General features: G+C 56.4%; 87 protein-coding genes, 2 tRNA genes, 1 pseudogene and 1 riboswitch (1 of these 91 only partly in view). Of the genes and pseudogenes, 58 read left to right on the top strand and 32 right to left on the bottom strand.

Annotated elements, in window-relative coordinates; all coding sequences use genetic code 11:
• Positions 1-165: pseudogene (locus EK22_RS24120) on the bottom strand (ISNCY family transposase); the annotation flags it as partial.
• 267 nt (positions 166-432) lie between these two features.
• On the opposite strand from EK22_RS24120, the gene EK22_RS04090 reads away from it, so the two are divergent.
• From EK22_RS04090 to EK22_RS04080, 3 genes are all read left to right on the top strand, one after another.
• Complete coding sequence (locus EK22_RS04090; RefSeq protein WP_152564999.1) at positions 433-852, top strand: hypothetical protein; 420 nt, start codon at positions 433-435, stop codon at positions 850-852.
• Between the two features lie 425 nt (positions 853-1,277).
• On the top strand, positions 1,278-1,820 hold the full coding sequence (locus tag EK22_RS04085) for a hypothetical protein (protein WP_020157705.1): 543 nt from the start codon (positions 1,278-1,280) through the stop codon (positions 1,818-1,820).
• Positions 1,821-1,930: 110 nt separating this feature from the next.
• The gene (locus EK22_RS04080) at positions 1,931-2,530 is read left to right on the top strand and encodes a hypothetical protein (protein ID WP_036248299.1); all 600 of its coding nucleotides are present in this window, start codon (positions 1,931-1,933) and stop codon (positions 2,528-2,530) included.
• Positions 2,531-2,640: 110 nt separating this feature from the next.
• On the opposite strand, the gene EK22_RS04075 is transcribed toward EK22_RS04080, so the two are convergent.
• Positions 2,641-3,822, bottom strand: a complete 1,182-nt coding sequence (locus tag EK22_RS04075) for a pyridoxal phosphate-dependent aminotransferase (RefSeq protein ID WP_036248296.1) — start codon at positions 3,820-3,822, stop codon at positions 2,641-2,643.
• A gap of 108 nt (positions 3,823-3,930) precedes the next feature.
• Between EK22_RS04075 and uvrB the strand changes: the two genes are divergently transcribed.
• From uvrB to EK22_RS25540, 13 genes are all read left to right on the top strand, one after another.
• Positions 3,931-5,937 carry an excinuclease ABC subunit UvrB gene (gene uvrB, locus EK22_RS04070; protein ID WP_036248293.1) on the top strand — a complete coding sequence of 669 codons (2,007 nt, stop codon included), beginning with the start codon at positions 3,931-3,933 and terminating at the stop codon, positions 5,935-5,937.
• 59 nt (positions 5,938-5,996) lie between these two features.
• Positions 5,997-6,073, top strand: a tRNA-Val gene (locus tag EK22_RS04065).
• Between the two features lie 65 nt (positions 6,074-6,138).
• Complete coding sequence (thrS, locus tag EK22_RS04060; protein WP_036248291.1) at positions 6,139-8,046, top strand: threonine--tRNA ligase; 1,908 nt, start codon at positions 6,139-6,141, stop codon at positions 8,044-8,046.
• Between the two features lie 22 nt (positions 8,047-8,068).
• Entirely contained in the window at positions 8,069-8,593 is a 525-nt protein-coding gene (gene infC, locus EK22_RS04055) for a translation initiation factor IF-3 (protein ID WP_081917755.1), read from the top strand.
• Between the two features lie 163 nt (positions 8,594-8,756).
• Positions 8,757-8,954 carry a 50S ribosomal protein L35 gene (rpmI, locus tag EK22_RS23500; RefSeq protein WP_081917759.1) on the top strand — a complete coding sequence of 66 codons (198 nt, stop codon included), beginning with the start codon at positions 8,757-8,759 and terminating at the stop codon, positions 8,952-8,954.
• 15 nt (positions 8,955-8,969) lie between these two features.
• A complete protein-coding gene (rplT, locus tag EK22_RS04050; protein WP_020157699.1) occupies positions 8,970-9,332 on the top strand; it encodes a 50S ribosomal protein L20 in 363 nt (120 codons plus the stop codon).
• A 148-nt stretch (positions 9,333-9,480) separates the two neighbouring features.
• Positions 9,481-10,500 (top strand): phenylalanine--tRNA ligase subunit alpha, encoded by a 1,020-nt coding sequence (gene pheS, locus EK22_RS04045; RefSeq protein ID WP_036248289.1) that lies wholly within the window; start codon positions 9,481-9,483, stop codon positions 10,498-10,500.
• 26 nt (positions 10,501-10,526) lie between these two features.
• Positions 10,527-12,902, top strand: a complete 2,376-nt coding sequence (pheT, locus tag EK22_RS04040; RefSeq protein ID WP_036248287.1) for a phenylalanine--tRNA ligase subunit beta — start codon at positions 10,527-10,529, stop codon at positions 12,900-12,902.
• A gap of 4 nt (positions 12,903-12,906) precedes the next feature.
• A complete protein-coding gene (gene ihfA, locus EK22_RS04035) occupies positions 12,907-13,203 on the top strand; it encodes an integration host factor subunit alpha (protein WP_020157696.1) in 297 nt (98 codons plus the stop codon).
• Positions 13,187-13,540, top strand: a complete 354-nt coding sequence (locus EK22_RS04030) for a MerR family transcriptional regulator (protein ID WP_020157695.1) — start codon at positions 13,187-13,189, stop codon at positions 13,538-13,540. The genes ihfA and EK22_RS04030 overlap by 17 nt, the downstream gene beginning before the upstream one ends.
• A gap of 107 nt (positions 13,541-13,647) precedes the next feature.
• Positions 13,648-13,724: transfer RNA gene (locus EK22_RS04025), tRNA-Pro, on the top strand.
• Between the two features lie 198 nt (positions 13,725-13,922).
• Positions 13,923-14,222 (top strand): hypothetical protein, encoded by a 300-nt coding sequence (locus EK22_RS04020; protein ID WP_036248284.1) that lies wholly within the window; start codon positions 13,923-13,925, stop codon positions 14,220-14,222.
• A gap of 72 nt (positions 14,223-14,294) precedes the next feature.
• The gene (locus EK22_RS25540) at positions 14,295-14,567 is read left to right on the top strand and encodes a transposase (protein WP_081917754.1); all 273 of its coding nucleotides are present in this window, start codon (positions 14,295-14,297) and stop codon (positions 14,565-14,567) included.
• A gap of 17 nt (positions 14,568-14,584) precedes the next feature.
• On the opposite strand, the gene EK22_RS04010 is transcribed toward EK22_RS25540, so the two are convergent.
• The 5 genes from EK22_RS04010 to EK22_RS03990 all read right to left on the bottom strand — a co-directional run bounded on the left by EK22_RS04010 (position 14,585) and on the right by EK22_RS03990 (position 18,064).
• Positions 14,585-15,247: a lysozyme inhibitor LprI family protein gene (locus EK22_RS04010; protein WP_036248281.1), complete on the bottom strand. Its 663-nt coding sequence runs from the start codon at positions 15,245-15,247 to the stop codon at positions 14,585-14,587.
• Positions 15,234-16,253, bottom strand: a complete 1,020-nt coding sequence (locus EK22_RS23030; RefSeq protein WP_051961665.1) for a peptidoglycan-binding domain-containing protein — start codon at positions 16,251-16,253, stop codon at positions 15,234-15,236. Before EK22_RS23030 ends, EK22_RS04010 begins: the two co-directional genes overlap by 14 nt.
• Before the next feature lie 26 nt (positions 16,254-16,279).
• Complete coding sequence (locus EK22_RS04000; protein WP_152564998.1) at positions 16,280-16,669, bottom strand: hypothetical protein; 390 nt, start codon at positions 16,667-16,669, stop codon at positions 16,280-16,282.
• Between the two features lie 338 nt (positions 16,670-17,007).
• Positions 17,008-17,481, bottom strand: coding sequence for a Crp/Fnr family transcriptional regulator (locus EK22_RS03995; RefSeq protein WP_036248277.1), 474 nt, complete (start codon positions 17,479-17,481; stop codon positions 17,008-17,010).
• 199 nt (positions 17,482-17,680) lie between these two features.
• Entirely contained in the window at positions 17,681-18,064 is a 384-nt protein-coding gene (locus tag EK22_RS03990) for a hypothetical protein (RefSeq protein WP_235209212.1), read from the bottom strand.
• Positions 18,065-18,308: 244 nt separating this feature from the next.
• Between EK22_RS03990 and gdhA the strand changes: the two genes are divergently transcribed.
• Positions 18,309-19,652 (top strand): NADP-specific glutamate dehydrogenase, encoded by a 1,344-nt coding sequence (gene gdhA / locus EK22_RS03985; protein ID WP_036248272.1) that lies wholly within the window; start codon positions 18,309-18,311, stop codon positions 19,650-19,652.
• 132 nt (positions 19,653-19,784) lie between these two features.
• On the opposite strand, the gene EK22_RS25165 is transcribed toward gdhA, so the two are convergent.
• The 4 genes from EK22_RS25165 to EK22_RS03970 form a co-directional block, all read right to left on the bottom strand.
• On the bottom strand, positions 19,785-20,072 hold the full coding sequence (locus EK22_RS25165; protein WP_255360572.1) for a DUF1016 N-terminal domain-containing protein: 288 nt from the start codon (positions 20,070-20,072) through the stop codon (positions 19,785-19,787).
• A gap of 114 nt (positions 20,073-20,186) precedes the next feature.
• A complete protein-coding gene (locus tag EK22_RS25160; RefSeq protein ID WP_218185940.1) occupies positions 20,187-20,339 on the bottom strand; it encodes a hypothetical protein in 153 nt (50 codons plus the stop codon).
• Between the two features lie 14 nt (positions 20,340-20,353).
• On the bottom strand, positions 20,354-20,851 hold the full coding sequence (locus EK22_RS03975; RefSeq protein ID WP_036248270.1) for a GNAT family N-acetyltransferase: 498 nt from the start codon (positions 20,849-20,851) through the stop codon (positions 20,354-20,356).
• Entirely contained in the window at positions 20,851-21,138 is a 288-nt protein-coding gene (locus EK22_RS03970; protein ID WP_020157687.1) for a type II toxin-antitoxin system TacA family antitoxin, read from the bottom strand. Before EK22_RS03970 ends, EK22_RS03975 begins: the two co-directional genes overlap by 1 nt.
• A gap of 576 nt (positions 21,139-21,714) precedes the next feature.
• Between EK22_RS03970 and EK22_RS03965 the strand changes: the two genes are divergently transcribed.
• Both EK22_RS03965 and EK22_RS03960 read left to right on the top strand, forming a co-directional pair.
• Positions 21,715-22,143: a hypothetical protein gene (locus tag EK22_RS03965; RefSeq protein ID WP_036248268.1), complete on the top strand. Its 429-nt coding sequence runs from the start codon at positions 21,715-21,717 to the stop codon at positions 22,141-22,143.
• The gene (locus EK22_RS03960) at positions 22,134-23,330 is read left to right on the top strand and encodes an RtcB family protein (protein ID WP_036248266.1); all 1,197 of its coding nucleotides are present in this window, start codon (positions 22,134-22,136) and stop codon (positions 23,328-23,330) included. The genes EK22_RS03965 and EK22_RS03960 overlap by 10 nt, the downstream gene beginning before the upstream one ends.
• Positions 23,331-23,553: 223 nt before the next feature.
• Here EK22_RS03960 and EK22_RS03955 read toward each other — a convergent pair whose 3' ends face one another.
• The 7 genes from EK22_RS03955 to EK22_RS24625 all read right to left on the bottom strand — a co-directional run bounded on the left by EK22_RS03955 (position 23,554) and on the right by EK22_RS24625 (position 31,398).
• On the bottom strand, positions 23,554-25,089 hold the full coding sequence (locus EK22_RS03955; RefSeq protein WP_036248263.1) for a hypothetical protein: 1,536 nt from the start codon (positions 25,087-25,089) through the stop codon (positions 23,554-23,556).
• A gap of 1,012 nt (positions 25,090-26,101) precedes the next feature.
• Entirely contained in the window at positions 26,102-26,380 is a 279-nt protein-coding gene (locus EK22_RS03950) for a hypothetical protein (protein ID WP_036248259.1), read from the bottom strand.
• 356 nt (positions 26,381-26,736) lie between these two features.
• Positions 26,737-29,070 (bottom strand): xanthine dehydrogenase family protein molybdopterin-binding subunit, encoded by a 2,334-nt coding sequence (locus EK22_RS03940; RefSeq protein ID WP_036248253.1) that lies wholly within the window; start codon positions 29,068-29,070, stop codon positions 26,737-26,739.
• Entirely contained in the window at positions 29,067-29,534 is a 468-nt protein-coding gene (locus tag EK22_RS03935) for a (2Fe-2S)-binding protein (RefSeq protein WP_036248251.1), read from the bottom strand. Before EK22_RS03935 ends, EK22_RS03940 begins: the two co-directional genes overlap by 4 nt.
• A 140-nt stretch (positions 29,535-29,674) precedes the next feature.
• Complete coding sequence (locus EK22_RS03930; protein ID WP_036248249.1) at positions 29,675-30,472, bottom strand: XdhC family protein; 798 nt, start codon at positions 30,470-30,472, stop codon at positions 29,675-29,677.
• Entirely contained in the window at positions 30,469-31,062 is a 594-nt protein-coding gene (locus EK22_RS03925) for a nucleotidyltransferase family protein (protein ID WP_036248246.1), read from the bottom strand. Before EK22_RS03925 ends, EK22_RS03930 begins: the two co-directional genes overlap by 4 nt.
• Before the next feature lie 192 nt (positions 31,063-31,254).
• Positions 31,255-31,398, bottom strand: a complete 144-nt coding sequence (locus EK22_RS24625; RefSeq protein ID WP_020157676.1) for a hypothetical protein — start codon at positions 31,396-31,398, stop codon at positions 31,255-31,257.
• 13 nt (positions 31,399-31,411) lie between these two features.
• Positions 31,412-31,630, top strand: a riboswitch (cobalamin riboswitch).
• Between the two features lie 112 nt (positions 31,631-31,742).
• On the opposite strand from EK22_RS24625, the gene EK22_RS03920 reads away from it, so the two are divergent.
• The 14 genes from EK22_RS03920 (at position 31,743) to EK22_RS24620 (ending at position 42,791) form a co-directional block, all read left to right on the top strand.
• Positions 31,743-31,922: a CbtB domain-containing protein gene (locus EK22_RS03920; RefSeq protein WP_036248243.1), complete on the top strand. Its 180-nt coding sequence runs from the start codon at positions 31,743-31,745 to the stop codon at positions 31,920-31,922.
• Positions 31,922-32,614 carry a CbtA family protein gene (locus tag EK22_RS03915; RefSeq protein WP_020157674.1) on the top strand — a complete coding sequence of 231 codons (693 nt, stop codon included), beginning with the start codon at positions 31,922-31,924 and terminating at the stop codon, positions 32,612-32,614. Before EK22_RS03920 ends, EK22_RS03915 begins: the two co-directional genes overlap by 1 nt.
• Entirely contained in the window at positions 32,611-33,420 is an 810-nt protein-coding gene (gene cobM / locus EK22_RS03910) for a precorrin-4 C(11)-methyltransferase (RefSeq protein ID WP_036248240.1), read from the top strand. Before EK22_RS03915 ends, cobM begins: the two co-directional genes overlap by 4 nt.
• Positions 33,421-33,428: 8 nt before the next feature.
• Positions 33,429-34,268 carry a sirohydrochlorin chelatase gene (locus tag EK22_RS03905; RefSeq protein WP_036248359.1) on the top strand — a complete coding sequence of 280 codons (840 nt, stop codon included), beginning with the start codon at positions 33,429-33,431 and terminating at the stop codon, positions 34,266-34,268.
• A gap of 11 nt (positions 34,269-34,279) precedes the next feature.
• Positions 34,280-34,948, top strand: coding sequence for a precorrin-8X methylmutase (locus EK22_RS03900; protein WP_036248237.1), 669 nt, complete (start codon positions 34,280-34,282; stop codon positions 34,946-34,948).
• 8 nt (positions 34,949-34,956) lie between these two features.
• On the top strand, positions 34,957-36,057 hold the full coding sequence (locus EK22_RS03895) for a cobalt-precorrin-5B (C(1))-methyltransferase (protein ID WP_036248234.1): 1,101 nt from the start codon (positions 34,957-34,959) through the stop codon (positions 36,055-36,057).
• Entirely contained in the window at positions 36,050-37,357 is a 1,308-nt protein-coding gene (cbiE, locus tag EK22_RS03890; protein WP_235209211.1) for a precorrin-6y C5,15-methyltransferase (decarboxylating) subunit CbiE, read from the top strand. The genes EK22_RS03895 and cbiE overlap by 8 nt, the downstream gene beginning before the upstream one ends.
• Positions 37,358-37,444: 87 nt before the next feature.
• Complete coding sequence (cobI, locus tag EK22_RS03885) at positions 37,445-38,236, top strand: precorrin-2 C(20)-methyltransferase (protein ID WP_036248232.1); 792 nt, start codon at positions 37,445-37,447, stop codon at positions 38,234-38,236.
• Positions 38,233-38,979, top strand: a complete 747-nt coding sequence (locus EK22_RS03880) for a cobalamin biosynthesis central domain-containing protein (RefSeq protein ID WP_036248230.1) — start codon at positions 38,233-38,235, stop codon at positions 38,977-38,979. The genes cobI and EK22_RS03880 overlap by 4 nt, the downstream gene beginning before the upstream one ends.
• Positions 38,979-39,383 carry a cobalamin biosynthesis protein gene (locus tag EK22_RS03875; protein WP_020157666.1) on the top strand — a complete coding sequence of 135 codons (405 nt, stop codon included), beginning with the start codon at positions 38,979-38,981 and terminating at the stop codon, positions 39,381-39,383. The genes EK22_RS03880 and EK22_RS03875 overlap by 1 nt, the downstream gene beginning before the upstream one ends.
• Entirely contained in the window at positions 39,380-40,759 is a 1,380-nt protein-coding gene (gene cobJ / locus EK22_RS03870; protein ID WP_036248227.1) for a precorrin-3B C(17)-methyltransferase, read from the top strand. The genes EK22_RS03875 and cobJ overlap by 4 nt, the downstream gene beginning before the upstream one ends.
• Positions 40,752-41,108: a (2Fe-2S) ferredoxin domain-containing protein gene (locus EK22_RS03865; RefSeq protein WP_036248225.1), complete on the top strand. Its 357-nt coding sequence runs from the start codon at positions 40,752-40,754 to the stop codon at positions 41,106-41,108. Before cobJ ends, EK22_RS03865 begins: the two co-directional genes overlap by 8 nt.
• Positions 41,098-42,393, top strand: coding sequence for a cobyrinate a,c-diamide synthase (locus EK22_RS03860; protein ID WP_036248223.1), 1,296 nt, complete (start codon positions 41,098-41,100; stop codon positions 42,391-42,393). Before EK22_RS03865 ends, EK22_RS03860 begins: the two co-directional genes overlap by 11 nt.
• A gap of 224 nt (positions 42,394-42,617) precedes the next feature.
• Positions 42,618-42,791 carry a hypothetical protein gene (locus EK22_RS24620; protein WP_161786372.1) on the top strand — a complete coding sequence of 58 codons (174 nt, stop codon included), beginning with the start codon at positions 42,618-42,620 and terminating at the stop codon, positions 42,789-42,791.
• Between the two features lie 225 nt (positions 42,792-43,016).
• Here the strand turns inward: EK22_RS24620 and EK22_RS03850 are convergent, their stop codons facing one another.
• Positions 43,017-44,771 (bottom strand): ABC transporter ATP-binding protein, encoded by a 1,755-nt coding sequence (locus EK22_RS03850; protein ID WP_036248217.1) that lies wholly within the window; start codon positions 44,769-44,771, stop codon positions 43,017-43,019.
• Positions 44,772-45,414: 643 nt separating this feature from the next.
• Between EK22_RS03850 and EK22_RS03845 the strand changes: the two genes are divergently transcribed.
• The 3 genes from EK22_RS03845 to EK22_RS03835 all read left to right on the top strand — a co-directional run bounded on the left by EK22_RS03845 (position 45,415) and on the right by EK22_RS03835 (position 49,578).
• A complete protein-coding gene (locus EK22_RS03845; protein ID WP_020157660.1) occupies positions 45,415-46,683 on the top strand; it encodes a hypothetical protein in 1,269 nt (422 codons plus the stop codon).
• Positions 46,676-48,040 (top strand): coiled-coil domain-containing protein, encoded by a 1,365-nt coding sequence (locus EK22_RS03840; protein ID WP_036248215.1) that lies wholly within the window; start codon positions 46,676-46,678, stop codon positions 48,038-48,040. Before EK22_RS03845 ends, EK22_RS03840 begins: the two co-directional genes overlap by 8 nt.
• Positions 48,041-48,366: 326 nt before the next feature.
• Entirely contained in the window at positions 48,367-49,578 is a 1,212-nt protein-coding gene (locus EK22_RS03835) for an Ig-like domain-containing protein (protein ID WP_161786371.1), read from the top strand.
• Between the two features lie 169 nt (positions 49,579-49,747).
• Here the strand turns inward: EK22_RS03835 and EK22_RS03830 are convergent, their stop codons facing one another.
• Positions 49,748-51,400: a SulP family inorganic anion transporter gene (locus EK22_RS03830; protein WP_020157656.1), complete on the bottom strand. Its 1,653-nt coding sequence runs from the start codon at positions 51,398-51,400 to the stop codon at positions 49,748-49,750.
• Between the two features lie 279 nt (positions 51,401-51,679).
• Between EK22_RS03830 and EK22_RS03825 the strand changes: the two genes are divergently transcribed.
• From EK22_RS03825 to EK22_RS03800, 6 genes are all read left to right on the top strand, one after another.
• A complete protein-coding gene (locus EK22_RS03825) occupies positions 51,680-52,045 on the top strand; it encodes an antitoxin Xre/MbcA/ParS toxin-binding domain-containing protein (protein ID WP_020157655.1) in 366 nt (121 codons plus the stop codon).
• The gene (locus EK22_RS03820; protein ID WP_232216316.1) at positions 52,042-52,587 is read left to right on the top strand and encodes an RES family NAD+ phosphorylase; all 546 of its coding nucleotides are present in this window, start codon (positions 52,042-52,044) and stop codon (positions 52,585-52,587) included. The genes EK22_RS03825 and EK22_RS03820 overlap by 4 nt, the downstream gene beginning before the upstream one ends.
• 487 nt (positions 52,588-53,074) lie before the next feature.
• Complete coding sequence (locus tag EK22_RS03815; RefSeq protein ID WP_036248212.1) at positions 53,075-53,788, top strand: class I SAM-dependent methyltransferase; 714 nt, start codon at positions 53,075-53,077, stop codon at positions 53,786-53,788.
• A gap of 716 nt (positions 53,789-54,504) precedes the next feature.
• Positions 54,505-55,815 carry a hypothetical protein gene (locus tag EK22_RS03810; protein WP_152564997.1) on the top strand — a complete coding sequence of 437 codons (1,311 nt, stop codon included), beginning with the start codon at positions 54,505-54,507 and terminating at the stop codon, positions 55,813-55,815.
• Between the two features lie 63 nt (positions 55,816-55,878).
• The gene (locus EK22_RS03805) at positions 55,879-58,296 is read left to right on the top strand and encodes a cadherin-like domain-containing protein (RefSeq protein WP_036248208.1); all 2,418 of its coding nucleotides are present in this window, start codon (positions 55,879-55,881) and stop codon (positions 58,294-58,296) included.
• A gap of 1,119 nt (positions 58,297-59,415) precedes the next feature.
• Entirely contained in the window at positions 59,416-60,213 is a 798-nt protein-coding gene (locus EK22_RS03800) for a response regulator (RefSeq protein WP_051961661.1), read from the top strand.
• Here the strand turns inward: EK22_RS03800 and EK22_RS03795 are convergent.
• The 4 genes from EK22_RS03795 to EK22_RS03780 all read right to left on the bottom strand — a co-directional run bounded on the left by EK22_RS03795 (position 60,111) and on the right by EK22_RS03780 (position 69,590).
• Positions 60,111-61,661 carry a cytochrome c/ABC transporter substrate-binding protein gene (locus tag EK22_RS03795; RefSeq protein WP_036248206.1) on the bottom strand — a complete coding sequence of 517 codons (1,551 nt, stop codon included), beginning with the start codon at positions 61,659-61,661 and terminating at the stop codon, positions 60,111-60,113. The two genes, EK22_RS03800 and EK22_RS03795, sit on opposite strands and share 103 nt — an antisense overlap.
• Positions 61,648-62,235: an SCO family protein gene (locus EK22_RS03790; protein ID WP_036248203.1), complete on the bottom strand. Its 588-nt coding sequence runs from the start codon at positions 62,233-62,235 to the stop codon at positions 61,648-61,650. Before EK22_RS03790 ends, EK22_RS03795 begins: the two co-directional genes overlap by 14 nt.
• A gap of 5 nt (positions 62,236-62,240) precedes the next feature.
• A complete protein-coding gene (locus EK22_RS03785) occupies positions 62,241-64,142 on the bottom strand; it encodes a YncE family protein (RefSeq protein WP_036248200.1) in 1,902 nt (633 codons plus the stop codon).
• A gap of 87 nt (positions 64,143-64,229) precedes the next feature.
• Positions 64,230-69,590, bottom strand: coding sequence for a cupredoxin domain-containing protein (locus EK22_RS03780; RefSeq protein WP_051961660.1), 5,361 nt, complete (start codon positions 69,588-69,590; stop codon positions 64,230-64,232).
• Positions 69,591-69,764: 174 nt separating this feature from the next.
• On the opposite strand from EK22_RS03780, the gene EK22_RS03775 reads away from it, so the two are divergent.
• The 4 genes from EK22_RS03775 (at position 69,765) to EK22_RS03760 (ending at position 73,990) form a co-directional block, all read left to right on the top strand.
• Entirely contained in the window at positions 69,765-69,995 is a 231-nt protein-coding gene (locus EK22_RS03775) for a hypothetical protein (protein WP_036248198.1), read from the top strand.
• Between the two features lie 265 nt (positions 69,996-70,260).
• Positions 70,261-71,007 carry a protein-L-isoaspartate(D-aspartate) O-methyltransferase gene (locus EK22_RS03770; RefSeq protein WP_036248196.1) on the top strand — a complete coding sequence of 249 codons (747 nt, stop codon included), beginning with the start codon at positions 70,261-70,263 and terminating at the stop codon, positions 71,005-71,007.
• Positions 71,008-73,440, top strand: a complete 2,433-nt coding sequence (locus tag EK22_RS03765; RefSeq protein WP_036248194.1) for a spermine/spermidine synthase domain-containing protein — start codon at positions 71,008-71,010, stop codon at positions 73,438-73,440.
• Between the two features lie 313 nt (positions 73,441-73,753).
• Complete coding sequence (locus EK22_RS03760; RefSeq protein ID WP_020157650.1) at positions 73,754-73,990, top strand: hypothetical protein; 237 nt, start codon at positions 73,754-73,756, stop codon at positions 73,988-73,990.
• A gap of 352 nt (positions 73,991-74,342) precedes the next feature.
• On the opposite strand, the gene EK22_RS03755 is transcribed toward EK22_RS03760, so the two are convergent.
• Both EK22_RS03755 and nifJ read right to left on the bottom strand, forming a co-directional pair.
• Positions 74,343-75,362 (bottom strand): dihydroorotate dehydrogenase-like protein, encoded by a 1,020-nt coding sequence (locus tag EK22_RS03755; RefSeq protein ID WP_036248192.1) that lies wholly within the window; start codon positions 75,360-75,362, stop codon positions 74,343-74,345.
• On the bottom strand, positions 75,359-78,964 hold the full coding sequence (gene nifJ / locus EK22_RS03750; protein WP_036248189.1) for a pyruvate:ferredoxin (flavodoxin) oxidoreductase: 3,606 nt from the start codon (positions 78,962-78,964) through the stop codon (positions 75,359-75,361). Before nifJ ends, EK22_RS03755 begins: the two co-directional genes overlap by 4 nt.
• Before the next feature lie 291 nt (positions 78,965-79,255).
• On the opposite strand from nifJ, the gene EK22_RS03745 reads away from it, so the two are divergent.
• The gene (locus tag EK22_RS03745) at positions 79,256-79,522 is read left to right on the top strand and encodes a hypothetical protein (protein ID WP_020157646.1); all 267 of its coding nucleotides are present in this window, start codon (positions 79,256-79,258) and stop codon (positions 79,520-79,522) included.
• 395 nt (positions 79,523-79,917) lie between these two features.
• Here the strand turns inward: EK22_RS03745 and EK22_RS23025 are convergent, their stop codons facing one another.
• The 3 genes from EK22_RS23025 to EK22_RS03730 form a co-directional block, all read right to left on the bottom strand.
• On the bottom strand, positions 79,918-80,745 hold the full coding sequence (locus EK22_RS23025; RefSeq protein ID WP_051961658.1) for an esterase/lipase family protein: 828 nt from the start codon (positions 80,743-80,745) through the stop codon (positions 79,918-79,920).
• 66 nt (positions 80,746-80,811) lie between these two features.
• Positions 80,812-83,331, bottom strand: coding sequence for an alpha-glucan family phosphorylase (gene glgP / locus EK22_RS03735; protein WP_036248187.1), 2,520 nt, complete (start codon positions 83,329-83,331; stop codon positions 80,812-80,814).
• A 579-nt stretch (positions 83,332-83,910) separates the two neighbouring features.
• Positions 83,911-86,328: a Lon protease family protein gene (locus tag EK22_RS03730; RefSeq protein ID WP_036248185.1), complete on the bottom strand. Its 2,418-nt coding sequence runs from the start codon at positions 86,326-86,328 to the stop codon at positions 83,911-83,913.
• 260 nt (positions 86,329-86,588) lie between these two features.
• On the opposite strand from EK22_RS03730, the gene EK22_RS03725 reads away from it, so the two are divergent.
• On the top strand, positions 86,589-87,533 hold the full coding sequence (locus EK22_RS03725; protein WP_036248182.1) for a DnaJ C-terminal domain-containing protein: 945 nt from the start codon (positions 86,589-86,591) through the stop codon (positions 87,531-87,533).
• Between the two features lies 1 nt (position 87,534).
• Positions 87,535-87,825, top strand: coding sequence for a chaperone modulator CbpM (locus EK22_RS03720; RefSeq protein WP_020157641.1), 291 nt, complete (start codon positions 87,535-87,537; stop codon positions 87,823-87,825).
• Between the two features lie 481 nt (positions 87,826-88,306).
• On the opposite strand, the gene EK22_RS24865 is transcribed toward EK22_RS03720, so the two are convergent.
• A complete protein-coding gene (locus EK22_RS24865) occupies positions 88,307-88,543 on the bottom strand; it encodes a hypothetical protein (RefSeq protein WP_200882561.1) in 237 nt (78 codons plus the stop codon).
• A 152-nt stretch (positions 88,544-88,695) separates the two neighbouring features.
• Here EK22_RS24865 and EK22_RS03715 point away from each other — a divergent pair, with 152 nt between their 5' ends.
• The 6 genes from EK22_RS03715 to EK22_RS03690 all read left to right on the top strand — a co-directional run bounded on the left by EK22_RS03715 (position 88,696) and on the right by EK22_RS03690 (position 97,414).
• The gene (locus EK22_RS03715; protein WP_020157640.1) at positions 88,696-89,166 is read left to right on the top strand and encodes a low affinity iron permease family protein; all 471 of its coding nucleotides are present in this window, start codon (positions 88,696-88,698) and stop codon (positions 89,164-89,166) included.
• A 14-nt stretch (positions 89,167-89,180) separates the two neighbouring features.
• The gene (locus tag EK22_RS03710; protein WP_235209210.1) at positions 89,181-90,977 is read left to right on the top strand and encodes a sigma 54-interacting transcriptional regulator; all 1,797 of its coding nucleotides are present in this window, start codon (positions 89,181-89,183) and stop codon (positions 90,975-90,977) included.
• 474 nt (positions 90,978-91,451) lie between these two features.
• A complete protein-coding gene (locus EK22_RS24860; protein ID WP_200882560.1) occupies positions 91,452-92,072 on the top strand; it encodes a hypothetical protein in 621 nt (206 codons plus the stop codon).
• A gap of 997 nt (positions 92,073-93,069) precedes the next feature.
• Positions 93,070-94,722, top strand: coding sequence for a DHA2 family efflux MFS transporter permease subunit (locus tag EK22_RS03700; protein WP_051961654.1), 1,653 nt, complete (start codon positions 93,070-93,072; stop codon positions 94,720-94,722).
• A 3-nt stretch (positions 94,723-94,725) separates the two neighbouring features.
• Entirely contained in the window at positions 94,726-96,189 is a 1,464-nt protein-coding gene (locus EK22_RS03695; protein WP_051961652.1) for an efflux transporter outer membrane subunit, read from the top strand.
• Positions 96,182-97,414 (top strand): HlyD/EmrA/EmrK family protein, encoded by a 1,233-nt coding sequence (locus EK22_RS03690; protein WP_036248174.1) that lies wholly within the window; start codon positions 96,182-96,184, stop codon positions 97,412-97,414. The genes EK22_RS03695 and EK22_RS03690 overlap by 8 nt, the downstream gene beginning before the upstream one ends.
• Before the next feature lie 106 nt (positions 97,415-97,520).
• Here the strand turns inward: EK22_RS03690 and EK22_RS03685 are convergent, their stop codons facing one another.
• Both EK22_RS03685 and EK22_RS03680 read right to left on the bottom strand, forming a co-directional pair.
• The gene (locus EK22_RS03685; RefSeq protein WP_020157633.1) at positions 97,521-97,928 is read right to left on the bottom strand and encodes a TraR/DksA family transcriptional regulator; all 408 of its coding nucleotides are present in this window, start codon (positions 97,926-97,928) and stop codon (positions 97,521-97,523) included.
• 73 nt (positions 97,929-98,001) lie between these two features.
• Positions 98,002-98,247 carry a DUF1496 domain-containing protein gene (locus EK22_RS03680; protein ID WP_020157632.1) on the bottom strand — a complete coding sequence of 82 codons (246 nt, stop codon included), beginning with the start codon at positions 98,245-98,247 and terminating at the stop codon, positions 98,002-98,004.
• 488 nt (positions 98,248-98,735) lie between these two features.
• Between EK22_RS03680 and EK22_RS03675 the strand changes: the two genes are divergently transcribed.
• The 3 genes from EK22_RS03675 to EK22_RS03665 form a co-directional block, all read left to right on the top strand.
• A complete protein-coding gene (locus tag EK22_RS03675) occupies positions 98,736-99,395 on the top strand; it encodes a diguanylate cyclase domain-containing protein (RefSeq protein ID WP_036248172.1) in 660 nt (219 codons plus the stop codon).
• Between the two features lie 124 nt (positions 99,396-99,519).
• Positions 99,520-100,260 carry a rhomboid family intramembrane serine protease gene (locus EK22_RS03670; protein ID WP_020157630.1) on the top strand — a complete coding sequence of 247 codons (741 nt, stop codon included), beginning with the start codon at positions 99,520-99,522 and terminating at the stop codon, positions 100,258-100,260.
• Between the two features lie 189 nt (positions 100,261-100,449).
• Positions 100,450-100,714: the 5' end (the start) of an ATP-dependent DNA helicase gene (locus EK22_RS03665; RefSeq protein WP_036248338.1), read on the top strand. The gene runs 1,655 nt beyond the window's last position; 265 of the gene's 1,920 nt are visible here — the first part of the coding sequence; it begins with the start codon at positions 100,450-100,452; its stop codon lies off the right edge, out of view.

The following is a 100,714-nucleotide window of genomic DNA, read 5'->3' as shown; positions in this document are numbered from 1 at the left end:
CTCTTCCAGAATGGCAAATATCCGCTGACGCAAGCTGACCTCGGTATAAATGTATTGCAGTCCACGCAGTAGTTGGGGAATGTCATCACGTGATTTAGGATCAATGACAATGGCGGCAATATCGGTTTCACCGAATTTGAGTTGAGGCTGAATGACGGTGCGCATGCGAATTCGAGGGATGAAGATTTTGGCTTTTAGGCGGTTACGGGCCGATTTTCGCTGGAAATAAGACAAAACCGGGGTCAGGGCAACACATCTTCGTGTTGGAAAATCATTATAACCTATTGATGAATATGAGATTAATTAATTTTCATTCAAACACTATGTAGGCTTTTCCGCATTCGGATCGGGTTATATGTTGACGGTGGACACACCCTAAAAATAAGGGGATTTACTATGAAGTCGACTACATCAGTTATTTTTGGATTTTGCATGATTTTTATCGCCACAATGGCGTTTTCTGGAGGATGCTCAGCTATGTCAACTCAAACCCTTGAAATTAAATGGGAATGGCCCGCAGGACGGCAAATGGAGACGAAACTTTTAATCAATATCAAGAAAATTTCAAAAGCATCCAAAGGGCTTTTCGGCATTGGCGCATCGCCGTCGATGGCCAACGCGCTTCCCGATGCCACGGATGTGTCCGCCTCTATAGAATCCGGCCAGGAAAACCTGGTAGGCCGGGAACTGTCCATACGGATCCCCGGCATGGAAGCCCAAAAGCTTAAGGTTGGCGAGCACGCGGCCATTGGCCTGGTTGAAGGCAACACTATCGGCATCTGTGTATCCGCGGCACCAACGGCAGATAAGCAAGAGCTTGCGAACTGGTTTAACCAATGGCGTTGTGAGTAAAGCCACGGATCGGGCAGGGTGGATTGCGCATCCTATATTTCCAGCACAGGGCCTGGCATATATGGTGCGCATGCCCTGCGATTACCGACAAGATGTGAATAGTACGGCGAAATGGGGCATCGTACTGAAGTCCCTCCTGAATCCGCAAAGACAGGATTGGCCAGGCAAAGGTGCCTTCCCAGCCGGACCTCCGGCCCTTTCAGCTTCAATCCAGTGTTTGCCGTTACCTTCTCTCCCTATAATTACCTTGCCGATTGTGGCAGGTTTTCAGCGTGGATCGGCCATTAAGATTCCCACAGTGCCCTGCCGCCAGCCTATGCTTTCACGAATTTGAAAGATTTCTCTGCCTTGGGCTGATAAGATTCATTCATTTTTTGCCTTCGCCGGGGTTATCCTGGCGAAGGCTATGAATTATTGAGGCGATTATGCACGAACTTACCAACCAAGAACTCTACCAAGCCCTGGAATATGCCAAGAGCATCGACGAGGAAACCGGCAGAAGCATGCTCGAGCAGTTTCAACTGGATCAGACTGGACTCGCCCAGACTATTTTCGGCATGTTTCCGGCGGTCATCGCCCGGGAAAACCAGGATATGTCGTACCTGTTCATGGAGTTGTGCTTCGATGTGCTGTGCGTCTTCCAAAAGGCCTTCGGTCCTCTTCCATCCCAGAATGACATGGATTTCGACTGGGCGGAAAAACAAGCGGTGCTTTTGGACGCGGAACTGCAATCGTTAATCAAGGAAAAACCCATGGATGATAAGATCAGGGCCAGGCTGCAGGATAGATTCGCAAGCCGGGTCATCGAGGATAATCCTCAGCTGGGCCTGGTCAAGCTCATGAATGAAGCGATTGACGATTATGCCTCGGAAAATCCGAGCCGCGTTCCTGCCATCAAGATCACCCAGACCATGATCGCTGTTGTCATTCGTTTGTTTAACAATCTTTACAGCCATGGAAGGCGCTGATTTTTATCAGGGGTGTATTGCCTGAAGAGACTGTTTTCCGAATCGAATTCGGAACAACAATTTTTCAGGACGGTATTCAACTGCAATACCCTCAGCCGTGACGAAAAACAATGCGCTTATCGCTGACCTATTGCCCCGCACTGCCTATTCTGCTCCTGGCCCTGCCATTATGGCTGGGCGGCTGCGCGGTGCGACTGGATCTGCCCCGTCAACTGAGCGAACCGGTGCCCGTGTTCCTGCTGGATCATGGTCGTCATTCCAGTCTTGTGCTTCCCGCTGAAAGCGGGGGGCTGGTCCGATACTCTTACGGCGATTGGCAGTATTACGCTCTGGGCCGGACCGATCTGGCCAGCGGTTTTAGCGCGCTGTTCGGAGACACCCAGGCCGCGCTAGGCCGCCGCGAACTGCCGGGGGCGCGGACCGCGGCGAACGTACGCAGTCAGGTGCGCATCGGAATCGAACAGTTAATCGAATTGCGTGCGGAAGCGTCGGATGTGCTCAGGCTGCGCGAAAAGTTGGATGATTTGTATCAGGCGGCGCTGCCGGTGCGGATTTACAACGCCCAAATGGATCTGGACTTCGTGCCTCACCCCGAGCCCTACACGCTTTCGCACAATTCCAACCAGATGGTCGCGAAGTGGCTCGAAGCGCTGGGCTGTCGGGTGCGGGGGCTGCCGATACTGTCGAACTGGCGCGTGGCGGGCGATTAGCTTGCGCCTGCCGGATCGTTTAACAGGAATCGGGTTCAATCCCTGCGGATAAAAAAAGGGCGGCTGCATAGCTGCAGTCGCCCTGTTGTTTATCAATGCGAAGCAGTTTTTTAGATGGCGTTTCTGATGCGCTCCAGGGCATTTTCCAGGTTGACCATGCTGGTGGCGATGGAAATGCGGATATGGCCGGGGCAGCCGAACGCGGAACCGGGAACCAGCGCGACGCCGGCCTGTTCGATCAGATACTCGGCGAATTCAAGGTCGTCATTGATGTTGTCGAGCCTTTCGATGAGCTTTTCCACATTCGGGAACACATAAAACGTGCCGTCCGTGCCCAAGCAGTCGATGCCGTCGATTTTATTGAATTCAGAGACGACGAAGTCATGGCGCTTTTTAAATTCGTCGCGCATGTTGTCGATAAACGACTGGTCGCCGGTCAAGGCCGCCTCGGCGGCGATTTGCGAAATCGAGGTCGGGTTGGAGGTGCTTTGCGACTGGATCGTGCACATGGCCGCGATCAGGTCGACGGGGCCGGCCGCATAACCGATACGCCAGCCGGTCATTGAATAGGCCTTCGATACGCCATTCATGACCACAGTGCGGTCGTACAGGTCAGGGTGCGCATTCAGGATGTTAACGAACGTGTCTTTTTTCCAGAGGATATGCTCATACATGTCATCGGTGGCGATGATGATGTTCGGAAACTCCTTGAGTACATCGCCGATGGCTTTCAGTTCGTCCAGGGTGTAGGCGATACCGGACGGGTTGGACGGGCTGTTGATGAACATCAGCCGGGTCTTGTCGGTGATGGCCGCGCGCAACTGCTCCGGCGTGATTTTAAATTGCTGCGCCTGTGTGGTTTCGATAATAACAGGCACACCGTCCGCCAGCAGCACCATGTCGGGATAAGAAACCCAGAACGGTGCCGGAATAATGACTTCATCGCCGGGGTTGAGCAGGGCTTGAGCCAGATTGTACGAGCTTTGCTTGCCGCCGCAGGAAACCAGGATCTGTTTGGGCTGGTAATCCAGGCCGTTATCGTTTTTAAACTTGTTGATAATGGCTTTTTTTAAGCTCGGAATACCGTCGACTGCAGTATATTTGGTAAAACCGTTGTCTAGTGCCTTAACCGCGGCTGCTTTGATGTGATCCGGCGTGTCGAAATCGGGTTCGCCCGCGCCCAGTCCAATAATGTCCTTACCGGCAGCGCGCATTTCCGCTGCTCTGGCGGTAATGGCCAGGGTAGGAGAGGGTTTAACTGCTTGCACTCTATCAGATAGTTTGATGCTCATATTCCGCCGTGTAAAATCAATGTCAGAAATAACGAAGATTATACTCTATGTATAATGGCTTGCTAACAGTCCACTGTTAAAAATGATTAATTTCCTGAGAAGTTTTGAGTGAAGAAAGAATTTAAAATTCAAAGTCGATTCAAACCGGCCGGCGACCAGCCGACCGCCATAAGACAGCTGATTGAGGGCCTGAATGACGGGGAAGTGCATCAGACGCTGTTGGGTGTCACAGGCTCCGGCAAAACTTTCACGATCGCGAATGTGATCAATGAGGTTCAGCGCCCAGCTATGATAATCGCGCCGAACAAAACGCTGGCGGCGCAGCTATACGGAGAGATGAAAGAATTTTTCCCGGAAAACAGCGTTGAGTATTTTGTCTCGTATTATGACTACTACCAGCCGGAAGCGTATGTGCCGGCCTCCGATACGTTTATCGACAAGGACGCCTCGCTGAACGAGCATATCGAGCAAATGCGCCTGTCGGCCACCAAGGCGCTGATCGAGCGCCAGGATACGATTGTGGTCGCGACCGTCTCAGCGATTTACGGTTTGGGCGAGCCGGAATCCTACTTCAAAATGGTCCTGCATCTGGTCAAGGGCGACATGATCGATCAGCGCGCCATTTTGCGCCGCCTGGCCGAAATGCAGTATACGCGCAATGATACGGAACTGCGCCGCGCCACCTATCGCGTGCGCGGCGAAGTCATCGATATTTTTCCGGCTGAATCCGACAGTGAAGCCTTGCGCGTCGAGTTGTTCGATGACGAAGTCGAGCGTATGTCGCTGTTCGACCCGCTGACTGGCGAAGTCCTGCGCCGCGTGGCTCGCTATACGGTCTACCCGAAGAATCATTACGTGACGCCGCGCGAGCAGCTGCTGTCCGCTGTCGATGCGATCAAGATCGAGCTCAAGGAGCGCCTGGAGCAATTGCGCTCGTTGAATAAGCTGGTCGAGGCACAGCGGCTGGAGCAACGGACGCTGTTCGATATTGAAATGATCCTGGAAGTCGGCTACTGCTCGGGCATCGAAAATTATTCGCGCCATCTGTCGGGCCGAGGCCCCGGCGAATCACCGCCGACCATGTTCGATTATCTGCCGGCCGATGCGCTGGTCATCATTGATGAAAGTCATGTCACGGTGCCGCAGATCGGCGCCATGTATAAAGGCGATCGCTCGCGCAAGGAAACGCTGGTCGAATACGGCTTCCGGTTGCCATCGGCGCTCGATAACCGGCCGTTGATGTTCGATGAGTTCGAGGCGAAATCGCCCCAGCGCATCTATATATCGGCGACGCCCGGCCCTTATGAAAAAGCGCACTCCGGCGTATTCGCCGAGCAGGTGGTCAGGCCGACCGGGCTGCTGGATCCCGAGGTCGAGGTGCGTCCGGCCACGACGCAGGTCGATGATTTGCTCTCGGAAATCAATAAGCGCATCGAGTTGCAAGAGCGGGTGCTGGTGACGACGCTGACTAAAAGGATGGCCGAGGATCTGACTGAATATTACCTGGAGCACGGCGTACGCGTGCGCTATCTGCATTCCGACATCGACACGGTGGAGCGCGTCGAGATTATCCGCGACTTGCGGCTGGGGCAGTTTGACGTGCTGGTCGGCATCAACCTGCTGCGCGAAGGACTTGATATCCCGGAGGTGTCCCTGGTGGCCATTCTGGATGCCGACAAGGAAGGTTTTCTGCGTTCGGTCGTATCTTTAGTGCAAACCATCGGCCGCGCCGCCAGAAACGTACGCGGCAAAGCGATTTTATATGCCGATCGCATGACCAAATCCATGCGGCAGGCGATCGATGAAACCGAACGCCGCCGGGAAAGGCAGCGCCGTTTCAATGCCGAGCATCATATAGAGCCGACCACTATCTACAAATCCGTGACCGATATCATGCAGACGTCGATTCCCGGCGCCGCCATCTCGTTCGGTGGGGCGAAGGGGCAGGTCGCGGAACTGGCGGCCGATTACAAAGCCATGACGCCCAAACAGCTGGGCAAGAAGCTCAAACAGCTGGAAGAGGCCATGTACCAGCACGCCAAAAACCTTGAGTTTGAGCAGGCGGCCAAGATCAGGGATGAAATCAAGACGCTGCAAGAGGAAATGTTGGTTTAAAAAGTTGCATAATAAAAAACTGTCAGTATAATAGCCGGCTCTGAAGTTACACAGGCTTCAGGCGCGTAGCTCAGTTGGTTAGAGCACCACCTTGACATGGTGGGGGTCGTTGGTTCGAGTCCAATCGCGCCTACCAGACTTTATAAAGCACTGCTCGGCGGTGCTTTTTTTATTGTACTAACTAAATATAGTTGACGAATAATGCCGGTAATTACCCTTCCTGATGGCTCTCATCGCGAGTATGACCAAGCTGTTACAGTGATGGAGGTTGCTCAATCCATCGGCTCCGGATTGGCTAAAGCGACCCTGGCAGGCAAACTGGACGGCAAGCTTGTCGATGCCAGTACATTAATCGAAAACGACGCCACGCTTCAAATTGTCACTTCCAAGGATGAAGCGGGTGTCGATGTTATTCGTCATTCCACCGCCCACCTTTTGGCCCAAGCCGTCAAGGAACTCTTCCCGCGGGCGCAAGTCACTATCGGTCCGGTCATCGAAAACGGCTTCTATTACGATTTTGCCTACGAACGACCGTTTACCCCCGAAGATCTGGCCGCCATCGAGAAAAAAATGCAGCAATTGGCCGATCAGGATTATCCGGTCAAGCGTACGGTGTTGCCCAGAGACGAAGCGGTAAAATTCTTTAGAAACCAGGGCGAGGAATACAAAGCGGAAATCATTGAATCCATTCCGGCCAATGAGGATCTGTCTTTATACGAACAGGGCGGGTTTACTGATTTGTGCCGAGGCCCCCATGTGCCGAGCACGGGCAAATTAAAAGCCTTCAAGCTCATGAAGATTGCCGGCGCCTACTGGCGCGGTAATTCCGACAATGAGATGCTGCAGCGTATTTACGGCACGGCATGGGGCGATAAAAAGGAGTTGCAGGCTTATCTGCATCGTCTGGAAGAAGCGGAAAAGCGCGATCACCGTAAACTGGCGAAAACCCTGGATTTGTTCCATTCCCAGGAGGAAGCGCCCGGCATGGTGTTCTGGCACGATAAAGGCTGGATCATATATCAGCAGGTTGAGCAGTATATCCGCCAGAAGTTGCGCGCGAACGGTTACGGGGAAGTAAGAACGCCGCAGGTCGTGGACCGTTCCCTGTGGGAAAAGTCCGGGCACTGGGATAAGTTCGGCGACATGATTTTCACGACGCATTCGGAACATCGTGACTATGCCATCAAGCCCATGAACTGCCCTTGCCACGTGCAGATTTACAATCAGGGCATTAAAAGTTATCGAGACTTGCCGATCCGTATGGCGGAATTCGGCTCGTGTCACCGCAACGAGCCATCGGGCACATTGCATGGCCTGATGCGGGTCAGGAACTTCGTGCAGGATGATGCGCACATCTTCTGTGCGGAAGAGCAGATCCAGGACGAGGTATCGACTTTTATCGATATGCTGTTCGATGTTTACAAGGATTTCGGTTTCGAAGAAGTCATTATCAAATTATCGACGCGTCCGGAGAATCGGGTCGGCGACGATGCCGTCTGGGATAAAGCTGAAAGCGCCCTGGAACTGGCGCTGAATAATAAAGGCCTGAAATGGGATCTGCAACCGGGCGAGGGCGCTTTTTACGGGCCTAAAATTGAATTTTCATTGAAGGATTGTATTGGACGTGTCTGGCAGTGTGGCACGATCCAGGTCGATTTCTCCATGCCTGGCCGGCTGGGCGCTACCTATATTGCCGAAGACGGCTCAAGACAAGTGCCGGTTATGCTGCACAGAGCCATACTTGGTTCGTTAGAGCGCTTTATCGGCATTCTGATAGAGCAGCATGCAGGCACATTCCCTGCCTGGCTGGCGCCGGTACAGGCCGTACTGATGACGATCACCGATCGACATGCCGAATATGCCTCGGAGCTTGCGCAAAACCTCGAGAAGCAAGGTTTCAGGGTGAAAATAGACTTGAGAAATGAAAAGATCGGGTTTAAAATTCGCGAGCATTCCATGCAGCGCGTGCCCTATCTTTTGATCATTGGAGATAAGGAATTGGATGATCAAACTATCTCGGTGCGTACGCAAAAGGGTGAGGATTTAGGTAGTCTGTCAATCAGTGCATTTGCCGAACGGTTAACGAAAGAGATTGAAGACAAAAAGTAACAATACTTTGGAGGATTAAGATATCGCTGCTAAAAAAGATGAAACGCGCCTGAACGATGCCATCACTGCCAGGCGAGTGAGGGTAACAGGTGCCGATGGTGAGGCATTGGGCATCATCTCGCTGGACGAAGCCAAACAGATTGCTTATGCTGCGGACTTGGATTTAGTGGAAATATCGCCAAACGCGGATCCTCCGGTTTGTAAGATAATGAACTATGGCAAATACCAGTTTGAGCAAAATAAAAAACTGGCGCTTGCCAAGAAAAAACAAAAACAGATCCAGGTTAAGGAAATCAAATTCAGACCCGGAACTGACGAGGGGGATTATCAGGTTAAGTTAAGAAGTTTAACTAAATTCCTGAATGATGGGGATAAGACAAAAATTACTGTACGTTACCGCGGGCGCGAAATGGCCCATAGGGAAATCGGCATGGATTTGCTGAAGCGTATAGAAAAAGATTTGGAAGAGTTGGCCACTGTTGAGCAATTTCCTAAAATGGAAGGCCGTCAGATGGTCATGGTCATGGCGCCGAAGAAAAAGAAGTAATAAGGCCGCCTTTTCTCATTAGACTTTCAAAAGCTATCAGGCAGCACGGGATGTGTTGCTGAAGGCATCGTTTTTGATGCGCATAATTCTTCAGGGCCATGCATTTTGCCTTGCTGGGTTATTTTCTCAGGGATTTTGTATTTATATTTATTGGAGCAAACAAATGCCAAAAATAAAAACTAACCGTGGCGCGGCCAAGCGTTTCAGACGCACAGGCAACGGCGGTTTCAAATGTGGCCAGTCACATAAACGTCATATTCTGACTAAAAAGTCCACTAAAAGAAAAAGACAGTTACGCAAGCCGGCAACTATTCATCCATCAGATGTGCGCATGGCCGCACGCATGATGCCTTACAGTTAATCAAGGAGCGGAATAATGCCTAGAGTAAAACGCGGCGTAACAGCCAGAGCAAGACACAAAAAGATTTTAAAGCAAGCGAAAGGTTACTACGGTGCACGTAGTCGCGTTTATCGCGTTGCCAAGCAAGCGGTCATCAAAGCAGGTCAATATGCTTACCGCGACCGTAAACAGAAAAAACGTCAGTTCCGGGCGTTGTGGATTGTCCGTATCAATGCGGCAGCCAGAATGTGCGGCACATCTTACAGCCGCCTGATCAATGGCTTGAACAAAGCGAATGTGGCGATAGACCGTAAGGTTTTGGCGGATATCGCGGTACGCGATATGGACGCTTTTGCTGAAATAGCGAAAATCGCCAAGGCGAATCAAAGTCCACTTTGAGATAAGGAAATGACTATTCCGGCTGAGTAGTCAGGTTATTCCCCCCTCTCCGATCGGGGAGGGGCGGGGTAAGGGGTTAAATCCTTGCCCGGTTAAAAAATCCTTTTTGGATTTCCTCCCCATCTACTTAATATAAGCGAGCTGAGCAGTGTCGGCCATTCTAGAAGAAATTCTCGCGCAGGCATTACAACAGCTTGCGGATGCAAAAGACCTTAATCAACTCGATCAGGTCCGTGTTCAATATCTCGGCAAGAAGGGTCAGTTTACCCTGCAGATGAAAGAACTCGGTAGACTTGATCCCGAACAGCGGCGCTCCGCTGGACAAGTAATCAACGAAGCCAGAGACCAGTTTCAGCAACAACTGGAAGCCAGGAAAACCGCGCTGGAGCAGGCGGCACTGGAAGAAAGGCTGGCTAGCGAGCGTGTCGATGTGACCCTGCCAGGAAGAGGGCAATTCGTTGCCGGACTGCACCCGGTCACGACCACGTTGAGAAGAATCTCCACGATTTTTGCCGGGGTCGGTTTCAAAGTGGTTGAAGGACCTGAAATCGAAGACGATTACCATAACTTCAGCGCCCTGAACATCCCCGAGCATCATCCGGCGCGGGCCATGCACGATACATTTTATTTTGACGCGCATACGGTCTTGCGGACACATACTTCACCCGTGCAGATCCGGGTTATGGAGTCCGAGCAGCCGCCGCTCAAAGTCATTGCCCCTGGACGGGTATACCGCTGCGATTCGGATCTCACCCACTCGCCCATGTTTCATCAGGTAGAGGGCTTTCTTGTCGATAAAGACGTCAGCTTCGGCGATTTAAAAGGTGTGATTTTCGAGTTTTTACAGGCATTTTTCGAAAAAGATGTCCAGGCTCGCTTCCGTCCATCTTATTTCCCATTCACCGAGCCTTCTGCAGAGTTCGACGTCTCATGCGTGATGTGCGACGGTCAAGGCTGTCGTGTCTGTAAGAACACCGGCTGGCTGGAAGTAGGGGGGTGCGGAATGATCCATCCCGAAGTCTTCAAATCGGTGAGTATCGATCACGAACAATTTTCAGGATTCGCATTCGGCATGGGCGTAGAGCGTCTGGCTATGATGCGATACGGTATCAACGATTTGAGATTGTTTTTTGAAAATGATCTTAAATTTTTAGAACAATTCAAATAAGTTGCAGTTACAGGAAAGCTTGAATCATGCAAATTAGTGAAGCCTGGTTAAGAGATTACGTCAATCCGGCCATAACCACAGAAGAACTGGTCGAGCAATTGACTATGGCAGGCCTTGAAGTTGATTCCGTAACGCCCGCGGCTGCCGTATTCAGCGGCGTCGTCGTCGGTGAAGTGCTGGACATGCAGCAACATCCGGATGCCGACCGGCTCAGAGTCTGTACAGTCGCTGTCGGTGAAGCCGAGCCATTGCAAATCGTTTGCGGCGCCAGTAACGTGCGCGTCGGGCTCAAAATACCGGCGGCCTTAATCGGCGCCGTATTGCCGGGCGATTTTAAAATCAAAAAATCCAAGCTGCGCGGCGTGGAATCGTTCGGCATGCTGTGCTCGGAAAAGGAACTGGGCCTGGCAGCCGACGCCAGCGGCCTGATGGAGCTGGCCTCCGATGCACCAGTAGGCGCCAATATCCGCGACTACCTGTCTCTCAACGACTCCATTATCGAAGTCGACTTGACGCCTAACAGGGCGGACTGCCTGAGCGTGGAAGGCATTGCCCGGGAAGTGGCAGTGTTAAATCGCATGAATTGGTCGCCGACTCAAATCGAGACGGTGGCGGTCAGTCATCAAGATGTCCTGGCGGTCAACGTCGAAGCGGCAGACGCCTGTCCCCGTTATCTGGGACGCCTGATCAAAGGCGTAAACGCCAAGGCCGAGACCCCGTTGTGGATGCAGGAACGCTTGCGCCGTTCCGGCCTGAGAAGCCTGGGGCCTCTGGTTGACGTCACCAATTATGTGCTGATCGAGCTGGGCCAGCCATTGCATGCTTTCGATGCCGCCAAACTGACCGGCGCCATCAACGTACGCTGGGGCAAGACCGGCGAACAACTTTCTTTATTGAACGGGCAGCTGATCACGCTTGATTCCGAAGCGTTAGTGATCGCCGATGATCAACAGGTCCTGGCACTTGCCGGCGTCATGGGCGGTAGCGAGTCGGCCGTCGGCGACGACACACAAAACGTATTCCTGGAGTGCGCGTTTTTTGCCCCGCAAAGCATTGCCGGTAAGGCGCGCCGATTCGGGTTGCATACCGATTCATCGCACCGCTTCGAGCGCGGCGTCGATCCCATGTTGCAGGAAAGAGCCATCGAACGCGCCACGCAACTGATTATTGAAATCGCAGGCGGCAGCGTCGGTCCGGTTACCGAAGCGAAAGCCGAATCGGTGTTACTTACACGTCCGGCGGTTCTGCTCAGACGGCAGCGCATCGAGAAAATACTGGGCATCGCGCTGGCGGATGAAGAAATCGTGGCGATTTTCCAGCGCCTGGGCATGTTAGTGGAAACTCAGGCCGATGGCTGGCAAATCACGCCGCCGGGCTTCCGGTTTGATATCGCCATCGAAGCGGACCTGATCGAAGAACTGGCGCGTATCTATGGCTATAACAACCTGCCGAGCAGCAGTTTGTTGATGCGCTCCGAATTAGGCAAAGCGGCAGAGGCCGTGCTGGACATAGACCGGGTTAAGGATCTGCTGGTCGACAGAGACTATCAGGAAGCGATCACCTATAGTTTTGTCGATGAAGACATCCAGAAGGCAGTAGCGCCCGACGATGTGTTTATCCCTTTAAAAAACCCCATTTCCTCGGAATTGTCGGTCATGCGCACCACGTTATGGTGCGGTTTATTGAATGCGGCATTGCACAACACCAATCGCCAGCAGAACCGGGTGCGGTTGTTTGAAACCGGTCTGCGCTTTATTAATCAGGGCGGAGAAGTCCGTCAGCAGAAAATGCTGGCAGGGTTGGCATTGGGAAGCGTCTATGCCGAGCAATGGGGCGAGAAGACCCGCAAAGTCGATTTTTTCGATGTGAAAGGCGACGTACAAGCCATGTTTGCGTTGACGGGCTGCGATGTGCGCTTTGCACCGGGAAAGCAAGCGGCGTTGCATCCGGGGCAATCGGCTGAAATCCTGACGCCGGCAGGTGAAACAATTGGCTGGCTTGGCATGCTCCACCCCACGCTGGAAAAACAGCTGGGTTTCGATACTCAGGTTTTTTTATTTGAATTCGACCAGAACTTATTGTTAAATAAGCGTATTCCTGTGTTCAAATCGCTGTCAAAGTACCCGTCGGTGCGTCGCGATTTAGCCTTGATCGTCAAGGAAGAGATCTCGGCGGATGACATCCTCAGTGCTATTCAAGGATGTGCTGAACAGACCCTGCAGGACATCGTGATTTTTGACGTGTACCGTGGCAAGGGCGTGGAAGAAGGCCATAAAAGTATGGCTTTAAGTTTAACCATACAGGATTATTCACAAACGCTAACAGATTCTGAAATAGATGCTATATTTAACAGGGTGTTAGATACAGTAACGAAGAAAATTAGTGCAAAGCTGAGAGATTGATTTAATGGCATTAACCAAAGCAGATTTTGCCGAAAGGCTGTTTGATGAGCTTGGCTTAAACAAGCGCGAAGCAAAGGAGATGGTCGAATTGTTTTTTGAAGAAATTAAAGGTTCTTTGGAAAACGGTGAGCAGGTAAAAATTTCCGGTTTTGGGAAATTCGAACTCCGCGATAAAAATAGTCGTCCTGGCAGAAACCCGAAAACCGGTGAAGAGATTCCCATAACCGCTCGGCGTGTGGTAACATTCAGGTCAGGTCAAAAACTTAAAGCCCGAGTGGAAGCATATGCTGGAGCCGAGTAATAACAACGAACTGCCGCCAATACCAGCCAAACGGTATTTCACTATAGGTGAGGTCAGCGAGTTATGTGGGGTGAAACCCCATGTGCTCCGGTATTGGGAACAAGAGTTTGCTGAACTGAGCCCCGTCAAGAGGCGCGGCAACCGCCGCTATTATCAGCGCCATGACGTTCTGATGATACGGCAGATCCGCTCTCTCTTGTACGAACAAGGCTATACCATCGGTGGAGCCAGGGCTCACCTGTCCAGCGATGACGCCAAGGAAGACTCAACCCGCACCAAGCAGTTGATTCATCAGTTGATTGGCGAACTCGAAGATATTTTAGAATTACTTAAATAGATTTATTACTAAAATAGATTTAATGCGACGGATAGAGTATAATCTGCCGCATCGATAGGGCCTGCGTTCGCAAGCCTTTCTCAGATACTCTCAAAATTTCAATACGTCGGGGCGTAGCGCAGCTTGGTAGCGCACTTGCATGGGGTGCAAGGGGTCGAAGGTTCAAATCCTTTCGCCCCGACCAATTGAATCAAAGACTTATAAAAATCGTTAAAAGCAAAAAATCACTCTCGAGATACCTTTTCTTATTAGGTGAATCATAAAAGCAGGTATTACTGAGCACTCGTTTCCTTTAGGCATTTATCAAAGTCATCGATGACGCTGAAGGAACTGCAGAGCTGGTTGGAGCAGTAACAGGCTCTGAGTGTTTCGATTTCAGCCATTGATAAGTTTATCCGGCACAAACTGGGCTATCGCTATAAAAAACACGGTCGTCGCCAGTGAACAGCAGCGCGAGGATGTCGCTATAGCCCGAGAGCAATGGCAAGCCTGGCAGAAAACCTGCGATCTGTCGAAGCGGCTGTTTCTGGACGAAACGGGCGTATCCACGGCTATGATCCGCCGCTATGGACGGGCCTTGGGCGGTGCTCGCTGTCAGGATGCCGCACCGGCAGGTCATTGGCAGACCATGACCTTTATTGCCGGCTTGCGTGCCGACCGGCTCACGGCCCCTAGTGCCTGAACCAGGCTATGACGGGCGAAGCCTTTAAGGAATACCTGCGTTCACAACTGGGGCCGACCTTGAAACCCGGCGATATCGTCATCTGTTACAATCTGCCGGCGCATAAGGTGGTGGAGGTTCCAAGCCCTTGTTGAAGCGCACGGGGCGTCGATCAAATACTTGCCGTCCTACAGTCCTGACCTGAATCCGATCGAGCAGGTCTTTGACAAGCTGAAGGCGCTCCTGCGCAAGACGGCGGAACGCACTTACGATAAGCTTTGGCGGCTCACTGGTAAACTGTTGGATGAGTTTTATGCTGATGAGTGCCTCAATCTCTTTAGACGCTCAGGCTATGCTTCTAGGTAATGGATAAATGCCCTAGATTACCTGCTTACTTGCCAATCAATTTTGCGGTACGTATAAAAAAAACCACCATTTAAGCCACAGTTATTTTCAGCTACTTTAAATGCCTCTGTATTCGGATCGATAGTGATGGTATCTGCATCTATTGATCGCGCTGTAAAATGATCACTGCCTACGGTTACTAATAACTGGTTGCCATTTTCGGTCGCCGTGCCCGTAATCTCACAAGTCCAAGCGCCTTGTTCAGGGTCAGCGGTCTGGATAGATATCAGATAATTTTTATTTCCTGTCGGGTAAACTGTCATTATGCCAATATCCTTTTTTTCATATTGACCAGCAAACACAGATAGTTTTTTATCTGCCCCCAATACAGCGAGACGTTGTTGGTAAGCACTTGAAATACAATCAATATCGTTTTTACATTTATCGCGCAATTTGATCCATCGAGCCTGATCCTGGCGTAAACGGGATATAAAGGTGTCATTATTAGAAGCGTCGATAAAACCTTTCCATATTTCACCTAGCTTGCGATCCAGTCGAGCTAGCGTATCGTTGGCACAAATTGTTTTTTCAACTGCTGTTGTTGCCTTTTTACAATTAAACGAGGGCGCAGAGACCTCCGCCTGAACAAAATTAGCGGTTAATAACAAGAATATAGTAAGGATATATTTATGATTGAGCATAATATTGCTGATTTTCTGTTCCCAACATGTGTTTAGCGCATTTACGCTCTTGTTTATATCTTGCAGCAACTCCATCTTGTACGGATTTCGTCGATTTGGAAAAATATTTCAGGACGGTATCTCCTTCCTTATTAACCTTTGTAGCGGAACGCTCGTCATAAATCGCATCAATGACTTCGGCATCAGTCATTTTGGCGACGTCCTTGCCTTTAAGCGCATTCGATATAACAGAACTACCCGGTCCGTGCTGAACCGCCACCGACCAAACGACATCTTGCACCGCTGCTGATCGTTCACTAACATTTAATCCCGTTTTTTCTTGTACCTTGTTGGATAAGGGTGAATAATTTTTTGAGGCAATATAATCGTGTTGCAGAGTTTCAAAACCTGGCTCTTCCGCGGCAGTCTTCCAGGCATTTTTAAATTTGCTATTTCCAGCAAGTGCTGCATCGTATCCACCCGCCTCATCAAGCTGTTGATAGACATCAGGTGAAGCGGTTTTCACATAGTTGAGAAAACCGTTCATGGTTCCCCGTTTGGTTTCAATTTGGTATTTGCCGTAAGACCAACCTCCAGTGTTGTCATAACCAATTGCGGCAGACCCACGGTTACCCGATTCATATTTGGCACTTAAGTTGCCAAGCTTTCCTGCTGCTGGGCACTTAGGCATTTTAGGGCATTTTTGTTTCGCGGAGGGTTTTTGCTTGGAAAATGTTTTTTTTGCCTTTACGCCTGCGGCATCTGCTTTGTTGGCTTTTTTTGCGGCCTCGTCATCAGAAAGGAACTCTTTGCCACTTGCGGATGCTGGATTGTTACTCAATTTTCGTAACTTATTTGCTACGGTTTTTGCCTCTGCTTTTGAGATGCCATTATCCGAGAGGTAATTAGCCAATGCTTTTTCAGTATTGGGTCCAAATTGACTATCTACCTTCCCCGCTGAATAACCCAACTGATTTAAATTACGTTGAAGATTACGTACATCGGTTTTTGAAAATAATTCGTTCATAAAATAGTAGCTCAAACCGTATTCAGCTAGTCCAATTGCAAACAGTCGGTAATCGTTAAAAAAACGCGCTCGATCCAGTCCGGATCAACTAACTCACCCTCATATCTCTGTAATACAGAAAACCAGGGTCGATCTGCAATTGCTTGCATCGAGTCGCCAAACTGGCTGGCTAAAATGGCGTAATAGGCAATACCTAATTCACTATGTATACCTAATTGCTCAGCCCGAGCAACTAAACGATCAACTTGTTCGTAGAAGTCATTGGGGTCTAAAGGAGACTCTAATAGCTCGTTATCGCGTAAAAACTGATCCAAGCGAATAACGAAATTGTCGCGCTGAATGGCATCGAAAATAGCAATTTGTTCGGGAGTTATGGACAACATGTGAAATACAGTTTTAGTTAAATTCGCTTTCAACCAATGTTCAATTGATCCTATGAATTATAGTTTACAGCCAGCGGAGTCAAGCCAGCGGGGTCAGGTCTAGATTAGTAGTATTGTTTACTAATCATCAAGGTTGAACAGCCAACTCCCCCTGACAAATCTCGGAGCGCGGAATTACCGTGCTGGGCGTTTCAAAACTCTTCGCTTTGAAAAAAAGGAGCGGGTTGAATTATAAAATAAACCCGGCTCTTTTATTTCTCATTTCCAAAAAAAGCTATGAATCTAGACCTGACCCTTCTGCCCTTACTTGAATCTAGACCTGACCCTTCTGCCCTTACTCCCTTACTTGACCCTTCTGCCCTTACTGCGACTTAGGCAAATCCGGCGGGATTCCATTCCTCCATCATCTTCCGACGCGCCGCTTCGAGACGCATAGACATCATTCCGGCAAATTTCTTTAACAGCTCATAGCCGAATTTCGGTTCCTGCTCGCATCGTGCCAGTATGGCAGTCCCGTCAAACTGGAGCAATTCCGAGTCCTCTTCGGCCCTGGCTTGAAAATTCCATTGATAAGGTGAGATCAACCAGGACCATCCCAAGACTTGGTCATTACCCAGGGTCTGGATCTCCAGATTCGGGCCCATTATCGCTGGGATTTGTAGGGCGATACGTCCATTGCGGACTATATAGAATTTGTCTGCTTTTTCGCCTTGTTGAAACAGGATCTGCCCCTTTTTGATTTCGTATATGCTCGAACATTCGGACAGAAATTTCAGGACATCATCAGGGAGGTCGCAGAAAAATTCATGAACCGACAGGTATTCCGTAGTTGATGGATTGCTCATTGTTTACCTCCATAAGGCACTGGGAAGGATGGATCTATAGTACACATAGCGTACATCTTTTTCGACTGCTGAAGAAAGCCCATCATTCGTGATCAATAGCTTCATGCCTCAGCTCCTTCTATCGCGCTAAATTTTCTAAGGAACGCGCATAAAATAACTTCCTCAAGTGCACGGATGAATTTCCAGTGTAGGTGCGAATTTACTTGTGCCCTTCAGGGTATTCGCATAGTGCGAATACCCTGAAGGGCACAAGTCCATAGGGCATAAATGAATTCGTACCTACAATTCCCTGATTTATTCCATGCCCATTACTAAGCGGCCCGCGGACCCCCTGCCACCTGAAAACTTCGCCGTCCGGCGTGAAAGTCCTGCACATGTCTTCGCCCGCGGTATTGATAGTGTCACCCAGGCTCAAGGGCTCCTGCCACTCGACCTGAGGATTCTGATAGGAAATCCATTCTTCGTTTCCGCCCAGCGAGCCGAGGTCAGGGCGCATGCTGGTAATGATCAGGCTTTTGCCGTCCTTCGACAATCCCGTCCAGTGCAAATGATCCCGGTAAAGAGAGTTGATTCTGGGTCCCAAGCCCTGAGATTTCTGCCAACTACCACTTTTTCTTCTCCACCTTCCAAATGTCGCACCCGCTATCATCAACCACTCTTAGCAGATATTGAGCAGGTTCTTAGATATGCGGAGGGGGCCCGTTATGAATTCGCGACCCTGGATTAATTAAAATTCCAGAAGTTAAATAAAGTAAAATTGATGAGCTTATGCGCCATAAGCAACATATTAATTATTAACAAGCCCACTAAATTGAGGCAATGCATTAATGAAATACAAAAGCTGTAATGAATTTCTGACTCACGTCGCCGAACTTAATCCTGGTCAGACTGAATTTCTCCAGGCAGTGACGGAGGTGATGGAGAGCCTGTGGCCCTTCATTTCGCGTTTTCCTAAATACGCTGAAAATGGTCTGCTTGACCGGCTGGTCGAGCCAGAGCGCATCGTCATGTTCCGGGTATCTTGGGTCGATGACCACGGCAAAGTGCAAGTTAACCGCGGCTACCGCATTCAGCACAACATGGCTATTGGCCCCTATAAAGGTGGCTTGCGTTTCCATCCATCGGTCAACTTGTCGATCCTAAAATTCCTGGCCTTCGAACAAACTTTCAAGAACGCGCTGACCACCTTACCAATGGGCGGTGGCAAAGGCGGTTCCGATTTTGACCCCAAAGGCAAAAGCCCGGGCGAAGTAATGCGCTTCTGCCAGGCGTTCGTGACCGAACTGTTTCGGCATGTCGGCCCTGATACCGATGTACCTGCGGGCGACATTGGCGTAGGCGGACGCGAAGTTGGCTATATGGCCGGCATGATGAAAAAGCTCAGCAATCGCGCCGACTGCGTGTTCACAGGTAAGGGCCTGAGTTTCGGCGGCTCCTTGATCCGTCCGGAAGCAACCGGCTATGGCACGGTCTATTTTGCCGAGGAAATGCTGAAACGCAAAGGCATGTCGTTTGACGGTTTGCGCGTCAGCGTGTCGGGTTCTGGCAATGTGGCGCAGTATGCGGTGGAAAAAGCGATGGAACTGGGTGCCAAAGTCGTCACCGTATCCGATTCCAGCGGCACCATCGTGGACAACGACGGTTTCACTACCGAGAAATTGGCTGAACTGATGGAAGTGAAAAACCACCTCTATGGTCGCGTCAACGATTACGCCAAACGCACCGGCAGCGAATTCCACGCCGGTACGAAGCCTTGGAATGTCCCTGTCGATGTGGCGCTGCCTTGCGCGACGCAAAACGAGCTGGATGCTGTGGACGCGGCCATTCTGATCAAAAATGGCGTTAGATGTGTGGCGGAAGGCGCTAATATGCCGACTACCAACGAAGCGATCAAGTTGTTCGAAGCCAACAACGTACTTTATGCGCCGGGCAAAGCCAGCAATGCAGGCGGCGTGGCCACTTCCGGACTGGAAATGAGTCAGAACGCGATGCGACTATCCTGGACCCGCGCAGAAGTCGACATGCGTTTGCAGGAAATCATGCGAGGTATTCACCAGGTCTGCGTTCAATACGGCGAGCGTGAAGACGGTAGCTTCAGCTATGTCGACGGCGCCAATGTCGCCGGCTTCGTGAAAGTAGCCGATGCCATGCAGGCGCAAGGCGTTCTATAGACCGTAGAGCGAAATAGACGCGCACTGCCAATTCACGACAAATGAAACAGGGGGGAGCTGCGCGTCTTAACTCCTTGCGGAATAATCACCACTTCATTCCTGTTTCTGTCAACTGCAGTCCCTTCAACGTCATCAACGGGTGTTGGGATAACTGTGCCACGAGGGGGCAGCGGCGTAGGGCTCCAGAATCGCCCGCCTATAGCCCCTACACGACCGCTCTTTCAAAAGTTTGTTGACCTGCCGTTCCAGCGCTCGGGCGCTCCAATGCTGTTCGATCGCTTCCTTCTGGTACCAAATCCTGGCGTTTGGATTTTCAATGCGAATCAGCTTTCTATAATGCGTCCAACTTAATTTGTGACTCACTGCGTCACAATTTGGAAAACAGAAGTAAAAGCGCATATTACGCAGATTGCTGGTCAAAACCCTTGCTGAATACTGCCGTCAAATACTCTGAAAGCGCTTGCAGTTGCTGTTTGCCATAAGCGGCACGGGCTTGTCCCTGCTGTTCATCTCGGCAATCAAGCGGCCAATTCGTCAGTAGCACTGGACCATCGCGCTATTGACCGCCTGTTGCACTTGCTGGCGGGCTTGCTGGACGACGACGGCGATGTCGCTAAAAAGCGGAGCGAGTTCTGTAGTGATCGCTGGATGGATGTTTGAGGCTCTCAAGTTTTCTGAATCCGGCATTATGTGTTTCCGCTTCATTTTTTGCCGTAGCCCGGAGCTTTTCGCTTTAACGACAAAATCAATGTCATCGGTTGCGTTGGCGAAGCCACAAAGCCATGGTGTTCATAGAAAGCCTTGGCTTCAACGGACAGGACATGCACCAGAAGGCCGCGTATGCCAAGAATATCGCTTGCTTGTATCGTGCGCAGCACGGCGTCTTGCAGCAGAGCAACGCCGACGCCGCGGCCTTGCCAGGATTGGTCGACGGCAAGACGGCCGAGAACGGCGATAGGCACGGGATCCGGCATATTGCGGCACAGCGAGGCCGGTGCATGGTTCAGCGCCAGCGCACCGGAGGCAAGGCAGTAATAGCCGACAATTCTTTTTCCTTCGGCTACGACATAGGTACGCGATGCGCCGCTGATCTGGTTTGGGTAGGCCCACCGCTTGAGCCAGTCATCCAGGCTATCGACACCGCAGGCAAAGTCGTCAAGCTGATGTTCGGTCGAAAGTAGAACCGGTGCGGTTAGCATTATTCCTGCCAGGGCTTTTTAGCGGACATCAGCCGTTCAAAGCCATCGCCGCTTGGCGGTCGGTCGAGAACTTCCAGAAAATAATCATAGGTTTTGTGGTCAACCCGCACCAGTGTTTGATCGAGCAAGGATTCTTCCGCGGCGCGCCGTGCAGCATCGATCATGAACTCGGAGCGAGTCTTGCCTTGAGACTTTGCCGCCCGGTCGATCAATGAACGAATGTCGCTGCGAACGCGCAGATTAACGGCCTGGGTTTGTGCATCAGTCGTCGTTTGGTTATTAGGCATGGCAACCTCGTTGAAAAATTTTAACCTGCTGATCCTAGCATATTAGATACACATTGTGTATCTAATTGTTTGCGCAACTTACCACTTACGCAGTTTCGTCAAGGCATCGCCAAGCCCTCGCTGCACTTCTTCCGCTAATCTTTTTTGAGACCCCATGGTTTTCTTCAGATCAAAGTCACCTAAGGGCATTATTTTACCTTAAACTGATAGGTGGCAAGGTGGAGTGCCTGCCAATAATTAACTATTGCGTAACATCAGTTCTTAATACAAATGAACAAAAAGCCCGGTTTTTGCCAATGCTTATCGCAAGAGAACAGCATTTCCAACGTGTTTTTATCCGAAACTTGACAAACTCCCGCTAACGTATAAAATGCGGCGCTTCGTTAACCATCAACCATAGGAGGCCCAGTCGATGTCCGATATTGCAGCATGCTTGAGCCTCGCGTCCGTTTCCCGCCGGTAACACTTCTTTCGGTTCGTACGGACCGGGCTCCCAAATCACTCATCTTTTTAATCGACGCCGTGGCGTTGCGGGCTTTGTTTTGCCCTCGTTTTACACGGCATTGGGAGTTATTTATGAATACATCAAACCGTTGGCGGGACGTTGCCGCGCAGCTATGTGCGCAGTGGCGTGCCGAAGATGGTATCGATCCGCGTCTGGAAAAGCGCGGACGGAAAACACGCTCATCATTACATCAGGACAGGCGGATTTGCCGGGAAGCGGAAAGAATCCTGCCATTGATTTTGGCGAGTGAAGCCGCGAATCCGTTGCTGCGTGATTTGCGTATCGTATCGGTCGATTTGCTCGATAACGGCCGGCTTTTGCATATCGTACTGACCGATGTTTACGGATCAGATCCGGATTCTCAAGTAGAGCATGCGTTAGCAGGCGGCCAATCCTGGCTGCGCACCGAACTGGCGCGTAATTTCCACCGCAAGCGTATGCCGCTCTTGAGCCTTGAATATGTCGGCGGATTGTCCGGGAAGGGTGTGCCATGCCGATAAAACGCATCATGACCAAAGGCAAGGTCCCGGTCAAAATTTATACCGACGATATCGAGCATGAGGCGATGCAGCAGTTGTATAACTTATCGCAAATGCCGTTTGTGCATAGTCATATCGCGGTGATGCCGGATGTGCATCTGGGCAAAGGCGCGACTGTCGGTTCGGTGATTCCAACTCTTGGCGCGATCATTCCGGCGGCCGTCGGCGTCGATATCGGTTGCGGCATGAATGCATTGAGGTTGTCGATCAAAGCCAAGGACTTGCCGGATAATCTGCGCAGCCTGCGTTTGCATATCGAGTCGGCCATTCCGGTCGGTTTTGCGATGCATAAACAGGACAGGGCTCGGGAATCGACCATACGCGCCTTGTCCGGCGGCATGCACGCGATCTTGCAAAAGCATCCCAAGCTGTATGCCATGCAGAAAAAGCCGTATCAGACCTGGATACGCCAAATCGGCACCCTGGGCGGCGGCAATCATTTCATCGAGTTATGCCTGGATGAAAATCAAGACGTCTGGGTGATGTTGCATTCCGGCAGCCGCGGCATAGGCAATTCCATCGGTGAATACTTTATCGCATTGGCGCGCAAGGATATGGGACGGCATCTGCATCATCTGCCGGACAAGGACCTGGCCTACTTCAGCGAGGGCGCGGAGCACTACGACGATTATCTGCAAGCCGTGGCTTGGGCGCAGGATTATGCAGAGGCCAACCGGCGCGAGATGATGTATTTAATTGTCGAGGCTTTGCGTAAAAAACTGCCCAAGTTCGGCATCACCAAGGAAGCCGTGAATTGTCATCACAATTATGTGACGCGTGAGCGGCATTTCGATGCTTGGGTTTGGGTGACGCGCAAAGGGGCGATTCGTGCCGGAGAAGGCGAATTGGGGATCATTCCCGGGAGCATGGGGGACAAATCCTATATCGTGCGCGGTAAAGGCAATGTCCAGTCATTCTGTTCCTGCTCGCACGGCGCGGGCCGGCGTATGAGCCGCAACGCCGCCAAGCAGCAATTCAGCGAACGCCATGCCGAGGAGCAAACCGCAGGCGTGGAGTGCCGAAAGGACAAGGGCATTCTGGATGAGCTGCCCGGCGCCTATAAGGACATTGATACCGTCATGGCGAATCAAAGCGACCTGGTGGAAGTCGTTCATACCTTGAAGCAGGTACTGTGCATTAAGGGATAGGGTATCGACGGCCTTTTAGCGAATCAACGTCAACATCAGCGGGGCCGATATGCAGAACAATTGTGACGCACATCGGCCCCGATTTTAAGCTACTTGTGAATGACTGCCCGTGATACTGAAATCAGTTGTCAATTTGGCAGGCAAGTCAATTCGACCCTACAGCGCTGCATCACATCAGATGACGCCTTTCCGGAATGCAACCACAAGCATGAAACGGCTAATCCTAATCATCAGGCCTCGCCGTTTTGAAACGGGCAGCCGCTCCCAACAGACCGATCACGAAAAAGGACGTGCCAACAATGGTGAAACGCAGGTTGGGCTCCGGCACGGTCATGTCGTCGGTCGCATACAGCATGATAATGACGGCGACCGATCCCCAGCCGAGAAAACGCAAGCCGGCAGCCATAATGAGTTTACCCGGGGCTTCTGAATCGCTTACCGGCGTGTCCATTCGATAAGCCACAAAACCGCACATGAGTGCCGGCAGGATTCCCCAGCGCATATGCTGTATGAAGCTTTCCAGAAAATCGAACGATTCCCTGCGGTAGAAAGTCAACTCGAGAACAAGCGTCGATACCGTGGTACTGACAATGAACCCCATTATCATCATGGCCATATAGAAGCCATAATTTTGATCGGAATGTTCCTGTTGCTGCCTGAAGGCGAGCGTTCGTGAAATAAAGACCAGCGCTATCGGCAGGACATACATCGGAATCACATAGGCGATCCAGCGGAGGGTGTTGCCGTCGAAGTGCGCCAGCGGTTCATCGGGAAACAGGAAGGCATTGTGCAGCGCCACCGAAGTCTCCCGGCCCAGTATGACCCCGATGGAAGTGGCGGCCATGAATTGCAGAATATATTTATAAGTATGTTTAAGGCGAGCCTCGTGGACGTTGCCGCCGAGTTGCTTCACGGTTGTCCAGATATCATTTTCGCTTGCGCTCCCGAACACGACCAGTGAGGCGAGCAGACGACAGAGCAGGCCGGTCAGGTGGTCCAGTTCCTTGATCAGGTTTACTGTCTTGGTGTAGTGAGGTTCCGATTCTCTCCAGACGATGACTTTCTCGGACATCGCGTTGTAGGAGATACAGATTTCACCCCATTTGAGCGACGGTTCGTTAAAAAAACGCCGAAACGATGACTGGTTGGCGTAGCTCTGTATCTGGTCGAAAAGCAGGCAGTTATGCGCCCATTTGTATTCGACCGTGGCGCTGGATTTTTCGAAATCGCCCGGGTCAATGCTCGGCGCCAGCAGACGATTGGCGATTTGGCTCTTCAGGCTGTCGTCGACCGCCGATAATCTCGACGTGATTAACGCGTTATAGACTTCTACCGCTTTGGTCGGAATCGCGAAAGCGTCGTGGATGCTGTCCCTTAAAATCAGTATGGGGTTAAATTTGTTTTCCCAGGCGATAAAAAAAAGAAACAGTCCGGCGGCAATCAAAGGAATGATCGTGTTTCCGTCCAGTCCGTTCAGCAGGCTGGTCAAATCCCGCGAGCGGATGCTCTTCACGATGAGCGTCACCAGCGGTTCCAAGGGCAGCCACCGCGAGGTGAGCAACAAGTAAGATGCCGCGATAAACGTGCAGTACGTCGCGATCCCTATCCAGTAGGTGGTTCTGCGGGAAAAATATTGGGGCAGTGTCGGCTCATCGCCTAGCTGAATCCGGCGTTTCTGGAAAGACCGATAGGCAAGAAAGAATGCGCCGGCGGTTCCAAGTAACTGAATGACAGAGTAAATAAAAAGTTCGGCAGTCATCCTGCGGCTGCTCCTATGTGCATTTGACAAGATTTCGGGGTTAGGAAAATATCAAGTCCCGTCTGATTACAAACGCGTTTATTAAGCAATTCCGGACGTTTTTTGCGCCGGTTTTGCAAGGTTTGGACTGATATGATATGGCCGAGCACGCGTTGCGGGATCGAGTGCCTGTATTATAGCCGGACATAGCGCGACATGGTAACTTCCACGCGTTGGGATAGGTCGAGACGGCCCGGCGGCCGGCATTTTGCTCGGCCATTCATTGACGCGCTCGATCGCGCGATCGTCATGGCTGGCGGGACCTGATGAGGCTCTGTTCGATGCCGGGTTTGGCGCGGATGGAGGCGAGGGGCGTTAAATAACCATTGGCCGAGTGCGGTCAGTCGCGGCTGGAAAAAAGCCCCAATATCCGATGTTACGCATAGACAGACGGTTATGCCGTCCGCCGTGCCGGGCATTGTTCATCCAGCCTTTCAAAGCCGCTCTCAGGACTCGGCATTGAATAATGGCATGGTTTTAAATGCGGGTCACAATGGGTGGGAGCGATGCCTACATCGCGACTTGCCGGGCGATTTTAGATCGCGATGTTATACCCAAAGGGCATAAAGGCATCGCTCCCATGGAGACAGCATTAACCTGAAGGGATTGCGGAGGTTATTTTTAGCCTAACCCGGATATTTCATGAAACCACAGAGAACACGAAGAACACGAAGAAAATCATGGCATTATCATTTCTCACAGATAACTTCATGAGCTCATTATGAAATATTTGCAAGTAATTGAATTGAAAATCCTTCGTGTCCTTCGTGGTGAAATATTCAGGCTAATCCACCCCTACCGGCTTATAGAATCGTCCGGGGCGTTTTTTCGATCAAACAAGTTTTCCATAATCACTATCGATCAACAGATAAAAAACACCATGATTCATTGGGGTATTCTTGATTTTACAGGGTGGTCTATAACAGATGGTTCAAACTGCCATGCTCTGGAAATTTGGCAATGCGGCCAGACTTTACGGCAAGCATTCCGCATTAAATTCTTCCTCGAGCACGGTAAGTTCCTCCCGGTCCGTTTCCAGTTCATCCTCCAACTCTTGTACTGAACTCTTGAGCTCCAGGATGCGGTCAGCATCTGGATTGTGCTGGGCTTGCAGCCCAGTAAGTTGCTGTTTCTGGTTTTCAATTTCGCGCGTCTTGGTTTCGATCTCTTGCTTCAAGGATTTGATTGCTTCCGCCGTTCTTTCGCAGAAAGTTCCTGGCGGGTGGTCACTCTCAGGCGGTTGAACATGCATGGGTAGTCCTCCTTATCTGTGAGTGTGAAAATTATCCATCCCTAATATGCTGAGTAATCGGCTGCCGATGACATACCAGGCAGAGGACAGATCGGGTCGATGCATGGTGAATCATTGACACTGATCCAGGTAAGATTTCCGCTATCTTTGCAATGATTATTCATGTTTCCGGCCGAATTGCCATCCGTATCATTACGGTCTAGCTGTGGCGTGGCCGCCTGCGTTGCGAACAACGCAACCGGTATGGCCGGAATTGAGACGTCAAAGACAGGACCTGCCGGCAGCGCAGGCATGAAAACGCGTGCCAGCCGGCAGGATAGGGAGCGATTAAATCGCGGCAATGCTGAAAGAAGCGTTCAGTCTTTCCTCAACTGATCCCGGATGGGTAGTTGCCGGATGCGCTGGCCGGTCGCGGCAAAAATCGCGTTGCACAATGCCGGGGCAATAGGTGGTACGCCCGGTTCGCCCACCCCGCCGAGCGGCGTATCGAAGTCGGTAGCCGGCAGCAAATGTACCCGAATTTCGCGGGGCGCATCATCCATGCGAGTGAGTTCGTAAGTGTGGAAGTTATCCTGTACCACCGCGCCGTCCTTGAAGCTGATCTCGCCCAGCGTAGCCAGACTGACGCCCATGATGCAGGCGCCCTCGATTTGTGAACGGATGCGTTCCGGATTGACCTGGGGGCCGCAGTCCACGGCCACGTCGACTCTGGGAATGCTCAGGCTGCCGTCCTCGCCGATGGCGGCTTCCACCACGACAGCCACGTAAGTGACGAAGCTGTAATGGGCGGCGATGCCCAATCCCCGGCCCTTGGGCAGAGTGCGTCCCCAGCCGGCCTCGCGCGCGGCGGTTTCAGTCACACGGCGCAGACGCCCGGTGTCCACCGGGTACACTTCGGGCGATTCGCCCTGGTTCCAGGTATCTTCAAGGGTACGCGGATCGATACGGCGAGGCGGACCGATCAGGTCCAGCAGGTAATCCTTGGGATCGAGGCCTGCCTCCGCGGCCAGTTCGGCGACGAAAGACTGAATGGCGAAGGCATGCGGGATGTTGGACACCGAACGAAACCAGCCGATGCGGGTATGCGCCTCGGCCTCGGGGTTTTCGACCCGCAGATTGGGGATCGCGAAAGGCACATTGATGACGCCCATGCCGAGTTCGGCCGTCATCTGATGTTTGCTGTCAGGCGCGAAGGTGGATGAAATGGTGGGCGCCACCGTTCTGTGCAGCCAGGCTACCGGCTTGCCCCGGGCATCCAGTCCCGCCTCCAGTCGCTCGACTGAAACCGTGTGGAAATAAGAATGATGCAGGTCATCCTCGCGAGTCCAGGTCAGCTTGACCGGCTGGCCGTCCATGGCCTGCGACAATAGCGCCGCCTCGATAATGTAGTCGGGTTTGGATTTGCGTCCGAAAGCGCCGCCCAGCAGGGTGACGTATACCGTGACTTTGTCTTCCGGCAGCTTGAGCCATTTGGCCACGCGCTCCCGCGACACCTGCGGGGCCTGCGTGCAGCTCCAGACTTCGCACTGGCCGTTGACGATGCGGGCCGTCGCTGCCGGCGGCTCCATCGGCGCCTGGGCGAGATGCGGGAGGTAGTATTCGGCCGACACCCGTTTGGCCGCGCCTTGCAACGCGGCATCGACGTCGCCGCTGTTGCGTACCACTTTGCCCGGTTGGCGCGCGGCGGCCTCGAGCTCGGCCCGGTAAGCCGCCGAATCATAGCTGCCGTGAGGACCCTTGTCCCATTCGATCTTGAGTGCCTCGCGCCCCTGAATGGCCGCCCAGGTATTGCGGGCGATCACGGCTATGCCGCCGAGCGGGTTGTAATCGGCGGGCGGCGGACTGCCCTTGAGCTCGATGACGCGCACCACGCCCGGTACTTTAAGGGCCTCGCCGGCATCGTAGCTCAAGGCCTTGCCGCCGTATACGGGCGGACGGGCTATCACCGCGTACAACATGCCCTCGAGGCGGACATCGATGCCATACTGTCCCTGGCCCTTGATCATATCCTGCCCGTCGTAGAGGCCGACCCGGCCCTTGCTGATGTAGCGGAACTCCGAAGGTTTCTTCAGGCGCAAACTGTCGCGGTCAGGCACCGGCAGTTTTGCCGCCGCCTGGGCCAGCTGACCGTAGCCGAGTGTTCTGCCGGTCGCGGGATGACGGACCTGGTGCTGCTCGGTGCGGACTTCCTGGACCGGCACTTGCCATTGCGCGGCCGCCGCCGATTCCAGCATGGCGCGGGCCGCCGCGCCGACCCGGCGCATGGGCAGGAAAAAATGGCGCATGCTGCGGGAGCCGTCGGTATCCTGGTTGCCGTAGCGCACTTCGTCGCCGGGCGCCTGCTCGACGCGCACGCGTTGCCAGTCGGCTTCGAGTTCGTCGGCCACGACCATGGGCAGGCTGGTACGTATGCCCTGTCCCATTTCCGAGCGGTGGCAGACGATAGTGACCGCGCCATCGTCGGCTATCGCGACGAATACCAGCGGGTTGTCCACCCAGCCGTGCGGCATGGCGTCGGCGCCATACTTCGCCTCGTCTGTGTGCGGAGCGGTTTCGTCAGCCTCGCTCAGCAGGGGAAAACCGGCGGCCAATACGAATCCGGTGAGCGCCAGCTCCTTGAGAAAGGTGCGGCGGCTGATGTTGACGATGTGCAGTTCATCCAATTCGGGGCGATCCAGCGGTTTTTTCATGACTTGACCTCCTTCAGCCCGGCAGCCTGTTTGATGGCTGCGCGTATGCGGGGATAGGTGCCGCACCGGCAGATATTGCCGCTCATGGCCGCATCGATATCGGCATCGGTGGGTTGGGGTTTTTGTTTGAGCAGGGCCGTGGCCGCCATGACCTGGCCGGGCTGGCAATAACCGCATTGCGGCACGCCTAGCGCCAGCCAAGCCTCCTGGACTTTCTTCCCGGTCGCATCCTGGTCGATGGCTTCGATGGTAACGATTTTTTTGTCGATGGCGGCCGAGATGGGCGTCACGCAGGCGCGCGTGGGTTCACCGTCGAGATGCACCGTGCAGGCGCCGCACAAAGCCATGCCGCAACCGAACTTGGTGCCGGTCAGGCCCAGATGGTCGCGCAGGGCCCAGAGCAGGGGGGTGTCCGCCGGCAAGTCGACCTGATGGGGCTTGCCGTTGATATTGAGCGTGGTCATGGGGCATTTCTCCCTCGAGTCGTTAAAAATGCAAGGTGCCGGCCTTAGGTATCGGCTGCGTGTTGGCCGGAATTCTACACAGGCTTCATCGGCCCGTAAAGGCGCCTACCCGGCAGCTTGTGGCGGAATCCGTCTGTTACTTAGTCCGTCGCCGGCAGTGTTTTGCTCAATGGCTCGCCGCAGCCGCCCCGCCTTACCAGCACCATTTCGCTGACGATGGACAAGGCGATCTCTTCCGGCAGCTTCGCGCCCAGGTTCAGTCCGGCAGGCGCCCGTACCCTGGCGAGGCGGGTCTCGGGGCAGCCCTCTTGGCGCAATCGCTCCAGTACCAGATTCGCGCGCTTGCGGCTGGCGACCAGCGATATATACAAGGCTTCCGATTGCAGCGCACGGGTCAGGGAGTCGTAATCGCCCTTGTGATGCGTGGCGATGACCACGAAATCGCCCGTTTGCGGCTGCAATTGCTGATAGCGGCTGTCGTCGCTGATCACGCGCAGAGCCGTGGGAAAGCGCTCGACGGTGGCCTGCGGGTCGTTGACGATCACATCGAAGCCTAAGCGCTGGGCGAATTCGCAAAGGCTTTCCACGATGCGCCCGTGTCCCATCAGCCAGAGCAGGGGCTTGGGCAAGACCGGTTCGACATACACGCGCATGCTGCCGCCGCAAGGCATGCCGGCGCCGAACACTTCATCATTCAGGTCAATTTCGATCACGCGGGGGGCTCCTGTATCAAGGCACTCAAGCGCCGCACTGGACACCATGGACTGCGCGCAGCCGCCGCCCACCCAGCCGGCAATCACCTTGCCCGACAGGTCGATCAGCGCCTTGGAGGCCGGTTTGGCCGAGGATGAGCCCAGTATTTCCACTACCGTGGCCAGCGCATAAGGGCGGCGTGCTTCGTGCAGTTCCAGCTGAAGGTTGAGAAGGTCCCGGCTCATGATGATGCCCCCATTATTGTCCGGATGTCCAAATCCTCCGGTCTGTCGATGTCCCGAAGTACGCCCGGATCATCGCAGACGACAAGGCGGAGCTGTTCCAGATGGGCCTGAATCACCGTTTTCGCGCCGGTGTCGCCGTTCAATGCCGCCAGGTTCGGGCCCAAGACCGGCGAAAAGCCTACCGGATGCCCGCGCCGGCCTTGCCAGTACGGCGCCGCGATCCGGGCGCCCGAGCGTAGCGCATCGGCCACGCTTTGGATGGTCGCGGGCGCTATCCACGGCATGTCCGCCAGCGCGACCAGCCAGCCCGCGGCTTCCGGTCGGGCGCGAACGCCACAGGCCAGGCTCGCGCCCATCCCTTGATCGGCATCGGCGCAGATCTGAACCGCCGCGCCTTCGGCCCGTAGCCGGGCCGCCAATGCCTCGCCGCCGGGTCGGACCACCGCCAGCACCGCATCGGTGCCGGCCAGCAGGTTGCGGCAGGCGCGTACTGCTACCAAGTCGCCATCGGGTAACGGATGGCTCAGTTTGTCGGCGCCAAAGCGCCGGCTGGCGCCGGCGGCCAGCAGTATGCCGACAATCGGGGCCATCAGCTTAAGTACACCCCTGGATGACGGTTTCGCAGGACTGAGGCATGGAAATTCATCGGTTTGGCTGGTTTCGAGTGAATAGAGCCGGCAAGACTAACACCGCCACGGCCTGATTAGCAAGATCCTTCAGACCGGCGCCGCTAATGCGTCTGGCCGGGAAGCGTGAACCGGAAGGTCGAGCCGATGCCTTGCTTACTCTCCCTCTTTTTCCGGATCGGTTTCCAGCTTGTCGAAGATGACGGTGAGGCGATCTTCGGGAATACCCGCGCCGTTATCGCTGACCCAGCATTCGACAGCCGTCAGCGTTTGTGTCAGCGCGCCAGATTCAGTTTTCAATCGGATTGGTTTATACTTGCCGCAATGATTAGGTGCCCTGGCGCGCGGTCCGCGCGCCAGGGTGAAACGGAAAGTCCGGTGCGATTGGCCTCAGGCTCAGTCAAATCCGGCGCAGCCCCCGCTGCTGTAAGCCTGATGTATCACCTCTATGCCACTGTACGTTAGGAACGGGAAGGCGGGTCGATACAGATGACGGCAAGCCAGAAGGCCGGCCTGATCATATGAAGGACACCGACTCCGGAGGGGAGCCGTATGCCAGTGACGCAGCCCGGGCTGTATTACGCGTACGTGTTTTCCCAAGATAGCAGTCGGCTCCCATCCCTTACTTTATTAGGAAACCCGACATGCTTGCTGAAACCCATTCAAGCCAGACGCTTCGCCAGGCAACCACACGCCTGATTCCCGCTTTGTCAACGATTATACTGGGCTTTGCCCTACTGCTGGTCGTTGGCTTTGCCCCGATTGCCGAAGTGCATAACGCGACCCACGATACCCGCCACGCTACCGGCTTTCCTTGCCACTGATGCCCGGCACGTTCAAACATATTGTATTTTCCGCGCTACCGGCCGGTATTGTCGCGGCGCTGCTGCTGTCCATGCTGCAGATTTTCTGGGTGACGCCGTTGATTCTTCAGGCCGAAACCTATGAAGTTGCCGCTGAAGCGGTTCATCATGAGCATGCTATCGACCCTGGGCTCGATGAACTGGCCTGGCAACCGGAAGACGGCTGGCAGCGGACCTTATCAACGGCCGGCAGCAATATAGTGATGGCCATCGGCTTTGCGCTGATGCTGACGGGGGCTTACTCACTGCGAAAGCCGCCTGGAATAGGGCGGGGCCTGGCCTGGGGATTGGCCGGCTACGCGGTATTTTTTGCCGCCCCGGCCATAGGGCTGCCGCCGGACCTGCCGGGCACGACAGCCGCGGATCTGATGGTAAGGCAATACTGGTGGCTGGGTACGGTGGTGGCGACCGCGGGCGGGCTTGGGCTGGTTTTTCTACAGGACAACTGGCCGCTAAGGATGGCCGGCGTGCTGCTGTTGCTGATACCGCATCTGCTGGGTGCGCCGCAGCCTGAAGTGGATGAAAGCCTGGCGCCGGCGCTGTTGCAAAACCAGTTCCGCTGGGCCAGCGCGCTCAGTAACGCGGCGTTCTGGATGGTATTGGGCGTGCTCTCGGCACTGATCTTTAACCGTTTGCAAGGCAGAAGCGAATGACTCTTTCCAATAACACCGAAGGCGCCACTGGCCAGGTCTGGTTCGTCGGCGCAGGCCCCGGCGACCCGGAGCTCATTACCGTCAAAGGCCAGCGCCTGCTGCGGCAGGCCGGCGCCGTGCTCTACGCCGGCTCCCTGGTCAATGAGGCCGCTACCCTTTACGCCCCGGCTACCTGCCTGGTCCGCGACTCGAAAGACATGACCCTGGAGGAAATTACCGGCTGGTTGATAGAGCAGGCGCGGCAGCATAAAACCGTGGTACGGTTGCAAACCGGCGATCCCGGGCTGTATGGCGCACTGGTCGAAATGGTACAGCCGCTCGATGCGGCGGGCATTCCCTGGGCCGTAGTGCCGGGCGTGTCTTCGGCGATGGCTTCCGCCGCCGCGGCCGGCGAAACGCTGACCCTGCCCGAGGTGACGCAGACGGTGATCCTCACCCGTGTGGCCGGACGCACGCCGATGCCGGCCGGAGAGGATCTGGAATCCCTGGCTTCGCATCACACCACGCTATGCATCTTTTTATCCATCACCCTGCTGTCGGATGTGCAACGGGCTTTGCTTGCCGCAGGCTGGGACGAACAAGCGCCGATCCTGGTGGTGCAAAAAGCCAGCTGGCCGGATGAAGAAAAGATCGTCCGCGGCACGCTTAAGGACATTCGCGACAAATGCCGCGCCGAAAAGATCAACAGCCAGGCGATGATCATCGCCAGCCCGGCACTGGGCGCCCGCCATTGGCCGGAGATCCGGCATTCAAAACTCTACGATGCCGGGTTTTCGCATCGTTTCCGCAAGGCCGTCAAACCATGAGACAGGATATGAATCAGCAAACCATTTTATTGATCGGACACGGCTCGCGCGAGACGTCCGGCAATCTCGAAGTCGAGGCCTTTGCCGATCAATGGCGTGCCCGCCAACCGCAACGGCGCCTGGAAGTCTGCTTTATCGAATTTGCCGAAGTGCTGATTGACGAAGGTCTGGATCGCGCGGCCCGGCACGGGGGGCAGGTCGTCGTGGTGCCGTTGATCCTCAATGCCGCCGGCCACGTCAAGATGGAGATCCCCGAGCATATCGAGCATGCCCGGCTGCGGCATCCGGAGGTTGAGTTTATCTATTGCCGCCACCTGGGCGCCAGCGAGGACATTCTGGCTATTCTCAAGCGCAATCTGCGCAAAGCCATGACCAGCCTGGACATGCCCGACCCGCGTAACACCGGCGTCATTCTGCTGGGACGCGGCTCTTCGGACCGGGTCGCCAACGGCGAAGTGGCCAAAATGGCGCGCTGGCTGTACGAAGACGGCGAGCACCCGATGGTCGATATTGCCTTTACCGGCATCACCCATCCGCGCCTGGAATCGATGGTGCAACGCCAGGCCAGGCTGGAAATGCGGCAGATTGTGGTGCTGCCGTACTATCTGTTTACCGGTACGCTGATCGAGCGCATCCATCGTCAGATGGCGGGCTTGCAGAGCCAATATCCGCGCATCCGTTTTGCCCAGGGCGACTATCTGGGGTTTGAGGACGAAATATACGCCTTGCTGGAACGGCGCATCGATCAAGCCGCTCATACGCAGCCCCCGGTCATGATGGAGTGCGACGGCTGCAAATACCGCGAATTCGCCGCCGATCACGGCCACCACGGTCACCATCACGCATAACAGGTTATACCATGAACAATATCGTCACCGAACAGCTTACCGACGCCGGCCGCCGGATCGAACACGATTCGTTTGCCATCGTCGACAACGAAGCCGGTCCGCACAGCTATAGCGAGCAGCAATGGCAAGTCGTGCGGCGCATGATCCACGCCTCGGCGGATTTTGAATTCAACGGCCTGACCCGCTTCCATCCCGATGCGGTGGCCGCCGGATTACAGGCCATCATTCGGGGGGCGCCCATCGTCGCCGACGTGGAAATGATCTGCGTGGGCTTGTCCAAACCGCGCCTGGATCACTTTGGCGTCGCCACGCATCAATTCATCGCCGATGAGGATGTGATCGCCCAGGCCAAAGCTGAAAACAGCACCCGTGCCGTGCAGGCCATGCGCAAGGCGCAGCGGCTGAATTTGCTGGACGGCGGCATCGTCGCGGTCGGCAATGCGCCGACCGCGCTGCTGGAAGTGGTGCGCATGATCAACGACGGGCAGATCAAACCCGCGCTGGTGATCGGCATGCCGGTGGGGTTCGTTTCCGCCGCCGAATCCAAAGCGGTACTGAGCGAAATTGACGCGGTGCCCTGGATGGTCATTGACGGGCGCAAAGGCGGCTCCACCCTGGTAGTGGCCGCGATCCACGCCTTGCTGGCGCTGGCCGAAGCGCGGCAAAAAGCGGCCGGCTGATCTCGCGCATGGAAAAAAAAGCCAAAGGCACCCGCAAAGGCTACACCACCGGCGCCTGCTCCGCCGCGGCGGCGCGGGCGGCGGTGCTGGGCCTGGTGGACGGCGCGGTGCCCGAGGCGGTCGATTGCGACTTGCCCAACGGCCAGCGGGTGCGCTTTGCAGTCCGCGACGGGCGCTGCGACCGCAGTGCGGCGCACGCTGTCGTTATCAAGGATGCCGGCGATGATCCCGATGTCACCGACAAGGCGCCGTTGACCGCCGATGCGCGGCTATTGCCGGACGCGCCCGGTGTGGTGCTGCTGAAAGGCGGCGAAGGCATCGGCATGATCACCATGCAGGGCCTGGGCCTGGAGGTAGGCGGGCCGGCCATCAATCCGGTGCCGCGGCGTAACATCGAAGCCAATGTGCGCAGTGCGGCCGGCGCCTTGCTGGAGCGGGCAGGCCTTGAGCTGACCATTTCCGTGCCCGGCGGCGAAGACATGGCGAAAAAAACGCTCAATTACCGCCTCGGCATTATCGGCGGCATTTCCATACTCGGCACTACAGGCATTGTCCATCCGTATTCCACGGCGGCGTTCCGGGCCAGCGTCATCCAGGGCATCGAAGTGGCCGCCAGCCAGGGCCAGGATACCGTGGTGCTGACGACGGGCGGGCGCACGGAAAAATTTGCCATGCAGGCATTGCCCGATCTGGCGCCGGCGTGTTTCGTGCAGATGGGCGACTTTTTGAAATACGCGCTCGATACCGCCGTCGCATGCGGAATCCGACAGATAGTGATCGGCGGCATGGTCGGCAAGCTGACCAAGATCGCCCAGGGTGAAACCATCACGCACGCCAACCGTAGCGCCGTGGACACCGATTTGCTGGCGGAACTTGCCGCCGAGATCGGTGCTCCGGCTGACGTCTGCGCCGATATCAGGCAATCGGAAATGGCCCGCTACGCCAGCGAGCGCATGGAAGCGCTGGGGCTGATTGGCGAATTTTATACGGCCCTGGGTCGGCGGGTCATCGCCACCTTGAGCCACCGCTACACCGGCAAATTCCGCCTGCGGGTGCTGATGTGCGACTTTGACGGCAATAAACTGGCCGAAGTTGAAGGAGATGTTTGAGATGACCCACCCTTGCCGGATTATCGGCGTATTGGACAACGGCGTCGCCGGCTTAACGCCGGAAGCGCTGGCGCAACTGCGCGCCGCCGACCTGGTGATTGGCGCCCGCCGCACGCTAGCGTTATTCGCCGATGAAATCAGCGCCGATGCCGAGCGTCGGGACCTGACCGGCCATCTGCCGCAGGTTCCCCTGTGGATAAAGGCGGCGCGCGAGGCCGGCGGACAGGTCGTTGTGCTGGCGACCGGCGATCCCTTATGCCACGGCATCGCCAGTTTTCTGATCGGCAAGCTCGGGCGTGAAGGCGTGGCGATAACGCCTAATCTGTCCACGCTGCAGCTGGCCTGTGCCCGGCTGGGACTGCCCTGGCAGGCGGTGCGTATCGGCTCGGTGCACAACCGCGACGTCGGCGAGTGGAGCATCGGCGCCACGCCGGACCACGGCCTGTACCCGTTGCTGTCCGTGCTGCGCCAGTCCGATCTGACGGCCGTCTTCACCAGCCCGGAAAACAGCCCGGACCGCATCGCCCGCATGTTGCGGGTCGAGTCGCTGGCGGACGAATTCGAAATGGCGGTGGCGGAATGCCTATTGCGGGACAGCGAGCGGATTTCCGACTGGCTGGCGATCGACGAGGCCGCCGGCCGCCGCTTCGCCGATCCCAATATCGTCCTGTTGCGCCGCCGCCGGCCTGCCGCGCGCGAAGCCATGTTCGGCCTGCCCGACGAGCGTTTCAACCAGCGCAAGCCCGACAAGGGATTGATCACCAAACGCGAAGTGCGGGCGGTGTCGCTGGCGCGGATGGCCTTATTGCCGGACAGCATCGTGTGGGACATCGGCGCCGGTTCCGGCGCGGTCGGGCTGGAGGCGGCCAGATTGTGCCCGCGGGGCCATGTCTATGCCATCGAGAAGAACGAGGCCGATGCCGCGATCGCCCTGAGTAACCGGGCCAGTCTGCGGGTCAGCAATTATACGCTGCTGCATGGCCGCGCGCCGGTCGGGCTGGAAAACTGGCCCGACCCGGACGCGGTGTTCATCGGCGGTTCCGGCGGCGAGCTGCGCGAACTGATCGCTCTTTGCCTGCGGAGGCTGCGCCCGGGCGGCCAGCTGGTGATGAATTTCGCCACTCTGGAAAATCTGTCCACAGCGGTGGAAGCGCTGAAAGCGGCCTGCGCGCAATGGGATGTGCTGCAGCTGCAAGCCGCGCGCAGCAAACCCATTTTGGACATGCACCGCATGCAGGCGGAAAACCCGATCTGGATTGTCTGCGCCGAGCGCGGCGAGGGCGGCCCGGACAATGCATAATCATTTAATGCGCCTGAAAATCAGTGCGCAAAGCCGGCGCAGGTGCGCCATAGCTCAGTCCAGCGAGCAAACCTCGGAACAAAACACATGAATACACCCAAAACCGGCCGACTGTTCGGCGCCTCGCTCGGTCCCGGCGATCCGGACCTGATTACCCGGCGCGTCTGGGCCTTATTGCAGCGGACCGACGCGCACTGGGCCTACCCGGTGCGGCGCAAGGACGCCGAAAGCCATGCGCTGCAAATTGCCCTGCGCGCGGGCTTGACGCTGCCTGACGCGCATTCGCCGCTGATTTTCCCGATGACCCACGATGCCGGCATCCTGGCCGGCTACTGGCTGCGAGCCGCCGAAACGGTGCTGACTCATCTGCATGCCGGTCAGGACGTGCTGTTTCTGGTCGAGGGCGACGCCTCCACCTATTCGACCTTCGGCCATCTGGCCCGCACCGTGCGCGCGCTGGACGAAAGCATCATGATCGAAACGATCCCCGGCGTGCCGTCGTTTAATGCCGCCGCCGCGCGCGTGGCCATGCCGCTGGCCGACACCGACGAAACCGTGGCGATTATTCCGGCCAGTTACGGCATCGCCATGATCGAGCGTCTGCTCAATGACTTCGACACGCTGGTGTTGCTGAAGGTAAAACCCTTGCTGGATGATATTCTCGATCTGCTGGAACGACGGGCGCTATTGGCCGATACCGCTTTTGTCGAGAAGGCCGGCACGCCGCAGGAGCGCATCGAACGCGACGTGCTGAACTTGCGCGGACAAAAGGTCAACTATCTGTCCCTGCTGCTGGTGCGCAACCCGGGCCGTCAGCGCGGCGAAATGATCCGCGGCTGCCGCAAAAAAACATCCGAACCCACCGAAGAGGCTCAATGACCACTCCCTCACAACCCCGTATCGCGCTGGTCGCGATTACCAAGCACGGCTTAGCCCAGGCCCTGCGCCTGGCCGTGCAATTGCCCGATGCCTGTCTGACGGTATCGGAAAAATTCGCGTCCGGCCTGCCCGCCCTCAGCAATCCTGTCGAAGTGCTGCCCGGCGCGCTGAGCGCCAATATGGGCGGTCTGTTCGCGCGCTACGACCAGCTGGTGCTGTTTATCTCGCTCGGCGCCGTGGTGCGGCTGATCGCCCCGCATCTGAAATCCAAGGATGAAGACCCCGGCGTCGTGGTCGTGGACGATGCCGCGCGCTATGCGATTCCGGTATTGTCAGGCCACGTCGGCGGCGCCAATGCCTTCGCCGAGCAGGTGGCCGCGTTGCTGGGCGCGGACGCGGTGCTGACCACGGCCTCGGATGTCGGCAAGACCATCCCGGTGGATATTCTCGGACGCGAGCTGGGCTGGCAGGTCGAGGCGCCGAAACTCAACATCACCCGCGTCTCGGCGCACGTGGTCAACGAAGAACCCATCGCTTTCGTGCAGGAAGCGGGGGCCAAAAACTGGTGGACGCGGCCCACGCCGCTGCCGGCCAATATTCATCTGTTCGAACGTTTCGAGGCGGTGGATTTGTCCCGGTTCAAAGCCGTGCTCTGGGTGACCCGCCGAGACATCGCCCCGGCACAGTGGCAGCAGCTCGCCGAGCGTTTGGTGGTCTACCGGCCGCCGCTGGGGCAGGACTGATGAAAGTCATGCTGGGACTCGGCTGTGACCGCAACACGTCTTTAGCTACCCTGCGCGCGGCCGTCGAACAGGCGCTGGCCCTGGCCGGACTGGATCAATCCGCCGTCGCGGGCGCAGCCAGCATCGACAGGAAAAACGACGAGGCGGCCATCCTGCAACTGGCCGCCGAACGCGCCTGGCCGCTGTATTTTTTTACCGCGCAGCAACTGGCGCAGGTGCCGGTGCCCAATCCTTCCGAAACCGTGCGCAAGTATATGGGTACGCCAGCCGTCGCGGAGGCGGCGGCATTGCTGGCGGCAGGCGCCGACATGCGCGCGCTGCGGCTGGAAAAACACAAATACCGCGGCGAGGACGGCAAGAACGCCACGGTTTCAATCGCAAGCATGAAAGAGAACAACGCATGAACAAAGGCAAAATTCTGTTGGTGGGCTTCGGCCCCGGCGCTCCGGAACACATGACCTACCGGGCCCGTGCCGCCATCGCCGAGGCCGATGTGGTGATCGGCTATTCCACTTACATCAAGCTGGTGCAGGAGCTGCTGGAAGGCAAGGAAGTGATCCGCAAGGGCATGACCGAAGAGATCGACCGCTGCATCGAAGCCTACGATCAGGCCATGCTGGGCAAAACCGTGGCCTTGATTTCATCCGGCGACATCGGCGTTTACGGTATGGCCGGGCCGACTTACGAAGTGCTGCTGCAGGCCGGCTGGACGCCGGACAGCGGCATCACGGTGGAGGTAATCCCCGGCGCCACGGCCCTGAATGCCTGCGCCGCGCTGGTCGGCGCACCGCTGACGCATGATTTTTGCTCGATCTCGCTGTCGGATCTGCTCACTCCCTGGCCGACCATCGCCAGGCGCCTGGAAGCGGCCGCGCGCGGCGATTTCGTCGTGGCGCTGTACAATCCCAAAAGCGGCCGGCGCACCGGACAGATTGTCGAGGCGCAGCGCATCCTGCTGCGGCATCGCGGCCCGGAAACGCCGGTCGCCATCATCAAGTCCGGCTATCGCCAGCGTCAGGCGATCCAGATGACCACGCTGGCGCAGATGGCCGATTGCGAGATCGGCATGCTGTGCACGGTACTGATCGGCAACAGCAGCACGTTCGCCCGCGAGGGCCTGATGATCACCCCGCGCGGTTATGCCAACAAATACGACAACCTGACCGGCGACGCGAAAACCGGCGAACAGGCCGGCCGCTCGCTGAGCATGGGGCTGACCGGCTGGCATGCCTGCGTGCGCAAATATTTGCGCGAAAATCCGGCGGCCACGCCGCGCGAGGCGGCCGCGCATTTCGACGCGCCGCTGGATGAAATGCTGGCCGCCATTGCCGCGGCCCGGCCCGGCGACGAGGCGGGCGATCGGCAGGCGCGCCGGATTGACGCGGAACAGGTCGATGCCGTGCTGAACGCCGCCAATGATTGGGGGCGGCTGCGGGCCGTGATCCGCAGCGAGGCCGGCGCGGTGGCCGAATTGTTGCTGGATGCCAGGGACTTCACCCGGCGCGGGGACTGGCTGAATATGACCAACGAGCATTGCCATCTGCATGTCGACAGGCAGCGCATCGTTAGCGCCTGGTTTCTAAGCCAGGGCGACAGACAGCATGGCGTCTATTTCGTTGACGGGTACGGCGCGGTGGTGTTTTCCCTGTTGCTGATCAAGGCAGGCGAGACCTTCGATGCCGCCGCGCTGAACGCTTATCGCGACGCCTGCGAACACTATGGTCGGGCCATTGCGGCCATTGAAGATGTTGAAACCGAAGAGGCGACAAGCGATGAATGATACGGTGCTGCCGGAAAAGCCCAAAATGGGCGACTACAAACGCCATTTGCTGGTCTGCACCGGCCCGCGCTGCACGCTGAACGGCGAGTCGCAAGCGCTGTTCGAAAGCCTGGGCGCCAAATTCAAGGCCGCGGGACTGGATCAGGGCGCGTTGCGGGTCAAGCGCACCCGGGTGTCGTGTTTCGCCACCTGCAAGGCGGGGCCGATCGTCTGCGTGCAGCCGGACGGCGTCTGGTATTACCAGGTCAACGAGGCCAATCTCGAGCGCATCATTCAACAACACCTGATCGGCGGCGAACCGGTGTCCGAGCTGGTTTTCCATCAGGGGCCGGCCTGTCATGAAGACTAACAGCGTAAGCTGCCCGGCGCTGCTGGTAACCGCCCCGGCTTCCGGGCACGGCAAAACCTCGGTGACTGCGGCGCTGGCGCGTTTTCACAGCCGTAACGGCTTGCGCGTGCGCTGTTTTAAAACCGGGCCGGATTTTATCGATCCCACACTGCTGGCGGCGGCCTCGGGGCAGGCCGTCTACAATCTGGACAGCTGGATCATGGGCAGCGAGCATTGCCGGCAATTGCTTTATGACGCCGCGGCCGAATCCGATCTGATTCTGGTGGAAGGCGTCATGGGCTTGTTCGATGGCGAACCGAGCAGCGCCGATCTGGCCGAGCTATTTGGCTTGCCGGTTTTGCCGGTGATCGATGCGGCGGCGATGGCGCAGACATTTGCGGCGGTGCTGCATGGGCTGGCGACATTCCGCCCCTCGTTGACGGTTGCCGGAGCCGTCGCCAACCGTGTCGCGTCGGCGCGCCATGCCGATCTGTTGCGCACCGGCCTGCCGGCGGGGCTACAGTTGGCCAGTCTGCCGCGCAATCCGCAAGCCAGCCTGCCGGGACGCCATCTGGGTTTGCAGCTGGCCGATGAAATTGCCGATATAGCCGGGCGCCTCGATCAACTGGCCGATGCGATCGGCGAAACCTGGCTGGCCAAGTTGCCGCCCGTTATTGCGTTCGCCGCGCCGGCCCGCTCGCCGAAGCCCGAGCCTTTGCTGCAGGGCAAAACCATTGCCGTGGCGCGCGATCGAGCGTTTTGTTTTCTGTATCAGCAAAATCTCGATTGTTTGCGCGATATGGGCGCCCGGCTGAAGTTCTTTTCGCCGCTGGCCGATGACGCATTGCCGGACGCGGATGCGGTTTACCTGCCGGGCGGTTATCCGGAACTTTACGCCGATACCCTGGCGGGCAATAACCGGCCGCGCGCGGACATTCAGGCGCATATCGCCCAGGCAAAACCGCTGTTGGCCGAATGCGGCGGCATGATGTATCTGACGGAAGCGCTGCTGGACGTTGAAGGACGGCGGCACGAGATGCTGGGCGTGATGCCGGGCGTGGCCGTCATGCAGGGCAAACTTTCCGCGATCGGCTCGCAGCTGGCTGAGCTTGATGGACAGATCGTTCGCGGCCATACCTTTCATTACTCGACCTTGCAAACGCCGTTATCCGCCATCGCCCAGGCACAAACGGTTAACGGGCATGGCGGTGAAGCGGTTTATCGGGTAGGTTCGGCAACAGCGTCTTATCTGCACTTTTATTTTCCTTCCAACCCGGAAACAATCGCCGGGCTGTTCCTGGCTTGAATTCGCGCAAAACGTTTCGGACGGGCAACCGCTCCGTCCGGCTGTCGTTAGAGCGTTTATTCATTAGTCGGAAACATTACCTTCAGACATGCGTCGCCATGAAAACAAGTCATTCACTGATCGACAGGGCATTTCCTCGTTCCCACGCTCCCTGAAGGGCATAAATGGGAATGCAGACCGCAGCGGAACTGAGCACCGGTATGGGTTCCCACGCAGGAGAGAGTGTGAAAGAATTAGTGAAAAACGTCATAAAAAGCCTTATTCACCACGAAGATCACGAAGGACACGAAGAAAAAATTGGGTTAATCAATAGTTTAAAACTTCGTGCTCTCGATTGCTGTTCCAGACGCAATTCTACCGCCTCCATCCTTGGAGGCGTTCGTGTCCTTCGTGGTTAAATCCTTTAAATTGAATACTTTCACAGTCTCAGGAGCATGGGAACCAGGGAACGCGCGCGTGTGGTTATTTACTCATTTGGACTAAAAATGAATTCTTTCACAGTCTCGTACCCTACTGTATTTTTCAGGTAGCTTTGGGGCATCCCGTTCATGGTTTTCATACCCGACGCGGTCAGGCCGGAATTCGACCATGGCATGAATCCTGGCCCGGCAGGTGTCGGCCGATCATTCCCCCAGAAAATCCCCGCGCTGATGCTGCCACATGGCGTAATACTTGCCTTTCCGGTCAAGCAGTTGCTGGTGCGTGCCTTGCTCGATGATGCGGCCTTTATCCAGCACGATGATGCGGTCCATGTTCAATATCGTGGACAGCCGGTGCGCGATCACGATGGCGGTCTTGTCCTTGATCAGCTCAAAAATAGCCACCTGGATCTGTTTTTCGGTCAGTGAATCGAGCGCGCTGGTGGCTTCGTCCAGCACGACGATGGGGGCGTTTTCCAGAAAGGCGCGGGCCACGGCGATGCGCTGTCTTTCGCCGCCGGACAGTTTGACGCCGCGCTCGCCGACCAGCGTGTCGAACTGTTCCGGGAGCTTTTCGATGAATTCCAGGCAGCGCGACTTGCGCGCGGCATCGATCAGCCGTGCTTCCGGGATATCGGCGCCCAGCGTGATATTGTCCCGTACCGAGCGGTGGAACAGCTCCGGCTGTTGCGGGACCATCGAGATCTGCCGGCGCAAAGCCGCCAGGGTGAAGGCCTTGGCCGGCATGTCGTCGAAAAACAGATTGCCCTGCTGCGGGTCGAGAAAGCGAAACAGCAGTTTGGTCAATGAGGATTTGCCGGAACCGGACGGGCCGACCAGCGCGACTTTTTCGCCGGCCTTGATGGACAGCGAAAAGTGCTCGAACAGCTTTGACTGTTCGGCATTCGACGGATTATAGCTGAAGTCGATGTTGTCGAAGCGGATGGCGCCTTTAGTGATCTTCAGCGGGCGGGCATCGTCGGCATCGGTTTCAAAGTCCCGCAGCCTGAACACCTCGGTCATTTCGGTGGCATCGGCCAGCGCCGTGAAAAAATTGCGGAAATTGCGCCCGAACTCCCACAAACGCTGGATCAGCATGAGCATGATCGATTGAAACAGCACGAATTCGCCGACCTGAAAGTCGCCGGTCTGCCATTTCCCGATCATCAGGTAAACCAGCAGCAGCTCGATGGCGAAAGTCATCAGGCCTTGCACGGCAAAGGAGATGAACATCAGTAGCCAGGCGATTTTCTTTTTGCGGTAGACAATATCCGAGGCCCGGTTGACCTGGTCCTGTTCCTGGGCTTCCAGGGCGAAGCTTTTGACGATGAAGATATTGCCGATGGCGTCGGAATAGGCGCCGCCGACTTTGGAGTCGGCCTGGGCCACGGCCTTGTCGAAGCGCAGTTTCCAGATCGAATAGGCGATGTTCCAGGTGATAAACAGCACCACCCAGATCAGGAAATAAAACGCGAATCGGGGTTGCTGCCGGAAGAAGATCGCGAACGAGATCACGACCGCGACGATATTCATGAAGAACTGGAACAGGAACCAGTCCATGATGATTTCAAAAGACCGCGAGAAGCGGTTGGCCTGCTTGATCAGGCTGCCTGAAAAGCTGTTCTCGAAAAAAGCGTATTTCTGTTTTTTCAGCACCTCGAAGCAGCGTTTTTCCAACAGATTGACGCCGCCGCCGTCGAGCGGCACAATCGCGACTTCCAGCAGGCGCCATGACAGCCAGACGCCGGCGTAAATCACCATAATCGTCTTCAGGTTGTCCAGCAGCAGGGCCAGGGTTGCATCGGAGTAAGGCGCCGCCAGCCCGTTGGCGATATTTTTATAATAAAGGGGCGCCGATAAATCCAGCACGACCGCGCAGCTCAAGGCGAACAGGGCCAACAGGAAAAACCATTTTTTCTGCCAGACGACCCGGGCGTATTCTTTGAAGATAATGTCCATTATTATGTGCGGTTTAAGTGTTTTTTCAGGTGGCTAATTTAACATGTCATCACCCTGAGCCGGCGTTGTTTTAGCTAAGTAATGGGCATGGAATAAATCAGGGAATTGTAGGTGCGCACTTGAGGAAGTTATTTTATGCGCGTTCCTAACCCGGATATTTTATAACTGATGTTACGCGGCCAGTTGAAGTTAGATCGATTTAACAAAGTGTCCCTAGTACTCAGTTAGCCTTGTTATGACGAGTAAAATTCCGCGTTCCCACGCTCCCGCGCACCCTGAAGGGCATAAATGGGAACGCATACCGGGCCATACGGCGTGCCGCTCTCAAAGCCCGGTATCGGTTCCCACGGAGGACCGTGGGAACCAGAAAAAGCAGGGTACGTATCGCGCCATTTTCGAGGCGGCAGAGCGACGAAGCCATGGTGGGGCATACAGGGAATGGCCGGCTTGATCGATTTCATATCTTGACCGCGCGGCGCAAAACCGGCTATAAGTAGCCGGACTTAACATATTGAAATACAGACATAAAGGCTTTGATCCTGAAGCCTACTAATAATAACCAGTCATGCAAACACCGGTATGAAAGTAGCTGAAAAATATCTTGCAAATACTCGCATCGGTAAGACAGATAAAGGTGTGAGAAATGGGTGTAGATAACTTTCGCGGCGCGGGCTCGGGCAGTACCGGGGGCATCATCAATCGTATCCAGACGCTGTTCGTCGGCCTGTTGAGGATATGGACGATCCCGATTGTCCTGCTGTTGAGTCTTGCATCCGGGTTTACCACGTATTACGGCATGTCCCATTTCATCACGCCGTGGATCGCCCTGATCATTACCGTGGCGATTCAATCCATCATCGTTATCTGTTCGCTCGAAATCGCCGGCATCCACTGGAAAGCCAACCGGACGCGCTATTTGAGCGTGTTGATCTCCCTGATCATTGCCATTAGCGCCTCAATTTCATTTTCCTATTTTCAGTTTTACGAAATTTCGGAACAGGAAAACCTGCATATCGATCGGCTGAATCAGGTCAGGCAGGACGTTAACGATTACCTGAACCAGATCCTGGCCGTGAAAACCGAGATTCTCGAACAGCAGCGCGCGCAGCTCGATCAGGCCTCGAAGGAAGTCTCGCAAGCCTATTTCGGCACCCATCCTGAAATTGCCCCCGAATACAGAAACCAGGTCGGCGAAGGGCCGTTCTGGAAACGCTATAACGAACTTTACCAGGCCAAGGCGCAACAATTCGCCCAGCTCGAACAGGGGTTCAAGCAGTTGGACGACGATATGCGCAAGTTGCAGGCAGGCCTCAGGCAGGTGAGTCTCGGGCAGGATGAAGGCGGCGCCTATCAGACCGTGCTGACCAGCCTCAACGATGTGCAGATCAGATTCAATCAATTGGCGACCGGCCTGGGCCGCGCCGCGCCGGAGGCCCCCGTGTTGATGTCTTACGCGCAGTTTGCCCAGGACGTACAGCCCTCTTTCCTGATGTGGAAGGGCTTTTCCGCGTTCGCGTTTATCTGCGCGGCCATGGTGGATTTTTTCACCGTGCTGCTTTCGTACCGGCTGGAGTTTACGGCGCCCGGGCCGTTGACCGAACAGGAGCAGGAACTGGTTTTCGAATGCCTCAGGCAATTCACCGAGTTTCGCATCAATGAAAATGACGAGCTTGAGATGGTGATCGAGAAAACCGAAATAGAACGGGCGAGGCGTTATTCCGACTGGTCGAGAATGTTCGCGGTCGGTTTTTTGCTAAGCCGCGGCTTCTTGCGCAAGATCGACGCCCGGACCGTCGAATTCGCCCCTAATCTCTATCCGCTGATCGCTGAGCGCATGGGCGATAAAATCCGCGCCATCAAGGCCGATTCCGCCGCTAAAGTCACGCCATTGCAGAAGGCCGGAAATGAATAACGACAACACTGACCTGGAACGATGGCTGGGCGGATTCGATTTCGACCGGGAAACCGACGGCCCGGAGACTTGGGACCCCGGTTTCGATGCCGAACGGCGCCTGGTCCATACCCGGCTCGGTTTTTACAACAAGCTGTTCAGCCGGCCCGAGAAATTCGTCAAGCGCTTTTATCATACCGTCTACCCGCTCGCGATAGCCGACTGGAGCCTGACGTCCGATAACAAGCTCTATGACGGCTTTTGCACGATCGCGACGCGCCTGGATATTCGCTTCCAGGCGTCGATCAAGTATGCGGCCGACAACTGGGAATTTCTGCCGGATATCAATCAGCATATCAAGGCTTCCTATGCAGGGCTGGTCAGGGATGCCATCGACAGGGAGCTGCTGAATCTGGACGACGGCGCCTGGATACAGTCAGGCCTGAAGGAGACGGAACAAAGAATCGCCCAGGCCGTCAACGAGTTGCTGATGCTACGCAACATCCAATGCCGGACTTTCTGCATCATGAAACCCTCTTTCGAAGAGTTTTCCGAGGACTCGGCGTTGGACGGCCGGTTCGCGCAGGAGTCCGTGTATCTGAGCGTGATTAAAAAGAATTTCGAATTCCGTGAAAAACAGGCTCAGGAGAAACGGCGCCAGGAACAGGAGCTGGAAAATCAGAAGCTGTTACAGAAGCAGCTGCAATTGCAGCAACTGAACAAGGAAGACGAACTGCAAAGACTGAAAGCCATTCAGGACGCGGAGAACCAGCAGCTGCGCCTGAAGGACGAGGAAAAGCTGCTGATCGGGCAATTCGCCATGGAAAAGCGCCTGCATGCCGAAAAAATCCGGCATGAAAATGCCTTGAAAGAGATGGCATGGCGGGCTGAAATCGAGGAACAGGAGAAGCGTCAGGCCCTGCAGCGCGAAGTCGAAGAGCAAAATCAGCTTAATCAGCTGGCGCATGGGGCGCGGTTAAAGGAAACGGCGCTGGAGGCCGAGATCAAGGAATTCGAGAAGCAGCAGGCGCGCTGGAACGAGGCCAAGGAAAGAATGCATGTTGAAAGCCTGAAGCAGCAGCAGCGCCTGCAACAGATGGATCTGGAGGTCGAACTCAAGGCCCAGGAGCGTCAGCAGCAGGAAAGAAGCAGAGTGGAGCAGAAACTGCAGGCGGAAAAGCTTGAATACGAAGCGCGTCTGAAAGACATGCAACTGGAAGCCGAAATCAAGGAAAAGCAAAGACGCTTTGATGCGACGGAAAAATCGGACGAGTATCTGCGCCGCGAAATCGAACTGCTGATACTGGAAAAACAGCGCGCCGAACTGACCCGGGCTATCAGCAAGCCGGCCACCAACCTGTTGGAACCCCCGGAATAACGGTTGCGGGATCTGATATTGCGCAGGCCATTGTCGAATTCCTCAAATTGTTCAGCAGGGCGCATAGCCTGTCCGGCTCAGGGTTCCCATGCCTTGTGGGGCATGGCTTTCGGATACTCCGGTGTTCCGTTTCGGACCGGCAGCCAATTTTATCTCCATCATTAACTTGCGCTTCCGTGGACATAAAAAAGTCACAATAATGCCGGTTTTGTCATTTTAGACGTTAAAACAGGCGGTCTTATCAGTTCAAAAGTTGCTTATCCTTGTTTTTTCAGGTAAAGGAACCAGGTCAAGCCACTCGCATTTTGAAAAGCATGGGGAAAAACATGAAATCAACGCGGAATATTTTTCTTCCTCTCATACTGTTGTCGCTTGGCTTTTTCCAGGCAGCTGAGGCGGTTGCCGGCGGCCGTCCGATTGAGAACATGGCTCTTCAGTCTTCCACAGGGCCTGTCATGGAAAGGGCTTCTGAGCCGAACAGGCGCATCACTGCGCCTGCGATGGCCGGGCCCGTTTTCGCGGCGGCGCGCGCCAGGCAACCGATTACCGATATGCGCGAGGCTGAAGATAGCGTAAAGCCGGCCGTTCTCCGTACCGCTACGGGTAAGGAGGGCGGCGCCGACAGGGCGAACCTCAAAAAGGCGGCCGTCGAGGAGGGGCAGCCGCCGATGGCCATCGATGATGCCTATAACACCTTGCAGGGCACCTCGCTTATCATTACCGCCCCCGGCGTGTTGGGAAACGACCTGTATCACGAGGGCGTCTCGGTGTCGGCGGTTTTGGTCACCGAGGCCGGCAACGGTGCGCTGACCTTTAATCCGGACGGTTCGTTCACCTATCAGCCCGACAGTGGCTTCATCGGCGAGGATCGTTTTACTTACACGACGAAAGACAGTCGCGGCAATTCATCCGAGAGCCCTGCAACCGTGATCCTTACCATCAGTGAAGCGAATGTCGATCCGGTCGCGGAGGACGATAAGGCCGAGACGGATGAGGATACGGCTGTGGAGATCGACGTGCTGGCCAATGATCGCGATCCGGACGACGACGCCTTGACCGTGACCACGGTGACCCCGCCGGTGAATGGTGAAGCAACCATTAACTCGGATAATACGGTCGAATATGTGCCCGATGCCAATTTCAACGGTACGGACAATTTTACCTATACCATCTCTGACGGCGACGGCGGCGTGGCCACCGCCACGGTAACGGTTACCGTGAATGCCGTCAATGATGCGCCGGCGGCGGTCGATGATGCGGCGGCGACGACTATCGGCAAAGCGGTCACTATCCCCGTGCTTGCCAACGATAGCGATGCGGACGGCGACACCTTGACCATCACCGCCGTCACCAATCCGCGCCATGGCTCGGCCACCATCGCCAAAGGCGGCGTCACCTATAAGCCCGACGCCGGATTCAAAGGCGTCGATAGATTCGGCTATACCGTCACCGACGGCAACGGCGACACGGCCACCGCCTCGGTAACAGTAAAAGTGAAGGTGAAGGTGAAGTCCGGTGCCGGCGCCGCGCGCCATTGAAGATCTGTTGATGGCTTGACAGGCGCCTGCGCCAGCGGGGCCGCCTGGAAGCGGCGTTTTTTTTTGTCCGCTTCCGTTCGGGAAGTGTTTGCTGGTGCCGATAACGAGAAGGGACTGGTTTTTTCCTTGAACATCCTTGTTCGATACTGGACTTATTTCCGTATGAACGTCACTTGATCCTGTCATCAGCGGTCATAAGCCGCGCCGCTAGCTTATGGTCGGAGAATTTTTCCAGGGCATGGCCGACTTGCAGGCATTTTCCGCCCTGCGCTTTGTAGTCCCGGCTGAAGTCGTCGATGAATTCCATGACCGTATGGTCGATCAGGTAGCCGTTTGAAAAATCAAACACCAGGGTTTTGCCGGGTTCAAGATCAGCCAGCGCCTTTTTCATCGGCAGAAAGTTTGAAAACAGCGCGGACCCCAATAATTTAACGACGATGGTCTGGCTATCGGGCCGGTGGATTTCGAAATAAATGCGGAACATATTGTCCAGCCAAACGCCGCGCGTGATCTGAATCGCTAATTTTGCGGTCATGCCCAGCGCCACGCCGACCAGCAAATCCGTGGCCAGCACGCCGATAATCGTAATGACAAACAGAAACAGTTGTTCCGCGCCGATAGACAGGACATGCTGAAAGGTCTTGGGCGATGCCAGGCGATAGCCGGTATAGACCAGCAGCGCCGCCAGCGTCGCCAGCGGGATGCTATGGATAAGATGCGGGAACAGCAGGAAAAAGCCCAAAAAGATCAAGCCATGGAAGAAATTGGCCCAGCCGGTTCGGGCGCCGCTTTCGATATTGGCCGAGCTGCGCACGATCTCGGCGATCATGGGTATGCCACCCAGCAGGCCGACGACCACATTGCCCATGCCCACGGCGGCCAGATCACGATCGATATCGGAAGTACGGTTATATGGATCGAGCTTGTCCACGGCGGTGGTAACTAGCAACGTCTCAAGGCTGCCGACCAGGCAGATACTGATTACGGCTTCCCAGAATTCAACGGTCATCGCCTTGGAAAAGTCCGGGAAATAGAAGATGGACATAAACTGGTCGGGAATGTCGACTAAAAACTGCGGCTGAATCAGATGTTCGTGGCTAGCCAGATAGGTTGGGTCCGGGTAGAAGTGGATATGCTCATGCTGCAGGCCGAAAAACTGCCCCAAGCCCATGCCGGTTATCAACACCACCAGCGGTGCCGGTATTTTCCGTACGGTCGGATGCTTGAGCAGCGGCCAGATAATCAGAATCGCCAGGCCGCTCAGGCCGATGAAGGCAATTTCGGGGGTAGGGTACAGCACACTGTGCGGAATCTGGGCAATGGTTGAAAAAATACTCCCGAAGTCCAGGTTGACGCCCAGCATGACATGGGCTTGCTTGGCGATGATGATCAGGCCGATCGCGGCCAGCATGCCGTGTATGACGGACGCGGGGAAAAACGAACTCAATTGCCCGGCCCGATAGACGCCCAGTATTACCTGCAGGACGCTGGCAATGACAATTGCCGCCAGCGTATAGCGATAGCCGGCCATCATATCGCCTTCTCCCAGTGCCTGCACGGCGCTGTAGAGCACCACGATCAAACCGGCGGCAGGGCCGTTGATGGTCAGGTGCGAGCCATTGATTCGCGATACCAACAGGCCGCCGACCATAGCCGAAATGATGCCGGCGGCCGGCGGAAAGCCCGAGGCCAGTGAAATACCCAGACACAGCGGCAGGGCCAGTAAAAAAACCAGGAAACCGGCGGACAGATCGCGGCGCCAGTTTTCCGTTAAGCCTGCTAAACCGGTTTTAGGCAGGCGTGGTTGCATAGGTTTATTCATAAATTTATTCTTAATTTTTTTAAAAAATCGGATTCCCGGAAACTTAGGGCGCCATCAGTTTAAGCGGATCTACCCAGAAAGACGAGCCTTGGGCGGCCTTTTAAGCCGATGCGCCCCTTCATCTGGCTGGGTTGCCGAATTATAGCTTATTACCGGTTTTACCGAATGAACGCGCAGGGCCGCAATTGACTGTTTGACGGTTTTTTAGGATTTGAACTTTGGATTATTCGAGATTGCCCTATAATAAAGCCAATCTAACGGTCAAATAACGAGGCATTTATGGCAAACGTGGATTTTTTACATGAGGTTATTAACGATGAAGGCTATGTGGCCGCGAATTCGCTGGCCAAGGTGCTTCATATTACGCAGCATGACCTTGCCGAGGTGACGGGCCTGTCGCGCGACTCCGTGTCCAAGAGCGCCCGGGTCAAGAGCAAAACGACACAGACCCGATTGCGGGATACCGTCGAAATCATCAACCGCGTCGCGGAATGGTCCGGTGGCGCAGGCCGGGCCTTTGCCTGGTTCCGTTCTCAGCCGCTGCCCTCGTTCGGCGATAAAACGGCCGAGGATCTGGTAAAGGAAGGGCGCGCCGCCGCCGTTAAAGCCTATCTTTCCCGTATCGCCGACGGCGGCTACGCTTGAAACTCCCCACCCGTCAATTCACCGGCATCGTCTACCGGGCCCATCATCCCATGTGGGCTTATACGCCGCTTTCAGGGGAGGGCGCCAAAAAGCACGGCGGACGCTTCAACCGGCCCGGCAACAGCGCGCTCTACACTTCACTGGACCCGACCACGGCCTGGATGGAAGCGCAACAGGGCTTCCCCTTCAAACCCCAGCCCATGACACTGGTGGCGTATCAGGTCGACTGTGCCAGTATCGCCGATCTGAACGACCACGAGATACAGCGGTTCATCGATTGCCAGCTCGGCTGCGCCTGGGAAGACATGGCCTTTCGAAACCTGGAGCCGCCGACCTGGCTGCTGGCCGATCGCTTACAGGCCTGCGGCATCGCCGGCATCCGGGTACGCAGCTTCGCCCCCGGCTGTTCGGCGGGCAACCATAACCTGGTGCTGTGGCAATGGTCGGAGGAAAAACCTCATTCGGTGCAGGTCATCGACGATCTGGGCCGGCTTCCGAAGACGCCTGACTCGTGGACCGGCGGACAGGCGGGCCGGGATTAATCCAAAGCATCAGATTGGGTTTCATTTTTTAGCCGTAAGATTTATAGGACTTACGCAGTTTGCCTGTTCATCCGCCGAAACAAGCGGGTTCAAAACCTGTAGGGGCGACTACTTCAGTCGCCTTTTATCTGAATGGGCGACTGAAGTCGCCCCCACAGGCTTGCGTAAGTCCTGATTTATTAACAGTCCGCCAGTAAAACTCGCTTTCCGCAACGATATCTCTGCCAGCCAATTGCCCAATGGGTTCAAACATCCGGAAAAGCCGTTATGTCCGACAAAAAACCTTGCCTGGTCGAGCGCAAGCAGATTTGGGTGAAAGTCGCTTAATCTGATGTCCCAAAAACGACGCATCAATAGTCAGGTGATGCATGATTGACAGGGCAATAGCACGTTAAGATCGCATTAAGATTTAGCTGGTATCAACCATTAGTCGGGTTGCAAAGCCATCCAAACGCTCATTTAAAATCCAAGGCAAAAAGGCGGGGGCATGAATAAGTTAACTCAACATATTGTGCCGTACAGGTTCTGGCCCAGCACATTAATACGGCGCTGGATAGAGCGCCGAAGCGGGGGCGAGGTTATAAGCGGTCCATTTTTGGGCATGAAATATGTGAAGACCAGTGTTTGTAGCGAGTATGAGCCGAAATTGCTTGGTACTTATGAGCTGGAACTGAATACGGTATTCAAGCAACTCATCTCTCACGAATTTCAAACAATTGTAGATGTTGGCGCAGCTGAAGGATATTACGCGGTAGGGCTGGCCAGGCAATATACCGATTGCCATGTTATTGCATTTGAAGCTAATGAGTATGGTAGGGAGCTACTGGAACAAATGGCGTTGCTGAATGGCGTGCGGGATCGAATGCGGATCCGGGGATTTTGTGACGCCAAATCCTTAGCAGGTGCTTTGCTGGACTCAGGGCGCACGCTTGTCATTATGGACGTCGAAGGAGGAGAAAAACTTCTCCTGGATCCTGTGATGGTGCCTGAATTGCTTGATGCACATATTATTGTTGAGATACACGATTTCGTTGATTCGGAGTTAGGCAAATTAATATTGCACCGGTTTAAAGACTCACATCATATTCAGGATATTTCTATTAAGGAGCGATCTCTAAATGATTATCCGTTTGAAATTCCTGCATTAGCAGAAATGCTATTTCTGAAATGCGCCATCATAATAGCCGCTGGTTCCATATGATGCCAAGGGACAGCCGCGGGTAAAACACGGGCGTTCTTGCCGTTGCCGAAGCGCATAGGCTGGGTTGATAAATCCAGCATTTCCAAGCCCCTTATGCTGGATTTCCGCAAAGCGCCAACCCTGCCTACCCGCTAAGCCACAGGGATGGGGTGAATGCAGAGAAATGGCGGGATCATTTCCTGTCTCTGTAGTCGTGCGTGGTGAAATATTCAGGTTAGCAGACGCTTTTCCAGATACAACGTGCGATTTTTTTCTTCGCCGCCCGGAAGGGAATTCCATGAACAGCCGATAAATACGGTTAATTTTTTTTCCGTAAAATGGGGCTGATACATGTCCTGGCAAAATCCATTCTCATACCCATCTCGTTTTCCGCATTCCTGACCGCGCCGAGTATATTGTCACTTGCTATAAAAACATGGCTACTGCGCACCCGTCTCGACAAATCTCCGCGCGACTTTCTTGCGTCCGTAAAAACCTGAGTTGTTAGTCAGGTGTTTTCAGCGCCAATATACAGTGTTCACCTGATGGCGCTTTTTTACCCAAGCTTTTATTGTGCCTGAGCAAGCGTTAAAGGACGCAATAATTCCGGTTTCATGATTTCGATGATGAAACTGCCGCTTAATCACTTCAAACATCTACATCCTTATTTTTAGGTAAAGGAATTGAAGTGCCTTTTTCGCCATTTGCACTTTCCGAAAAGCATGGAGAAAAAAATCATGAAATCAAGGCATACTATTTTTCTTCCTATCGTACTGTTGCCGTTCAGTTTTTTTCAGACAGCACAGGCGATAACCGGCGGGTGTCCGATCGAAGGGGCGACGCCCATGAATATCGGCCCCCTCAACAATTCCCCGGACAGCGGTTTTCCGCTCTATGTTCAGGATTCCACCGGACTGACCGTGGAAATGTGCCTGCATCCGACGCTGTGCATCTCCGATCCGGTGATTCCGGGCAATGAATTTTCTGAATTGATCGGCTTTGGCGCCGAGGGCTTCTGGGCGTCTGCCGATGCCATCATTACCACGGGCGCCGGCATTGACGCGCGTCTGATATCCGGCGTCGAGGCCGCCTTCGCGACCGAAACGCCGATTGACGGCCAGCAGTTTCCGTTCACGCGCCTGCGAATCCGCATCGATATCCCGCAGGCCGGCATCTATACCGTGACGCATCCCTGGGGACAAGAGGTTTATACGGTCGACACGCCGGACGTGCGCGCCGTCAATGACAGCTTCGATATCGAGTTCGCCGCCAATTCCGTGCATCAGGGCCGCATCGGGCCGATTCTGCGCTGGGATTCAGACCTGCCGATCACTGACGCGCAGGGCGGGCAGTACATCGGGGATCCCGGGATAACCCATACCGTGACCGGCAGTCCCTGCAACACCAATTTCTTCCGTATCGAGGCCGTCGCCCTGGACGGCGTGACGCCGCTCGAAATCGACCCGGGCGACAGCGACGGCATCGGCGGCACCAGCAGCGTGCAGACCAGCCTGTTCGCCGTTTCCGGCAAGATTTTCAGCGGCAACGCCCCGGCGCCGCTAGTGGTCGACCGCACCAACTACGCGCGCGAGATCGATGATGAAGGGCAAGTGAACGCGTTCGTGACCTCGGCGCCACTGGCCGAGGTCACGGTAAGAGGGGAGCCCAACCTGCCCCCGGATGACGTACCGCTGGACGGCAACGGGCAAGGCCTGTTTTTCAAGAGCATTCCTGTGGACGCCAGCGTGTTGCCGGATTCAGTGGAAGTCAGCGCCAAGAACAGCGGCAATGCCAACGCCTCGCACATCAACCTGCTCACCGATGCCGTGAATATTACCAAGGCCGAATATAACGTGACCTCACAGACCTTGACCATCGAGGCGAATTCCAGCGACAAGGTGACGAATCCGGTTCTCACGGTCTTCGGGTTCGGCGATCTGGCCAACGGCAGCGGCACATTCAGCACTGTGATCGCCCCGCCTGCGAAAGTCACCGTGACCTCGGCAAAAGGGGGAACAGACAGCGAAGACATAACCATCGTCCGGTGAAGGTGCGGCAATAACTGAGTGATGCCGACACTTGCAACGACTGAAAAAATACGGAGAAACCTCATGAATTCAAGGCTTAATACGAGTATTGTCGCCGCCTTCGCGCTGTTCGCCTGCGCTCAGAGCGCACACGCAATTCCCGGCGGCTGTCCGATCGAAGGGGCGACGCCCATGAACATCGGCCCCCTTAACCCACAAAACGGTTTTCCTTTGTCGGTTCAGGATTCCACCGGGCTGACCGTGGAAATGTGCCTGGACCCGAACCTGTGCATCTCCGATCCGGTGATTCCAGGCAATGTCTTCTCGGAGCAGATCGGCTTTGGCGCCGAGGGCTTCTGGGCGTCGGCCGAGGCCAGCCTGACTACGGCCGCCGGCATTGACGCGCGCCTGATCACCGGCGTCGAGGCCGCTTTTTTGACCGAAACGCCGATTGACGGCGACCAGTTCCCGTTCACGCGGCTACGAATCCGCATCGATATTCCCTTGGCCGGCATTTACACGGTAACCCATCCCTGGGGCCGCGAAGTCTATACCATCGAAACGCCGGACAGACGGGCCGTCAACGAGAGCTTCGATTTCTCGTTTGCCGCCAATTCCGTGCATCAGGGCCGCATCGGGCCGATTCTGCGCTGGGATTCCGATCTGCCGGTCACTGACGCGCAGGGCGGGCAATACATCGGCAATCCGGCCGTGCTCCATGCCGTGACCGGCAGTCCCTGCGAGACCAATTTCTTCCGTATCGAGGCCGTCGCCCTGGATGGCGTGACGCCGCTCGAAATCGACCCGGGCGATAGCGACGGCATCGGCGGCACCAGCAGCGTGCAGACCAGCCTGTTCGTCGTTTCCGGCAAGGTTTTCACAGAAACAGAGCCGACCGCGCTGGCGGCCAACAGAACCACCTATGCCCGCCAGGCCGACAGCGCCGGCCAGGTTGATATCTTCGCCACGTCGGAGACGGCGGCCAATGTGACCGTCAGCGGCGGCCCGAATCTGCCGGCTGGAGAAAATCCGCTGATCGGCGACGGCAACGGCCTGTTCTATACCAGCCTGCTCCTGGAAGATGCCGCCACATTGCCCAGAGTGGTCAGCGTGACGGCCGACAGCTCGGGTAAAACGCCTACCCGGCTGCTGAGCCTGTTGACCGATAAAGTCGACATTACGCGCGCCGAATATAATCCGGCATCGAAGACCATGACCATAGAAGCCGTTTCCAGCGATCTGCTCAATCCGCCGGTCCTCACGGCTTTCGGATTCGGCAATCTGAGCAATGGCAGCCTGACGGTTCCCGGCATGACGGTTGCGCCTTCCAAGGTCAGGGTGATTTCAACGGCCGGCGGATCGGACATCGAGAATGTCGTCGTCGTGGCGAGCCAATTGCCGGTACTGGTCAACGATGCCTACAGCACGCCGCAGAATACCGAACTTAATGTTGCCGCACCCGGCGTGCTGGAAAATGACATCAATCCCGAAGGAACAGCGTTGAACGCCGTTCTGGGCGCCGATGTCAGTCGGGGCACGCTCGTTCTCAATCCGGAGGGCTCGTTCACTTATACGCCCGACACCGGATTTATTGGCCAGGACAGCTTTACTTACACCGCGCAGGACGGCAGCGGCAACTCATTCGGTACGGCAACCGTGACCATCGACGTCATCGGCTCGAATGCCGCGCCGGTGGCCGTGGATGATGATGCGACGACGGCTGAGGAAACACCAGTGACAATTGCGGTGCTCGCCAACGACACCGATGCGGACGGCGACACGCTGACTGTGGTCTCGGCGACTCAGCCCACCAACGGCGCGACCACCGTCAATGCCGACAACACGATCAGCTATACGCCCAATGCCGACTTCAATGGCGCGGACACTTTCGTTTATACCATTTCCGACGGCAACCTCACAGCCACGGCTACGGTCACCGTTAACGTGACCGCCGTCAACGATGCGCCGGTGGCGGTCGATGACACGGCGACGACCAACGCCGACACCGCAGTCGTTGTTCCGGTGCTTGTCAACGACAGCGACGTGGATGGCGACGCGCTGGCAGTGACGGCTGTGACGAATCCCGGCAATGGCACCGCCGCCATCACCGGTTCCAGCGTTACCTATACGCCGAACGCAGACTTCACCGGCACCGATACGTTCAGCTATACCATTTCCGACGGCAACCTGACCGCTACGGCTTCGGTAACGGTAACGGTTAATCCTGTTGCCGTAACCGATCAGGTGACGGTGACCACAGCCGATTTCAGAACGCGGGCCGGCCGCTGGACAGTCAGCGGCACGGCGGGGGCTAATAACACCGTCACTATCCATCTCGGTTCCGAGGCAACGGGAACCGTCATCGGCACGACGACGGCAGACGCACGCGGCAGATGGCGCTTCAATAGCCGAGATGGCGTTCCGATTGGAAACAATACCACTATCACCGTCGTTTCCTCCGGCGGCGGCCAAGTCACCGTCCCGGTCAACATCAGGAGGTAGTCACGCAGTTTTAGAGTGACAGCAGGAAGATATTCCACCGTACCGGATGGTCGCTTGCGACATTGCGGTACGGTGGATTTTTTTATTCACTGAGGTTGTGCACGAATTGTTTGAGGTATCTCAGGGAGCGGATGCCAAAGGCCGATGCGCCAGGCGCGTTCGATCCGGCAGAGCGCATGCGCCCCGCGGCAGAGATCCTGGCTGACGGCACGGCTATTTATGCACCGCCTGGTAGAGTACGCACTGCGTACCTTTTGAGGTTTAATTCACCAAAAAAATTTTGAAAATGGTACGCAATGCGTACCCTACGATGGCTGGCCTGCTTGAAATGGCTACGCTTCTATTTTTTCATCGTCGTTCACACTCCATCTCGCGAACGATGCGCCTCCTGTCGTCGGCGCATCCTATGTTTAAAAAGGGAAATTATTGACGACCAAATCCTAGGCGCAGGGAGTCAGAAACCGGCTCCGCAGTGGGTGTAAAGCCATCCAATCGAATGGCAAGCGCATCACTCCATAGTGGTCGGAGCGACTGTTGAGCGTTAAACAGAAAGAATGGCACTGAACATGCCCGGCCCCGGGTAATCCCGAATACGTTGCCGAATAGATCTATTGGATGGAGTCCTGGCGGGCGTAGACCGAAGCGGCCGGAAATGATCGGCCGGTTCACGCATGATAAGGAACAATGGCGCTACGGAGGGCATGGTATGGCATCAATCGATAATATCTCAAAAATACCTTAAAAGTACGCTAGAGCATGAAGTTAGTGTCATTAATTTCATACACTTAGATTAATAAGCGCTCAAATGATCATTAGATGGGAATAAATTTAGGTAATAGTGCTTATTTATCCCGCTTAACACAAGCGGTAGCATAACATTGCAATGTGTCAAGTTAAAAAGTGTAAAAACAGTAAAAATTGCATTTTTTAAATTGTGCAACCGATTCTTTTTAATCCACTGATACATTTGATAACGGGGGCGGTATTCGTCATGTGTCCGGCATGATGATGCATGTTTTATCCGTATAGCGTTAATACAACTTGGTTATCAACTTTTAAAAGTATCGCCTTTTTAATTTCGATGCTTTTAGAAGTATCGGCATAAATGGAGAATCATAAATGTACAAGATTGCATTAGTTGAGGAGCAAACGATTATAAGAGCTGGACTGAATGCTGTACTGACTCAGGAACCGCAGTTTAATGTAGTCTCCCAGGCCACAAACCCTTTTGACCTGTTCCGGCAGACCTGGTGCATACCGCCTGACCTGGTGCTGCTGGATATGATCATGCCCAAGATGAACGGTGTGGAAGCCATAGAAGAGATCAAGAAGCGTTGGCACGGCACCAAAGTCTTGATTTACACCTATAAGAATACGGAAGAAAGCGTTTCTGACGCATTCCAGGCCGGTGCCGACGGGTACCTGCTGAAGAACGCTTCGACGGATGAACTGATTACCGCGTTGAAAAATATTCTGGCAGGCCATTATCATGTGTCGGATGCGATTTTGCCGAAGATCATGAACCGCTATCTGATGGCGGAAAAAATGTTGTCGGCCAATCACTTGCGGAGCATCCTGACCACGCGGGAGCGTGAGCTGCTCAAATTGATAACCGAAGGTTACAAGAACAAGGAGATGGCCGACAGTCTTTGCATCAGTTTAAAGACAGTGGAGACCCATCGGACCAATCTGATGAAAAAGCTCAATGTGCATAATGTGGCCGAACTGATATCCGTGGCAGGGGAGGCGGGCATCATCCGCTCCGACAGGCGCCCCTTTCAGCCGGTCATGTCCCGCCAGGTCCAACTGGCGGACTATCGACCTCCCGGGGATGCCGATACGATGGCGGCTGCCGCTGAGCCTATGTGCTGGTTCGAGCCAAAAGTGAGGAGGGGCATGACGCCCGTGTCGAATTGATAAAGGCTTTCCAGGGTCTTGACCAGCTTTTTCCGGCTCAGATCCTTGCCTGTCCTTTGCAGCCCTTCCATGAACAGTCTGGCGGCACTATAAGATAGAGCCTGGGCGGCTAAATGATGCGTTGAAAGCTTATGCCGTTTTATCAGGCGGAAAAATTCATCCGCGCCCGTTTGATGGGGAGGCAGAAAAGACAGGGACAGAAAAACCCGGTCGCCAGGCGCTTCATTGACAACGCCAGGGCTGGTCAGCGAGCCGGAGATAAAGACATAAGGTTTCGGTGTCGATGCCTGAACACTCTTCAACAGCGCGGGCAGTTCATCGCCGGCGCCAAAAAAATAAATCACTTCCGGCGGCCGCTTTTTAAGTTCGGCGGCAAAAGCCTGAGCGCCGGCTTGATGCGCCGGATAGGCGAATCGTGCGACAGGCCCCAAGCCGCGCGCCGCGCTTTGTTTCCTGACGGCTTCGGCGGCGGCCTCAATGTTGCCGTTTTCGGGGCCGATGACCAGCGACGCGGCATTGTTCAGACGCAATGAATCGGCCACATAATCCACCATGGCGCGGGACTCGTTGTTAAGGCCCGGCAGCAGATAGAAAGCGGATTGGCTGCGGGCCGGATTCTCTTCGGGAAACAGCGTATAAGGGCCGATCTGCGGAACGTTCCGGCTCTCGCTCAGCGCCAGGATGTCCTGCTCCAGGAGGCCTGCGAACGGCGCTATCAGGGCAAATACCGGTTCGGCTTCGAGCAGGCGGCGCGCATTGTTCAAGGTCGAATCGGCGCTGCCGGTGAATTCGGCGACTTCCAGCTGAATCCTGCGGTTGTAAATGCCGCCCCGTGCGTTGACTTCCTCAAAATAGGCCGACAGCATCGCCTTCATGGCCAGGCCCATGCCCGCCAATGGCCCGCTCGTCGGCAGCAGCGTGCCCAGCCGGATGACCGAATCGTTCAACCCCGGATCGCCATCGGTCGACAGGCGCTTCAGGTACGCGATCAGGTCGGTGCTGTCAGCGGCGGACAAGCGGTATCTCGGCATGACCGAATCCAGCCGGTTGCCGGCCGGATCGATGCCGCCGGCAATGGCCGCGGCGAGGGTATCGGCCGTGAAAGCGGCATGCTTTCGGCCGTTGTCATGACGGTGGCCGTAGGCCAGGGTCAGATATTCAAAGGTGATATCGGTCGGTACGATGCCGCCTTCCGGCCGCCCGCGCCCGTCCTCGCCGTGACAGCCGGCACAGGGCACGTCGCTCCCCGACAGTTCCGTCGATTCAGGCCCCACCAGCGTTTTGACCAGCTGGCCGGAAGGGCTGACGCCGGTCAGATAAAGCTGCTTGCCCCGCGCTTCCGAAGCCGTCAGCGATGCGGCCGACAGGGCCGGGCTGAACAAAGCGGCCGACAACAGCAGGAAGCCGGCCGGGTTCAGCGCCTTTATGGCGTCATCAGGATTTTTCATGGCGGGCCTCCAGCAGTTCATCGATGCGGGCGGCGAGGGCGTCCGGGCCGGGCAGGCCGTTGAAGCGCGTCCATTCGCCGCGCACCGGGTCGCCGACCAGAATGACCGGCGCATGGTTGGCGTAATCCGCGCGGTAGACGCCCAGGGCCTTGAGCAGGGCATCGACCTGGGCCTTCTCGCCGGTCAGCCACAGCCAGCCGGGCGCGGCATGGAAGCGCGCCGCATAGGCTTTCAGCCGCTCGGGCGTGTCCGTGGCCGGATCGATGCTCAGCGACACCAGGCGCACCTCCCGGCCCAGCCTGTCGCCGAGCCGGTCCTGCAATTTCGAGAACAGGCCCGAGACCACCGGGCAGGCCGTTCGGCACTCGGTGTAGACGAAACTGAGCGCCATGATCCGCCCGCCCGCGATGTCGCTGACGAAGCGCACCGGGGCGCCGTTCTGGTCGACCAGCTCGGCATCGGGCAGGGCGGGCGGGGACGGGGCCGCTTCCGGCGCCGGGTCGGGCACGACGGCGATCAGGGCGCCGGCGGCCAGCAGGGTGGCGAGGACTCGGATTCTGAAGGGGGTGGTCATGGCGTTTACTCCTGGATCTGGGCGGTGGCGATGGCCGGCCGGATGGCGCGGAAGGTCAGCATGGGCTGCTGTTCAAAGGTGAAATTCAGCGACGGCGACTGCACGAACACCTGATACAGGCCCGTTTCCGGCGGCGTGAGGTCGACCTGATACAGGCTGTCGCCCAGCGGCCTGGCCGGCAGGCGCTGCTGCCACAGGCCGGGGACGCGGAACACCAGCACCTGCAGGTCGCCGACCGTGTCCTCGGGCGCATGATGGAGCTTCACGCGGATCGACAGCGGCGCGCCGACCGGCACCTCCTTGTCGTCCAGCAGGTATTCCACCTGGACCGGCTGCGCGTCCGTCCGGGCCAGTTTGGGGTCCGGCGCGATGTCGGCGGCGAAGCAGTGATAGACCGGCGGGTTGTCGAGCAGCACCGAAACGCTGTAGCGCCCGGCCGGCGGCAGCTGCGCGCTGCCGGTGTAGACCCCGGGCGCGGTTTCCCGCAGGCTGCGGTCGACGACCAGGACCGCCGTCGGATCCATGCCGAAATTCTCGAAATTGCCCATCGGCGCGGCCATGCCTTCCATGTAGTAATACAGGGTCTTGTCGGCCGGGTTGGCGACCACCACGGCGTTGCGCTCCGGCGTCGGCGCGATGGCGTCGGCCGGACCGGCGGCGCCCGGCGCGCGCTGGCCGCCCGGAAAGGTCGTGACCGGCACCGGGGCCGATTTGCCCAGCGCATCCAGCGGCAGCAGGCTGACGGTTTCGTTGCCGGTCGAGCGCACATAGGCGAACCGGTCCGTGAAGGCGATCTGGTCCGGCGCGGCGCCGACCTCGACGGTCTGGGCCAGGCGGTTCAGCGACGCGTCGATGATGAACACCTTGCCGGCTTGTCGGCTGAGCGCGAAGCCCCAGCGGCCGTCGGGGCTGAAGCGCAGCGCCGTCAGCGGCGAACCGGTGTCGATGGGCGCGCCGGCCTGGCCTGCGGTATTGATGACCAGCAGGCGGCCGCTGTCGGTGGCCGCGTACAGGGATTGGCTCAAGGTCGAGAAAGCCAGCGCCACGGGCCGGGCCTGGCTCTTGACGGCCTGGCGGCTGGCCAGCCGGGCGCTATCGACGACGGCCACGGTCCGGTCGTCGGCATGGCTGACGTAAGCCGTGCGGCTGTCGGCGCTGAAGGCGAATTCATGGGCGCCTTGGCCGGTAGCGAGCGAGGCGGCCACCTCGAGCCGTTCCGTGTCGACAACGCTGACGCCGGCCGTCTCCAGGCCCACCCACAGATAGCGGCCGTCCGGCTGCAGCGCCAGGCGCGCGGGCGCGGCCTCGAAAGCCAGAACGGTCCGAATCCGCCAGCTGCCGGTATCGACGACCGCCACTTCGCGGCTCAGCGGCGTGGCGACATAGAGGGTTTTCTGGTCTTGGCTCAGCGCCCAGTCCGCGCCGGGGCTGTTCAGGCGGATGCGCGTGATCAGCTTGCTGCCGCCGAAGCCGTTGAGCGGATCGATGACGGAGATGCTGGCCTTGTTGTTCAGCGCCAGCACGAAATAGGCGTTGAGGTTGACGTCGGGCTGAAAGGCCAGCCGGCTTTTCAGGTAGGAATTGATGCGGTCCTTGCAGGACAGGGCCTGCTCCTTGGGGTTCTGGCGGTCGAGCCAGACGGCCGGATGCAGGCCCTTGACCGGCGCCCGGCTGAGCGCGTCGCGGACCGTGAATTGCAGGCGCGCCGGCCGGCCTTCCAGCAGGGCCGCGTCTTTTCCGGCCGGGGCCGGATCGATGGCCAGGGCGATGGTCAGGCCGTCCTTGACCACTTCGTCGGCCGACTGGTTATTCCTGTGTAGCGCCGGCCACTGGTCGCTGAAGGCGAAGAAAAGAGCGGTCAGCACGATAAAGGATAACGCTAGGTTTCTGTAATTAGGTATTTTCATAGTCATATCCCTGTTTTATCTAATATCCAATAACGATAAAAAGAGCGCAGCCTGCTGCGGCTGCGCTCCCGTACCTTTTACGGCGTGCTATTCCACATGAAAAACGCCCCATAAACCGCCGTCAAACTGGAACGATGCCTGATCCCGGTACAGGTAATCGCCGGGCGTGGCAAAGACACCGCCGGCGCCATTGGTCAGCAGCAGATTGAGACTGCTGCCCGGGCCTATGCCGTCTTGAGCGCCCTTCCATTCGGACCAGTTGTTTTGAGCCATCACTGTTGAGCCGTCAGTATAAGGCTCTTCCGGCCAGCCGTGTCCATGCAGCTGGAACACATGGTTGCGAGGGTGTCCGCCGGGATGCAGCACACGCAGCCGGACCGGCTCGCCGGCCTTGGCCGTGAATGTCGGCGTTTCCGAAGCTCCTGTCAAAATATTGGAGAAATCATAGCCGCGCGTGTTTTCCAGCGGTTCATCCGCGGCGAAGCCAGTGCGGGTCCACATCGGCTCGGTCCGGTAATTGAAGGCTCTCTGGCCGCTATCCTCGGGATCTTCCGAGTCGGCGAGGTTGGGTATGGGCACGCCATCCTGCTGCAGATTCAGGTCATCCTGGAATATCAGCACATGTTCCCTGAAACTGTCGTTTCCGCTTTTCAATGTAACCGTGGCCGAGGCGCGGGAACTGGCATCTTCTTGCCATTTCGCACCTTGCGGTTCGATGATCAACGCGCCGATGGCGCCCTTGCTCGCGTGCTTGATGCGGTCCGAGGACATCAGGTTGACGGCGCCGTATTCCACCGGCTCGGCGAAACGCCGCTGCGGGTTCGATTGGGCATTGGGGTCATTTCTGATCGTCATCCTGCCGGCATACCATTTGTAGCTGACGGATTTACCGGGGGCGGCAGCGGCGAAGTTGCCGCCCGGCAGGGTCCAGTTCTGGCCCACGCTCAGGCCGCTGCCGGTCAGCAGATCAAACTCCAGCAATTGCGGGGTCAGGCCGACATGGCTAGAGGGCAGGATGTCGTTGTTGTTGAAGCCTTCGACGATCATCGGCAGCGTGCTCCAGCCGTCTTTTTGCGTGCTGCCCAGATTCTCAGGCAGATGATTGAACAGTTCCAGCGTGATGCAGTCGCCGGCATTGGCGCGCAGGATCAGCGGCTCGACCGGCACGCCGGGTTTAAGCTTGAGCCGCTTGTTTTTAGGGTCCAGATCGGCATCGCGCACGAACAGGATGGCGCCCGGGTCTTCCAGACCGGCCCTCTGGTTGTAGACCAGCGGACCGTCCAGCAGGTCTTTGGCCAGAAACGCATGCACCGTAAAACGGGTCTGGGGCGCATTGGTCGGGCAAACGCCGTTCATGCCCGGGCAATTCGGGTTATTCTTTTTACCTCCGGCACAGTTCATCGGCGGCAGCGCCACGCCGTCCGGATTGCTCGGCAGTTTCGCCAGCGTCGGTTTAGGAAATTGCGGCGAGAAGTTGCCTTTGCCGTTGTAAGTCCGCATGATGCCCCACAGGCCATTCCAGATATCGTCTGTCGCCGCGCCCGGGAAATAGGCCAGATCGGCCCAGGGCGTGCCCGGCTGGACGGTATCCACGGCCTGCAGCTCGAACTCGAAGTGCTCGGAAATGCCCAGCATCTGCGAACTGCGATAGCCGGAGTCTTTCAGCGACGGCTCGAACAACCATTTGAGGCCGTGCGCGCCGAAGTTGTGGCCTTCCTCGTGCGCGCCCATCAGGACCCGGATCTGGACTTTGTCGCCGGCATAGGCTTTCAACATTGGCGTGAACGGATCGCCGGGCAGGATATCCTGGGTCAGAGGCCAGGAAAAAAAGTCCGGCTGGCGGTTCAGGGCGGCAATGGCCCGGTCCGTGCGCGATTCGAACGCGAACGACAGGTCGCCGGCCCGGCCCGGGGTCTGGACATTGGCGCCGTTGTTGACGCGCAGCGCAATGGGTTCATGTCGGTAGTTGACGGTCATGGTGCCGGGATCGTCGGCCGAGATGGCTTCGGGGCAGGGCCGTGTCGCGCCGCCGGGGCAGGTCGGCGCAACCTCGACCAGATCATGAAGCCCGGCCTCCTTCTTGCCGGGCGGGTTGACCGGCGTGCCGTCGCTTCGGTAGGCCAGCGAGAAATCGCCCATCTCCAGCAGAAATTCGCGGTAAGCCTCATCGCCGTTGCCGGGTTCGATGATGGCCTGCCAGCTGGTCGGGCCGCCGTCCGCCCGGCCGCTCAGCAGCGTGCCGGTCTCGTTGTGCTTCCAGGTGGAGCCGGGCGGCTCGACCACCAGGCCGGCATAGAGCCCCGGATGCTGATGGGTGGACGGGCCGAAGTGGTCGTGCGTGAACACGGTGCGCAGGGAACGGCCCTGGCCGGCATTGTTCAGCACGTCGTCGGCATACCAGCGCTGCACGGTGGTCTGCACGCAGGAGCCGTCGCCGCGTTGGAAATCGCCCAGGGTGCAGACCGGCGGCTTGTCGGCCTGCTCGCCGGTCGGCTCCAGCCATTCGCCCGCCTGATTGTTGATCGCGGCCAGGCGTTCGTGCACTTCCTCGGGACTGAAGGTGCCGTCCTCATAGTTCCAGCCGTTGCCGGAACCGTCCGAGGACGTGACGTCGAACTTGACCAAATGGATATGCTGGCCGATGGTGTCGGTCGGCGTCGTTACCTGAAAGTCATCCTGCTGGTAAACGTTCGGCACCAGGTTGGTGTGCCGGAAGGTGATGCACTCGCCGGTGTTGGCGCGGAAGAACAAAGGCTCGGGCGGCCGGACCTGATCGACCGTATCCTTGACGTCCTCCCATAAAGTCAGGATGCGCTGCTGCGGGAAATGCCAGCCCACTTTATTAAACTTGGCATCCATCTGAATCGCCGCGGCATGGTAGAAGCGGTCGCTGCCGGTAGGTTGCTGGTCATCGCTGACGCAGGGATCGGCATAGGGCGCGCCGGGCCTGGCCGGCAGACCGTTGACCTTGAAGAGGCCCGTGCCGCCTTCCGGCTTCGGCGTGCTGTAAGATTTCGGTCCCGGTGTGACGCCGTCGCCGCCATGGAAAATCATGGCCTGGCGCTCCCATAGCGTGCCGTTGCCGGGCAGTTTGATGGCCGACAGGGTGTCGATAGTCTTGCTGAAGTCGAGGCGGGTCTGCACGCTGGTGGCCGTGCCGCCGGTGACCACATGGCGCGGCAGGCCGCCATCCTCGACCAGATCCATGGGCGGCTGCGGCGGCCGGTGGCCGGCAATGCCGGCGATATAAAACGGATAGCCGGGATTGCCGGCGGCGACCTCGGGCAGCTTGACCTGGCCGTCTTCGATAACCACTTTCGCGCCGGGCTGCGGCGCCAGGGCCAGGGTCGGCAGAGGCACGACGGCCGGAATCGGCGTGCCGGCCTTGATCTCCTGGTCGGGCAGCGCGCGGGCGCCGGGCGCCGGGCGGCCGTCGGCATCGAGCACGGTGCCGGTTTCCAGCACGTCGTGCACGCGCCAGAATTCCCACATGCCTTGGGCGAAATGCGGGTAGAAATGGCAGTGGAAGATCGAGTCGCCCGCCGTCCGGTTGCGGTTGCCGCTGCCGTGGTGGGCGATCTCATAGGTATAGCCGCCGCCCGGCCCGATACTCTGGCTGTCCAGATAGGCCGACTCGTCGCTGTCGGGCGTATGCAGCCATTGATGCGCGTGCAGGTGAAAGATGTGGTGTTCCTTGGGGCCGGCGTGCAGGTTGCGGAACTTGACCCGGTCGTTCAGATAGCTGTGGTGCACGTTGGACGGGTCGTCGGGGAAAAAGGCCCGGGTCGCGAACAAGGGATTGGCGACCACGCCCATCCGGCCGTCGGCATTGACGCCGGCGGGCACGTCCACGACCAGGGCCGGATCGCCGAGCACCCAGGAGGTCAGGAAGAACTCCTCGTACTTGCATTCTAGGCAGTCCTTCATCGGGCCCAGACCCAGGCGGTTGGCGATGATTTCCGAGCCGACGCCGCCGGTGCCGTAGTTGATGCCGAAGCCGTCCCGGACGCCGTGCAGGGTGTGGCCGAGCACCGGATCGTTGAACCAGTCCGGAAACGCCTGCACGGCCTTGATTTCGTCGTGGAACACGACCGTGAACTCGCGGAACGGATCTTGCCGGTCCGGATATACGGCATTTTTGGGCTCGGCCGCCGAACTGAATTTGCCCCGGTTGGGTCCGGTGATGATGGCGTTGAGATCCGAGTGGACAATCTGCCTGCCGCTGTCGAGCAGCCTCAGGATCGGACGGCCGGCCAGCGGGTGCGGGGCCGTGCCCTCGATTCGCCAGGTATACGGAGCGGCTTGCTGCGAGACAACGGCCGCACTACTCGACGAACTGGCTGAATTATCGTCCGAGCTGTCTCGGCGTCGGTTGGCTGAATCATTCTTATTCCTGGCCGAGTCGTCGGACTTCTCAGCCGTTGTAGCGTTCATTTCAACGATGGCGGAACCATCGGCATTCACCGTCGTGATGATGCCGCTGAACTCGGGTGTGATCAGGGTCTTGCCCTGATCGCCGGCCGTGAAGCCGGTATCGCTGGTCAGTCGGCTCAGCGTCGCTTGATAGGCACTGTCCAGGGTGCTGATCAGGGTCAGCACTTCCTGCGGCTTGCGGGTCTCCACATCGGGATAGACGGCGTCGTAGTCGATGACCGGATAGTATTGGCCGTCGGCTTCGGACAGGGTCGAGGCGGTCGCGGCCAGGGCCAGATCCTGTTCGGTGACTTGGCTGCGGTACCATTCCGCGCCATTGTTTTCGACGTTAACCGCGCCGAACAGGCCGTGTGCCAGCGAGCCGCCGTCGCCTTCGCCGCCGGTGGTGGCGGCGGTGCTGTAGGCTAGGAACGTGCCTTCCCGCCCGGCGTAGAAAGTATAGGTCAGGCTTTCGCCGGGCGCGGCCAGGCCGCTGGGGTTGTTGCCGACATTGGAGGCGTCGGAGAGGATGTCTTGCGGCTGCAGGCCCATGACATGGAACGAGGCCGTGCGCGTGGCCGGGCCGTCGTCGTTGCGCACCGGGGTGCTGTTCGGCGGATCACTGGGCCTGACCGGTTGCTGTAAAGAACCGGTCAGGGTCGGGCTCAGCCAGTTGCTGAAACGGACCTGCAGGCAGTCGCCCTCATTAACTCGTAAAGTCAGCGGCCTGGGGCGCTTGCCGGGGCGCAGCATGGCGTTGCCGGGGCCCGGATTCGGCCCGCCCGCCAGGTCGACCACGTCGGCTTTCAGCGCGAACACCATGCCGGCGGGGTTCATCGCGCCGAGGCGGTTGTAATAGAAAACCTGGTCCAGGGCCACGACATCGGCCGATACCGTGTTCGTGCAATTAGCCTGCGCCGGGCCGGCATGGGCCAGCGCCATGGCGAGTAAGGGCAGGCAGATGCCTGCGGCTTGATAATGCCTGATCGTTTTGAAGCCTTTGTCCTGCTTGTCACTGCTTTGCGCAAATCTCATGACATATCTCCATACTGCCTGAATTGTAGAAATTATTGCCGCATACCAAGCTGTCCTGAATTCGGCACTTTTTGCGGCAATAGCTCAAGGGATAACAAAAAGAAAATTGACTTTAAGCTGTGGTTGGGGGCGATGGAAATCAGGTGAAACCCTGAACTTGAGTTCAGGAAACCCTTGAGTAATAAATACAGACCTGAGTTTTCGCCTGACAAACCATTACAGGAATATCCAGCTGTTGGACGTGGCGCCAAGCGTTTTTTCCACCGGGACCAGGCGATTGCTTTCCAAGGCAAGGAGAAATCGCAGTTGCTGGTTGTTTATCGTTTCGAGATCTTTCACGCAGCTGTACCAGCTGCCGCCGGTGACAAAAGCCGATTTAAGGCCTCAGGCCAAGACCTCGGTTAGCGCCATCATAATAGTCGCTGGTTCCATAGGATGCCAAGGGACAGCCGCGGGTAAAACACGGGCGTTCTTGTTTTTATGCAATTGAAAATCCCGCGCGGCACTGCGTGGTCACATCCGTCGTTACATGATTCGCATCATGGACAGGCCGGCAAAATAACCGAAAATCCTGAGTTAGCCGAACGGGCCTGATTTAACGGGGGCTGACGGCAGGCTTTACGGCACGGAGCGCTTTAACTTACGCAGGTTGAATCCGGAGGTTGTCCGCATGCCGAAAAACTATCGCTCGGTGCCAAAAGGACTCGCTTGGGTCTGGCTGTTGTTCCTGTGCGGCGCGCTTGCCGTTGCCGAAGAGAGTTACCTGAAGCCGCGCCAGGTCATGATTAATGAAATTAGGGCCGGTGTCGAGATGAGCCAGCAGTTTCTCGAGAAAGGCGAGCTCGATGAACGCGTGCTGGAGGTTATGCTCAAAGTGCCCAGGCACCGGTTCGTGCCGGAGGATCAGCGCCCTTATGCCTATGACAACAGGCCGCTGCCGATCGGTTACGGGCAAACCATCTCCCAGCCTTATATCGTCGCCGTCATGACCGATCTGCTGAACCTTGAGAAAGGCGACCGGGTGCTTGAAATCGGTACCGGCTCGGGCTATCAGGCCGCCATTCTGGCGGAACTGACCGATGCGGTGTTTACCATAGAGATTATCGAGGAGTTGGGCCGGCAGGCCGGGGAACGCCTTGAACAACTGAAGTACGACAACGTGCGGACCCTGGTCGGGGACGGCTATTATGGCTGGCCATCCGAGTCGCCTTTCGATGCGATTGTCGTAACCGCCGCCGCCAGCCATATTCCGCCGCCGCTGATCAAGCAGCTGAAGCCCGGAGGCCGCATGATCATACCGGTCGGCAGCCGGTTCATGGTACAGCATCTGGTGCTGGTCACCAAGGACAAGGACGGCAAGGTCACCACCCGGCAGGTTCTGCCGGTTGCCTTTGTACCGTTAACGGGTGAACACTAAATGACCGAAGCCAGGCCGACCGGTTCGTATCTACTGGCGATAGCCATTATCTCGGCGTCCGCGCTGGCGTACGAGGTACTGCTGATGCGCCTGTTCTCGATCATCCAGTGGCACCATTTCGCCTATATGATCATCAGCCTGGCGCTGCTCGGCTATGGCGTCAGCGGCGTCTTTCTGGCGCTGAACCGCGACGCGCTGCAGCGCCGGTTTCCGGCCGCGATCACGGCCAATATGCTGCTGTTCAGCTTATCGGTGCCGGCCTGTTACGCCCTGGCCCAGATCATTCCCTTCAATCCCGAAGAGATTCTGTGGGCGCCGGTGCAGTTGTTCTATCTGCTGTTGCTGTACCTGCTGCTGGCATTGCCGTTCTTTTGTGCCGCCAATGTCATCGGTCTGTCTTTTTATCATTATCAGACCCGCGTGTCGTTCATTTACGCCGCGGATTTGACCGGCGCCGGCGCCGGCAGCGTCGGCATCATCCTGCTGCTGTTCCTGCTGTTTCCGGAAAAAATTCTGACTGTCCTGACCGGTCTGGGCATCGCGGCGGCCATCATCGTGTCGCATTACAGTTTTCGGGCGCGGCCGGAGGATACAAAGTTCCGGTTCAGTGCCGGCATTATTGTGGTTCTGGCGGCGACGGTCGCGATGACCGGCTGGCTCCGGCTCAATGTTTCGCCTTACAAAGGCGAGAAACAGATGCTGAGAATACCGGGCGCCAGGATCATCGACCGCTATTCCAGTCCGCTGGGCTTGATCAGCGTGGTCAAGAGCGCCATCACGCCGCTGCGCCATGCGCCGGGGCTGAGTCTTAATGCCACGACCGAGCCGCCCGAGCAGCTGGCCGTCTTTACCGATGCCGATGGCATGACCGCAATCAATCGTTACGACGGCAACCCGGAAACCTTGAGCTATCTGGACCAGACCACCTCGGCGCTGCCGTATCATCTGCGCTCGCTGCAAAACGTCCTGATCCTGGGGGCGGGTACCGGCAGCGACATTCTTCAGGCGCACTACCATGCCATACCCCGGATCGATGCGGTTGAACTGAACCCGCAGATGATCGATCTGGTCGAGAAAAAATATGCCGATTTCGCGGGCCATATTTATCAGCATCCGCAGGTCAGCCTGCACATAGGCGAAGCGCGCGGTTTTGTCGCCACCAGCGATGAACGCTATGACCTGATCAACATTTCCCTGCTGGATGCGTTCGGGGCCTCGGCGGCCGGACTTTATGCGCTGTCCGAGAGTTATCTGTATACCGAGCAGGCGATACAGGCCGATTTGCGGCATCTGTCGCCGGGCGGCTATCTCAGCATCACCCGCTGGATCAAGATGCCGCCCCGCGACACGCTGAAAATGCTGGCAACGGTCGTGAATGCGTGCAAGGCGTTGAAGATAAAAGATCCACAGCAGCGCATCGTGCTGATCCGCAGTTGGCAAACCAGCACGCTGCTGGTAAAAAACGGGGCCTTTACTGACCAGGAGATCGACAGCCTCAAGCGATTCAGCCGTGATCGCAGTTTCGACCTGGCTTATTATCCCGGCATCACGGCCGACGAGGTCAACCGGTTTAACATTCTGCCGCAGCCGTATTTCCATCAGGCGGCGAAGGCGCTGTTGGGCGCTGACGGCGAGACTTTTATCAAGGCCTACAAATTCAATATCGAGCCGGCGACGGACGACCGGCCTTATTTCTTCCATTTTTTCAAATGGAAAACCCTGCCCGAGATTGTGCCTTTATTGGGGCAGGGCGGCATGTCGTTGCTGGAAAGCGGCTATCTGTTGCTGATAGCCGCCCTGTTGCAGGCCTTGCTCGCCAGCCTGGTGTTGATCGCACTGCCGCTGGTGCTGGGCAAGGACAGGCTGGGCATCAAATCCGGCGCCCAGGGCTATCGGCCGGTGCTGATTTATTTTGTCTGCCTGGGGCTGGCCTTCTTTTTTGTTGAGATCGCCTTCATCCAGAAATTCATCCTGATTCTGCATCATCCGATTTATGCCGTCACGGCGGTGTTATGCACGTTTCTGATCAGCGCCGGCGCGGGCAGCCTGTTTTCGAAAAGATTATGCGGCAACCGGGCAAAGGCGATGATCCGTTGGCCGGTTGCCGGCATCGTTTTATTCAGCGCGATTTATATCCTGGGCTTTGAATCCCTGACCGGCGCTTTGCTGGAACTGGGCGGCGGCAGCCGACTGCTGTTCTCGATACTGCTGATTGCGCCGCTGGGCTTTTTTATGGGCATGCCGTTTCCGATGGCCATGGACAGCCTCGGCCGGACGGCGCCGACGCTGATCCCGTGGGCCTGGGGCATCAATGGCTGTGCCTCGGTCATCAGCGCGATATTGGCGACGTTGATCGCGATGCAATTCGGTTTTACCGTCCTGGTGTTTCTGGCCCTGCTGCTGTATGTGATTGCGGCGTTTAATTTTCCTTAGGCTTCGGTCGGCAATAATGTCCCACTTTAAACATAGGATGCGCCGACGACAGGAGGCGCATCATTCGCGGGCGATGCGTTTCATTGCGCCGCCTGGAGCACATCAAAACGGCACAACATCATTGAATTGATGGGGAAAAGCGAGTGGCCGCAGCGGGCTTGTCTGGCTCATTCCATAGATGTGTTGACATGATTTGTTATTTGTGGCATACCGCTAATCGTGCGTTACCATGCACAAAATGAATCCCGTCGTTAGATGTCACCGTCCTGTACAAGGAAGCATATATTACTGTCTGTTTACTGAGGAGGCATGTATGTTTTGCAACAATATCGGCAAACACACCGTTAAAAGTGTAAAAGATTCCGGAAAAATTATTGTTATGTCGGATAACTCGAAATGGGAAGTTTACTCGCTGGATAAATTCACATCGAAAGCTTGGGGCTTCGCCGACAGGGTTACCGTCAAGTCTGATATCGGCTCCAAGTTCAGGATTGAGCGCAAGACCCGAAACGGTAAAATCGAGAAGGTCAGGGCAACTTTTGTAAATTAACCATCCCGTAAAACTCACATGAAGAAAAGGCCGCGGCAAGCGGCCTTTTTATTGTTATCTAGCTGACTTTACGCACAGACAGAGGGGCATGCCGTCCGCCGTGCCGGGGCATTGTTCAGCCCGGCCTTTCAAAGCCGCCGGTTCAGGATTCGGCATGGAATAATGGCCTGGTTTTAATGCGGATAACGATAGTGGGAGCGATGCCTACATCGCGATTTAAAATCGCCCGGCAAGTCGCGATGTAGGCATCGCTCCCACGAACCTGAAGAGATGGCGGAGGTTGTTTTTAACCGAATCCTCAGGTGTCTGAGTCAATCCCGCTTGTGACACCCTTTATCCTGCAAATCCACAATTAACGCCGCATCCCCGCCGGCGAACTGTAGCTGTCCAGCACGGCCAGGTAATTGGTGCGTTCGAACGATTTGGGATCGGGGCAAAACTGCTGGCTTAAACGGCCTTTCATGTCCTTGACCGAGGCGCATTCATGCTGCTCCATCCAGGCCGTCAGGCCGGCTTTGATGCGCGTCAGCTGTTCCGGTCCGTGCAGCAGCAGGGTGGCGCATAAGTGCGTGACATCGGCGCCGGACAACAGCAGCTTGATGACGTCGTCGGCCGTGTGCACACCGCCGGTCGCGGCCATCGACAGTTTGACCCGGCCGTAGAGAATGGCGATCCAGCGCATGGCCAGCAGCGCGTCGGCGGAGGTGGATAAGTGCAGTTGCGGGATGATTTGCAGGTTGTCGATATCAATATCGGGCTGGTAAAAACGATTGAACAGCGCCACGGCATCGGCGCCTTCGTTTTCCAGTTCCCTGATAAAATGCGGCAGTGCGCTGAAATAGGGAGACAGCTTCATCGCGATAGGAATATTCACCTGCCGGCGCAATGCCCGCAACAGTTCCAGATAGCGGTTTTCCACATCCATGTTGGATTCATAGAGATCCGTGTCCAGGTAATAGACATTCAGCTCCAGCGCATCGGCACCGGCATCTTCGAGCAATTTGCCGTTTTCCACCCAACCGTCCAGGGAAATGCCGTTGAGACTGGCGATGACCGGGATATTCAGCGTATCTTTCAGGGCTCCGAGATGCTCCAGGTACTGATCCAGCCCCTGCTGAAAATGACTGTCGAAAGGCAGGAAACTGTCGGCTTCGGGATGTCCTATGGTCTGGTGAATCAGAAAGCGCTCCGTCATCTTTTCCTCGTAGCGCAGTTCTTCCTCAAACAGCGAGTACATGACCACGGCCGACGCGCCGGCGTCTTCCAGGCGGCGCGCCGAATCGAGGCCGCGCGTCAGGGGCGAGGCGGAAGGCACCAGCGGGTTGGCCAGTTTAAGCCCCATGTAGTTTGTGCTCAGGTCTATGCTGCTCATGATCGGTCAGACTCCTGTTGGGTGTTGGCTGGCTTCGCGAACGATTGCTCGGCCTGCAGGCGATAATGCCGGTAACGGTTGTTGACATCGCGTTGCGACTGCTGCATTAGGCGTTCCGAATGCTCGGCGTGTGTGCGGCCGAGGACGCTGAAACGCGCTTCGGTCATGGCGAAGTCGCGATAGGGGATGGACGGTTTCTGGCTGTCGAGAAGCAGAGGATTCTGCCCCTGCGCCGCCCGCCTCGGATCGAAACGCAATAATGGCCAGTGGCCGCTGCGTACCGCCAGATCCTGCTGCCGCAGATTGTTCGACAGGTCGACGCCGTGCGCGATACAGGGACTGTAGGCGATAATCAGCGAAGTGCCCGGATAGGATTCGGCTTCCAGAAACGCGTGCAGGGTCTGAATATCCTTGGCGCCAAAGGCGACCTGGGCCACGTAAACCTGCTCGTAATCCATCGCCAGACGCGCCAGATCTTTCTTGGGCGTGGCCTTGCCGGCGGCCGAGAACTTGGCGACGGCGCCCCGGGGCGTGGCCTTGGAGGTCTGTCCGCCGGTGTTCGAATACACCTCGGTATCGAGCAGCAGGATGTTCACATCGCGGCCGGCGGCAAACACATGGTCCAGGCCGCCGAAGCCGATGTCATAGCCCCAGCCGTCGCCGCCGATAATCCAGACGCTGTGCTTGACCAGGTTTTCCGATACCTTCAGCAGACGCTCCGCCGCATCATTGGCGAGCGCCGGCAGCCGCCGGTTCAGCTCGCTGACGCGCTGGCGCTGCTCATAGATGCCGGCCTCGTCGCTTTGATCGGCCGCGAGAATCGCGTCGGCCAGTTCCGCCCCGACCGGATCGCGCAGGCCCTGCAGCAGCTCGCGCGCGTACTGGGTCTGCTGATCGATGGCAACGCGCATGCCCAGACCGAATTCGGCATTGTCCTCGAACAGCGAATTCGACCAGGCGGGGCCGCGCCCCTCGGCGTTTTTGGCCCACGGCGTCGCCGGCAGGTTGCCGCCATAGATGGACGAACAGCCGGTCGCGTTGGCGACCACCATGCGGTCGCCGAACAGCTGGCTGGCAAGCCGCAGATACGGGGTCTCGCCGCAGCCCGCGCAGGCGCTGGAAAATTCGAACAAAGGCTGCAGGTGCATGGCTTCGGGCAGCTTATTGTGGTGCAGCAGGCGGCGGTCCGGCTCCGGAATTTTCAGGAAATAGTCCCAGTTTTCGCGCTCCTGGACGCGCAAAGGCGGCTGCGGCGCCATATTGACGGCTTTGCGCTCGGGGTTGTCGCGATCGCGGATCGGGCAGACCTGCACGCATAGGGTGCAGCCGGTGCAGTCTTCGGGCGCGACCTGGTAGCTGATCAACAGATCGCCGCCGAAGGCCTTGCTTTTGACCGGCACGGATTTGAACGTCGGCGGCGCGTTTTCGACGCTGTCGGCGGTAAACAGCTTGCTGCGGATCACGCTGTGCGGGCAGACAAACACGCACTTGCCGCACTGGATGCAGATATCGGGCTCCCAGACCGGGATCTCCAGGGCCAGATTGCGCTTTTCGAAGGCGGCGGTGCCGGTTTCAAAGGTGCCGTCGGCGGCAAAGCGGCTGACCGGCAGGAAGTCGCCGCGCCCGGCCATCATCTCGGCGGTCAGGCGCTGCACATAATCCGGCGCGTCGGCGGTCACGGCGGGCGGCATTTCGATCGCGCCGGTCGCCTGCGCGGGCACCGGGACCTGATGCAATTGGCTAAGCGCCGCGTCGATCGCGTCAAGATTGGCCTGCTGTATGCGCTTGCCGGCCTTGGCGTAGGTTTTCCGCCCGGCTTCCCTGATCGCGTCCAGCGCTTCATCCAGCGGCATGATATTGGACAGCGCGAAGAAGCAGGTCTGCATGACGGTATTGATGTGCCGTCCCAAACCGCATTTTCTGGCGATTTCGTAGGCGTCGATCACGTAAAAGGCGATGTTTTTCTCGATCATGGCCTCCTGGAAACGGCGCGGCAGGCTGTTCCAGGCCTGCTCGGCGGCAACCGGGGTATTCAGCAGGAATACCGCGCCCGGCGCCGCCTTGTCGAGCATCGGGTAGCGCTCGAGAAACACCGATTGATGGCAGGCGACAAAGCGCGCGTCGTTGTCGCCGATCAGATAGCTGGAACGGATTTTCTCGGGCCCGAAACGCAGGTGCGAGACTGTGACGGCACCGGCTTTTTTGGAATCGTAGACAAAATAGCCCTGGGCATTGAGCGGCGTTTTATCGCCGATGATCTTGATGGCATTCTTGTTGGCGCTGACTGTGCCGTCGCTGCCCAGTCCGAAAAAAACCGCGCTGACCGTGGCCTGGGCTGCATCGGTGCGAAACGACGGGTCCCAGGCCAGATGGGTATGGGTGACATCGTCGATGATGCCGACCGTGAACGGGTGTTTGGGCCGCTCCCTGGCCAATTCATCGAAAATGCCTTTAATCATGGCCGGCGTGAATTCCTTCGAGGACAGGCCGTAGCGGCCGCCGACGATTTTGGGCAAGTGCTCAAACCGGGGATTGCCGCCCAGATAATTCTGCATGATAGCGGTCAGGACATCCTTGTATAGCGGTTCGCCATCGGCGCCGGGCTCCTTGGTCCTGTCCAGCACCGCCAGACTGCGCAGCGTGGCCGGCAAGGCGTCGATCAAGACCTCGGCGGCGAACGGGCGGAACAGCCGGACTTTCAGCACGCCGACTTTTTCTCCGTGCGCGGTTAAGTGGCGGACGGTCTCCTCGGCGGTTTCGGCCCCGGAGCCCATCAGCACGATGACCCGTTCGGCCTCCTCGGCCCCGACGTAGTCGAACAGATGATACTGGCGACCGGTCAATTCGGCGAAACGGTCCATGGTATCCTGAACGATGCCGGGCATGGCCTGGTAATACGGATTGGCGCTTTCCCGCGCCTGAAAAAACACATCGGGATTCTGGGCGCTGCCGCGCAGGACCGGATGGTCCGGCGACAAGGCGCGCCGGCGGTGCCGATCGACCAGGTCCTCATCGATCAAGGCGCGCACCGTCGCTTGGTCGACAGGCTCGATCGTGGCGATTTCATGCGAGGTCCTGAAGCCGTCGAAAAAATGCAGGATGGGAATGCGCGCGGCCAGCGTTGCCGCCTGGGCGATCAGGGCGAAGTCCATGACTTCCTGCACCGAATTGGCCGACAGAAACGCGAAGCCCGTCGTCCGGGCCGCCATCACGTCGCTATGGTCGCCGAAAATCGACAAGGCATGCGTCGCCAGCGTGCGGGCCGCGACATGGAAAACCGTTGACGTCAACTCGCCGGCAATCTTATACATATTCGGAATCATCAGCAGCAATCCCTGCGAGGCTGTGAATGTCGTGGTCAGCGCGCCGCTTTGCAAGGCCCCGTGCACGGCGCCGGCCGCGCCGCCCTCGCTTTGCATTTCAATGACCTGCGGCTGCGTGCCCCAGATATTGTTGCGTCCTTCCGAAGCCCAACTGTCGGACAACTCCCCCATCGGCGAGGCCGGCGTAATCGGGTAGATCGCGATGACTTCATTAGTCAGATACGCGACCCGCGCGGCTGCTTCATTGCCGTCAATCGTGATAGTGCTTGCTTTTGACATCAATCATCCCCTTGCAAATAACTGCTGTTTCAGAACCAATCAGGGTTCTGTCGCAACTGTTCGATAGTAAGTTGCCCCAATTGATTCCTGATAACAGCCGGAAAACAGGATAGTAGCCGCTATTTCCCGGAACGGCCATACAAACATCGGTTCTTCGCGCCCAAGCATAGCTTAAATGCTTGAGGAATGAACAGAATTTGAGGGACTCTGTCTTAGCCTCAAAGACAGCTTAATTTTTTACCGAGAACGGTTCCACAATGTGTTAAATAAAACTAAAAACAGAGGTGTGTCATGGCATTAAAAGAAGACTTTGAAAACCTGCTTGAATCCTTAAAAACCGAGCGCGATGAAATTAAATTGAAACTGCATTTAGGTTCCATGGAAGCCAGGGACGAATTTGAGAACGTTGAAAAAAACTGGAACGCGTTTACCCGGAAAGCGGCCGACATCTCCGATGATACGGTGGAAACTTCGGAAGAATTTATCGAAAAGACAAAAATAGTCGGCGAGGAATTGAAAGCAACCTATGACCGGATCAGGGCAAGGTTGTCCAAATAATCTTTTGGCCGATAAGCATGGACAGGCACCTGGCCGAAGCTTGCGATGCGGCCCATTCGAATCAAAGGGAGATGTATCGTACGGTTGCATTGTAGGGGCGGACCTGCGTGTCCGCCCTGTTTCGGGTGCACGACGGATCATCGGCAAACCATTGGCCGAGGGTGCACACCGTAGGGGCGGACCTACGTGTCCGCCCTGTTTCCGGTGCACGACGGATCACCGGCAAACCATTGGCCGAGGGTGTACACCGTAGGGGCGGACCTACGTGTCCGCCCTGTATCCGATGCACGACGGATCACCGGCAAACCATTGGCCGAGGGTGAACCGTTGAGCAAGGGCAAACACACAGGTTCGCCCCCACGAGGTTGCCGAAACAACCGCCAGTACCGATCCGGCTAACAGTTTCGCACACGCTCCACAATGTCCTCAAATCCGCGCAGGTAATCGAAATGAGCGGGCTTGCCGTGCACGCCCTCATCCAGATCATGGCCGATTTCATCGAAATGGTCGGCGGGCCAGGGCGGGGCAATAGCTTCCCACCCGACAGGCAGGGCCGAGGAAACCGGCACCATGCCGTCGTTGTCCCCGCCGGTGATTTTGGCGATGTAGCGATAGGCGGGCAGCAACAGCTTGCAGGTCTTTAAGGAGCCCTCGCGCCCGCTGCCGGCCACGCAGAAATAATTCAGCCGCGGGTTGTCGATATAGGTGTCGTTGAATTCGCGCATGGATTCCGCGGTTAAATCGTGCAGGGCATCAAGCCAATGGAATTTATCGGCTATGTCGCGAATGACGCCTTCGATGGCGCCCATTAAGGGTATCTCCGATTCGCCGTCCGCGAATGATTCACAAAGATCGGCCAGCGGCGAGCCTTGATGCGGCGTGCCGATGGTGGTCAGCGAGCAGACCTGATCGGCGATATTGCCGGGATTGGCCGGCGACAGCAGGTAGCGGCCGTCCAGTCCGCCCATGCTATGGGCGATGATATGGACTTTCTCGTCCGGATTCAGTACGGGCGGCGCGCCGGTCTGGCCCAGCGCCTCGAGAATCTGCCGCTTCAATTCCTCGCCGCGCACGTCAATGCCGCCGATCGGAGGCACTTGGGTGACCAGCACCCGCGCCTGAAACCGGCGTTCCAGATGCTCCTTGATGCCGTTGAAGTAGTCGACTTCTAAAACAGGCAGGGTATCAAACCCGAGCAGGCCATGGGTCAGGACGATGTTCATATTGCACCTCAACAGATTATTGTGACGAGCCCCTTAACGGGAATCCTGTAAAGCCGGCATGCTCGCTCATTTCACCCATAAAATAGGCTGGGCTTCCGTAGGCACGCTGACGTCGGGATGGCTGGGTATGATTCTGGGCGTATAGTCCGAAATCGGCCGCTTGGCCGGGATCTCGACGCTGTAGACGAAACCGTTGACCGCCCCGGGGAGTTCATGGTCGATACGCATTTCATAAATATTATCGGCATCGCCGTAAGTCGGTTCCGCGAACAGTTCGACCTTGACATCCTCTGCCGTTAAATCGCCCAGATAAACCTGCAGCCTGAAAGAATATACGCTCTCACTGTTTTCGATTTCGACATGGGCGACGTGAATTTTGGGCCACAGGTCATTCAGTCGCGACAGCCAGCGGGCCAGGTCTCGGCCTGACCGGGCGCCGTTCGCGGCGCGGCGTTGATATTGATCCGCCAGGGACAGATAAAAACGGTCGGTATATTCGCGCACCATGCGGTTGGCGGAGAAATAAGGCGTCAAGGTGGTCATGCTCTCGCGCATCTTGGCTACCCAGCGCTCGGGAATGCCGCTGTCGTTGCGCCGGTAGAAAGCCGGGACGATCTCGTTTTCCAGCAGGCCGTACAGCATGTCGGCCTGCTGGGCATCGGTGTGCTCGGCTTCGTGCCCGTTCAGCGCCCAGCCGACTTCCGGCCGGTAGGCCTCGGCCCACCAGCCGTCCAGCTCGGACAGATTCAGGCCGCCGTTGACCAGGATTTTCATGCCGCTGGTGCCACAGGCTTCCCAGGGGCGCCTTGGCGTATTGATCCACAGGTCGACGCCTTGCACCAAGTATTCGGCGGTGATCATGTCGTAATCGCTCAGGAAGATCGCGCGTTCGCGGATTTCCGGCCGCCGTATGAACTGGTGCCAGGCCTTGATCAAGCGCTGGCCCGGCAGGTCCGCCGGATGCGCCTTGCCGGAGACGACCAGCTGCACGGGCCTGTGAGGATCGGTTAACAGGCGCGCCAGCCGTTCGGGATCGGTCAGCAGCAGGTTGGGTCTTTTATAGGTGGCGAAACGGCGGGCAAAGCCGATAGTCAATACGTTCGGGTCGAACAGGCGCAACACCAGATCTTCCAGTTCGGTGTCGGATAAGGTGCTGTGCACGTTCAGTTCCCGGCTGTACTCGTCGCGGACGAACTGCACCAGCCGGGAACGGTTCTGGGCGCGTAAATTCCAGAGGTCGTGGTCCTTGACGTGGCGGAATTGGGCGGCCAGATGATCCGGATCGCAAAACCAGCGGTTCTTGCCGCACAAATTGGTCCAGAGCTCGTCGGCTTCCATGGAATCCCAGGCTGGCACATGGACGCCATTGGTGACATGCGTGACCGGGATTTCGTATTTCGGCCAGCCTGGAAACAAGGGGAGGAAAATATTCCGGCTGACCTCGGCGTGCAAGCGGCTGACGCCATTGACGGCGGCGCTGCCGCGGATGGCCAGACAGGCCATATTGAAAGGCGCCGCCGGGTTGTTGTCGCCGGGATTTCGCCCCAGAGCCAGCAGGGTATCGAGGTCGATATTCAGGGCCTTGGCATAAAGGCCCAGGCTGTTCTTGATCAATTCGGGGCTGAAGCGGTCAAAGCCGGCCTCGACCGAGGTATGGGTGGTAAACAGGTTGCCGGCGCGCGTTACCGTCAAGGCCGTCGCGAAATCGACGCGATGCGCGTTCATGAAATGACGCGCGCGCTCAAGCACCAGCAGCGCGGCATGGCCTTCGTTCAGATGGCAGACCTCAGGGGTGATGCCCAGTGCCTGCAAAACCTGCCAGCCACCGATGCCCAGCAGGATCTCCTGCGACAGCCGGTATTCGGACTCGCCGCCGTACAGTTCGGCCGTGATGCAGCGGTCCACCGGATGATTGGCTGGATCGTTGGAATCGAGCAAATACAGTTTGATGCGGCCGATCTGTGCCTGCCATACCCGCACCCATAAACGGGACGGCGTCAACAACTGTATGCGCAGCCATTCGCCATGATTGATGCGCACGGGGCAAACCGGCAAGTCGCTGGTTTCGCTGGACGGATAAAGGGCGATCTGGTTGCCGTCGGCATCGAAGGCCTGGCGGAAATAGCCTTTCTGGTAGAGCAGGCCGACGCCTACCAACGGCAGGCCCAGGTCGTTGGCGGCCTTCAAGTGATCGCCGGCCAGCAGGCCGAGCCCGCCCGAATAAATGGGCAGGGCCTCGCTGAGACCGAATTCCATGCTGAAATAGGCGATTTTCCGCAGGGCGATGCCCTGCCGCTTCTTGGTCTGGAACCAGCGCTGTTCCGACAAGGCCTGGCGATGGGCCGAAACGATGGTGCGCAGCTTCTCGCAGAAGGCTTCGTTTTGCGACAGGTCTTCCAGGCGCGCGCGCGATATAGCCTGCAACACCAGCCAGGGGTTGCGGGTTTGCGCCCAGAATTCGGCATCCAGCTCGCGCCATATCTCATCAGCGCCATGAACCCAGGAATAACTGCAATCCCGGGCCAGATCGCTCAATCCGTCGAGTTTCTGTTCCATATCGGGGCGAAAATATTTGGGGATGGTCATGTGTTACGGGCTCCATAAGAACGGCAGTGTAAGAATATAGGACAAGTGTACTTAGCGCCTGGGTATCGGATCCCACGGAGGACCATGGGATCCAGGGGCTCGGCCAATACACGTCCGGCCAGATATACTCGTACCCACGCTCCTGAGGCTGTGAAAGTATTCAATTTAAAGGATTTAACCACGAAGGACACGAACGCCTCCAAGGAAGGAGGCGGTAGAATTGCGTCTGGAACAGCAATCGAGAGCACGAAGTTTTAAGTTTTTGATTAACTTGATTTTTTTCTTCGTGTCCTCGGCAACTGCTCCTGCGTCGCCTAAAGCGCCTACTTTTGGTGCTCTACCTCCCGCATCCATGCGGTCGTTCGTGATCTTCGTGGTAAATAAGGCTTTTTATGATGTTTTTACTAATTCTTTCACACTCTCTCCTGCGTGGGAATGCATACTAAGGAACGCGCATAAAATAACTTCCTCAAGTGCGCGGATGAATTTCCGGTGTAGGTGCGGATTTATTTATACCCTGAAGGGCACAAGTGAATTCGCACCTACAATTTACCCGTCATAATTAAATCCGACAGCCTCCTAGCCTTCGTTATTTTTCGACGATTCCTTCTCGGCCCTCAGGTGGAATTCCTTGTTCAGCGAGGTAAATTGCAACAGCTGGGCTTCGACCTTGCCGTTGAACGAGGCCGGCGGGTATTTGCCCTGCTCGTCGACGACTCCGGCTTCCATGCCGGTCAGCAGTTCAAGCGCTTCGTCCACGGTGGTGACGGCGTAGATATGAAACTGGCCGGACTGGGCCGCGTGCACGACATCCCAGCGCAGCATCAGGAACTTGACGTTCGTGGACGGAATGATGACGCCTTGCGTGCCGGTCAGACCCTTTTTGACGCAGATATCGAAGAAGCCTTCTATTTTTTCATTGACGCCGCCTATCGGCTGCACATGGCCCAGCTGGTTGACCGAGCCGGTAATCGCCAGATCCTGCCGCAGAGGCACCTGGGCCAGGGACGACAGAATAACGCACAGTTCGGCCAACGAGGCGCTGTCGCCGTCGACGTGGCCGTAGGACTGCTCGAACACCAGGCTGGCGGACAGCGAGAACGGGCTGTTGCGGGCATAGCGCGAGGCGATGAAGCTCGACAGAATCAGCACGCCCTTGGAATGGAGAGCGCCGCCCAGTTCGGTTTCGCGTTCGATATCGACCACTTTGCCGGTGCCAAGACGCGTCGTGGCGGTGATGCGCGACGGCTGGCCGAAGGCGAATTCGCCCAGTTGCAGCACCGACAGGCCGTTGATCTGGCCCGTCACTTTGCCCTCGGTATCGATCAGCACGGTGCCGCGATCGATATTCTCATAGAGTTTTTCCCTGAGCTTGTCGAGCCGGTAAATCTTATGGTCGATGGCTTTCTGGACATCGCTGTTGGCGATCAGGGAATGGCCGTTTTCCTCGGCCCAATGGTCGGATTCCGTCAACAGATCCTTGATGCTGCGCAGATGCGTCAACAGCTTCTCGGCATCACCGGCCATGCGGGAGCTGTGCTCGATGACCCGGGCAACGGCCGCCGGACTCAACGGCCGCAATTTTTCGTGCTTGGCAATCGTGGCCAGCAGACGGGCGTATTCATGGGTGCTGTTTTCCCGGACAACGGAGACGTCGAAATCGGCGGCCACCTTGAACAGGTCGTGGAACTCGGGGTCATAGGCGCTTAACAGGTAATACAGCAGCGGGTCGCCGAACAGGATAATCTTTACCTCCAGCGGTATGGGCTCCGGTTCCAGGGACGAGGTGCTGATCAGGCTGAGTGTCCGCTCCAGCGGCTCGATGCGGATTTCACGGGCCTGCAGCGTTCGTTTAAGGCTCTCCCAGGCATACGGCTGAAACAGGATTTTCCGGGCGTCGATGATCAGGTAGCCGCCGTTGGCCTTATGCAAGGCGCCTGGCTTGATCATGGTGAAATCGGTGATCAACGAGCCCATATAGGCCTGGTGATCGGTATGGCCGATCAGGTTGCTGTAATTCGGCAGGTCCTCGTAAACCACGGGCGCGGCGCGCTTGTTGCTGAAGTCGACGATCAGGTTGACCTGATAGCGTTTCAGCGGATTGGAATCCTGTTGAAAATCCATAAACGGCAGCATTTTTTCGGTATGCGGAACGAAATCCCGGACGTGCTCGATGATGTCTTTCTGCACGTCATTCAGATAACTGATGACGTCCGGTTGGTCGGCGTATTTTTCGATCAGCTCGTCGATGGAATGGTTGACGGCCAGGGCCGCGACTTCTCGATTCAGGGCCTGCAGCTTGCGCTTGGTTTCCTTGCGCCAGATCGGGAATTTTTTCAGTAGTTGCTGCAGGCGTTCCTGCAGGTTGAAAATCGTGTTTTGTATTTGGTGCTGCTGCTCTTTATCGAGCTTGTTGAACTGCTCGGGCGTCAGCGCGACGCCGTTTTCATCGGCCGGCGCGAAACCGTAGCCGGTGACCGTTTCGGTCAGCAGAATATGGGCATTTTCGGCTTCCTCGCGCAACTGGTTCAATTCATGGATTTCCCGCTGGCGCGATTCGCTTTCGATCTCGCCGGCGCGGGAGCGGTATTCGTCACCGTCGAATGCCGAGGGTATGGCGATGCTCAGTTCGTCGATCAACTGCTCCATGTCATGCCGGAAAATCCTGCCTTGTCCCGGCGCCAGTCGGATGGCGGCCGGCTTGGCCGGCTGGCTGAAATTGTTGACGTAACACCAGTCCGAGGGCACGGGGCGGTGGAAGGCTTCGTGTTCGGCCAGTTGCTTGATGGTGGTGAACTTGCCGGTGCCGGAAGGCGCCATCGCGAAAATGTTGTAACCGCTTTTGTTGATCCGGATGCCGAATTTGATCGCCTCCATGGCGCGTTCCTGGCCGACAATGATATCGATGTTTTCAAGCTCGTCAGTGGAATTGAATTTTAACTGCTCGATATTGCACGGTTTATAAAGTTGTGACGGAGCCAGCGGTGTATTTTTCATAGAATGAACCTTGCTTGGAAGCCTTGGTTTTTATCAGTTGTTATGAATGTTTCATGCCCGGGCGGGACGAGAAACTTACCCTGTTATAAAGGCTCCAACTAACGGCAATGTCATGATATAAAGAGACAACCATGGCTTTATAAAAGTTCTCGCCTGGTGCTTGTCGAGCCTTTGCCAGCAGGGCTTTTACATTATAGCCACATTTGTATGGCACGTTCACTTTACCCTTTTCCCATGCTAAAGCGGAGCCGATTCGCACTATGGAATATAAAGATTATTACAAAATAATGGGGCTTTCCAGGGACGCCTCGCCAGAGGAGATAAAGCGGGCCTACCGCAAACTGGCCCGCAAATACCATCCCGATGTCAGCAAGGAGCCCGATGCCGAGACGAAATTCAAGGAACTGGGCGAGGCCTACGAAGTGCTTAAAGACCCTAAAAAGCGCGCCGCCTATGATCAGGTCGGCCGTGGCTGGCAGGAGGGGCAGCCCTTTACGCCGCCGCCTGATTGGGGCTTTGATTTCGGTGCCGAGCAGGGCTTCACCGGTACGGGGGGCGGATTCAGCGATTTTTTCGAGGCGCTGTTCGGGCGCGGTTTCGGCGCCGGGCGGGGCGGCGTCTACGGCAGGCAGGCGCACATGCAGGGCAGCGACCAGCACGCCAGGATACAGATCGATCTGGAGGACGCTTACCGCGGCGCCGACAGCCTGATTTCCCTGAACGTACCGCAAACAGACAGCCAAGGCCGCCTGGTTTCAAGCGTGCGGACCTTAAATGTCAAGATTCCGAAAGGCATCAAGGCCGGGCAGCGCATCCGCCTGGCAGGGCAGGGCATGCCGGGAGTCGGCGGCGGCCGCAGCGGCGATTTGTATCTGGAAATTGAATTCAAGCCCCACCGTTATTTTCGCGCTGAGGGGCGCGATATTCATCTTGAACTGCCGGTCACGCCGTGGGAGGCCGCCCTGGGCGCCACCGTTCCGGTGCCGACGCTGGGCGGCACCGTCGAATTGAAAGTCCCGGCCGGCTCGCAGGCCGGCAAGCAGTTGCGCCTGAAAAGCCGCGGTCTGCCCGGAACGCCTGCCGGCGACCAGTATGTGACCTTGAAGATCGTCACGCCATCGGCCAGAACCGATGAAGCAAAAGCCCTGTATGAGCAAATGGCCAAAGTGATGCCGATGAATCCGCGTGCGGCGATGGGGGTATGAAATGAAAAATGAGATAATCGTGATTTCCGGTATAGTGCTCGATGAAAGCATGCGCTTTACGTTGGTCGAGCTGTGCGAGTTCGCCAAAACCAGTCCCGAGCAGGTCATTGAAATGGTGGAAGAAGGCGTGCTGGAACCCGAAGGTTCTTCCGTTTATACCTGGCGTTTCGACACGTACGCCCTGAAGCGCCTGCAGATTGCCTTAAGGTTGCAGCAGGATTTGGACATCAATCTGCCAGGCAGCGCGCTGATCCTGGATTTGCTGGAAGAAATGGAAAGATTGAGGCGATAGTTAAATTTAACGTTCTATTGTTCTTCCATGCCACGTCAGACGCATGCCGCGGCTTCCCGGATCGAGCTGTAAGCGCCGGACCAGACGTCAGTATCTGGAACGTGAGTCTACCTGGCTGAGTTGGCGATTGCATCGCTAAGTATAAAGGCTCGGATTATCTGCAAGTGAGCTTGCATTTCAGTGGCATGGACTCATAATTTATTGCAAATAAAATACCGGGGCCCGACCCTTTGCAATTGACGCAGTCCGGCAATTTAGGATTTGGTCGTCAATAATTTCCCTGTTTAAACATAGGATGTGCCGACGACAGGAGACGCATCATTTGCGAGCGATGCGCTTCGCTGTGCTCTCATCTCATCCTATGCAAGATTCCAGTTTCAGGAAGTCATTTTTAGCCAAATTCTTAGCCGCTCACTCGATTTATTGCCGTCCTTCACAACAATTCAAAATTCGGTCTTTGAACTTATTAACGGCCGTTTTTTTACGGGCACTCATCCGGGACATGGCTTAACGCGGTCCAACTGACAGCGTGGGGCACATGTAATTGTTGGGTCAGTTTATCGATCACTCTTTCCATCTGGATCGACTCACCGTGGAACAGCCAGGAATTCGTAGCCAAACAACAGCAATAAAGGCGTACCGAACAGCAAACGCCCGCCCCGAAGACGGACTGGATAATAGACGTGGCCACTACAGTGAGCATGATTTCGACTGGCATGAGATTTTTCCATGTAATTAAATTAAAGCCAAGTCATAGTCCTGCTAGACCGTTCTATTGTAACTAGATAATATTGAGCGACAGAAGTGTATTGTTCACCGTAACTTACCGGTCAGCACTCGACAGCCCCTCAACTAACCGAAATCAATCCGATGAATGAGCTAATAGACTACAAAGCGCTTATTAACAAAGCCGTAAATCAGTGGGTCGACAAACTACAGAATACGGTTTATTCGAACACCCGATTCGATCACTTTGCCCGCTCGTGGGCCCGTTTGACCGGCAAACCGCTCGCCTTTAATATCGCGATACTGGTCATCCTGTCGTGGATCATCACCGGCCCGCTGTTCGGTTTTAGCGATACCTGGCAATTGATCATCAACACCGCCACGACCATCGTGACATTTCTGATGGTGTTCTTGATCCAACACACGCAAAATCGTGACACCGATGCGCTGCAGGTCAAGCTGGACGAGTTGATTCGAGTCATCGAAGGCGCCAATGACGAATTGCTGGACCTGGAAGAGATGGAAGAAGAAGAGCTCGCGCTGTTGCGCAAGCAGTATCTGGAATTAGCCCGTATTTCGCGGCAAAGAAAGGCTAAACAAAAAAGCGCTCAATAATGCGGCCGGCCCCAATGCCAAAGGATGCTTTCGCCGAGCATTTGCTGCAACACATGCCGGTTCCGGCCTTTGTTCTGGACACCCGGCACCGGGTCCTGATCTGGAACAAGGCCTGCGAACGGCTGACAGGGCTCAAGGCCGAGGACATGATCGGCACTGACAGGCATTGGCAGGGCTTCTACCCCGCGCCGCGCCCCTGTCTTGCCGACCTGCTGCTCGATCGCTCGCTCGGAAAACTGGACAGCCTCTATGAAATAGCCGGTGACGTCGTTTCGGATACCGGTACGCTGCATACGGAAAACTGGTGTCCGATGCCGGATGGGCGCAGGCTTTATCTGGTCATTGATGCCGGGGCCATTACCAACGCCAGGGGCGAAGTCGTGGCTGTCGTGGAAACCCAGCGCGACCGGACCGGGCAGCGGTTGACCATGCAGGCCTTGGCGGAAAGCGAACAGCGCTTCTCCGCCATTTTAGGTTCGGTCATGGATGCTATCGTGGCGATTGATCGGCAGCATCGCATCACCTTGTTCAATGCCGCCGCCGAGAGGATTTTTCGCTGCGCGGCCGATCTTGCCATCGGCCAGCCCGTCGAGCGCTTTATCGCGCCGAGTTGTCATGCTTTGTTCAGGCAGTTTCTCGGCTTTGACGAACAGGCCGTCAAGGCACCGGCCTGGCTGCCGGAAGGTCTCAGCGCGCGCCGAGCCGACGGCGAGGAGTTTGCGATCGAAGTCAGTTTTTCACCGCTGGAGGCTGGCGGGCAGTGTCTTAATACATTGATTTTGCGTGATGTGAACGATCGGCGGCTGACCGAACAGGCGCTCAGCAAGCTTCAGCTCGAGAAAGGTTATCTGCAGGAAGTGATCGACTCCGAGCATAATTTCGGCGAGATCGTCAGCGGCTCGAAGGTCATGCGCGCCGTCTTCGAGCAGGCGCGCATGGTGTCCCGCACGGACACGCCGGTGCTGCTGCTGGGCGAGACTGGCACCGGCAAGGAACTGCTCGCGCGCGGCATTCACGATCTCAGCGACCGCAGCGGCGCGATACTGGTCAAGGTCAATTGCGCGGCGTTGCCTGGCGAGCTGATCGAGAGCGAACTGTTCGGCCATGAAAAAGGCGCATTTACCGGCGCGACCCAGCAGCGCAAGGGCCGTTTCGAACTGGCGCACGGCGGCACCTTGCTGCTGGATGAATTGGGCGAGCTGCCGGCGGCGGCCCAGGCCAAACTGCTGCGCGTGCTTCAGGAACAGGAGTTCGAACGCGTGGGCGGCAGCGAGACCTTGAAAGTCGATGTCCGCGTGATCGCGGCGACCAATCGCAATCTTCCCGATGATGTCGCCGAAGGCCGCTTCCGGGCCGATCTTTATTACCGCCTGAATGTATTTCCCATCAATATTCCGGCCCTGCGTGAGCGTCAGGCCGATATTCCGCTGCTGGCACGGTTTTTTCTGGCCAAATACGCGCGGAAGCTCGGCAAACGCATCGATGACATCGATCCGGCCTCGCTGGAATCGCTGCAGCAGTATGCGTGGCCCGGCAATGTGCGGGAACTGCAGAACGTGATCGAGCGCGCCGTAATCCTCTGTCAGACGCCGGTGCTGGAAATCGGCCCATTGCTCAATCCTTACGCCCAAGCCGCACCAGACCGTCCGGCCACCCTGGAAGCGATGGAGCGCAATCATATCCTGCGCACACTTGAGGCGTCCGGCTGGGTGATCTCGGGCCCCAAGGGCGCGGCGGCCATGCTGGGCATGAATCCGAACACCTTGCGCTCGCGCATGCTGAAGCTTGGGATAAGCAGGCGCGGTTCATAGTTCATTGGGCGATTATGTGGCCAGTAATGCGGCGCCGTACGGGGTGAAATTTCTCTTATCGGAAAAAAATAACTATTTTTGCAGCTTATCACCCATATGGGTGATGACGGGCATCAATATACAAGGATACTCTTTCTCATGGTCAACTTGATTAGGCGCTTAATCTGAATATTTCACCACGAACGACTGCAGGATGCAGGCGGTAGGTCGAAACCTGCTCCTCGGTAATTGCTCCTGCTCACGCTAAGTACCTACATCCCTGTAGGCAACGCAGGAGCAGCGTAGCGGTGTGTGGAGGACACAAAGGCTCAATTACTTGCAAATATTTTTCATAATGAGCCCATGAGGTTATCAGTTAGAAATGATAATGCCGTGATTTTCTTTGCGTTCTCTGTGGTTCCATGAAATTTCCGGGTTAAGACATCCAGCGTTTGACCATTTTCCATTCTAGTAAGCATCAATCAGGAGAAAGCAGTGAAGACTACGATAAAGAGATTACGGAGCGCTATTGTACTGATAACCGTACTATTAGTTACCGGAAATGTTGAGGCGGCAATTTTATCCGGAGATTTCAGAACTGAATCTGACCTGCCGTATTGTTGCGGCGGAGGAAGGCCTCTAGTGCATGAAAATATCGGTGCCCCCGTCGGTGACGGGGCGGAGTTAACGGGGGCCAATTTTGTTGAAAATCCATCAAATTGGGGTGGCGGTGTTGTCCATATGGATTTGGATCCATTGACAAACATATTGACACTTCATTCTCAAGACATATGGGATTTTGAGACATTCGATGCATGGATCACTAATATTGTTTTCGACGCAGGCGAGCGTATTACCGGATTATCATTGATATCAGGGAATATCACGGATCTGGGGTTGGCGGCCATATTGAATTTTTCAGATAATAGTGTTCATATCCGTTACGATGTGGGAGCTGGTAATCCGACGTTTGATTTTACAGGCGGGCGAGCACAATTTCAGATTACAACGGATGTCTCCGCTGTACCCGTTCCTGCCGCTGTCTGGCTGTTCGGTTCCGGCTTGATGGGGTTGCTGGGATTCAATCGCAAGCGCGCTCAACCGTTAGCTGCATAGATACAACTCGGCTATTGCTTAATATCAGCCGCCTTTCGGGCATCGGAAGGCGGTTTTTATAGCCTCTTACCGACATTCCGAAGCCAATTCAGCCACTACCGGAATAATATTTAATATGGCAATCACCTAATAATTTGCGATGCGGCTCATACAAATCAAAGGGGACGTCTGTATCGCGCAGGTACATTGTAGGGGCGGACCTGCGTGTCCGCCCTGTTTCGGGTGCACAACGGGTTATCGGAGAACCGCTGGCCAAAGGCGAACCGTTGGGCAGGGACAAACACACAGGTTCGCCCTTGCGTGTCTGTTCATTTTACGGTATCAGGGCATCAATCCGTAGGAATTGCCAGATTGAAACGCCTGGTAATCAAGGAAAATGAACAGGCCGATTAAATCGATACTGAAATAATTCTGATTAGGTCAAATTTTGCTGCGGAATGTAGTACTCAGTCAGCCTTGTTCTGACGAGTAAAATTTGCAGCGTATTCATGGCGTGCGAATAGTGCGAATAAATTCGCACCTACAATTTAACCGCCATAATTAAATTGACTGACTAATAGGCTCTTGTTTCTTTAATCAAGATTTCCATGGCGCCAATGCGAAGCTGCCGCGCTTGGCCAGGTCGAACGTTCCGGACGGGCAATCTGCTCCATCCGGATCGAAAGTAATTGAACACCTCATGCATTGCAAACCGGTTAAAATCCGCCGGTGCATTCCAGTATTGCAACACTACGCAATACGCCTTCCACGACCTCTATACCCCGCAAGTAACTAATTCACGGCAAACAAAATCAAATCCGCTCATGCCCAATACGATTCACGATATTTCGTTATTTAACGATATCAAGTGACTATCGCTGCCGGTTATCGCTGGAATTCAGCTTAAATATAATATTAATTTATTGATTTTATTTGATATTTTTTGATTTTTTCAAGTTGGCAGGGAAAATGCTCTTTATTAGATATCCTAATATTCTAATAATGAGAGGTTTCCATCATGAGTGTCGCCAGCGAGAAAGCACGGGATATCCTGACTGTAACGAGGCGCGACAGCCTGAAAGCGGTTCGGGCTGATCCGGGTCACCTGAACGGCGGACAATTTTTCCTGCTTAATTTCGCCTTGCTGCTGGGTAATGTGCTGGTGCTTTTCAATACCGGCGCGTTCGCGTCGATCAGTCTGCATGCCGCGGGTGGTCTGAGCGTCAGTCCGAGTCATGCCAGTTGGATGCAGACGTATTATTTCATCAGCCTGGCGATGGCCTTGCCGGTCAGTTCATGGATGGCTTCCCGCTTCGGAAAAGTGCGCCTGTTCATCGCCGCCATGATGCTCATGGCGCTGGGATCACTGCTTTGTTCGGTTACGGATGAACTGATGTGGTTTCTCCTGGGCCGGGTCTTTCAGGGCTTTTTCGGCGGACTGACAATCCCCTTGTCGCAGACCTTGTTGCTGAGTGCATATTCCGAGCCTAAAAAAGCCTTCGCCGTCGCGCTCTGGAGCATGGCCGCGCTGAGCCCGTTCACGCTGGGTCCGGCGGCGGGCGGCTGGATCGCCGACACGCTGGGCTGGCGCTGGCTGTTTTACCTTAATGTGCCGCTGCCGGTTGTTTCGGCGGCGCTGGTCTGGGCCTTGCTGTTCGATAGCGTATCGAGACGCGTCAAACTGCCTTTCGACCGTATCGGTTTTCTGTTGCTGGCCGTGGCGCTGGGCTGCTTGCAGGCGGCGTTGAACCAGGGCCAGGATGCGGATTGGTACAACTCCGGCCTGATCGTGTCGCTGGTATTTACCGGTCTGCTGGCTCTGGCCTGTTTCATCGTCTGGGAACTGGCCGAGCGTCATCCGTTGCTGGACATACGCCTGTTCGCGCGCCGCAACTTCGCTATCGGCGCCATCGTCCTGAGCGCGAGCTTTTTGCTCATGTACGGCCTGCTGTCCATTCTGCTGGTGCGGCTGCAGTCGGTGGCCGGCTATACCTCGTTTATGGTCGGCTCCGTGCTGCTGCCGCTGGTGATCCTGGCCAAGCCGATGGCGGTCTTTTTTCACCGGATCGTGCATTATTTCGATGCACGCCTGCTGGCTTGCTTGAATCTTGTAGCGTTCGCCGGATTTTGCTTCTGGACCAGCCGTTATGATTTTTTCCAGCGCAGCAGTCTGTTCAGCGGCACGCTCGGGTCTCAGGTTCTGGAAGGCTTCTGTCTGGGCGGTCTGTTCGTGCCGCTCACGACCCTGTTCCTGTCGGGCCTGACGCCGCGCCGGCAAAGTCAGGCCGTGGAGCTGGGCGGTCTGCTGCGCGTACTGGGCGGCAGTATCGCATCGCCACTGATCGGCGTGATCTGGGAACGGCGCGCCGCGTTCCATCAAAGCCGTCTGGTTGAAACCCTGACACCTTACGACACTTTGGGCAGGGAGATTATCGGTAGTCTGAATGCGGCCGGCATGCACGGCCAGATCGCCACGGCCAAACTCGCCGGTTTAGCCAGCCGCCATGCCGCCATTCTGGGGCTTAATGACACGTTCCGGTTCTCGGCCTTGCTGTTTCTGGGACTCGCGGCCCTGGTCTGGTTTGCCCGGCCGGCAGGGCCTGCACGCCGGCCTCCGCCTCGGCAAGCCGTGCGTGAAACCGCCCTGGAAGCGCTGGTTGAGGAGCCTTGACCGATGTGCGGACCTATTAGAACAAGCCGGACAATAATCCGGTTGCTGGCCGGTTTGCCATTATTGATCAGCGGCTGCGCGCTGTTCCCTGAGCAGGGGGAAAGGGCGGAGCTGATGGAAATGCCGAGCCTGGAGCGGACCGTGGAGGCGGGGCAGGGCGCCGAAAAGCGGGTCAGCCAATGGCCGGGAGCGTATTGGTGGCGTGACTTCCACAACCCGGAGCTGGAACGGCTGGTGGGGACGGCGTTGCGCGCCAGCCCCGCGCTGCGGGTGGCGCGCGCCAGGCTGGGCCAGGCGCGGGCCGTGGCCGATTATCAGGCCGCCGAGATGCTGCCCAGTATCGGGGCAATCGCCGACCTTCACTTGCGCCATTTTTCCGAGACCGATTTCTATGGCCCCACCGGCGGAAGTACCGCTTTCGGCGCCTACATTGATCCGCTAGTGTTTCGCTATCATCTCGATCTTTGGGGCAAGGACAGGGCGGCGCTGGAAGCGGCATTGGGCAAGGCACGGGCGCAGGCGTCGGAACTGGCGGTGGCGCAATTGATGTTAAGCACGGCCATCGCGCGCGGCTATTTCCGCCTGTGTTCGGCCGAGGACGAGAGCAGGCTGGTGCGGACCCTGGTTGCCAATGCCGAGGAAAAACTGCGTCTTGCCAGGCTGCGCCGGGACAAGGGCATCGATACGCAGGATCCTGTGCATGCGGCCGAGCAACAGTTGGCGGCCGCACATCAGCAGGCGGTCAGCTTGCGCGCGGAAGCGAAGGTATTGCGCAACCGGCTGGCCGCGCTGGCGGGGCAAGGGCCGGACTGGGGAGAAGGCATCACGGTGGCGGAGAATGCGTTTGCCGAATCCTTCCCGCTGCCTGAATCATTGTCGATAGGTTTGCTGGCGCATCGGCCGGATGTCGCGGCGGCGCTGTGGCGGATCGAGGCGGCCGCGAAGCGGGTGAAAGTCGCCGAAACCGAGTTTTATCCTGACATCGATCTGGTCGGCTTCGCGGGCTTGCACAGCCTGAATCTCAAGGATCTGTTTCTGTCCAACGGCGCCAGCGTGGCTTATTCGATCGGGCCTACCGTCACGTTGCCGATTTTTGAAGGCGGGCGCCTGGAAGCGTCGCTGAAGAACGAGCAGGCCGGTTACGATGCCGCTGTGGAAAGCTATAACGAAATCTTGCTGGGCGCCGTTCAGCAAGTGGCCGATGCACTGGCGCGGTGGCGCGAGAGCCTGGCCCATGATGCCGCCCAGGAACGGGCGCTGCAGGCGGCCGAAGCGGAAGCCAGACTGAATGGCAAGCGCTATCGGGCCGGGCTCAAACCGCGCGACGGCGAGATCGATGCCGACATCCGCAAGATCGGGCAGCAACTGAAACTCAGCGCATTGCATGCCGAACATCTTCAAGCCGCGGTCGGACTGATCGAAGCCCTGGGCGGCGGCTACGAAAACAAGAACGACTCTCATGAATAACAGGCAGGACAGCAACATCAGCCCGCTCAAATCGGCTCCGGGAAATAAAGGGCCGCGCCTGCGGCAATGGCGGGACCGGCGAGCGCGCCGGTTGCTCGTGGTCGCTTTGCTTGCCGGTCTGGCAGGGCTTGCCTGCCTGGCTTACTGGCAGTTCCATTCCCGGCATGTGGTCGTGACCAATGATGCTTACGTCACGGGGAATCAGGCTTCGCTGAAGGCGCAGACCAGCGGCACGATCGTCGATGTGCGCGTCGACAACACCCAGTACGTGCACGCCGGCGATGTCCTGGTGCGTCTCGATGGCCTGAACGCTGAAGTGGCGCTGGAGCGGGCCAGGGCCAACCTGGCCGAAGCCGTGCGCCAGGTTGAGATCCTGTTCAGCAAGGTCGAGATGCTGCGCCAGCGGCTGGCGGAAAAGGACGCGACGCTCAGGCGAAGCCGCCGTGATCTGGCGCGCTACCGCAGCGTGGCCGAAGACGGCGCCGTTTCGGCGCAGCAGATCGAGGATACCGAATTTGCCATTCTGGAACTCGAAGCCGCGACCCGGCGGATTGGCGCCGAATTGAGCGGAGCCGAGGCGCTGGTGCATGGCGCCGGACTGGCGGACAATCCCAGGGTCCGGCAGGCCGCCGCTGCACTCAAGCAGGCTTATCTGGACCGGGTCAGGCAGGAAATCGTGGCGCCGGTATCGGGATTCATCGCCAAGCGCAGCATTCAGCCCGGCGAACAGGTGCATCCCGACACGCCGCTGCTGGCTATCGTGCCGCTGGATTATCTGTGGATAGAAGCCAATTTTCTGGAAAGCGAACTGACGTTCGTGCAACCGGGACAGCCGGTCGAAATCACCGTCGATCTGTACGGGCCGGACGTGGTTTATCATGGCGAGGTGCTGGGCCTGGGCGCTGGCACCGGCAGCGTCTTCGGTTTGCTGCCGCCGGAAAATGCCACCGGCAACTATATCCATATCAGCGAGCGTGTGCCGGTAAGAATCAGCCTGAATCCGGAGGAATTGCGGGCGCATCCGTTGCGGCCCGGGCTTTCGGCCGTTACGCGCATCGATACCGGCAAGCCGGGGCGTTCGGTTTTGGAGCCCTTGACCACAACGCCGCCGGGAACTTATCTGACCGAAGTCTATGATGATCAGCTTGACGGCGCCGAAGCCCTGATTCGGGCGATTATCGAGGAAAATCGCTTGCCCGGTGCGATGCGGATGGAGCGCCGATAGGGCGGTGTGTGCTGAACGCTGAAAGGACGGGCGCTTTGTCGGCTCAATGATTGCCGGCGTTTAGCTGCGGCAAGCGCCCGAGCCTGGTCATGAAAGTGTCCGTGCCCTACAGGCGGACTTCCGCGTCCGGTTTTCTATTGCCGGCATAGGTTTTTTCGTAATGCGTCTGGCAGACGATGCAGCGTTTGGCCGCGGGATTCGCCACCAGGCGGTTAAGCTCAATCGGCGTTTCGCATTCAACACAGGTGCCGTAACGGCCCTCGGCGATGCGCAACAGGGCGGAATCGATTTCATTGATTTCATGCACATGCCGGTCGATGCTGGCGAGATGGATATCAACCAAAAGGTCCGCCACAGCTTCATCCGCCGAGTCATGAACGCTTCCGGCCAGTTCCCTGTACTGCTCATTATCGTAGGACAGCAGTTCATCGCGTATTTCATGGCGTAGTTCCAGAAATCGGGATTTCAGTTGCTTCTTGAAATTGCTGATCTGAAACTCGGATAAGTTATGCATGGTTCGTAGCCTCTCTATTTAGATGATGACAGATCCGGTATTCGGGCTGTTGATCTCTCGTCTATGGGATTATCTACGTGTTATCGGGATCGCAGGAGCCGATTTTTATCCAGACGCCATAATCGCAATGCAATAAATTGTCGCCGCTGCAGACATAGGTACCATGGGCATAGTTTCTATTGTTAAACACGCAGTTCGGGGCACCGGGTTGCTGAAGTTTATAATCCTGAGCTTCCAGTGGATACTCTTCAAGGATAGGTGAAGTGGTTAATTCAGGATCAGGTGCCCCGACTTGTGGTTTGTTGATGCGGTCAGCCATTATGTTATGCCTTTGTCTAATAATTGTTATGCATTTAATAATGCGGCTTGAATCAAGATGAAAACAGGCAGGGCAGGAAGCTTGACAGCGTTACCTGACCTGGAGGCACGAGTGCCATGCAGCCGCTGATACGACAACATGGACTACACCCGTAACCGATTCAGAGACGTGATTATTGACCAAATCCCAATCCTTATTGTTGATATCGAGTCGGCTAAGTCTGGCCCGTTCAGCCAGTTAAATAAAACTCGATCCGGTTTGTAGGAAATAGTTATAGCGGATCGACCGAATTAGTAGTATTCGTAAAACCACTTAGATAATGATACGGATAGATAATGACCGGATTTGCTCTTACTATAGGGGATGGCGGAAACAGGAAACTCCGAAGTGATGGATTCTTGTTGAGGTGAACTTTGCCGGCGGGCCTGTTTAGGCTATCAGGGGGGCTAATGTTGTCGCGCCGACAGCGGATTTTATAAAGGGGCATTATGCGAAAAAAAACATCACATCGCGGGCTTGACGATATTGGCAGAGCCTGGGGCTGGTTATTTGGCAACAGAAGTAACAGGCGGGTCGAACGGGTTCAGATTGAAACGGCGGAAAAGCAAATAGCAGGCAGTATAGAAGATGAACAGAAATTGATGAAAAAGGTTCAGGAAGACCTGCTGACTTTATCGCCGTTAATCGACAGGACGGAACTGGAAAGAATATTCCCTTTTTTTAAAACGAAAGCCGACAGATACGGAATGCGCATAGCCTTCCTCAATGTGTTTGTGGGTGATTGTGAAAAAATGAACCACATGCTGGGCCAGAAGGACTGCGAGAATTTATTGAATCAGATCTGCGACAAAATTGTCAGCTTAAGCAGAAAAGACGAATTCGCAGTGAAATTGGACGGCAATGAACTGTACCTGTTTGTGCCGTTTTTTCAGACCGAAGAAGAACTTTGCCTGCTGTCCGAAAGGCTGGTCAAGGGAATTGAAGAAGCTATCCAAATGGAAGGGCGCAATCTTTCCTTATCAAGCCGCGTTGGCATATCGATTTATCCAAAGAACGGCAAAACGCTCGATAAACTGTTAACGGCGGCGAATAAAGCGCTCCAGAAGGCAGATGACGCCAATAAGCGTCTTTATTATTTTGCCATATAGCCAGGCCGCGCCGCTGTGCGCCGAAAACGTCGAGTATTCTTCAGGTTTATTAGGTGGTGACAGGCATTTTTATTTGCCCCACAATAAGCTATAAACAGACTTAAATTGTTAAGGCAAGGTGTTTATGTTTCCAATCAGAGATGAAAATCCGACAGTACGCGCGCCGGTAGCAACCATTACCATTATCGGCCTTAATATCCTGGTATGGCTGTTTGTTCAGGGCGCCGGAAGCGTCTGGCCGCTGATTAACTCATTTTGCCTCTACAGCCTGATTCCGGGCGATTTGCTCGGTATTGTGCCGGCCGGCACCGTTATACCGATGATTGAGGATGTGGGCTGTGTCGTAGACGGCAAGGGCAGTGTTACAACCTTGATTACGCATGCCTTTCTGCATGGCAGTTGGTTTCATATTATCAGCAATCTCTGGTTCCTGTGGATTTTCGGCGATAATGTCGAGGATGTCATGGGCGTTTTTCGCTTTATAGGTTTTTATCTGCTTTGCGCTGTAGCGGCCGCCGCCGCGCAAATCGTATCGAATCCGGCGGCGATTACGCCCATGGTCGGCGCATCCGGCGCCATCGGCGGCGTGATGGGGGCCTATGCACGGTTATACCCCAGGGCTTCTGTCTACACTCTGATTCCAATAGGTTTCTTTATCACCACAGCGGTAATCCCCGCCGTGTATATGCTCGGTCTCTGGTTCTTCATTCAGTTGGTCAGCAGCCTGTTCGGCGCGGAAGGACCGGGCGGCGGCGTGGCGTTCTGGGCGCATGCCGGCGGTTTTGTCGCCGGCTTGATACTGATAGGCCCCATGCAGCGTGAGGACTATCTGGCCGAACGCCGCCGCCTGGACCCGAAAGAGTAGGCCAGACAAGGCTTATGTCCGACAGCATGCCGCGATAAAAAAACAGACCCTGGATTTACGTTTATCAGGTAATCGGCACTGTATTTCGCTTTATAACTTGAAACCGCATCGGGTTGTTTCGTACACTCTATCCTTTGTGTGGAGTCATCCAGGTCAGCCCATGGCACGGGCATTTTTATTATTTCTCAAGTGACAGAATTAGAAACATTCTTCGGCAGTGACGGCGCCTTATCCAAGGTAATTCCAGGTTATCATCCCAGGGCGGCTCAGGTTGAGATGGCCGAAGCGATCGCGCGTGCCGTCGATGAAAACCGGAATTTGATAGCGGAGGCGGGAACCGGCACGGGCAAGACTTTCGCCTATCTGGTGCCGGCTATTTTATCGGGCAGGAAAGTCATCATTTCAACCGGCACCAAGAATCTTCAGGATCAACTGTTCAATAAGGATTTGCCGG

Origin of the sequence: Methylobacter sp. BBA5.1 (assembly GCF_000746145.1) — a bacterium.
Lineage (GTDB): Bacteria > Pseudomonadota > Gammaproteobacteria > Methylococcales > Methylomonadaceae > Methylobacter > Methylobacter marinus.
This window is presented reverse-complemented; position numbering and strand designations above follow the sequence as displayed.

Coding starts and splice junctions, on each gene's coding strand:
- EK22_RS03685 (WP_020157633.1), bottom strand. CDS start 97,928: ATGCATAACTTATCCGAGTTTCAGATCAGCAATTTCAAGAAGCAACTG.
- EK22_RS04010 (WP_036248281.1), bottom strand. CDS start 15,247: ATGCTCAATCATAAATATATCCTTACTATATTCTTGTTATTAACCGCT.
- EK22_RS03765 (WP_036248194.1), top strand. CDS start 71,008: ATGACCGAAGCCAGGCCGACCGGTTCGTATCTACTGGCGATAGCCATT.
- EK22_RS04080 (WP_036248299.1), top strand. CDS start 1,931: ATGCGCTTATCGCTGACCTATTGCCCCGCACTGCCTATTCTGCTCCTG.
- rplT (WP_020157699.1), top strand. CDS start 8,970: ATGCCTAGAGTAAAACGCGGCGTAACAGCCAGAGCAAGACACAAAAAG.
- EK22_RS03755 (WP_036248192.1), bottom strand. CDS start 75,362: ATGAGCAGCATAGACCTGAGCACAAACTACATGGGGCTTAAACTGGCC.
- cobM (WP_036248240.1), top strand. CDS start 32,611: ATGACTCTTTCCAATAACACCGAAGGCGCCACTGGCCAGGTCTGGTTC.
- EK22_RS04085 (WP_020157705.1), top strand. CDS start 1,278: ATGCACGAACTTACCAACCAAGAACTCTACCAAGCCCTGGAATATGCC.
- EK22_RS03840 (WP_036248215.1), top strand. CDS start 46,676: ATGAATAACGACAACACTGACCTGGAACGATGGCTGGGCGGATTCGAT.
- EK22_RS03730 (WP_036248185.1), bottom strand. CDS start 86,328: ATGAAAAATACACCGCTGGCTCCGTCACAACTTTATAAACCGTGCAAT.
- EK22_RS03805 (WP_036248208.1), top strand. CDS start 55,879: ATGAATTCAAGGCTTAATACGAGTATTGTCGCCGCCTTCGCGCTGTTC.
- EK22_RS03935 (WP_036248251.1), bottom strand. CDS start 29,534: ATGACCACGCTCAATATCAACGGCAAGCCCCATCAGGTCGACTTGCCG.
- EK22_RS03880 (WP_036248230.1), top strand. CDS start 38,233: ATGACCACTCCCTCACAACCCCGTATCGCGCTGGTCGCGATTACCAAG.
- EK22_RS03960 (WP_036248266.1), top strand. CDS start 22,134: ATGCCGATAAAACGCATCATGACCAAAGGCAAGGTCCCGGTCAAAATT.
- EK22_RS03975 (WP_036248270.1), bottom strand. CDS start 20,851: ATGCTAACCGCACCGGTTCTACTTTCGACCGAACATCAGCTTGACGAC.
- EK22_RS03970 (WP_020157687.1), bottom strand. CDS start 21,138: ATGCCTAATAACCAAACGACGACTGATGCACAAACCCAGGCCGTTAAT.
- EK22_RS03675 (WP_036248172.1), top strand. CDS start 98,736: ATGCGAAAAAAAACATCACATCGCGGGCTTGACGATATTGGCAGAGCC.
- EK22_RS03720 (WP_020157641.1), top strand. CDS start 87,535: ATGAAAAATGAGATAATCGTGATTTCCGGTATAGTGCTCGATGAAAGC.
- EK22_RS03810 (WP_152564997.1), top strand. CDS start 54,505: ATGAAATCAAGGCATACTATTTTTCTTCCTATCGTACTGTTGCCGTTC.
- gdhA (WP_036248272.1), top strand. CDS start 18,309: ATGAAATACAAAAGCTGTAATGAATTTCTGACTCACGTCGCCGAACTT.
- thrS (WP_036248291.1), top strand. CDS start 6,139: ATGCCGGTAATTACCCTTCCTGATGGCTCTCATCGCGAGTATGACCAA.
- EK22_RS23030 (WP_051961665.1), bottom strand. CDS start 16,253: ATGAACGAATTATTTTCAAAAACCGATGTACGTAATCTTCAACGTAAT.
- EK22_RS03950 (WP_036248259.1), bottom strand. CDS start 26,380: ATGCATGTTCAACCGCCTGAGAGTGACCACCCGCCAGGAACTTTCTGC.
- EK22_RS23025 (WP_051961658.1), bottom strand. CDS start 80,745: ATGAACATCGTCCTGACCCATGGCCTGCTCGGGTTTGATACCCTGCCT.
- EK22_RS25160 (WP_218185940.1), bottom strand. CDS start 20,339: ATGCCGGATTCAGAAAACTTGAGAGCCTCAAACATCCATCCAGCGATC.
- EK22_RS04075 (WP_036248296.1), bottom strand. CDS start 3,822: ATGAGCATCAAACTATCTGATAGAGTGCAAGCAGTTAAACCCTCTCCT.
- EK22_RS03900 (WP_036248237.1), top strand. CDS start 34,280: ATGAACAATATCGTCACCGAACAGCTTACCGACGCCGGCCGCCGGATC.
- EK22_RS03865 (WP_036248225.1), top strand. CDS start 40,752: ATGAATGATACGGTGCTGCCGGAAAAGCCCAAAATGGGCGACTACAAA.
- EK22_RS03915 (WP_020157674.1), top strand. CDS start 31,922: ATGCCCGGCACGTTCAAACATATTGTATTTTCCGCGCTACCGGCCGGT.
- EK22_RS03780 (WP_051961660.1), bottom strand. CDS start 69,590: ATGAGATTTGCGCAAAGCAGTGACAAGCAGGACAAAGGCTTCAAAACG.
- EK22_RS03940 (WP_036248253.1), bottom strand. CDS start 29,070: ATGAAAAAACCGCTGGATCGCCCCGAATTGGATGAACTGCACATCGTC.
- pheT (WP_036248287.1), top strand. CDS start 10,527: ATGCAAATTAGTGAAGCCTGGTTAAGAGATTACGTCAATCCGGCCATA.
- EK22_RS03700 (WP_051961654.1), top strand. CDS start 93,070: ATGAGTGTCGCCAGCGAGAAAGCACGGGATATCCTGACTGTAACGAGG.
- EK22_RS24865 (WP_200882561.1), bottom strand. CDS start 88,543: ATGCCAGTCGAAATCATGCTCACTGTAGTGGCCACGTCTATTATCCAG.
- EK22_RS03925 (WP_036248246.1), bottom strand. CDS start 31,062: ATGGCCCCGATTGTCGGCATACTGCTGGCCGCCGGCGCCAGCCGGCGC.
- EK22_RS03930 (WP_036248249.1), bottom strand. CDS start 30,472: ATGAGCCGGGACCTTCTCAACCTTCAGCTGGAACTGCACGAAGCACGC.
- EK22_RS03830 (WP_020157656.1), bottom strand. CDS start 51,400: ATGAATAAACCTATGCAACCACGCCTGCCTAAAACCGGTTTAGCAGGC.
- EK22_RS03850 (WP_036248217.1), bottom strand. CDS start 44,771: ATGGACATTATCTTCAAAGAATACGCCCGGGTCGTCTGGCAGAAAAAA.
- EK22_RS03875 (WP_020157666.1), top strand. CDS start 38,979: ATGAAAGTCATGCTGGGACTCGGCTGTGACCGCAACACGTCTTTAGCT.
- EK22_RS03670 (WP_020157630.1), top strand. CDS start 99,520: ATGTTTCCAATCAGAGATGAAAATCCGACAGTACGCGCGCCGGTAGCA.
- EK22_RS03770 (WP_036248196.1), top strand. CDS start 70,261: ATGCCGAAAAACTATCGCTCGGTGCCAAAAGGACTCGCTTGGGTCTGG.
- EK22_RS03815 (WP_036248212.1), top strand. CDS start 53,075: ATGAATAAGTTAACTCAACATATTGTGCCGTACAGGTTCTGGCCCAGC.
- EK22_RS03725 (WP_036248182.1), top strand. CDS start 86,589: ATGGAATATAAAGATTATTACAAAATAATGGGGCTTTCCAGGGACGCC.
- EK22_RS03785 (WP_036248200.1), bottom strand. CDS start 64,142: ATGAAAATACCTAATTACAGAAACCTAGCGTTATCCTTTATCGTGCTG.
- EK22_RS03895 (WP_036248234.1), top strand. CDS start 34,957: ATGGAAAAAAAAGCCAAAGGCACCCGCAAAGGCTACACCACCGGCGCC.
- EK22_RS04030 (WP_020157695.1), top strand. CDS start 13,187: ATGCTGGAGCCGAGTAATAACAACGAACTGCCGCCAATACCAGCCAAA.
- EK22_RS03845 (WP_020157660.1), top strand. CDS start 45,415: ATGGGTGTAGATAACTTTCGCGGCGCGGGCTCGGGCAGTACCGGGGGC.
- ihfA (WP_020157696.1), top strand. CDS start 12,907: ATGGCATTAACCAAAGCAGATTTTGCCGAAAGGCTGTTTGATGAGCTT.
- EK22_RS03745 (WP_020157646.1), top strand. CDS start 79,256: ATGGCATTAAAAGAAGACTTTGAAAACCTGCTTGAATCCTTAAAAACC.
- cobJ (WP_036248227.1), top strand. CDS start 39,380: ATGAACAAAGGCAAAATTCTGTTGGTGGGCTTCGGCCCCGGCGCTCCG.
- EK22_RS03795 (WP_036248206.1), bottom strand. CDS start 61,661: ATGAAAAATCCTGATGACGCCATAAAGGCGCTGAACCCGGCCGGCTTC.
- EK22_RS03860 (WP_036248223.1), top strand. CDS start 41,098: ATGAAGACTAACAGCGTAAGCTGCCCGGCGCTGCTGGTAACCGCCCCG.
- EK22_RS03825 (WP_020157655.1), top strand. CDS start 51,680: ATGGCAAACGTGGATTTTTTACATGAGGTTATTAACGATGAAGGCTAT.
- EK22_RS03955 (WP_036248263.1), bottom strand. CDS start 25,089: ATGACTGCCGAACTTTTTATTTACTCTGTCATTCAGTTACTTGGAACC.
- EK22_RS03680 (WP_020157632.1), bottom strand. CDS start 98,247: ATGGCTGACCGCATCAACAAACCACAAGTCGGGGCACCTGATCCTGAA.
- EK22_RS03800 (WP_051961661.1), top strand. CDS start 59,416: ATGTACAAGATTGCATTAGTTGAGGAGCAAACGATTATAAGAGCTGGA.
- EK22_RS03690 (WP_036248174.1), top strand. CDS start 96,182: ATGAATAACAGGCAGGACAGCAACATCAGCCCGCTCAAATCGGCTCCG.
- EK22_RS03710 (WP_235209210.1), top strand. CDS start 89,181: ATGCCAAAGGATGCTTTCGCCGAGCATTTGCTGCAACACATGCCGGTT.
- rpmI (WP_081917759.1), top strand. CDS start 8,757: ATGCCAAAAATAAAAACTAACCGTGGCGCGGCCAAGCGTTTCAGACGC.
- nifJ (WP_036248189.1), bottom strand. CDS start 78,964: ATGTCAAAAGCAAGCACTATCACGATTGACGGCAATGAAGCAGCCGCG.
- glgP (WP_036248187.1), bottom strand. CDS start 83,331: ATGACCATCCCCAAATATTTTCGCCCCGATATGGAACAGAAACTCGAC.
- cbiE (WP_235209211.1), top strand. CDS start 36,050: ATGTTTGAGATGACCCACCCTTGCCGGATTATCGGCGTATTGGACAAC.
- cobI (WP_036248232.1), top strand. CDS start 37,445: ATGAATACACCCAAAACCGGCCGACTGTTCGGCGCCTCGCTCGGTCCC.
- EK22_RS04090 (WP_152564999.1), top strand. CDS start 433: ATGATTTTTATCGCCACAATGGCGTTTTCTGGAGGATGCTCAGCTATG.
- EK22_RS03995 (WP_036248277.1), bottom strand. CDS start 17,481: ATGAGCAATCCATCAACTACGGAATACCTGTCGGTTCATGAATTTTTC.
- EK22_RS03790 (WP_036248203.1), bottom strand. CDS start 62,235: ATGACCACCCCCTTCAGAATCCGAGTCCTCGCCACCCTGCTGGCCGCC.
- EK22_RS03905 (WP_036248359.1), top strand. CDS start 33,429: ATGAATCAGCAAACCATTTTATTGATCGGACACGGCTCGCGCGAGACG.
- EK22_RS03965 (WP_036248268.1), top strand. CDS start 21,715: ATGAATACATCAAACCGTTGGCGGGACGTTGCCGCGCAGCTATGTGCG.
- EK22_RS03695 (WP_051961652.1), top strand. CDS start 94,726: ATGTGCGGACCTATTAGAACAAGCCGGACAATAATCCGGTTGCTGGCC.
- EK22_RS03835 (WP_161786371.1), top strand. CDS start 48,367: ATGAAATCAACGCGGAATATTTTTCTTCCTCTCATACTGTTGTCGCTT.
- EK22_RS03715 (WP_020157640.1), top strand. CDS start 88,696: ATGAATGAGCTAATAGACTACAAAGCGCTTATTAACAAAGCCGTAAAT.
- EK22_RS03760 (WP_020157650.1), top strand. CDS start 73,754: ATGTTTTGCAACAATATCGGCAAACACACCGTTAAAAGTGTAAAAGAT.
- EK22_RS03920 (WP_036248243.1), top strand. CDS start 31,743: ATGCTTGCTGAAACCCATTCAAGCCAGACGCTTCGCCAGGCAACCACA.